Genomic DNA, 115343 nt, shown 5'->3' with positions numbered 1-115343 from the left:
TTCCTTATTTCGTCCTGGGTATTGGTAGCTAAAGTGGTAAAACTAAACTGATTTGAAATGTGCTCGTAGGAATTTTGGCCTGTATACTCCAATTGGTAGGAAGTACCACCGCTGCCGGTTTGTTGCGTTCTAACAATCACGTAAACATCGGCATCTTTCGGATCTCGTGCGAAATTAATGTAACTCATTTCCTGAATTAGGTAAGACATATCGCAGAAATTACAATCCAAATACACTTTTAGTTTGGTATACTCCCTCTTCTCCTCTTCCTGTGCCATCAGCATGGTGCTGATAAGCATGCATAAAATGATTAATAGTTTCTTCATAAATTTAGAATTAGCACTTGGTTATTTTATAGGGAGACAAGCTAATTTGAAAAGTGGGTGAAGAAGATGAAAAATTTTTATTGGAATGTTGATCAGGAAGTTTTTGACCTTAAGAATAGATGCAAAAAAAAGACTGCCCTTAACAGACAGCCTTTTCACTTCAATATAAACTTGATTTACTTGGCAGGATAATTCAAATCAAACTCATCATCCCCCATAACACACTGTCCTGTTTGGTCCGAACATGTCTGGAAATCGAAAGTTCCTTCAACATGCAGTGGTAAACTCTTTACCTTAATTTGCTGACGCATTTCGGCTGTATTTTCGAAATAGCTTACTTCACCTTCCCAAATCTTGTCGTATTTCTTGTGGGCATTAATTGGTTTTACTTTTCCAATGCGTTCGTAACTTGCATCAGCTTCAAAATCAAACTCGATTAATATTGGCCCCAAGTCCGCGTCAAAATCATTTGAATATACATGCCAGCTTTTATCAATCTTAGCTTTAAAAACGACATCAATTACATCGCCTACTTTGATTTCTTTCTTCGATAACTCAACTGTCCATTTTGCAGGGGTTAAAATTTGCGCAAAAGAAACTGTTGACACACTTAACATTAGTACCAGAAGTACTGCAATTTTATTTTTCATATCATTACTTTTTACAACATGAAAGAGACCTCTCCTCCATTACCTTTGTTTATTCTTTCTGTTCTAAAGACAATTTTAAAAACAAATAGGGTGAAAGCCAAACTCACTTTTTAAGCTTAATTAACCTTTGTGAAATGGTGTAAATAAAAAACCGCCTCTTGTGAGACGGCCTTATCCTATTCAATGGATCTTATAAAAATCTAATCATTATTTCTTGCTGAAATAGGTTTGGATTCCTTTTAAGGTTGTGGATAGTTCCTTTGCAATAGCTTTGTAGGTCTTCGTTTTTGCAGCACCTTTGTTCACCTTAAAATAAGATTCCAATCGAAGCTTACATTTCGATTTTCCTGATTCCTCGATGTAATAATTCACAATAAAATACTCAACCGGGTATTGGGAATCTTCCGATCTAAAACAGATTCTTTTTGCAGATTTTGCAAAAACTGTTACTTCTTCGCCTCTTTCGTTTCCATCCACCATTTTAACCAAACGATATGCTTCGTAACCGTCGCCCTCTTTCTCTACCGATTGTACAAATTCCGAATTGTATTCATCTACCTTATCCAGCACCGAAATTAAAGCCCAAAGCTCATCGGCCGTTGCATTTACAACTCCTTCTCTCTGTAGCGTTGGAGGAAGTTTTGTTGCTGGCTGCATTGCACTTTGTGCCAGGGAACTGGTCACCGTTAAAACGATTAACGAAACCAATAATAAAATGTGTTTTTTCATCATCTCTTTGTATTCAAATTGGAAGTCCCACTCCACAAATGGGCTTGTGGGACTTCATCAATAGATTCGCAAATATTAAACTTGTATTCCTTCTTTTTTAATGAAAAATTGACTCCAACAATTTTTCCAATTTCTCTCCTCTCAAATTCTTTCCAACAATTTTCCCTTCTTTATCTAAAAGCACGATGAATGGAATTCCTGAGAACTGATATTCCTTCATGATCTCTTTTCCAGCCTTTGGAGCCTGTACCTGTGGCCAAGGCATCTTTTCTTTACGCATAGCTTTCATCCAGGCATTCTTGCTCTGATCAATTGAAACGCTTAACATTTCCAATCCTTTATCATGATATTTTTCGTACTCCTTTTTCAGGTGAGGAATTTCCTGGCGACAAGGACCACACCATGATGCCCAGAAATCGATTAACACATATTTGCCACGAAAATCTTTAGGACCATAAGTTCTGTCACCACTTTTTGTTGGGAATGAAAAATCGGGAGCTACCTTTCCTTCCATCATTCTTTCCCTTGCTTCCTGGGCTTCTGCCATTTCTTTTTTCACATCGAGTAAAGGCTGATAATTTGGATTTTTTGCTTCAAGAGTTTTAAGAATTTTCTCTTTCAGCTCTTTATCACTCTCTTTTCTTAATGAACCCAGAACCGATAAAATCGAGTTACGATCGGCGTAATGCTCGGCAATATATCTAAAGTATGCATCGCTCTGCTCATAGTTTCTGTTATAGCCCTGTGCAGCACTTTCTTTCCATTCTTTACTGTCTGATAATGAAGCCTTGTAAATTACTTTTCCGGCAGCAATCATCCCTTGATAAGAGCGATAATTGTTAAAATTTAATAAGTTCATCACCTCATTATTCGGTCCACCATTAATGTATACATATGGAGGATTTTTGATTTTGATTTTTGCAGTATCCTGTCCACGAAAATCAATTTCCAAATCCTCATCTTCGGCCCAAAACTGAACCGATTGCCATTTCTGACAATCCAATGTATAAACGCCAGGCTTGTCTACATTCATTGTAAACTCGTAGGTATTATCAGCGTTTAGCTCTACAGAATCGATTATTTCTTTCTCAAAACCAGAACGTTTTACAATGGTCATTTTAAAGTTATTATCAGGAAACTGTACTTTTCCTTTAATTGTAATGGTATTATCAACTGGTTGTTGCGCACAACCAAATAATACTGCCGCAATCAATGCAATTACTATTGTTCTCATCTATTTTAATATTGTATAATTAATAATGTATCATTTTAAGAATGCTTTCGGATATGTTTGCTCATTTCAACATTTCCCGGCATTTTATTTTTTCTTAGCTGGTTTCATTCCTCCCATTTTAAAGGCAGGGATAGAAATAATTTTTGTACCAGCTTTCTCGGCCGCTTTATCGGCTTGTTCCGATTCCATTTTTGCAGTTTTTGCTGCTTCGGCATTCCCAACAAGTTCCAGCAGGTTAGCTTTAGTTGCCAGGTAACCCGATTTGTATTCTACTCTCGATTCATTTTGAGCAGCAAAACTTGCCCAGCGAAGTGCTCTTGTCAACATTTCCTGGTCTGTTGATGCTTTTGCAATCATGGATGCAGCAGAGTTAAAATAGTCATACTGCTTCTCGTAGTTCTTTAGTAAAGCAAAATCCAAAGCCCCATCAATCACAGAAGCGTACTTGCTCCAATCATTCAATCGCTGGTATTCATTTTTAAGCGCAATTGCAATTAATTCTGAAGCTTTTGGAAAGTCAGCGCTCTGAAGATCCTGAATCATTCGATCAAATCCAGCCTTGTCGTACTCTCTTCCATTTCCTGGATAGAAGTAAGAGAATGACTCAATTTTCTTGTTGTAGGTAGTGTAGATTTTAGAATCAATTTCCTTTGCCCCATGCATTTCTGCATACTTCTCCCTGTTTTCAACAACAAATCTAAACTCATCAGTCAAAGGTTCTTTCATGAAAAATTTAATGATGTTCCAGTTTTCTTTTTTCAGCAAAGCATCCTTTGACAGGCTGGCGATGTATTTTTTCGCTTTCCTTGCTTCTTCCTTATCCAGATTTGCCAAGCGAAGTCCACGCAGATAGGAAAACATAAATTCCCCATCTCTTTGTCCAGCCTCGTATGCTTTAGAAAGTGCTGCGAAGTTCTTGTCTGGATCCTGTGCATCCTTAATGTAGGTAATAAACTCGTCGGCACCGAATGCTCCAACAACTCTATGAATTACTTCTCCCTCCGAATTGATTACTAAAAATGTTGGGTAGGCATTGATCTTCCAACCCGGTTTTAAGGTAGGTCCTTCGCCTTTTTCCATATCAATTTTAAAATTCACAAAATTGCTGTTGAAGTAATCGGCAACATGATCTTGTGTAAACACATCCTTTGCCATCATCTTACAAGGGCCACACCATGATGTATAGCAATCAACAAAGATGAGCTTATCCTCTTTTTTGGCTTTCTTTAAAACCTTTTTCCAGCTTGTGTGCTCGAATTCAACTGAACGATTTTGAGCTTCAGCATTTACTGAGCAGCAAATTGCTAATGCCACTGCAGTAATCATTTTAAATAAATTTTTCATTTGGTTTTTATACTTAGTAGGTTCCTCTATTTATTATTTTTTGCTCTGACTTAATTGATTTTTCAATTTCTGAAAAGCATCTAAATAGGCTTTATGAAGACCTTCAATTTTCATCCCCATTTCGCACCACTTGGCTGCTTTCAATCGCAAATCGCTGTCTTTAACTGCCGCTTCAACAGGCAAGGCATAATTGTACAATGACATTGGTCCGTTATCGATTAAGCCTTTCTCTAGATATTTTGAAATGCTATGGATGTAGGCTTTCCAGTCTTTTAGTGTTCTTGCAGTTGAAATTTCTGAATAAGCAACAATTGCTTCTTTGTTCTTTACCTTATTCTTTTTTAGATGATTCAGAAATCGCTGTTTTTTCTCTGAATTCAATAAAAAATCTCCATTCTCCTTTTTATCGCACAATTGATTTCCCTCTCTCAGGAAGGTAAAGTAGATTTTATCTTCAACCTCCTTTTGACCAAAAGCATTGATAAATTCTTGTTGATGCTTGAGTACAATCTGAAATGCATTATTGCTGATAGAATGAACGTACTTCTTTAGAAGATTCCAATACTCTTTCTCCAACAAGTCCTCCTTCTTCAAATCATCGGAATAGCGATTGATTACCTCAGCAAGTTGTTCCTTTTCGTTTGCAGCCTCAAGTTTTAGCAGGTATTGCAAAACAAATTCCTTATTTGCCACTCCCTCTTTTTTGTATTTTTCATGATAATGTGAAAGCGTGGCTGTTCCATTTAAGGCTTCTTTGGCAAACTTTAAAAATTCATCTTTTTGAAGTGCACCAACACATTTGTGAATAATATTGGAATGTTCATCGATAATTAAAAGTGTTGGATAGGCATTAACGGCAAATGTTGATTTTAGTGAAACTCCTGGTTCCTTCTCCATATCCATTTTTACATTAATGAAATTCTGATTGAAGAATTCACCAACTTCAGGATCGGTAAAAACTTTTTTTGCCATTATTTTACATGGGCCACACCAGCTTGTATAGCAATCCATGAAAATGAGTTTCTGATTTTTTGCTGCCAAATCCAAAATCTCATTCCATTTAGAATGATTGAATTTGATCCCTTTTTCTATAGTCTGTTCATCGGTAGCTCCAGCCTTTAGAGCATTCGAAGAAAAGCACAGAATAAGAAGCATAAATGCTACTAACTTTGTATTCATTCTGCAAGTTTTAAGAATAGAAGTATCGCTGTGTTAAGAGGCCTGAAATAAGATTCAGGTGACTCCTAACAACTTAAAACGACTATGATTTTATGAATTCGTTTAGATATGATCCTGTTTGTTACACAGGTATTCTACAGGTATCCAGGATTCTGTTCCAGGCTTCCTTTGGTAATGTCAATCTCTCTTTTTGGAATTGGTAAGACATATCGGTTTTCTGGCAAGTCTTTATACTGTAGCTTACGTCCGGTTCTAATTAAATCGTAGCGATGTAAGCCCTCAAAGCAAAGTTCTTTCTCTCTTTCCAATAAAATTCGATCTACCAAATCTGTACCCGATGTAAAATCGGAAACCGAATATGCCGAAAAGTTGGCATCAGCACGAGAAGCTACAGTGTTCAACAAGTCAATAGCCTCCTGGGTCACACCTGAAGTTCTTGCCAGGCACTCTGCCCTGGTCAGGTACATTTCCGATAAACGGATCATCGGAATGTTATCGCGTCCTTCAGAATTATTAAACTTTGAGCTGGTTAATTTTGCACCATATGATCCTCCCGAATAACCTTGCCATATTAAGCTTGTTTTTCTTTGATCAGTATCGCTGTATTTCGCAATAAAATCATCAGCTAAGTGATAGGAACTTTTAAAATAGTAGGAATAATAATGTGTCCCAAACTGATGATTCCCATTGTTGAATGTTAAAGGTATTGCGTAGATGAACTCCTTATCAAGAGGTACATCATAACCACTACTTATTGGGAATACTGATCTTAAATCACTGTTCAGTGTATAATTCGAATTTCCAATTAGAAATTCGGCCTCGCTTGCAGCATTAGCATAATCGCCCATGTATAAATACACTCGAGATAATAATGCATGAGCACTTCCTTTTGTAGCACGCGATCTTGTTTCCAAATCCTCCTCATAATTATCAAGCAAATGTGGAAGAGCTTCAGTTAAATCTGTAATAATCTGCAAGTATACTTCCTGTACAGATGATCTTGTAAGAGCCTTACCCGAGTCGTATTCGGTTCCTTCGTAAGGTGTAAGTTGCAACGGCAATCCTAAACCATTAAAGTCTCCGGTTAAAGCACCATCACCAAACAACTTAAGCAAAACCAGGTAATTGTATGCTCTTAAGAATTTGGCTTCGGCCACGTGTTGGTTTTCCAGATCTTCGTTATAAGTACCCAATTCAGGAACCGATTTGATAATTACATTGGCAACATTGATAGCAGAGTAAGAATTGCCCCAAATTTGCTCAGTGGTATAGTCATCAACCGGAAGTTCTCCTGCAATTACAGTCTGATTATATGAATTGTGAACAACCAGTAAATCGGTGGTAAAATCACCAATGGTATAGGCTGTACTTTTATTTGCTTCGTATGTTTTGTTGTAAACATCCATTAAAGCAGATTCAGCAGAGCTTGCCGATTGAAACACTTCAGTTTCAACCGTGGTGTCTTCAGGGGCCAAATCAAGCTGCTTATCGCAAGCTGTAAATGACAGACAGAATACTACAAGTGCTGATCCAAATATTGTATATTTTATCTTATTCATGATTCAAATTATTTAAGCCCAACTTTAATTCCTATCTGAATAGCTTTTTGCTGTGGAATGGTTAATTCATCGTTACCAGCATAAATTGCCGAAGAACCAAATGCACTAACTTCCGGATCAGGACCCTTGTACTTTGTCCAGGTAGCTAAATTAGATCCTTTTACATACAGAACCAAACTTCTAAGCCCTAATCGTTTAATTCGATCCTTATTAAATCGATATGACAGAGAGATATTTTTTAGCCTGATGAATGATCCATCTTCAAGGAAACGATCGGATTGACGGCTCACTGTATAATCGGTTTTACCTCCTGTACTACCCGTAATAATGGATTGATTATTCTTTTTAGGGATATCGGTTTGATGTCCTGCAATGATCCATTCATTCAGTATATCCGAACTAAGGTTTCGATCCTTGTTATCGGAATAGGTCAACAATTCGGCTCTTGTACCGTTCATTATTTTTCCTCCGTACGAGAAAGCAAATAGGGTATTTAACTCAAAATTCTTGTACGAAAACACATTTGTAATCCCACCAGTAATTTCAGGCAATCTATCTCCCATTACAAATTTGTTGTCGTAAGCTTCGTTTTGGGTAATCGATTCAGGTGGCGTTTTACTAATTGTGCCATCGGCATATCTCCAAAGTGGATTCCCTGTTAATGGGTCAACCGAGTGCCAGTCGTAAAGAAACCATGCTGTTGCAGATTCTCCAACCTGGTAATATGCATAACCAATTTCTGCTCCTCCTGGCTGATAGCCATCAAGATTAAGTTTGGTTACTTTATTGGTGTTTCTGGCAACATTTAAATTGGTGCTCCACTTAAATTCCTTATTCACATTTAAGGTATTCAGAGAAATTTCGAAGCCTTTGTTTTCCATATCTACCAAATTCTGTGTCTGACTCGAATAACCTGAGTACAGTGGAACAGAGGATGATATCAACATATCCACACTCTTCTTGATGTAGTAATCAAAAGACAATTTTAATTTTGATTGGAACAAACTCATATCAACACCCCAATCCAATGTTTGTGTCTTTTCCCATTTAAGATCAGGATTACTTGCCTGTTTCACTTCCAAAATGTTGGTACTTCCATACTTCGAGGCATTATCCTTTAGTACATACTGTCCCTGGTGTCCGTAATATCCACCAGATCCTGAAATTCCACTAAATCCGAGACTGGCCCTGATTTTCAAATCATCAATCCAGGTATATGGCACCATAAAGTTTTCATTCGAAATTCTCCAACCTGCAGAAAATGAAGGAAAGCCTACATATCTTTCGTTCTTATTAAAACGTGAAGAACCATCAATACGATAGGTTACACCGGCCAAGTATTTATCTTTCCAACGATAATTCATTCTGGCAAAGAATGAAACCATTGCCCACTCCTGCGTAAGTGCTCCATCCACTCTTCTGCTATCGGCTTGTTCGATACTCATTACACTATTGGTAGGAAAATCGGTACCGGTTATTCTCGTGTAATCTTCTTCCGAAGTTTCAAAACTTTGTCCTAAAACACCATTGATCACATGATCGCCCATTTCCTTGTAAACCGTAGCGGTATTGTTGATTACATACTTGATATTCTGAATATTGCTTTGACTAGCACTTCCTCCTTCGAGAAGTGGTGAAGCATCGTAAGATAGATTTCTATTGTATGCTTTTGATGCCATAAAATCGACACCAAACTCACTTCTTAAAGTCAACCACGACAAGGCTTTATATTCTGCATAAAGGTTACCGATTATTCGTTTATCGCGTACATAATTGATATCATCTTTTGCTTTCGCAATTGGATTAAAAAAATCGGTATTACTCTGAACAAAAGCGTAATCGCCATTTTCATGCCTCACTGGCACATTAGGGGCAGCAATTAAAGCATTACGATACACCTGCCCTGCATTTATTGCATTGTTATCGGTGTAGGTCAAGGTAATATTGTTCCCGAACCTTAACTTTTCGCTCGATTTGTATTCGTAATTAATTCTTGCAGTGTACCTTTTAAAATCATTATTGGTTACGTACGAATCCTGGTCGAGGTATGACAAGGACAAGAAGTAATTATCTTTCTCGCTTCCCGCAGAAACCGTTGCAGAAACATTGTTTGTAATGGCAATTCGAGTTGCCTCGTCAAACCAGTCGGTATTGATATTATTGACTTTATCGTTATTTCCGTAATAACTGTTGTAGAAGTTGGCGTACTCCGGTCCGCTCAATACATCCGGAACATCAACAGGAGTAGCTAATGAGGTAGAAATATTAAAATTCACCTTAGGCGCACCTTTTTTACCTTTCTTGGTAGTAATCAGAATTACACCTGCTGCACCACGCGAACCATAAATTGCAGTAGCATAGGCATCCTTCAAAACTTCCACAGACTCTATATCATCCATGTTAAGGTTTGCCAAAGGGTTTCTTTCGAATTCGGAGTTGGCTCCAATTTGTCCTGCCGCACTATTTCCTCCAATGGCTACTGCTGCAATCGATCCTGACTCAAACGAAGTTGTTGAATAGCCACCTGCCCCATAAACCGGAACACCATCAATAATAAATAGTGGGTTATTATCAGCTGCCAGGGAAGTAATTCCTCGAATGGTAATTGCAGTGGCACTTCCCGGAGTTCCGCTACTTGAGTTAATTTGAACCCCAGCTACCTGTCCAGCTAAAGCATTATCGATACTTAAAGCCGGTTGCTCTAACGCCTCAACATTAATTGAGGTAACCGCTCCGGTTAAGTCTCTTCGCTCCTGCACGCCATAACCAATCACTGCAATTTCCGAAAGAGATACATTATCAGTATCAAGAGCTACCTGGTAGTGAGCTTTCTGTGTCACTTTTATTTCCTTTGAAATAAAACCAATGGACGATATCACCAAAATATCTCCTTCGTTGGCATGAATTTCAAACTTGCCATCAAAATCAACGGCTGCTCCATTTGTTGTCCCTTTTACAATTACCGTTGCTCCAACAATGGGGGTTTTATCTGAACTGCATACAACAGTTCCCGTTAAATGTTTTGTCTTTACTTCTTGTTGCTTATAGGTTTGTGCGTGAATATTAAGGTTCAGAAACAAACATATAAAAGACAAGAATAGGACGAATATCTTATTCATATTATTGATTTTTACTACATGTCACACGAGTATTCCTTTAGGAAATCTCTCTTCCAATCAAGCATTCATCTTCTTGTTTTTCCCTGATTATCTGCCAATAATCAGGCAAGTCCAATGAATTTTAATTGAGAGTCTCAATTGAAATTGAGACTCTCGTATGTTTTTAGTTTAATACACCTTTCCAGGCATCAGTATATGATTTTGCATTGTCTTCGGCATCAACACCATTCCCACCAAAAATGTGAACCGTATTGTCATTCACGATAATTGCCTGACCATATCTCTTTGCAAATCCTGCTGGTAAAGCACCTGAATTCATCTCAGTCCAGCTGATACCACCATCTTCTGAAACCCACATATCGTTGTGAAGAACATCAACGTTTGTTGTGTTTTCGCCTTCGGTAACTTCTTTGGTGCTTAAACCTGCTACAACAAAAATTCTGCTGTTGTACACGAAACAAGAGAAACTTGCGCGCTCTGTAAATGGAACACTTACATTTAATTTGGTCCAGGTCACACCATCAGCTGATTTGTAAATTTCATTGAAGTAAGTGTATGGGAAACCAGTTCTACCGCCAATAAGATATAACTCATCATTATATGCGATTAATTGTCCATCGCCTCTTGGTGTAAAATCTTCACCGAATTCAGCATTTAGGTTGGTCCAGGTAGCACCGCCATCTGTAGACTTCCAAACATCAGCCATTGGTTGTTGAGGAGCTCCAAAAGCAACACTATAACCACCAGTCAAATACAAATCGCCATTCATATTCACAACAGAAGCATTTGTTCTTGCCGAGAATGTTTGCTCAGCAGCAGCTCCTTCATTCACTTTTGTCCACGTTTCGCCATCTTCGGTCGACCAAACAGCATTGATACCAGCACCATTACCAGTTTCGCCCCAAACTTCGTAATCAGAAGGTGTATAACCACCAATCAATAATTGCTTACCATCATGACTAACTGTTGCAGCACCTAGACCCATTCCGTACTCTTTGAAAATATTTGTATTTACTTCTGAGAAATCAGATCCATCTGTAGAAGAAAAAATGCCATAAGTATGTCCACCAATACCAGATGCTCCTTTTTTACCACCCATGATGAAATATTTTCCACCAGCCTCAAAAGCAACTACTGATGTATAATCAGGGAATTTAGCATCAGGAGATAAGTTAGACCAAGCTGTAATATCAGTAGCTACATTAACCCTTACGGTATAGCTTACCTGATTGCTACCATTTTCTGCTACTACCTTATACACTACATCATCCGAAAAATCGATAGAAGCTGAACCACTTAGCTGCTCTGTTTCACCAATATAAACTGTCGACATTGGTACTGATGAAAATACTGGAGTTAATGCAGATGCGTCAAATCCATATGGCAATGCAATTTCGTTGGTAATTACATTGTCATCACCAATTACAAATTCGTAATCGGCAAGAGCCTCATCGGAAAAACCAAAACTTAATAAACCAGTTAGGTCGCTTAGTTTATCATCATCGCTACATGAACTTAATACACCATTACAAACAATAGCTAAAAGTAATAAAGCTACACTCCAGGAGTTTTTAAAAACTTTCATAAAAATTTAATTTTAGGTTATTAATTGAGTTAATTGAATAATCATTTCGAGATCAGAGAGCATTTTTCAAATCGTGTTTACACATTACTTTAAAATGCTCATTGTAGATCCTAAACCCTTCACTTTCATCCAATCAGCGAAAGCTAAGCCAGAAAACACAGGCATGTATTTTTCCCTTTTACCAATCAAACGATTGATATTATGTTGACTCATACTTGTGTTTTGTAATTAATTCATGAAAGGGTTACATCGCCCTGCCAGACTCAGTAACATCTTCATTTACTACATTTTTTTTAATTATTTACTTGACAATTTCTTTTTAAAAACCAATTCTCATTCCAAGGCTAAAAGTCTTGGTTTGAGGCATCGTAATCTCATCGTAACCCGACAAGAGAGATGAAACACCAAAGGCACTGACTTCAGGATCTATACCTGAATATCCAGTAATGGTAAATAAATTGGTAGCCTGGGCATACACTTTTATTTTATCCAGTTTTAGTTTTTTCACGAGTTTCATCGGAAAATGATAAGCCAACACAAGTCTTTTTAATCTTATAAACGATGCGTCTTCATAAAATCTTGAACTTGTTCGACTGGTGGTATAATTGTTCTGACTTGTAATGGACTTATTGAATAAGGCCGGACGCCCATTCTCCTCTCCTTCAGTTTGCCAGTAGTTTGCTGCATCAGCACTTAAATTGTTTACATCGGTTGTGGTATAGGTATTTAATATCGCAGAGGTGCCGTTCATTAGTTTTTTCCCTTTTGCAAAAGTCACAAAAGCACTCAGTTCTATGCCTTTATATGCGAACACATTGCTCATTCCCCCCGAATATTTTGGCATGCCCGATCCTAGAGCTTTTCTGTCTTCAAGGCTGGTTGGTGGCGTTTCACTGATACTGCCATCAGCATAACGCCATAGAGGATTTCCATTTTCAGGATTCACTCCCTGCCACTGGTAAAGAAAAAATTGAGCTGCTTCTTTGCCTTCCTCAAAATATTTGTAGGCTTGTTCGGCTTGCCAAACTTCATAACCCGTTTGATTGATTTCCAGCACTTCATTTCTGTTATAGGCTGCATTTAGAAACAAATCCCATTTCACTCCTCTGTTCAGAATTCTGGAATCTACTGTAAGTTCAATTCCTGTATTTTTCATTGATCCAACATTAATCCATTGTTTGGTGTAACCCGATACAGCAGGAACATCGGTAAATAACAAGAGATTATTTACTTTTTTGGAATAATAATCGAGTGATAGATTTACATGACCATTCAGAAAACTGATATCGGTTCCCACATCAAAATTCTTGGTTTTTTCCCACGAGAGGTTAAGGTTTGAACCATTGGCCTCAGTTAGAATTACATTGTTCCCGTAAGTTAAATCATACTGATGTGTCTCGTAGGTTCGCAGTGCACCATAGGTATAAGTGGATTGTTCAACTCCTGAATATCCAAAACTTGCCCTTACTTTCAGGTTATTAATGATTCCCTCCTCTTTTTGCTTGATCGCAAGCCATCCGGCCGAAAATGCAGGAAAAATCTGATACCTGTTATCGCTACTAAAGCGTGAAGATCCATCCACCCTATAGCTCAGCCCTGTAAAAAATCTTTGTTTGTAAGTATAATTCAACCTTCCAAACCACGAAGCCAATGCGTACTTTCGTTTATCGGTAGTATAATCAACCAAATTGTATCCATTCCGATTGGTAATTCTATACTGGCTCTCGTAATGCAATTGCTCTTCTTTTTGTCTCGATTCTTCGAAACTTTGGCCCAAAACAAATTTGAACGCATGTTTCCCAAAGGTCTTATCTCCGGTTAAGGTATTGGTAAGCACAAATTTTCTCGAATAACCATCGGTTTCAATGCTTAATTTATCATCGATGGAATAACTGTTTCGATAGGATGATATGGCATCTGTATCAATAAAGTTTACCCCTAAATCCAACTTATATGCCAGCCAATCTGTGATTTGGAAATTGGCATAAACATTGGCAATTACGTAATTATCGAGCACCTCTCCTTTATCATTTAGTGCCATAGCAACAGGATTCTCTGTGTAATTCCCGTATGGATTTTCCGAGGTAGAAAAATTAAAATCACCTTCGGCATTGTAGACCGGAAGATTAGGTGCTTTTAAAATTGCATCGCGGTAAATTTTAGGTGCCAGCAGGGAATTGTTCTTTTCAGAAGTCATTGATATATTGGAACCTATTTTAAAGCGATTGTTTATGCTTTGCTGAAAATTAAATCTACCTGTGTATCGTTTAAAGTCGGAACCAATTACATAAGCCTCCTGGTTTAGATGTGAAAAGCTGAAATAAAGAAAACCATTATGCTTCTTATTTTGAATGGAAAAAGCCAATTTGTTAGCATTCGCCGTTCTCACAACTTTATTGTACCAATTGGTGTTGTAGGTGTTTGGAAAAATAACTTCCTTTCCCTTTAGCTGGCTGTAATAATTGGAGTAAAAGTTTGCATACTCTGGCCCATTCATCAAACTTGGTTTATTGATTGGCTTTGAAAGACTGGCTTCCATCAACAAATTGATACTTAAGCCATATTTGCGAGGATTTTTAGTTTGAATTAAAATAACCCCAGCTGCACCTCTCGAACCATAAATGGAGGTGGAATAGGCATCTTTTAAAACACTTATGGATTCGATATCCTCTGTGTTCACCATATTTAAACCATTCTTCTGAAAGTAATCACTTTCTCTCAGGTCGTTGTAAACGTAATTGTCCAGGAGTCCAAAAGCCGGACCACCAGAGGCTGTCTGGTAGGTAATTTGACTCAGACCTTCTTCTGTGTTAAACAAAGGAACTCCATCCACAACAATTAAAGGGCTATTTGCATCGGGTTGTAATGAGGTAACACCTCTTATGGCAATGGTTGAAGCGCTTCCCGGCACTCCCGAACTTTTCTGAAACCAAACCCCACTTGCTGTTCCTGATAGGGTTTCATCCAAATTGTTAGGAACTTCACCTGTCATAGAACTGCTCACCGAACTCATGGCACCTATTTGTTCCTCTTTGCTTTCTTCTCCATAACCAATTACATTAACTTCCTTAAGGTTTACAACATCGGTTGTTAATCTCACATCCTCTATCATCTTCAGACCTACAATCAGCTCTTCTTTATTAAATCCTATGGCCGAAAAAACAATAGTATCTCCTATCAGACAGCTCAAATTGTAGTATCCATCTTTATCTGTTGCTGTACCTCTCAATTCATTTTTTATTCTAATGGAAGCACCAATAATCGGAAGTCCATCCTCATCGCAAAGAACACGACCAATCATAATTTTTTGCATTCGGATTTGCTGTGCAGCTTCCACTTTATTTGCTGCCTTTAATTTTGTCATTGGAACAATTGGTCCAGATTCCTTCACAATAATTTTATCACGATATAAAATAAAGGTAAATCCTATAGGACTTAGCGTCATGCTCAATAATTCCTCCAAGGAGATCTCCTCTCTGTCGGGAATGGAAACCTCTAATCCAATTAATTTATCAGGATTAAAAACAAAAGAAAAACTGGTTTGAGATTCAATTTCTTTGAAAAAGTCTTCAATGCTCATATCCTTTCCCATTGAATGAAGATAAATTGGTGTGTTTTGAGCGAGAGATGGGAAAGAAAGGAAAATCAGGAACAGTTTAAAAAATATCCACATATACAATTTGCATCCACTTTTTGCTGCAGATGAATTACAAACAATTGAATTTTTGTTTGCATTGAATCGATATTTTTTCCTAATTTTGTCGTACATAATCCTAGTTGAAGCAATTGCGTTTGTTTCAATTAGTTTTTTACTTGACAAGTAAATTTACTACATGTTAGTTAAAATACCGAAGAGCTGCCATTCTTTGGTATTTTTTTTGAATATTATTCAGGATTCCTCCCCTTTGTTAGAATTCACCTTTCTTTCCTATTGTTAGCAGGTTATTCTCTTGTTTATATGAGAACTCACTCATCATCTCAAGAATTTTCATGACTTCTTCCAATTTCTCATTTTCAAAACTGGCTGTGATTTTTAAATCTTCCAGACTGCCATCAGTAAGTTTAAACTTCACACCATACATTCTATATAATTGTTTTGTGATTTCTAAAAGCGGGGTATTCTTAAAGTTGAGCTTCTTTTGCATCCAGGCAATATCCAATTCATTGTTTACGCTTAATTGATCGAAAGAATCGCTACTATGGTTAATTACCCCTTTTTGACCTGGGACCAAAAACATACTTTCCTTATTCTTTTTAAGAAAACCATGCATGTGATTAAATGCTACCTTACCGGTTACAACCGATGTTTCCACCGAATGATCTCCAGGATAAGCTTTGATATTAAAAGAAGTTCCCAGTACTTTTACTTCTGCATCATCTAAACCAATAATAAATGGCTTTTTTTCATCTCTTGCAACATCGAAAAAGGCTTCTCCTTCCAGATATACAATTCGTTCGCTTCCTTCTGCATTCATTTTATATTTGATGCGACTATCTCCATTCATAAAAACCTGACTTCCGTCGGATAAGATTAGTTTTTCGTGGGTGCCGGCTTCACACTGATTTACTTCGTAGCCTAAAGTATTTAAAACAGAAAATGGTTCATTAAGCTGATACCAAGCCAAAATTGAAACAGAAACGATTACGATAAGAGAAGCAGCATATTTATACCACACTTTATTAAAAAGAGGTCTAACTACTTTATCTTCTTTAATTTCATCAGTTTTAATTCTCGCTTTCACCTTGCTCAAAACACGAAATTTATCTTCTGATGAAGCAGGCAAGTTGAAACTCTCCCAACTTTGCTTTAAATCATTAAATAGCAATCTATTATCTTCCGAAGAATCAAGCCATTCCTTTAGTTGACTCATTTCTTCATTAGAAATATCTCCAGCAAAATGCTTTGCTATCAATTGATTTATTTTAGTCATTTCCGTCATTGTATTCTTGTAGTTCAATTTAAAGACAGGATTATTTTAATCTTCCACTAAAAGAAAATGAAAAAAATTACTTTTTTTTCGATTTTCCCTTATATCCCAACATTTCGCCCAATTTTTTGATGGCAATTCCCATTTGTGTATCTACTGTATTTACAGACACTTTGAGCAGTTCGGCTACCTCTTTGTATTTCTTTCCTTCGAAGCGAATGAGCAAAAAAACTTCCCTACATTTTGGTGGTAAACTTTCAATACTCTGGGTAATTTTATCCTGGAGCTCTTTGGCAACAATAAAATCTTCGGCCGTATTTTCCTCGCTTAATTGGTTCGATACCACATCATCAATAGAGTCTTTTCCATGTCGTTGTTCACGATTGATGTAGTTCAGAGATTGATTTCGAATGCTAATAAACAGGTAGTTGTCAAGGTTTTTAACCTCTGGTAGTTTCTCCCGATTTTGCCACAGACGATAGAATACATCCGCAACAACTTCTTCTGCCAGGTCTTTACTCTTTACCAATACAAAAGATGCTGTTAGTAATCTGTCGTAGTAAATATGAAAGAGCTCATCCAAGGCTCTTTCATCAGATTCGACCGATAATCTACGGATCAGAAAATCAATATTTTGGGGATGAGTTTTCAATGGTTTAGGTTTCTTAGGTGGTTCATTTAGGTTTGTCAAAGATGCAAAAAATCTGATAAAGTGAAAATTTGTTGCATGAGCGCCTGCTGATAATTTTCTGAAATCAGCGAACAAAATCTAATCTTCCAAAGGCATAAAACTCGTGACAAAAACATTTTTTAGCAAAAAAAAACCGCCTCGTAATGAGACGGTTTAAAAATCTATTCTGGTTTAGCTTTATGCTTTTTGAGCATCTAGCTTCTTGGTAATTCTTCCGTAGATAATTAATGCAATTGCCGATACTGCTGCAATGGCAACAAAATAGTACCAAATGTAATGTGCATTTGCCGAAGCCACTTCCCATTCTGCTCTTGATTCGTACAAGGTTGGATCAGGACAGTATTTGGTTAACAGCACACCCGATAATCCGAAACCTAAGATAGAAGATACGAATGAATGCAAATGACTGAACCCTAAATACAAACCTTCTTCACCTTTCGGAGCCTGTAATGAGAAATACTCAAGGAAGCGAGGTGAAATGAATGATTCTGCCAATCCCTGGAAAACAATCCCCACAATCATCATGAATGCTACCGGGTGCATGCTGAACAATCCCAAATCAATGGATTCTACATGTAGTAAGTTACCTGCTGCCATACACAAGGCTGAAACCGGCATAATGAACATACCGATGGTCATAGACAAAAGTGCCGTACGTTTGGCCATCAGCTGGGTGATTAATCCTACCGATAGAACAACAATTAATGGGTTTACGTTGGCATACCACGAAGGAGAAGCTCCTTCACCTGCCATACGCAATACATATTTTGGCATGGTTGCATACAACTGGTGTTGTACCATCCAAAATCCGGTAACGATTAGGATTAATGCGACTAAACGACCATTTGCAATTACGCGCGTTAATGCCTGCCAAATCTCGTTTAATGATTTTCCTTCGCCTTCTGTTTTTGAAGTTTTAAAGAAGAAGAACACAGCAAAAACTGCGGCTAATGTCATCGCTGCAGAGAAAAAGTTAAGGTTTACCAAACCTTCGTTCCCCATGGCTTCACGTAAAGGTTTCACAATGGTTTTTCCCGAGAAAGAACCAATATTCACCATCATGTAAAAGATCGAGAATCCCTTTGCTCGAGTCGATTCTGTTGTCTCTTTGGCAACTGTTCCGGTAATTACCGATTTAATGAATGATCCTCCAATCATAATCACGATTACAATAGGAATAATCATCCATTTCCATCCTGTTTTTTCCAGGCCGGTAAATTTGGTTACTTCGGTATATTCAACCAATCCGGCTGCTTCGAGCATGGTTGGTAAAACTGCCAGACCCGCATAACCGATACTCAATAATGTAAAAGCCAAAAGTAAGGCTTTTCTAAATCCCATTTTATCGGCTAAAGCACCACTAAATGTTGGTAGAAGGTACAATCCAGCCGAAAACAGACCAGAAATCATTGCAGCTTCGATATCGGTAAATCCAAGAATTCTGGATAAATATATGGTAATTACAATGAAAACTCCATAGTAGGCTGCTCTTTCAAGAAGCTCAACAGAGTTTGCCACCCAAAAGGCTCTTGAGAACCCTTTTTTTCCCGTACTCACTTGTTCTGCACTCATTTTAATTCTTTGTTTAGTTTTATTTTAAGGTTACGTTGTTTGCTATATTGGGCGGTAAAAATAGATTACCACTTTGAATTTCACAAGTAGGGAATCTCCTATTTTCACACCTTAAAAAACCGATATAACAGTATAAAGTTTAAAAGATGGTTTATATGCAAAAAAAATGCCGCAATTAATGGATCACAAAAATCCAATAATCACGGCATCACCCTAACTTAAAAATAAAATGTTTTATAAAATTACACCATTAGCTTTCTTCTCTTATTTATTCTTGCCAAAGTTTCATTGTGGCCTCAACATCAATTGCTTCTGCAAGAATTGAAACAGGATGTTGAACTTTATTTGATGTCGACATTTCGATCTGCCATTTGCATGTTTCACAATCTGTTGCTACGAAATCAACTTTTGATTTTTCGATTTGTTCGAACAGTGGTTTACCAACTTCCTGTGAGGTTTCGTAGTTTTCTTTTTTAAATCCGTAAGTTCCTGCAATTCCGCAACATTGCGATTCAAGATTTACAAATTCCAATCCTGGAATCATACGAAGTAAAGTTGTTGAATAAATCGACCAACCCAGCTTTTCCATATGACAAGGCGTATGATATGCAATGCGCTTTTTGTAGTTCTTTTTAAAAGCAAGCTTCAACTTTCCTTCATCAATTAAACGGAACAGGAACCTTGTTGCCAATTCACTTTCATCCCTGATTTCTTCATTTTTTACACCCAACAAATGAGGATACTCATCGCGAATGGTAAAAATACAGGTTGATGATGTGGAAATCACAGGCATGTTTTTATCTACAATGGATTTCTTGAATGCTTCAACATTGTGTTTTGCCTGCTTGGTAGCTTGCTTAATTAAACCATTGGATATCAGCGCCACACCACAACACTTTTCTTTTTCGAGAAGATGAACACCATAACCTGCGGCATTCATGATCTTGATTAAATCCTTACCCAACTGCGGAAAGTTATAATTCACATAACAGCCATGAAAATAGCTTACATGCTTCTTGAATTCTTTCTGTTTCTTTTCGGCATACCTGCGATACCAGGTTTCAAATCGCAAACCAGTATACTTCGGGAACATACGGTGATGGTCGATCTTTAAAACACTATCCATCACCTTGCGAACAGGCTTTAGTGCTACGGCAGTATTCACAATCGGCGCAAACGTACTTGCCATTGTACCAACAATATCGGTATTGGCAAGAATCATATCGCGAAGTTTTGGCTTGCTTTTGCTGTACTTAATCCTAGCCGACTGAATGATATCTCCAATCTTCACTCCCGATGGACAAGCTACCTCGCAACGTTTACAGTTTAAGCATAGCTTTAAAGCCTCATCGTAAAACTCGGGATCCTTTAAACGCATTCGTTCACCGTCGGGACCCGACTGTTTTGGTCCCGGATAATCGGGATTTACTTCCAACACCGGACAATAAACCGTACAGATAGTACATTTGACACACTGTTCAAAGTTATTATCGCTTACGTTATATGGTTTAAAAATTTCCTTTTTCATTGTCCTGTTATTTTAAAATTTGTTCAGCAGCATGAAGCGATGTAAGTAAACTTATCCCTGCTCCACTTCCTTCTTTCAGAGGATTTGCTCCTCCCAATACAGAACCTGCAACAAATAAATTTTGAACAGGTTCACCATTCATCAAGGCTCTAAAATTCTCATCCGTTTTTACGCCATAACGCATAAAGGCTTGATCGTTAAAGAACTTCTCATCAAACCACTCTTCGCGATTATTGTCTCCATCAATATCCAATCCGAATATTGGTTCGTACAATTTATCGTGAGTTGCTACAATTCCTTTGCTATAGAAGCTTCCGCTAGCCAGAATAAACTGGTCGGCTTCAAATTTTATATCTCCATGATTATTGGTTCTGATTTCCAATAATCGTCCATCTTCAAATATTCCTTCTTCTACATTATCGCCCAAAAGATAGGTTCCTCCCAGTTCCTGAAATCTTTCGCGCAAAGTGATTTGAGATCTAATGCCAGGAACCGAAGGAGGTATGGCTGGCAATAAAAGAACTGGCTTGTTAATTTTTTCCTTTAGCTGATCGGCTACCGATTTATTGAACAATCCGAATACGGCAGGAAGAATCACCACATCAAAACCTTCGCTTAATAAATTCGCTTTCTGTGCAAATTCTTCAATGGCATTTCCTTTGTCGAATTCTTTCGCAATATTGGTAGAACGCATCTCGCTCGGATTTTTACGAATGGCCTCAAACTGCTTCATCGAAACATTTTTGATTTGCGCATTGATATCGAATTTCTTCAATCCATCTTTGATAAAAAGAGTATGAAAATCTAAAAATCCGCTAAAGTTTAAAATCACTGCTTTCTTCCATGGGAATGAATCCTTTTGATCGAAGCTGGTAAAATCATTCAATGTTAACCAAGTTGGTTTCATCACGCCCATCGGCGTTAGGGTGTAATGGTTTCGATCGGCTTTACCTGTAAAACTTAAACCTGCACGAATTAACAAATGCAAGGCTTCGTCGGTTAATCTTTCAATATTTTCAAGTCCAACACGTTGATATGGATGCTGCTGAGGTAAAAATTTCATACTTTCAAGAGGATTAGTAACTTCCTCGCCGTTGACTTTACCTAACAAATCGAACGAACCAGAAAAGAAATGAATTGCACTTTGACCTGATGAAACAATAGCACATTTTTTTCCCTGCTCCGCCAACTTGATTCCACAGGTGAGTCCGCTTAACCCACCACCTATTATAATGTTATCGAATTTCATACTCCTAGCTTAATTGTTTTCTGGTTTCAAACCATAAATCCCCTCATAAATCCACGAAGTGAATTGAATCTCATTAATCGTTTCTCCCCATGCGATTGGCGACATCCCTTTCCATCTTTCCTGAAGGAAATTGGCCAAATCATCTTTTGCTTTTCCAGCTTCTTCCATCGATTCGCAAAGTAAACCGGCTGCTCGACAGGCACACAGTTCTCCCTGACATGTTCCCATTCCTACACGAGTACGTCTTCTTAAATCAATCAGGTTGTTTACATGCAATTCGTTAATTGCATATTTTACCTCACCAATTGAAACTCCTTCACATTCACAAACCATCGAATCTTCGTTACTATCGCCATTGGCAATTTTATGCGCTAAAGATCCATGCCTGTCTTTTGCCGATTTTTGTGTGATACTTGCTCCTGTATATATTTTATTTCCAGCATTACTCAATGTTTCTTCGCTTTTCTCCGATCCTGGTAATGGAATGCTGGCAGTTTCGCATTTTTTATCTACCGATAATTTCTTGCAAATCAAATCGGTTGCCTCCTCGGCCATTAGGCGATAAGTCATTAGTTTACCACCAGTGATAGTTACAAAACCTTCCAGACCATCGCGTTCTTTGTGATCCATCAGTACAATACCACGACTAATGCTTCTGCCACTTGGATCATCGTCGGCTGCCACCAATGGGCGAACCCCTGCATAGGCACGAAGAATTCTGGTTGTTGCCAATGATGGAGAAAGCTTTACCCCTTCTCTAATCAGCACATCCACGTCATCTTTGGAAACATACATGTTATCTATTTCTTCGATAGGAATACGTTCCGATGTGGTTCCAATCAGACAAATGGTATCGCCTGGAACAAGAATGTCTGCATTGGCCGGTTTGCGACAACGGTTCAACACCATTTTGTTCACGCGGTGCCCGAATATTAATAGAGATCCTTTTGCCGGAAACATATTGATATTTACTCCTGCAAAATTGGCAATATGGTGTCCCCATATCCCAGCTGCATTACAAACAATTTTTCCGTAGTAATTTACTTTTTCCTTTTTTCCATGATCGAATAGCTCCACTCCTATCACACGATCCTGTTCCTTCAAAATATCGGTAACCTCATGTTGGGTTAAAATATCCGTTCCATGTAATCTTGCATCCAATGCATTCGACATGGTCAGGCGAAATGGATCCACTGAACCATCAGGTACTCGTACCGCTCCAATTAGATCCGGATTTGCTGATGGCTCCATTTGAAGAGCCAGTTTAGGATCGATAATCTCGGTTGATATTCCCGCACTGCTACATGCATCCACAAATTGTGATTGAAATGCAATGTCATCTTCTGGTAGTGTCAGAAATAGTCCATCGTTCTCCTCAATGCAATGGTTTGCAATCTTTCGCAAAATCATATTTTCTTCGATACACTCTGCTGCCGATTCATGATCGGTTACTGCATATCTGGCACCACTATGTAATAGTCCATGATTTCTACCTGTGGCTCCGGTTGCAAAATCATGACGTTCTACGAGCAATACGCTTAATCCTCTCATCGCACAATCCCGCGCTGTCCCCGCACCTGTTGCTCCCCCTCCGATGATAATTACATCATATTCTTTGGATCTATTCTTATTCATGATGAGTTTTGTTATTATCTATAGCTTTTCATTCAGATTAAAGAAGATTTTGAAAAATCTTTCAATACAAAGATATACATCATACATAGTATTACAAAGTATGTGTTTAAAAAATATATTTTGCATTGTAGATTCACTGGTTATACTACTCAATTGTCTTCATAAATAATTTAACCTTATGCAAGTTTTTAAAACAAAACTTAAAACATCTAATCATACTGATTTCATTATAACTTCACCAAATATGTAATTAACATATTTTCACAATTAAAAACAATAATCAAAGTCTCTAAATAAATTGAATCTAAATAAAATTCAATTACTTATTTAAAACCTTTAAACGCAGTAATGAATTGCTTTCCCGGTTAATTTTGGGTGTTGGAAGGTTCACTAAAAGAAAAAACCGAATCGTTAAACGATCCGGTTTATTACTATGACACGAGTATTAAATCTGACAAAAATACCCGCTAACATTCACTTCGTAAAAAAGTAATTTATAATGGTGTTAATAGTTATTCTCTCAGTAACCAATCTCTTCCATTTTCGGCTGTAGAAAATACCTTTAAATGGTAGCGATCGTTTGTATTGGTTTTCATTCTAATGATACCGTAGGCCGTATCGAGCGGATTTCGGCGAATTAATGCATGACTCACAATAAACCTATGATCTAATTCCGCTTCCAGAATTGTACCTAATCTTTCAGCATCATCGATATCGTAAAGCAGTTCTGCCTGACTTGCATCTTCCAATATCCTTATATGTTTTGGTGTTGTTAAGTCTTTTAAAAGATTCAAACAATATTCTTTCATCTGAGCGAATTGTATCCTCCCTGTCATCACAACATCCAAAATATCTTTATCCGATTTGTATTCTACATTAATCATGACTTTCTCCCTTTTATTCGCTTCTATTATATAGACAATTAAATGAGCGAATCGGGTGAAAAAAAAGCAAAAAAAAAGAGCCATTTGTAAAAAATGACCCTTTCGTTTAAGTTTTCTTATCAATCTTAATTCACTGATACACACTTTACAATTCCTTTTTCGGCAGAAGCCAAATAAAGGTTGTCCTTCGCATCAGAGATCATTGGAATGTACGAACATCCTTTCACCAACTCTTCGATACCAGCAATTTGTTTTGCACCAGCACTACTGTATACTTTAATACGAGTAGGATCCTTCTCAACAGTTACGATAGCACCACTGTTTAATGAAGCTACTGAAACAGGATTACAACATCCATGGAAATCGTTAAGTGTTTTTCCTCTCTGACCGAAAGTCAAAATACTTTCGCCTGAAAAGTTGAAGCCTTGAACACGAAAAGCACCAAGGTTCGCAACCAAAATTTCTTTCTTGGCATTCACCGAGAAATCAAGAATACCACAACATGGACGCATATCATTCATTACAGGACCAGCTTCACCAGTAGTCTTATTAAACATGGCAAGTTTAGCATCTCTGTAGTCAGCAATCACAAGGTTGTTATCAATAATTCTTGCACCAGTTGCAGTAATCACATCTTTCAATTCATATTTTGCCTTTTCTTTTCCATTCTCGTCAAGAACAACACACTCTACCGATTTAGGCATCATTCTTTTAATTTTTCTACCACGAACTTTCTTCTCAACTTCTTCCTGAATGGCACATAGCAGGTAAATATTATTATCTGCATCAATTGCTAGTGATGATGCCTGTCCGTTATGTTCTGGTTTCATATTCTTAAGAACCTTACCATTTGGATCGATCACCTGTATGCTACCATCTTTCTTCAAAGCACAAATGTTATTGTTTTTAAATGCTCCCAGGTAAATGATATCTGTTAATGCTTCTCCATTAAATTTCTTGTCAACCTGGTAAGATACATTCTTAACATTGGCCATTAATTCATCAATGCTAACATCTTTTTCACCTTTTTTTGCCATATCGGCAAGTGTATTCACAATGGTAACATTCTTTTGAAGTTGAGGATCCATTGCAGCCACCATTTTTTGAGCTTCCTTATAATTCTTACCAGAAAGTTCTCTAACAACAAGGCTGGCAGCATGAGCCGATGCCGGATTTTCCTTGATGAATTTCTCATTCAGAGCATCAATTTCTTTCTGCTGAGGTTCTAACTTCTTCATTAATTCTTCCGCTTTTTCTTTGCTTACACCTGGCTTGTAAAGTTCAGCCATAATATGCTTGTATTTTTCGCGGATAAGATTACTCTCCTTCATGTAAATTACATAAGTATCATGTTCTTTACTTCCTGTAACTTTCATGTTGGCAAAATCTTTTACATCAGCAACAATGCTAATTGGAACATTTTCCACATAGATTTGCGCAAAAGTATTGGTTTCGGCCACTGCAAAGTAGCACAAGGTTGGATTTGGGTAGTCTCCTTTAATTTCGAACTTGCCTTCTTTGATAATGGCAGTATCTTTTTGCATACCACTGGCAGTATAGTGCGCTAGCTCCAGTTTCGTACCATCGGCAACACCTGTAATGGTACCCGTTAAAACCATTTCTGATTTTGTTTCTTGCTTTGCATTGTTACATGCAAACATTCCCAGCATGGCTGCCAGGACAACTAGTAGGTTTACTTTAAGTTTCATTTGATCGGTTTATGTTTGTTTTTTGATTGGGAAAAGTAGTTTGGCTTCCCTATTACGAATTGCCAAACTACTTTATTAAGTGTTTAAAAATAATCAATAAATTCTGTACTGATTACATTTTTTCGATTTCTTCTTTCAATGATAAAACACGTTGGTCGGTTTTTCCACCTTGTTCTTCATTTTTTGAGATAAATGCATTGATGTTCTCCAATGCTTTCTCCTTTTTATTCGATTTCTTGTACAAGCTTGCAAGACAATAATATGCAGCTACCATTTCGCTATCTTCCTTCAGGTATTCTTCTACTGCGCTAATTGCTTTGCTGTATAGACCTGAGTTTGCGAAAGCAGGATCCATTGCAATACGGTATGTAGTATTAATCAACATACCCGAACCCATTCTCTTATCGGTCTTTAAAGTTTCCTTAGCAGCAGAAATTTGCTTATCGAACCAGGTGTCGTACTCTTTATGTGCCAAATAGTAAGTAGAGTACCAGTTATCTTCGGCCATTTTTTGCTGAGGTGTTGTGAAATCTTTCTTGGCAGTTTCAATGGCTGCTTTCAATTCATCCATCGTTCCTGTTGTTGCAACACCAGAAACATATTTGTTTACCACAGCGCCGATAACAGCATCATAATTCTGCTGTCCAATTCCTTCGGCTGCAATAAATTTGTCTTTGTTGGCAATAATGTACTTGTAGGCTTCACTTCCAAATTCCAATGCTTCAGAATAGCCAATCACTGTAAAGGCATCTACATTAACCAATTTTTCTTTCGGACAGTTTGCAATAAAATCTTTTCCAACAGGCAACATTTCCTCTTTTTTGTATGCTGCATATAAAGCCTTTACATATTGTGCAACAAATTTAGGATCACGATTTCCTTCGGCATATTTTTTCTCCAACGCTCCAATTTGTCTTGAAGGATCGCCGGCAATTTTTGCTTCTTCGATTAAACCAGCAGCATCAGCTCCCCCAACTTTGGTATGTACAACTTTGCCATTGGCATCCATAAAAAGAAGGGTTGGATAAGCTTTCACACCATATTTTTTCTGAAGTTCGATACCTTCACCTTTTTCCATATCCATTTTAACATTCACAAAGTGAGCATTAAAATAGTCGCCTACCTCTTTCTGAGGGAAAATATTTTTGGCCAACATTTTACATGGGCCACACCAGGTGGTGTAACAATCCATGAAAACCATTTTGTTTTCTTTTTTTGCTTTAGCCAAAGCTTCGGCAAAAGTTCCGTGCTCGAATTCAATTCCCTGTGCGAATACATTGCTGCATAAAAAAACAGCCAGCATTACTCCTAATAACTTTTTCATTTTGAGTTAAATTTTGTGGTAATTACCATTAATAAATTTCTTTTTATACTCTTAGGACATATCAAAACACGATATGTGTGAATGAAAATTGAAATTTTAACCTTAATTAACCTAAACAGGTCTTTGCTTACTCGATTCAATGTATTTTCGCTTGATATAAAATCTATGAATCATTCGAATCAATAGTTAAACAAACATCGGATCCTTTAGTCGAAAAGCGCTTAATTTCTGTATAAAGCAGAAAAAAATTTACTTATTCTATTAAAACATTGGGGTTACCGATCTGCGAAAATCAAAAAGATCATAGAAATCTGCGTCCAAACAAAAAATGCCAGCAGTTTCCACTGCCAGCATTCCTACCCAAATCATAAAACAAATCTGTTTTACTCACCAAATATATTCTGAAACATTTTATCCATGGCCTCATCAGTGTCTCCATCAGCTCCATAGCGGCCAATGATTTTGCCTTCCGGATCGATCAGTATTTTTGTAGGAAGCGTATGAATGGCATATGCACTCCCAATATCATTTCCTTGCTCTTTTGTACCACTTAAAATGTGTCTCCAAATGCCAATCTGATCTTTTTTGACCGCTTTATGCCAGGCTGGAACATTATTGTCATCGCTAGCAATTCCAATAAATTCAATGCCTTTTTTATGATATTTATTATACAAATCAATTAAATGCGGATTTCCGGCTCGGCAAGGCTTACACCATGAGGCCCAAAAATCGAGCAAAACATATTGTCCTTTGAAATCTTCCAAACTGATCTCTTTGCTATTGATATCCATCTTTTGAAATCCTGCAGCCATATTGCCTGGTGAACCTGAGAGGCTTTTTTTGATTTCCGATTGTATCTCCTTTCCCAAAGGACTGTTCTTGATCTGATCAGAAAACAATTCAAATTTTGCCTGGGCTTCCGCTGGTTTCATATGCGACATGGACCATTTTAAAATGTTAGCCGTTACAAATGAATTGGGATGATCATCCATATATTTTCTATTTACTGCACTCATTCTCGATGTGAAAGGCTTGATCGCATCATAAGTTGCCTGGGCTTTATTTTTTAAAATGAGCAATTCCTCTTCAGGTAATTTGGCTTTCATACCTTTCATGTAGGCCATATTTGCCTTATCGAATGCTTCGGTATATGGTTTTTGTTCCTCTTGAATTGGCTTTAGTAAATATTCATAAGCTTCAAACTCTTTTTGAATTTTTCCACCGGATAGCTGCACAGGCAGGCTAATTCTTCCCCATCGATCTTTTGAAGTGTTTTTCATATCAGCTTTCAGCGAAATTGCATCGTTTTCCAACCAAAAAGAAAAGTTTGCATCGCCTGGCGTAATACTAACATTTAACTCCTGTGGATACTCCATTTTACCTTTCAATTCGAATTTCCCATCTTCTATAATGGCAGTTTCGAATGTAAGCGCTTTGTTTTGTACCCTGTCGTAATAAGACAAAACAATTTTACCATTGGCTATGCCTTCTATTTCTCCTGTAAGGATATAGCCATCGTGCTTTTGCGTTTTACCACAGCTTATCATTAGTGTGGCTAATAGTAGTATGATTATTGTTCTCATTGCCTTGTGCTGTTTAAAATCCGAATAACTCTTCTAATTTTTGATCCAATTCATCACCATGCAATAATTTGGCGATAATGATTCCTTCCCTGTCAATTAAAACAGTAGATGGCAAATAATCCATACCATATTCAGATATCACTTTTGCCGGACTGTGCTGAATTGGAAATTCATCTGCCACATTCAACCATGGAATTCCATCATCTTTAATGGCTTTTTTCCAGGCTTTGTGGTTGGTATCGTTGGTTACACCAAGAACTTCAAATCCTTTGGCATGATATTTCTGATACAATTCCTTCATGTGTGGAAAAGAGGCACGACAAGGCTTACACCATGAAGCCCAAAAATCTACCAAAACAATTTTCCCTTTTAAATCGGAAAGGCTTAAGTCTTCTCCTTCGGGTGTTTTCAAAGTAAAGTTAGGCGCTGTTTTTCCTGGCTGAATTCTTTCTTTGGCTTTAATGTCCTCCATTACAGTGACAACACGCTCCGATTTTTTCGAACTCTCTGGCAATTGGGCATAAATCGCTTTCACATCTTCGGGGCTTGTAATTTGTTGAACAATCCAAAACACCTGTGTCACAAAATACTGATCTACATTCTCCTTTACCAATTTTAACTGCGCAGCTTTTACTTCCTCTTCCAGCTTAGGTGCCAAGGCATTTAGTTTTTCTTTTAAGGCAACATACTCTTCATGATCTTTGGTCTTTTTTATTTTTGCTGCGATATCAGCTGCATTGGCATATTTCTCATGCTTCAAAATTTCATATTGCATGTTATTGAAACGATCGGCCAAATCGTAATTCTTACCTCCTTGCAATGTGATCTCCGGGATATATCCTCTTTCGGCATTTTTTATATCAGCAGATAAAGTCAAATTCCCATTTTCGAAAATGCCACCAAGACTTACTTTACTTTCCAGCAAGCGCAAAACATAGCTCCCTGTCGGTAAGCTCTCTCTTTCGAACCTGAATGTTCCGTTTACCACTTCGGCAGTATCGATTCCCACCATTTCTCTTCCCTGGAAAGTTCCCAGTACAATTTTATCTTTTTCTACTCCTTTGATGTTTCCTTCGAGGGTAAACTGATTTTTATTACCACATGCAAACAGAGCAAGTGCACATACTAGCGTAATTAAATATCTCATAACTGTTATTTTATTTGAATTTTGAGTGTACAATATCGATTCAGGTCGTTTCGACTTGAATTCTATTCCAAGAGTAAGAGTTATTAGAAGTGGGCAGAGTGGTAAACAAAGGAGCACTATGGCTCCTTTGAATTGTTTGTTTATAAACCTCTCTCGTTTTGTTCCAACGGATTAATTGCAATTACATTTAAAGGAATTGCCCAAACATAGTTGGCCGAAGAAGCATTAATGGTGTAGGTTTGTCCGTTTACTGTTCTCGAGTGAGAAAGTCCTAAACGTTTCATATCGAACCAGCGCCATGCAGTTAATCGAAGTTCACGTCGACGTTCAAGCATAATTTCTGCCAATGTTGAAGCATCATCAGCATGGGTAAAGTCTGCATAAGTTGCAGCATCGTACCTCTTCGCTCTCAGCATGTTTAAATAAGCAACTGCATCGGTACTGTTTGGTGAAGCTTGTTTCATTAAGGCCTCGCAATAGTTCAGGTAAATTTCCGGCATTCTGATTCCAGACCATGGCGTTCTACCTGCATTTACCGGAATATAGTTTGGTTGTGGTGCACCCGTCTGATCTACATCAGAAATGAAATAACGGAATCTCAAATCATTTGCCTGATCGAAAACAGCTACCAATTCATCCGACAAGAACAAAGATGTTCTATACCAACCTTGTTCGTTTACATAGGTGTTTTCTTCGTTCGAGATTTTATTGGAATCGTATCCACCCAAACCTCTTGCAGCATTCGAAGGATCGTATAAAAAGAACGAATTGTAATCGGAAAGTGTATTTCCCAAATCCAAAGCTGCCCTTGAATTCTGAGCAGACAATTCATATTTCTCCTGATATAAATACACACGTCCCAACAAAGCATAAGCTGATTGTTTACTTGCCCATGTACTTGTGCTGCTAACATCTGGCAACAATGGCAAAGCAGCTTCCAAATCGCTAATAATTAAATCGTAGGTTTCTTGCACTGTGCTTCTTGGAATTAAAACATTAATGTCTAACTCTAAAGGAAGAGGAACACCCAAATCGGTAGATGCGCTTGAGGCATTATAATGTTTGGCATAACCGTTTACCAAATAAAATAATGCATTTGCCCTGATAAAGTGAGCTCTACCTTTGGTGTTTTCTACATCAAACTCATTGGCAACTTCAAACTCATCGATATTGGAGATCACATAGTTGGCTCTCGAAATGGCTTTGTATTGATCTGCCCAATCGTCGTCTGTTTCATTCTCCTTGTACATGAAATCGGCCCAGGTGTATGAACTTATTGCAGATTCATTTGAAAATGCCAGTCTGTCATCAGGTATCACAACATCATCGGCCTGGTTTCCAAAATTTCCACCACCACTATTGATATCATTGGTTACGTTTAGCATCATGGCCAAATCGTCGGTATTCTCCGGGATTGTACTACCAAATGGCAGGATATCCACATAGTCGTCGCTACAGCTCGATAAAAAAGCCGTTACAAGAAACAGATATATTAATTTTTTCATTTTTTCCATTTTTTAATCTTTTACAAAACAGGCTTTAAAATCTCATCGACATTCCGAAAGTGAAAGTTCTGAATTTTGGGAAGTCAAATGAACGCTCATAACTTAAATCAGTTTCAAATTCACGACTGATTCTTGTATCGTAAATTCTATCATTTCCGGCAGCGGTCCAATGCCACAGGTTTTCCACACCAAACTTTAATTTCAAGCTTTCGATTCCTGTAAACTTGATTAAAGAAGAGAAATCGTAAGCCAGGTTGATGCTCTTCAGCTGAATTACATCTGCCTTATCGATATTAAAATCACTGTTCCATGTTGCAGAAATACGATCGTTGCTACTGTAGGCAGTGTTATCTAATCTTGGCACTTTTGTTTTCAATTCATCTCCCGGATTTCTCCATCTCTGGTCGACAATGTTTTGAACATTTTTCTCTGAAGAAGTTCTTACCGGATTTGGATATTCCCATTGTGGAGCGTAGTGTCCAAAATCATACAGGAAGAAAATATCGGCAGAGAAATTCTTATAGGTAAAATGATTGTTCAATGATCCATAAATTGGCGCAGTTGTTCTTCCAAAGAACTTCCCATCTTCGATATCAAAGGAGGTCATATCTCTCCACAAAACAACTTCTCCATTTCGGTTGTACACCTGAGGTTCACCATCGGCATCCAAACCTGCATTGCGATATCCGTAAATAAAATCTACCGCTTCACCTTCAACCGGATCTCCATAAATTACATCGGTTCTGTTGTTGGCAGGCTTATCTACCTTTTTCAACTCGTTGTAGTTGTAAGAAAAGTTGAAGTTTACATCGTATCTAAAATCAGGAGTTTTCACGATATTGGCATGTACATTCAAATCGATTCCTCGATTCAGAATCTCACCATTGTTTTTTCTTACTTTGTCCCATGTACCGCCAAATCCTGTAGTCGGATCAACATTCACCTGTGCCAATACATCTTTGGTTAATCGGTTGTAAAACTCAATGCTACCATTAATTCTATTGCCAAATAATGCATAATCCACACCAATATTGGTGGTATAGGTTTCCTCCCAGCTCAACAATGGATTTTCAGGATTGGTAATGCTCAAACTTGGATTTCCAGTGAAATAGTCGGTTCCAGCTCTACCAATTAAGAAAGGTGAAGTTGACTTATCGATATTACCAGCCAATCCGAATGATCCTTTTAAAGCAAGAGAGTTGATCCAATCTACCTTAAAGAAATCTTCCTGGCTAACATTCCATTTGGCTCCTACCGACCACGATGGCTGATCCTGGTAATCATCAGACTGTCCGAATAGGTTGGTTTCATCCAAACGCCAGCTACCCGAAAGGTCGTATTTTCCTTTATAGGAAACATTCCCAATAAAATAAGTTGACTGATATCGGTCTTCCGATTTGTATTGCATTGGAGTTTGCCAAAGAGAAGACCAACCAAATGTCGCATTCACAAAACCTTGAGTCAAGTCTTTCCAGTTCACTACATTCTCCGTTAGTCGCTGAGAGTGATAGTTGAATCTCACATTGCCCATATTGTTATCAGACTCGAACTTGTTACGCTCCATACCTGCATTAAAGCTAAAATCGAAATCTTTTACCGATTTCTTAATGCTCATCTGTAGTCTTTTGGTAAGGTTGGCAGAATGCATATCGTCGTACCAGAAAATGTCTCCGTTTGGAATCACTTGGTTCATGTTCATATCGGTGTAACGATTCACATAGTTTCTTACACGGTACGATTCTTTCTTCCACAAATCTTCGCTTCGGCCATTCATTACACTATAGCCTAAAGATGCTGTAATTGTTAACCAATCGGTAGGCGTTAAATCAACAGAAACATTGGTTGCAATATTGCTCGATCTGGATTCATCATCTTTCAGTTCTTTTTCCTGAATCTGATTGTAAAACATCGGCAATAAACCCAAACTTTCGTGATAAGCACGGGTGGCATTGTCCCAGGATCCTGTTGCTTCGTGAAGGTAATTTCCATTCTCGTCCTTGAATTTTACGTAAGGGCGTGTCATGGAAGCAAAACTACCGTTATTCTTGTTCTCGCGGAAGTTACCATAGGCATTCAAATTCACCTTCAATAACTTATTAAATTTAAACTGATCGTTCAGGTTGAAAGCGATATTATTTCCCTCAATGCCATCCCATTTTGTCTTGTTCTCGTCGTAAGAAAGAGATGCATAGAATTGATTTTTGTCTGATCCATATGCAAAAGACATGGTGTGTTTCTGAGTCATTTCTCTACGAAAAAATTCTTCTTCAATGTCTTTGCGATTGTCGTAAGCTCTCAAAACATCCAGTTGTCCTTGCGCCTCAGCTTCGGTAATTACACCCGATTGCATCTGGTTGTAAATCTCTCCAACCTCAGACTTGTAGTTGTACCAAGGGAAAGATTGCAGTCCTGCAGTTTGATATGACTCCCACTCCAGGTCGATAAATTGCTCTGAATTTAATAGATCTAAATCATCTAATTTTGGCTTTTCTGAAACTTGGAAACTATTGGTATAATTCACCACAAGTTTACCATCGGTTTTACCACTTTTTGTGGTAATTACAATTACACCATTGGCACCACGCACACCATAAATAGAAGTAGATGCAGCATCTTTTAATACAGAAATCTGCTCCACATCTTCCGAGTTAATTTCAGACAATTGCCCCATCCACGGAAGTCCGTTTACTACGATTAAAGGTTGAGTTTCGGCACTTAATGTTGCCTGACCACGAATCACAATCTGACCATCTTTATCTACCTTAACCCCCGATGCAACACCAACTAGTTTTTGAGTAATATCCAGTGATGCAACATTATCTAAATCTTCTGAGTTTACAATTTGGAAAGAACCCGTTGCTCTTTCCTTGGCAATGGTTTGATAACCTGTAACAACCACCTCTGCCATTTGCTCTGTATCGGCAAAAAGAGTCACATTTAGAACTTCCTGTCCTTTATAAGCCACCTCTTGTGTTAGCATTCCAATGAATGAAAACACCAAAGTTTTTTGTCCTTCTTCTAAAGTTAAGGTATAGTTTCCATCTATATCGGTAGCAGTACCAATTGAAGTTCCTTTAACAACAATGGACACTCCCGGAAGTGGTGCTCCAGAATCATCTGCAACTTTACCTTTTACTGTTTTTTCCTGCACAACTGGTGCTGTTTCGGCACTTGGTGCAACAAATTGTCTTTCCGAAATAATGATTACATTATCATCCAATTCATAATCCAATTCTCGCTCGTGCAAAACATCTTCAAGAAGTTCTTTAAGGTCTTGTTGGTTCGCATCAAGACTTACAGTTTCCTTGCTTAGAATCAAATCGTGATTGTACAAAAATTCGTAATCGGTCTGATCAGCGATCTCCGAAAAGAACTCTACCAGGTTAGCGTCATGCATACTCATGTTTACCAACGCATTTTGCCCTCTCACATTTGCCGATAGTTGCAATACGCCCACCAGCATCAACATTGTAAGTAACTTCATACGCATTAAAGTTTTCTTCCACCTTCTTTTTCCAAAAAAGGAGGCAATTCCAAATGAATTTTTCATAAATTTGTAAGGATTACAGTTACACATATGTATTCATCTATTGATTCCACTCAGGGATGAATACCGTAATTATTATCATTGCGGGTTTGTTGGTAGCAAACCCGTTTTTTAGTTTCTATATCTTGGGTTTCAATCTTTTTGGGTTGATATCAGCTTTAAGCTGAAACTTTAATTTCTTTCTTTTTAATATTGTTTTTGAACGATAATGGTATTGTCTTTAAAGAAAAACTTCACTTCGTTTGTTTTTTCTATCATGCCCAATAATCGATCTAAATTTTCGTATCGTTTTAATGTTCCTGTAAAGTTAAGATCGCCGGCCTCGTTATTTTGGTAGAACACTTTTACGTCGTACCAGCGCGAAACTTTATTCATTATATCGTACAAGCTTGCTTGCTCGAACACAAATTTCCCATCCTTCCAGGAGGTATAGAGATCTACATTTACCTTTTTGTTTTCCAGCTGTTTGGCAGCTTTTGCATATACTGCCTGGTATCCAGGGTCAAGAAGAAGATTTGTTTTCGGATTTTTGCTGTCCATTACTGCAACACTACCTTCAACCAGTGTGGTTTGTATGGTTTCATCTTCGGCATAAGAGGAAATATTAAACTGTGTCCCCAATACCCTAACATCAACACCTTGCGTTTTCACGATAAATGGTCTGTTCTGATCCTTGCTTACCTCAAAGTAAGCCTCTCCTTCCAGTAGTACCACTCTCTCTCCTTTCGGGAATTTGGTTGGATATCTCAATCTGGTTTCTGAATTGATCCACACCTTGGTACCATCTTCCAATTCCAACTGAAACTCTCCTCCTCTTGGCACAACCAGGCTGTTGTAACTCAATTTTTCGCTCATTTTCGAGCTGGCATCATACACCAAACTCGAACCGGTATTGCTAATTCGTGTTCCATCCTTCTCCTGAATTTCATTCTTACGACGCTTTGCATCCAGATCAAGCACCTTTCCATCGGCAAGCACCAACTCTGCTTTATTCGAGCCAGGCTCAATTGCCGTAAGCCATTGTTCTTCCTGCGAAATGCCAGGATCTTCATGCCCCAAATACATCATTACCGAGAACAGTCCGGCCATTAATAAAATTGAGGCAGCATAAGGCAATACTTTCCTGAAAGTTTTCAAACGCAATGTTTTGCGATTTTCTTTCATTTTGCCCAGGTGCTTTTCAAATGCACGATCAACATTGGCTTCGCGAGCCTTTAATGACTCTTTGGCTTCGGATGAAAAATGTTGCATTCCCTGGTAGAATCTTTTATTTCCTCCATCGCTCAACCATTCTTCCAGGGCTTTCTTCTCGTCGCTGGTAGTTGGTTGTCCCCCAAGTGATTTGGAAATAATATCAATAATTCTTTCTTCCATTTGTAATTTATTTCGATCTATAGATATCTTGTATACACCCTTAAGACAAGGCAGTTTTTAAATGATGTGAAAAGATTTGAAAGTTTTTTTCATTTTTTTTGAAAACAGCCCGAAAACAAGATATAACTTTCGGATTCACAAGTCAATAAAGCTCGTAAAATAATGATGTACAAGGTTTTTAATTTGATAAGAAGAATTTTTTTACCAGGTGTGCTGCTTTAGATATCTCCCAAAATCCCCACTTGAAAAGGGAGAACTGACCAGCCGCTAACATTTTATACTTCTTTCTTTTTCAGCCAAAGGCATAAACTTGTAGTAGGTAGCTGAATTCTATTTATGAAAGAACAGCATGTAGAACAAATGAGGAGATTTTAGCTTCTCGCGTAGCATTTTAAAAGCACGAACCATATGAGTTCTAACTGTGTTCATTGATACACCCAATTCCTCAGCGGCTTCGTTATAGGTATAACCACTAACACAGCAAAGCATGAATACTTCCTTACATTTTTCGGGCAATTCGTTAATGGCAGAGTAAATTAACTGAGAATTCTCGATACTTTGTTCGTTTGCTTTGGGAGCAGATTCTTTCTCCTCCAGGTTTTCAATATCGTGAATTAGCTTTTTCTCGCGCTGCAAATAATTCAGGCAAGCATTTTTTACCGCCCTGTAGATGTACGATTGCAAATTTGAGCTCACAGATTTGTATCTTTTCTTCTCCCAGAAACTGATAAAAAATTCCTGAACAACATCTTCTGCGGCTTCCGAATTTTTGAGGATACTATTGGCCCACAAGAATAAATCCTGGTAGTAATGTTTAAAGAATGCTTCGTAGGCTTTCTTGCTTCCGCTACGTAGCAATTCGTTTAAAATATCTTTCGATTCGGACATGTGGTTCTTTAAAATAGTGGGTTAGTTGAAGCAAAAATAGAAGTTTTTTTTAAAGGATGAAATGAATTAGATCCAATCGAGAAATCAAATTGCAGGAAGAAATGATACCTTTAAGCCACTTTTCAAAATCAAATATTACAGCAAACAAAGAATTTATCTAACCATTAACAAAATGCGAATACTTTATTTTACTTTCCTATTATTTCTATTGGCTGCTTGCAGCAATTTCAATAAAAGCAAGGAGCAAGACTCTCAAAATATCGGAAGTAATTCAGGTTCTGAAGAATCGATGGAAGATTACTCTCAATACAGAGACATTACCGGACTGGTTGATGCAAAAGAGTTTCATCGCTTAATTGTAAATTGCGACAGTGTATTGATTTATGACATTCGCCCAAGAGACGTTTATATTTCGGAACCACGTATTAAGGGAGGCAAACTAATTTACGATTTCACCTACTTTAAAGAAGCCTTGAAAGATTTGCATCGCGATCATCAAATTATGGTGTATTGTGGTATGGAATTAAGAAGTCCGGCAGCGGTTAAAGCCTTGGTAAAACAGGGTTTCAATAATGTATATGAATTACAAGGTGGTCTTTCTGTTTGGAAACAACTTAAACTCCCATTGGTAGATACACAAGGAAATGCGTATGAATATCCAGAAAAGGAATAAATTTCCATTGACAGAAATGCAAGAGCAAGCTATCAATCTGTAAGTTAAATCACCTATTTTACTTTCAAATATTAAAATTAAAGGTTTTTTAACAAATAATTTCATCTTTTCGTTCACCCGTTTTTGACAATCGACTGTTATTGTAGTGTAATTATTAAAAACAAGTAATCAGCCGAATCACATAGGGGGAAATAATGAAGAAGAGAGAGATTGCCATTTTAAACAAGCTATTGGCTGTTAAAGGCAAAAGAACGAGAGCAAAAACGGGTTTGCTGCAGATCAAGAGAGTTGCTATTGCAATTGTTTTAGTAGCTTTTATGCTGCCAGTAAACCAACATGCATTGGCTAATGATAAAAAAATAAAGCCTGGAAAAAAGCAGGCCACACTCATACTTTCCGATGGTAGAAAAATAGTTTTGGGAACCAAAAGCGATACCATCGTAAATTCACAAACCAATGGTGTTCGTATCGTTGTCGATTCTACCGGAATTAATTACATCACTACCGATAGTATCAAAAAAGTGATCGAATTGAAGAAAAAGGAAATTGAATCGAAAAAAAAGAAAGAATCTAATAAGAAATAGGAAATCGAAAAGAAATAGATTAGGCTGCATTTTTAAGAGAATGTAGCCTTTTTTATTTTTTAAGAAATGAAAATTTTGCCCTCAGGCAAGGCTATGCAATTTTATGCTGATCGAAACTTTTTGCGGTAAGCATCGCAATTTTTTGCAGTAAGCATCGAAACTTTTTGCGATCAGCATAATTTTATGGCTGCATGCTTATGGTTTATTTAAGCAATAAGTATTAGGCAAATTGCCATTAGCAAATGATTAAAAAACGCTTCGTCTCTTCAAGACTTTTCGATCTTTTGACTTTTCGACTTGTACCCGTCGCATGAATTGAATTATAATAATGATAGTCTACAGATGCGACAATTGCGGCGATTTGCCTTTACCCAGGGCGACACTCGCTTCTCTCATTTGCCCTGGGCTGAAATAAATTGCCCTTTCAGGGCTAAAATAAACCATTAGCAAGAGTTCAACCTTTCCAGGCTCTTCCACTTTTCAGGACTCTTCAAGACTCTTCGACTTTTAGACTCTTCGACTTTTAGACTTTTCGACCTTTAGACCTTTAGACTTTTGAACTTTCAAAAAAAAAGCCCGGCTAAAAAACCGAGCTTTACAATGATATATATTGGTTATTATTATTCCCAATCTAAAATAACTTTTCCGCAATCACCTTTTTCCATGATTTCGAAACCTTTCTGGAATTCGTCAGCTTTAAAACGGTGAGTAATCATCGGAGAAAGATCCAGACCGCTCATTAACATCTGCTCCATTTGGTACCAGGTTTCGTACATTTCACGACCGTAAATTCCTTTTAACTGTAGACTCTTGAAAATGATATCGTTCCAGTTTACAGTGGTTTGAGATGGTAGAATTCCAAGTAGTGAAATTTTTCCTGAGTTGTACATGTGTCCAACCATATCGTTGAATGCAGCAGGTGCTCCCGAACATTCCAAACCGATATCGAAACCAATCATTCCCAATTCTTTAATTACATCATCAAGGCTTTCTTCCATTGGATTGATTACACGATCGGCACCCATTTTCTTCGCCAATTCAATTCTGAATGGGTTGGTTTCTGTAGCCACTACGTAACGTGCGCCTGCAAATTTTGCCACAGCCACACACATGCTACCAATTAAACCAGCACCTGTAACCAAAACATCTTCACCAATTAAAGGGAAAGAAAGAGCGGTATGAGTCGCATTTCCAAATGGGTCCATAATGGCCAACATTTCATCTGGAATTTTATCGCTCATTTTCATCAGGTTAGAAGCTGGAATAGAAGCATATTCAGCAAAAATACCATCGATATTTACACCAATACCAACTGTATTTTCACATACGTGTTTACGTCCTCTACGACAGTTACGACAGTGTCCGCAAGCAATATGACCTTCTCCTGTTACACGATCTCCAATCTCGAAACCAGTTACCCCGGCACCTATTTGTGCAACTTCACCAACATATTCGTGACCGATAATCATTCCAGGTTTAATGGTATTTTGCGACCACTCATCCCATTTGTAAATGTGTAAGTCGGTACCACATATTGCCGTTTTTTTGATTTTTACAAGAACGTCGTTTACTCCTACTTCAGGAATATCTACTTCTTCCATCCACATCCCTTTTTCGGGTTTGGATTTTACAAGAGCTTTCATTTTTGCCATGATGTTGTATGTGTTTTTGTTTTTTGTTGTATTTCAATTGCTTTCAATCTGATTAATCAACAGTTCCGTGGGATGCGATCATCAAAAAAGCTCCTCACAAAGTAAAAAAACTTGTCAATAAATTCAAGCTCTTTCACCGGGATTAAGTAAATAAAACTGAATGCATACAAATGCACTTACACATTTAGCTGAAATCACCGGAGTTTTCTTCTCGTATCAGTAAAAATTACTTTGAATAGGATATTCTAAAATAATTTACACCAGAATTATTAGAAGTTTGCTGTTTTCCTGCTCTTTCTATTCGATCTATCGCAACATCGGCTATTGTATTAAAACCAGCCCTGTAACCTGCTGTATTCTGTGAAAGGATTTCTTTGTTCTGGATACAAATAAACTTCCTCTGCGAAGCTTCCAACTTGTTCATTTTATAAACGGCGTGAGCCGTTGATGCCGATCCAGCGAAAATATCCATGATAAAATCTTCATTTCCTGTTAACTGATCGAAAAGTTTTATGAGCAATTCGGTTGGCTTTGGGTGCTTGAAAGGGATCTCATCGGGATACAAATCTTTCAATTCCTTGGTGCCTTTCAGTGTTGGAATATCAGTAATTACAGATGAAATGGCTTTTCTTTCACTCCGCAGTTCGTTGCGATATTTCTTCAATAAAAATCGCTTGCCTAATTCTTTTGGAAACACCATTTTTCCTGATTTACTCCACTCTTCGACTCTACTCTCAGAGAAAGCCCAGAACCTGCCATTGGGAGGTAAATATTCTTCCCCTGTAAATGGGTTGATAATGGGAAATCGCGATTTTTCGTTTCCACTTGCTGCAGTTGGATTATCGGGTGTCCAATCGCCATTGGCATCATAATCGGGATTAGAATAGTTGGAAAAATCTTTCTCCTCGCCTTTGAATTTTAGTTGCGATTTGTTTCGGGCATACACCAGAATGTACTCATGAACCGTAGAAAACAAGTTCGCAGAATCGTTACTGATGCTCCTGTTTTCCCAAACAAATGAACCTACAAAATTCTCTTCGCCAAACACTTCGTTGCAAAGCAGTTGCGCATTGGCCTTCTCCGATTCATCGATGGAAAGCAGCACTACTCCATCCTCGCTCAAAAGATCTTTGCTCAAAATTAAACGGGGGAAAATCAGGTTCAACCATTGGGTGTGTAATTCGCCACTTTCTATTCTATGTTGTTTCAACTGATCAACCCTGCCAATTGTTGAATGATTCAAATATTCCAGGTAATCGTCGCTTGCAAGCTGATAGTTATCGCTATAACCAAAATTCTTACCTGTATTGTATGGTGGATCGATATAAATGAGCTTGATTTTTTCCTGGTAATCCTTTTTTAACAGCTTTAAGGCATCAAGGTTATCGCCTTCAATAAACAGGTTTTCCGATTGATCGGATAAAGCCGATTTCTCCTTCACAAAAACCAACTGTCCGTTGCACTCCTCTTTTGCCTTATTGATTGCTAAGTTTTTATCGAACCAGCTCAGCTCAAAATTCGATTGGTCGATATAACTTTCCTCTCCAAGGAATGCCTTTAACTTCTGAATATCCAATAATTCTCCATCAAAAACCTGGGGCAGGAATTCCCTTAATCCACGCAAGTGTTTCTGCTTTTTATATGAATTTAATAGCGATGCTTTACTGGTCATGTGTTATAGCTAAGCGATAAAGTCTATCACAAACCTACTACATTTCCTTCTGGTAAAAAAGAGATGAAAGTTTAAAAGTTTGAAAGTCGAAAAGGCTAAAGGTCGAAAAGTCTGGAGGAGTTATATTGCTGCTGATCGTTGTTTGCTGATTACTGATTGCTGAATACTGCCAATTGTTATTACCTTTGCGGCATGCAAATAAAAACTGAAGATATTTTAAAGAAACTTGGCATTGAGCAATTGAACGAGATGCAGAATGTATGTGCCAAATCGTGGAAAAAATCGAATGACCTGGTTCTTTTGTCTCCTACCGGTTCGGGAAAAACGCTGGCTTTTCTTTTGCCTATGCTTAAGGAGTTAGATCCCGCAAAGGAAGGTGTACAGGCACTTGTGCTATCACCAGCCCGGGAGTTGTCTTTACAAATTGAATCGGTTTTTAAAGCAATGGGAACCAACTACAAGGTAAATTGCTGCTATGGCGGACATTCTATGAGAATTGAGAAGAACAATTTACAGAATCCACCATCGGTTTTAATTGGTACGCCTGGTCGAGTTGCTGATCATATCCGGAGGGAAAACTTCGATGCTTCGGGAATTAAATTCCTGATTCTGGATGAGTTTGATAAAGCACTGGAGTTGGGATTTCAGAAAGAGATGACTGAGGTAATTAAATCTTTACCAAGAGGAGTTAAAAAGGTATTGACATCGGCAACACAGGGAATTGAAATTCCGGAATTTGCCAGGATGAATTCACCTAAGGAAATTAATTTTCTGCCGAAACAAAAGGCCATTGCACTAACGCAACGCAAGGTAATTGCCAACGATAAAGATAAGCTGGATGCGCTGTTCAGATTGATTTGTACTGTGGGCGATCAGCCTGGATTGGTATTTTGTAACCACAGGGATGCAGTAGAGCGAATTGCCGATTTGCTAAAGGAACAGAATATCAGCTGCGATATTTTTCATGGCGGACTGGAGCAGGCTGACAGAGAGCGTGCTTTGCTAAAATTTCGAAATGGGAGCAATCACCTGCTCATTACAACAGATCTTGCATCGCGAGGATTGGATATCCCTGAAATACAGAATGTAATTCACTACCAATTGCCAAAAGTAGAGGAAGCATTTATACACAGAAATGGTAGAACGGCCAGAATGCATGCCAAAGGAAATTCGTTTATAGTGGTGGCTGAAGAAGAAAAAATACCCGAATTTATTACTGAAGATATTCCGGTATTTTCGCTTAAAAACGACATACAAATTCCAACGCCTCCAGTTTGGGAAACGCTCTATATTGGTTTGGGTAAGAAGGAGAAAATTAACAAAGTTGATTTGGTGGGGTTCTTTTTTAAGAAAGGAGAGCTGCAAAAAGATGAACTGGGTAAAATTGATGTACTGGATCACACCTCTTTTGTAGCTGTAAAACGTGGATTAGGGAAGAAATTGGCCAATAGGCTTAAAAACGAAAGAATCAAGAAAAAGAAAATTAAGATTCTGCTTTCAAGGTAAAAATTCTTGGATTGTAATAACAGTGCAACTTTTAAATTATTGGACTTTTTTGACTCTGCAACTTTCTTTTGTCGCATGACCATCCCCACAAAAGAAACATATTAGAGGCGACGATTATCAATGTTCGATTTACCCTGGGCTAAAATTTTTCGCCCTTACAGGGCTTATCCGTATTCAGCGATCAACAGAAACTTCAAGTCCTGGCAATATTTTTCTCTTCAAGACCTTTCAACCTTTAGACTTTTAGACTTTTAGACCTTTAGACTTTCAGACTGTATAAGCATTACTCACCAAATAAATTATCGAGAAAACGAGAGAATGAATTTTTAGTTTTTCTCTCGGGAGGATATTCATCTTCCTTGGTAGAAATCATCTGGTAAATATGTCCCCAATCGCGCAAACCACCTATGTTTCTGTCATCGATATACAAGTCGGCATACACTTTTCGACTTACAGTTTCGTCGAACTCTTCTTCGGGGTAGTTTTTATTTACAGCATAAAAAACCAAACCTCTACTTTCACAATACTCAACTGCCTCATCCAACAAATCGCCAGTACGATAGGTCCATAAAATTAACTGGTGTCCTTCCTTTTGCAATTCGATTAAACTCTCTATGGCAAAGGGAATTTCGGCACCAATTTGTGGATATTTATGTTGAACTATCGTTCCATCAAAATCAACTGCAATAATCATGAATCAAGAAGTTATGGGAGTTATACTTCCTTTAAATTTATAGAAATAATCTAATCTTTCTAGGCTTAGAGCTAAGAAAAAAGGTTCGAAATGAATTCGAACCTTATATTTTATTAATTGTTGCTGACCTTTTCCCAAAGGCGTCGGACAATTCCCGGTGTTGGTTCCTCGTAGTAATAACCATCGCCATTGGCATAATTGCTGTATGTTCCATTTGTATTTACATCATTCAATACCAGCGATACATTGTGTAAGGTTCCCCGCTCGGCAATCTGATTTACAAAGTTAATTTGCTCCTTATGACTATAGCCTTGTCGGAGGACAAACAAGTTGGCATCGGCCAGTTTCCCGGTAATGAAACCGTCTGTTACCATAGATATTGGCGCATTATCGATAAAAACGTAATCGAACTTGCCTCTTATGGCATTCAAAAACATTTCGAGTCTTCCGTTTTCGAGCAGTTCAGCTGGGTTTGGAGGCACAGGTCCTGAGGTTACGCAATACAAATTTTTGATGTGCGTATTCTGTACCACTTCCTGCCATTTGTTGTATCGAATTAAATAGGTACTTAAGCCAACCTTGTTTTCCAAATCGAACATTTTCTCGATTTTAGGCTTCCTCATATCTGCCCCAATTAGCAATACTTTTTTGTTGTTCATGGCTACAATACTGGCCAGGTTTACTGTTGCGAACGACTTTCCTTCGGCCGGAATTGTAGAGTGAACACCAATTATTCTGGTTTGCTGGTCGGGCAAAACATAATTTAGATTGGTACGCAAAGATCTGAAGGATTCCGATATGGCAGATCTTGGTTGATGGAAAACAGGCAAATTGTTTGCATACCTGTTGTGAGCAATGGTACCCAAAATTGGCAATTTGGTTTTCTTTACCAGCTCTTCCCTGCTTTGAATATTATCGTTGAAAAATTCCTGGAGAATAATGATTAAGAACGGAAACCCCAAACCCAAAAGCATCCCAATGAGCAAGTTAATCGCCAATTTTGGTTTAATTTTTATGATGGTAGCCAACCTTGCCGGATCGATAATTTGAGCATCAGATACGTTGGATGCTTTTGCAATGGCTGCCTCGGCCCTTTTCTTTAGCAGGAAGGTGTACAGCTCATTATTCAAGTCGAAGTTGCGTTTCATATTGTTGAACTTCTGTTCATTTTTTGGCATACGAGCCAACTGATCGCGCACCTTCGTCATTCGCTCACTTAAACTGGCAACCTCTATTTGCGAATTGGCCACCATTGATTTCAGGTTTTCGTCTAAACTTTGTCGAATCACATCGATTTCCTTGTTCAGAATCACCAAACTTGGATTCTTAGCCTGCACACTATAGGAAAGCACCTCGCGTTTTCCATACAAATCGGTAAGTTTTGTTACCAAAGCATCTAAAGTTGGATCGGTAATTCCCGCTACCGAAGGTGCAACAACCTGTTTCATCTGGTTTGCATCATCAAGGTTTTTAAGAAGATTTTTATAATATTCCAATGATATTTCGGCCTGCGAAAGCTGACTTTCCAATTCTTCCATTTTGGCTACAACCACACTGGCTTCCTGCCCCAGGTCTACAATTCGGTTTCGCGATCTGAAATTGGTAAAACTCTGTCCTGCCAATTGCAGCGAGTCTACGATTCCTTCCAGGCGGGAGTCGATAAATCGAACTGTATTTTCCGATTTTTTATTCTTTTCTATCAACCTGAATTGAAGGTATTCCCAGTTCAGTTCATTCAGAAAATCAACACCACGGGCAGGTTCTGAATCATCAATTCTCAAATGAATTAATTCCGCCTTTTTTTCGGCAACCGTAATTACCATGCTCTCCATATATTTAAGCGTGAGCTTATCCAAATCGTTGAAAACAAAATAGAAATTGGCTTCCTGATTGACTTTTGCCTGCTTGGTTTTAAGGGTAAAATTGAAATATTTGTTCTTAAAAGCCTGGTTAAAAAATCCTTCTTTCTCGAAATTTATTTTTACTTCCTCCCCATTAAATTCAGTTTCTCCGTCTACCTTAATTTTATAGGTGTGACTATCGATCTGCCTAATAAAAACAGGAATTCCTGTAAGGTTTGTTCCATCATGTTGAATCACCTCAAAGGGCTCGTTTCGATACAATCCCTTATCTACAAACAATGTTTTTTTGTACCACGACTGGTTCCATTCCAAGCCCTCCATTGCCTTTCGGTTAATGGTAAAGGATTTTAATATTTCAACATGATTTTGGATGTTGGCCTTGTCGCGCAGTTGATATCCTTCGAACATCTGCTTGGCACTTGTCTCATCAGGATCGACATGCACCAGCAAACTACTTCTCATCATATACACAGGAGTAGAATATTTACTTACCAGGTAGGCAAGACAAATTCCCAATCCTCCACAGATTACAAATATTTTCCACTTTGATAAAATCCTGTAGAGGAAATCCTTCACATCAGGACTATCCTTATTATCGAAATAGTCCATTACTTCATCTACGTATTTCATAACAACTTTATCTTAATTGGAGATAATTAAACTGGTAATCAGAACTGCTGTTGAAACGGTTGACAACAACAGGCTGTAAACATTAGAGTTCATGTCTGTATTTTTAATCTTATGGGGCTCAACATACACAACATCGTTAGGCTGCAGAAAGAATGCTTCCGATTTTAAGAAGTTCTTATTCGTCAGATCGATTCGATATGTTTTGCTCTCCTTATCAGTGGTTCGCACCACCAATACACGATTAATTTTAGCGTGATCGGTAATTCCATTGGCCATACTAATTGCCTCTAAAATACTCAGGCTTTTATTGTAATTGTAATAAACACCGGGTGTTGCTACTTCTCCCATTACTGTGACTCTAAAATTTAATAGTTTCACCTTCACACTGGCATCTTTCAGGTACTCGTCGGCATGTTCCTGCACTTTATCCTGTGCTTGTCGCTGACTTAATCCTGCAACACCAACATTTCCAATTATTGGCAGTGAAATATTTCCATTCGAATCTACCTGGTATCCATTCAAATACTGATCGGGAAGCTGACTGTAAAGATTCTGAGTTCCCTGCTGACCTATGCTTTGTGCAGGGTTGTACAGCTGATTGATCTCAGGATTCATGGATTTGATACTGACATACAAATTGTCGTTCGTTTTGATCAGGTACTCAGGTACTTTTGTCACAAATTCGGGTGCTAACACCTCTGCATCAACATCCTGCATATAAACTAAATCCTGGTTCGATCGACAGGATATGAGCCCCATTACTATAATAAGGTTCATAAGGATAATCATTTTTCTTTTCATGGTCTTGGTTTTTTGAATTAATAATTATGAATGAGTAATTATTAATAGTGGTTTATTTCTTTACGATACAGCCAATTACCTTCCATCCAGGAATGCTTCTTATGGCTGCTCAATTACACATACAAAGTTTTGTTTGCATGCCATCTGAGATTTATATTATTTTTTTACTGATAACTATTCACGGCTTACTGTCCATCTCCGGTAAGCACTACCTTAATGGTGCTGATGAATAACATGAGATCTAATTTTAAGGACCATGTATCGATGTACATCATGTCCAATCTCATCCACTCGTCGAATGGAATATTGTTTCGACCCGACACTTGCCAGATACATGTAATACCGGGTTTCATGCTTAAACGACGACGCTGCCAGCGCTGGTATTGTTGCACTTCTGATGGAATTGGCGGACGTGGACCTACAATGGACATTTCACCTTTTAAAACATTAAAGAATTGAGGCAATTCATCGAGTGATGTTTTTCTTAGAAATCGTCCTACACGAGTTACCCTCGGATCATTTTTAATTTTGAAAACAGGTCCCGATTGTTCGTTCAGGTTTTCGAGTTTCACGCGAAGGGCTTCTGCATTCTCAACCATAGTTCTAAATTTCAGACATTTAAACAGTCTTCCATTTAATCCTACTCTTTCCTGCTTAAAGAAAATTGAACCACCATCCTCAATTTTAATGGCAATAGCTATTCCAATTAATACAGGAGATATCAGTACAACGATAAGGAAAGAGAATACGAAATCCAGGATCTCCTTCACCTTTAAAGCAAAGTAGTTCTTGGTATTGTTTGCAAAAGTAAGAAAAGGAAGCTCCTTAAAATAAGTGAGGTGAGAACGCATGCTTACTACGCTTAACAATTCGGAATACACCCTAAAGGTTACACCAACTTCCGAACAAGCATAAATCAGTGCACGCACCTCATCGTTATTGAATTTACCTTTGCAGTAAATCACCTCATCAACTACATTGGCATCAATAATTTCATTCAACTGAAAATGCTCATGCAGTACTCTTACATGCGAATCGTACTTGTTTTTGATGTGTTTCCCATCCGACATAATGGCCCATACCCTGTAGCCCCAGTCGCGAATAAACAACATCCGGTCAATAAAATGCAGGTACGATTCATCATCGGCAACAATTAAAACATTGCGCGTATTGTATCCTTTTCCCCTTATTTTTTTGAAAATGGTATAACTCATCATTCTGAAACCAAACAGCAGAGTCATATTTAAACAGGCGAATAGTGCCAAAATGAGGAAAGGAACTGTATCGGTTAGGAACAGGCTTCCCAGGTATAGTAAGCCAGAGCTTAAAAATACCATGGCAAAATATTCAGCAAAGAGTTCCGAGTAAGTTTTTACTCTCAACATTTTTCCCAGGTTGAATTCTTTAATCATCGTATACCAAATTGCAATAATCATCAGGTAAATGATATTGGTATCGTGAGCTGCAATTTCAACAGGCCGCAAGTAGTTGTTTGTTGCCCAGGCAACAAGCCAGTAGCAGCCTAAGGATAAAGCCACCTGTACAATGGTGCTTATCCTGGCCAAAGTTTTTTCTCGTCCTTTAATCATGGTTGGTTTATTAAGGTTTTAAAGTGAATTGTATTTTCGGTTTTAAGATCTAAATCATATTGTTTTAGTTATGAACTTCAAATCATACTTCTGATTCTCTCTTTCAGCACGTAATAGATAAATTTCGAATTGGTAACCAGGTATCTTTTCCACATTCTGCCGGGTTCCTGCAAGAATCGATAAAACCATTCAAGTCCCGATTTTTGCATCCATTTGGGTGCTCGTCTTACTTTACCGGCTACCACATCAAATGATCCTCCAACACCCATTATAAATGGAACTTTAAGCTGTTCTTTATAGGTATTTAGAAAAATTTCCTTGGTAGGAGAACTAATGGCTACAAACAAAATATCAGCTTTCGAATCAGCAATTTGCTCTGCAATTTTCGACTCTTCTTCTTTTTGAAAATACCCGTTTCGATAACCGGCAATAATTTCCTCTCCAAATACCGATTTGTATTTTCTAACGACCTCGGAAACCACTTCTTCCCGACCACCGAAGAAAAATATCCTGTATTTTTTTTCTGAAGCCAGAATTACCAGTTCCTGCATTAAATCGACACCTGCGACTCTTTCAGGTAAAGGTTTTCCCAATAATCCTGCTGCCCAAACTACTGCCATTCCATCGGCATTTATAATGTCACTTTCCACTACCGATTGATACAACTCCTGGTCTTCTTGCATATTTACCAGTTTGGCAGCATTCACCACAATGTGCTGTATGGATCTTTTCTCGCGAATGGAATCATCGATTAAATCAATGGTTTCACGCATGGTTAAAACATCAACCGGAGAATTCATTATTGTAATTCGTTTTCTCATATTCCGGTATTTTTTTGGATTGATTCAGTTAGAGTACAATCGAAGCAGTATCAATATTTTTGGTCGTATTCAGTTTTATTGTTTCTGATATGTGAGTAGATAATGCCAAAAACATCCAGGCTTGTGCCCAACGGATGTATGGAATTTTGATTTTCATTCTTTTTCCCGCTTGGAAATAAAAATATCCTTCGGGACTTTGTAGGTTTGAAATTGTCCAGCCAAGTACCCTTTCCATTAGTTCCAGATTCTGACTAAATACATTGAGCTTACTCAGTGTAATGGGAAGTTGGGCCGGACAGTGTATGTCTACAGGATAAATGGTATTGTTGTAATATTTTGGAACTCCTTCGTCGGTAAAGAAATGATTCAGGTAATATTCTAATCCTTTTACTATGGCTTTATTAAAAGTCTCATCACCGGTATACCTTTGGTAATCAGCCATGGCTTCCAAATTAAATCCGGTATGGAAATTATCGATCCACTGATGGTAAGGAAGGGTTCCATAAGCCCACGAACCATCCGCATTTTGATAATTTACACTAAATTGAACCGATCGCTTCGCTTCTTCGGCCAAGCTCTCCTCTTTGGTAATTGAATAGATTCTGGCCAGGGTTTTACTACCTAGCAAGGAAGCGTTAAATACACGAGTCTGATCCAATGGTGAATAGGAAAAGCAGAAGTCGCCATTGCCATCGTAGGTTCTGTGTAAATCATTCAAAATAAAATCTTTTGAACTGATTGCAACCCGCAACAACTCCTTGTCTCCCAAAACTTCATAGGCATCCAATAAAGCATTTACAACATAGGAAGTAACCACTACCGATGGTGTACCCTTAGGCTGGAAAAATGCCCTTGCCTGCCAATCGAAATTGTAGCCCCAGCAAGCACCCGACCATCCTGATGATTGCAGTTCCAATATCTTTTTACTTAAGAAAAGAATCCGGGATCTTACCTCCTGTGTGCGATCAATGTGATAAAGCTTACAATAACCACTAAGAAATAAACCAAGACCTTTAGGATTATAAGCTTTTTTAATCCCTGTAAGATCCCGGAAGTTTATTGGATTTCTTTTAAAGGCTTGTATCCATATCAACCTCATTAATCGACTCTTGTTTAAAAAAGGAATCGATTGAAAAAGTTTGGAATTTAATCCATCGTATGGATCCCAGCCTTTGTACTCTTGGCCTTCTATATATTCCCGAAGTTGTTCGAGACTTTGTTCTATCATTTTTGCGTGTGTGTTTTTTTTATTTGAGATATGACTTCGCTTATTGTGAAGAATTTTAATTTTCCAGCTGATGCTTTCCTTGCCAGGTAATCAATGGCATCGGGGTAATAAAAATCTTTTGGGTGTCCGACCAATACAAAAGGATGAAAGGAAACATTTGAACTTTTATTTGCCTGATAAGCCGCCTTTAAGAATTTTCTCATTTTCGATTTCGAGAACAGGCAAAAATCCCAGGTAATCGACTCTTTATCCAGTAAATATTTGAAAGTTTCCCACTTTGATTTTTTGACACTGTTGTTTTTAAATTTTTCGATAGAGTTGGCTTTATTCTTTAGTGCAGATCGCACTCTTATCAAATCGTATTTTCTTATTCTTCGGATTTGTTTTGCAAATACCGGCAATTCTAAAAACTCCATATGATTGTTACTGGCCGAAAGCAAAGAGCCATTTGTAAACCAGTAAGGAACATCATTTTTAATATTTGTATAATCGTAACGCGATAAGTTATTGTCGGCTTTCCCTCCATAATACACCGAAGTATCGGCAATAAAACCATTCTCTTTTAACACCTTTAAAAGTCGTTCCGATGGATCGATATTGTAAGCTCCAGCACGCAAAACATTACAGGTATAATCAGGGTTAACCGGTTTAAGAATCGCTTCCAAATCTTCTTTCGCCTTTCTGATCAACTCTCCCAATCCCATGCTAATTTCATCATTGGCCCGATCAGGAACCTCTGGTAATCTCCAGTATTTCATGTTTAGTTTCCACTCTCCATTTTCATACTTTGCATCTATCCATTGAGGATGCAGGTGCAATTGTACATCATGCCCCATCTGATGTGCTTTGCGAATCTGTTTAGCCATTGCCTCTGCCGGATTTTTATCGTAACCCATTCGCTCGCCGGACTCATAGTTTTCCTTTAGTTTCCAATACTCAACAATTTCGAAGAAAATGCTCAGTTTAATTCCATTCTTACAACAGATGGCAAGCATTCTGTTGGTCGGTTCAATGATATGGGTAAACACATCTCCCCTTCCCGAACCAAACAGCTCATAGTCAATACTCAAACACAAATTCAATGGCTTCATGATATAAAAACTCTATAGGGATTTATCTTTTCATTTGATAGAAAAATGGAAGCGGATCGCTAATGTCCCAAACATCGAATGTTCGCTTATTAAAATCGAATAAGACTTTAAGCATGTGAAAAACCTCGCTTGGTTTTCTCATAATCAGAACCAAATCGCGTAATACATTGATCCACTTGACAGGCTTTGGATTTCGGTAAGCAACTTCTTTTCGACCCATTACATATGGAATGAGTTCGGGATATTTCTTTTTCATGATTTTTATGAAACCAAATGGTCGCGGATTGACCTCCAACAAGTACAGTTTACCATCTTTTATTTTGAATTCGACATCAAGAAATCCGGTAAATTGAGTTTGAGCCAAAATGGCTTGCGACTGCTCTTGTATCTCCTTGGTGTACTTTCCGGTGTACTCTTCTACAACCGATGAAACTCCCGATCTGAAATGTCTTACTTCGTTTACACTGATATCCAAACATACCTTTCCATCGACCACATAGGCTCCGTAAGAAAAATTGTTTCTTAAATCGGCACCTAAAAAATCCTGGCTTAGGAGTGAATTCTTCTCCTCATCGTTCAATGCTTTAAGCAGATCAATCATTTCTGCCGTATTGCCTACCAGGCGGGTTTTAAATTTTGGTTTCTCGTACAGAAATATGTCCCTGTCCCATTTTACAATTTGTGGGTAAGAAAGCTGGTTTACCATTTTAAGCTTCTCCACATCAGCCAGTAAACTACTTTTCGGATACAAAACATCGGTATTCTTAGCCAGTTGGTAGGTTTTTGCCTTGCACATCAATTGCTCAATCGAGGCCTTATGTCCTGGCATTACCTGGTACAATTGAAAAAACCTTGGAAAATGGTTCATCAGAAAAGCCAAATAGAAACCACTCGCAACATGAGCTTTTAATTTGGGGTAAGTGTTTGCCAGGGAATTAAGCTCCAATACCAAATGTTCCTCGCTTCGAATTGCCTTTTTCTCGGCGTATTTAGAGTGCATGGCAATTTCGTTTTTTCTCCCAATTAAAATTACATGATATTGCAAACGACTCAACTCGCGAACCAGAAACAGTGCTTGTGGCCCAGCTCCAACTACCAATATTTTTTCTTTTGAACTTCTCATGCAATACAGCTATTTCAATTTCGATACCACCAGGTTAAACTTTCCTTTTTCGGTTCTGATGAGCCCTCCGGTTTCAATTTTTTTGAAGCGAATTTGGCACTCGGCTCCAAGCAAATCACGCAAGTTGTTTTCTATTTCGTTCTGATTTTTTAATGCAAACTTTTTATCAGGAATTAGATTCACCTGAATTTCGCCAGGCTGCTCTTGTATGATCTGGGCAGCTAAAATTTCCCTGGCCTGCTTAAAAGCAAGATCAAGTCGACCAATTTTCTGCCCATTCTTCAGAATGATATAATCATCATCCCGACCTTCAATTTTTTTTATCACACACAAACCATTGCTGCACGAAGCCAATTTCACAACATCATCAACCCGATAGCGAATCAAAGGAAATGCTGAATTGATAAAGCTTGTCGTAATTAAATGATCATCTTCGAATTCGGTATGTGAGTAGAGCGGAAACTCGCGGTACAATTCATCTTCGAACTGTCCTAATGCCACAGTTTGTTCAGCGTTTCCATACCAATCGTAAACTTTTGTGTGCAAAGTTTTTTCAACAATTTCCTTCTGAAATCCGTGCAAAACCTCCGACGATGTAAAGCCAATTGGAATATCGAGGCTCAATCCTTTCTGGTGCAGCTCGGTTGCCAAAATATGCATGGAACTGGGGTAAGCTTTAATTACTTTTGGTTTAAAATCTTTAATCAGTTTGTAGTATTCCTCTATTCTGTCGGATTTTAAATGATAGGAAGACAGGTACAAAACATTGTTACTTTTGTCGAAATATGAAAAGGTATTTCGGTTTAGAGTTCCTCGAAGCGACACAACCCGATCGCCAAGGTGATAGCCATGCATCTGCTGAAAAAAATGACCGTAAGCATATTCTTTTATCGTAGATGAAAAATCACGATAAACCTGTAAGGGTGTTCCTGTGGTTCCACTCGAGTAGGCTTTAAATACGCAAAGTCTCGATTTGGCAAGAATCTGCTTTGCATTGGTTCTTACATCTACCTTTGAAATTACAGGTAGCTTTCTAATGTCTGAAAGATCTTGAATTGAGTTTAGATTACAAGCATGCTTTTGGTACAGTTCTTTGTAAAAAGGTGAATTTGAATAGGCATTTCGATATTGCTTCACAAACTCCTGGCTTTTGAGCTCTAAAATTTCATTTTTAGACATCTGATCAAGCTCAATGATCCGTCTCAATTCGCGCTCGAATGCTCTGCCAAATTTTATTTTATAGGCAATCAAATCTTTGATTAACTGTACTGCCATGTCTTCTTATTTTGCCATTAAGGCGACTCAATCTCTTTTAAAATTTGCTTTGTAGCGGCATCTTTCTCCTTTGTATCCAGGTAAGAAACCATCAGGTTAAACTTTCCTGCCTTCGTTTTTATAATTTGATCCTCGCTAATTTCATTGTAATGTATTGTGCAATCCTCTGTTACCAGTTGGGTTAAATTCTTTAAGAGTTCGGCTTTATTTTTTTCGGTAAAGCTATAGTCGGGTATGATGTTCAAATCGATTTCGCCGGGAACCTTTTGTACAATCTGTGCCGCCAGAATATTTTTAATATTGTTAAAATTGAAGGCATGATCGAGTAAACCAATTTGCTGTCCATTCTTAAGCATTACATACTGGTTATCGCGCCCCAATATTCTCGATGTACAACACCTTATACAGCTCGAATCACACTTTAACTTAATGATATCATCCACCTGGTATCGAATCAATGGAAAAGATTTGTTGATAAAACCAGTGGTAATGATATGGTTCTCTTTTACTTCGATATGCCCGTAAAGCGGAACATCCTGGTACAAATCCTCTTTTACCTGCCCCAATGCGATGGTTTGCTCCGAATTTCCATACCAATCGATAAGTTTGGAATGCAATACTTTTTCGATAATTCTGCGTTGCCAATCGTGCAACACTTCAGAAGAGGTAAAAGCAATTGGAATATGAAGTTCCAGTCCTTTTTTATACAATTCGGTCGATAAAATCTGTAATGAACTCGGATATCCCTTCACCACTTTAGGCTGAAACTTACTGATTAAATCATAGTACTTTAGAATGTTTTTCTCGTTCAGGTTATAACTTGACAGATGCAGGGTATTCAAGGATTTATCGAACCTGGAGATTTCATCTTTATCGAGATCCCCTTTAATGGAAATAACTTTATCACCTAAAGTGTAACCATGAATGTTCTGAAAATGATATCCGTAAGAATATTCTTTACAAACCGATTGATAATCGCGATACAGCTTTAATGGAGAACCTGTTGTTCCGCTGGTAAAAGCCTTGTATACAAACAACCGATTGCTTGTTAACAGATCGTCAACGCAATGCCTGATGTCATCTTTTGTGATGATGGGAATCTTTTCGGCGTCATCAATAGATTTTACCGAATTGATACTTAGGCCATGTTCCCGATAAAGTTTGTTATAAAACTTCGAGTGTAAAAAGGCGTTGCGATATTGCTTTACAAATTCTTGGTGTTTTAATTCTGATAGTTGGGACTCGCTGATTGAGTATAGCTCCTTGATTCTTTTTAATTCCTTTTCAAATCCTTTTCCGAATTTAATTTTGCTCAAAAAGTAATCCCTTATTCCCCTGTAGTTCATGGTAGATTGAGAATAATGATTTTAATACGCGGTCTGGATAATAATCAACAACTGCTTTTGTTGAATTGTGTGAGTAGTTTTCGCAAAGATCTCGATTGTTCATTAACTTGATAATTGCATTTTTTATGGCTCGCTGATTTCCCGGAACAACCAGAATTCCATTCCTGCTTTTGTGAATCAGGTCGGGAATTCCTCCAACTTTACTTGAAATAATTGGCAATCCATAGCTCATAGCTTCGAGAATGGACAAAGGCAAACCTTCTTTGTAGGATGGCAAAATAAAAATGTCTGAAGATCGGAAAAGTTCCTCCTTTTTATTTTGATCGGCCCAACCTTCGAAGCTTACAATATTCTGAATGTTCCACTTCGAAATTGCATCTGTTAGACGATCTACTTCGCCATTTCCTGCAATCTTTAATTCGAGTGTTTCTTCGAATTGATTTCGATTTTTAGCGATGGTTTTAATTAAATCGAAAATGCCTTTATTGTCGCCAATCAGGCCCAGAAATAACAACTTACATTTATCATTGGTAATCATTCGCTCTGTATTTACAGGCGGAATAATCATATTATTTAAAATCTTGATTTGTTTTGGTTTAAATGCACTGGTGTAAAAATGTTTCCACTTTTCCGATAGGCAAATCACAAGGTCGGCCGAGTTAATTACATAGCGAATCCTTTTCTGGATAAACTTCGAAGCATTCAGGTAAAAATCGCGAAATCCACCTCCATGAATGTGATAAATGATTTTCTTGCCCGTAAAAAACCTGGCAATCACAAACAAGATATACTTGCGATAAAAACTCCCCTTCGAAGCTCCATGAATGTGCAATATTTTTATGTCTCGGTCCTTTATCAGGATAAATAACATCTCGATAATACAAAGCGGAAACCAAATGGTGTTTAACAGCCTGGATGTAAATCGGTGGGTAACCAAAACTTTAAAATCGGACATGTATTTGGAGTAATTGTTTACACACAAACCAATGCCGCCCTTCGAGTTCTGATTTCCCGGTGCTATGTATAGAACCTCTTTCACTGCTTTAATTGTTTTAACTTCCTGATAATTTAGGCTTAAATCCAAATAAGGGCTTGTGCTGTAATGGTTGAACGAACCTGTGCCATACCCTTAACATGCGCGCAATATTCTCATATTTCCCGCCCTTTGAATTGATAGAAACTCTTGGTATTTGGTATTCAGAAATTGCATTTGTTTCTAAATCCGGATTTACCGTAAAAGCCATTCTGTAATTGTATTGTTTGAGCAAGGCCAGATCTCTCTGGTTGTAATCTCCATTGGGAAACGAAAAGGACTGAATTTCAACAGATAGCCATTCTTCCAAGGCTTTTTTAGATTCCCGATATTCAAATTCCAGCTCAGCATCCGAACATTGTATGGTGATTGGATGATGGTAGGTATGCGAACCAATGCTAATTAATGGATTTTCGCTCAGTCGCTTTAGTTCCGACAGATCGATACAGGATCTTTTTAAGTCGTAGTTCGCAGCTGCATCACGAATCAGGCTCAATCTTTTATGGTTTGGCAATTGTTTAAGTTCATCCAAACTCGTAAAATCTGGATTTTCACTGATCACAATCGGTGCATATTCCCACCAGAAATTACCTGTCATAACTGGCCTTACGGGAATAAAAAATGTTGCCGGAATCTGATATTTCTCCAGAAAAGGAATCAATTTCAGATTGCCTTTCCAACCATCGTCGAAAGAGACAAATGCGCTTCTTTCTTCTGCCTGCTTCTCTCCATTAATAATCTTGTAATAATCATTTTCCGAGATAAAGCTAAAACCTTTAGAAAGCAGATAGCGAATGATTCCTTTAAAAAGCAAAAGCGATGGATTGTGAAAATAGATGGATAAAACCTGTTTGTCGAACCTTTTTAATGCGCTTTTTTCAAAAATCAGTAAAAGAACAAATCCTAAAATATCGGCTATGTATTTCTTTAGTGTATTCATTCTTTTTAGAGTATTTGTTTTTCAATGGCAAGCAATGGCACTTCCTTTCCATTCTTATGCAATGTCTTCTTCTTTATTTTCAGATGAGCAGATAGTTTTTGAACTTGAGCTTGTACTTGTTCATGAGTTTTTACGATTCGATACTTCAAGAAAGGCAACACCAATAAAGCTTTAGGAGTGAATTTGAAATCAAAACACATGAAATAATAAATGATATCATCACAAAATCTAAATTTATAAGAGTCGTGCCCCATTCCCAGCGAAAGCTTTTCTTTGGCATCATCAAAAGCATTGCTGATACAAGAATCGATACAATGAATTCCTATGCCATATTTTCGGAATTTTCTGTTGAAAGATGAATCGATACACAGTCGCTTTCCCTGCCAATCAATTGAGGTTGAATAAGCTACAATTTCATCGTTGAGTTTGACCAATAGTATTTGAGATGGAAAACTCTTGTAAACTTGTAAGTGAAATGCTTCTTTTTGCGAGTTGGCATATAAAAAGCTTTTGCCATCTATCTTTTTGGATCTTGAAATGTGCTTGATCGATTCTAAATTTTCTTGATTGATTTCCCTTACCTCAATGGTATATTCCAAATTTTCTCTCCTCAATTTCCTCGAAGTCCGTTTCAGTTCTTCTCTAAATTTCTTAGAGTATATTTTTTTTGTAAAATCCTGATAGCCTTCATAATTATTCAATTGAAGACTAGGAGCCACCGAATAATGAAACAGGTGGTAACAAGTTTCCAATTCAGACTGTTTGGGGATGTACTTTAGAAAGATAAAATCGTAGGAAATGTTTTTGCTGATCCATTTTTTCAGCTCTTGATAAAAAAGCTTATCAACTTTCCCGAATATCATGATATCATTTCCTAAGCTAGACCATTGTTGCCCTAAAAACTCAAGGAAGGATATACGGATAAATTTCAAATATTTCCTCACCAGTTTTACCAAAGGAACAATAGCTACTAGTTCCTCCCCTTTATAAACAGTGATGATATAGGGTTTCTTGTTGAACCCAACAATATTATTTTCTACCTTCTTAAAAACCTCGTACCAGCAACTAATCCATTCAAATCGATTGGTGGGGAAATTTGCTTTGTAATCCAGGTTTTCAAGTGCTTCAATTGTAATTGTTTCGAATCGATACATATAATCAAAGGCTTCTTTTTTTTACGATATCATTCTACATTTCAATACTTTGAACAAAGTTCATTTTGTTTTTAGAGGTTGTAATATTTTCTGTTTTAGCTTTTACTTGCTCTTTGTTTTTCTGTAAGATCGAAGAAACAGACTGATTCATTTTTTTGATCCTATAATGAAAATAAGGCAGTACCAACAATGACTTTAGCCTATACTTGAAATCGAAACACATGTAAAATTCTTCTATAGAATTGGTAAACTGAAATTTGTAAGCATCCATTCCTACTCCAAAAGAAAGTTTTGTGAGCTTATCGCGAAAGCAAGATCGAATCACCTGGTCGATACAATGAATCCCTACTCCATATTTTCTAAAACTCCTGTCAAAAGCTGCATCAACACCAATTCTCTGGTCATTAAAATCGATGCATGTTCCATAGGCAACTGCCTTTCCATTAAACTTGATAAAGATTACCTGCGATTGCATGTTCTTGTACATTTTCTTGTGAAAATCTGCTTTCACTTTGCTTTCGTACAAATTGCCTTTTCCATCGCTTGTTTTACTTGCCGATATTTCCTTAATCAACTTTAAGCTTTCTTCATTTACCAGTTTTTGTTCCACGCTCATTTCGAAACCATCTTTTTTTATTCGCCTGAGCGTTCTGCGTAAATCTTCGCGGAATTTTCTGGTGTATACATTTTGTGTAAAGTGCTTGTAGTTCTTATAGGTCAACGGATTTATAAATGGAGCTCCTGCATATTTGTAGAATTTAAATCGGTGTTTTAGCTGACTGGTTTTTGGCAGGTATTTGAAAATCAAGAAGTGATATGAAATATTTCTCCTGATCCATTTTACAAGATCCTGAGCAAAACAATCTTCCAGCTCTCGTATCTTTAAAATATCGTAGCCCATTCCCGACCATTGCTGCCCTAAAAATTCGACAAAATGCAACTTAAAAAACTTAAAATATGTTCGGCTTAATTTCAGCAAGGGAACAATGGCAACCAACTTACTGCCATGATATGCGGTAATGATATATGGCTTTTTTTGGCTTCCAAAGTCATTGTCGTTTTTACTTTTAAAAGTATGATACCAATCGCTTAACCAACTGGCCTGATTCCCTGGGAAAGCCGAGAAATATTTGATCTCTTTCAGATCTTCTAAGGTAATTAAACTAAAACTATACATTTGAGTTTTTTTCATCTGCGATAAGCGGGAGCAGTATGTTCAAGATCTTCATAAGCTTCCGACTTGCGCTTGTAATCAACATATTGGTTAATTCGGTTCTCGATTAATGCTATGCCGATGTATATGGACAGAAAAACATCAACCAAAAAGTAATTGGCTTGCTGCGTGGCCAGGCATGATAAAAACATGAAAAACACCGAAACAGTCAGCTGGTTATGACTACTTTGCGAGCCCGATATGGCCCTGTATAATGTAATTAGAAATAACAGATAAAGTGCAAAACCAATTAATCCATTATCAACCAGGGTTTGTATAAATCCATTGTGTGCAAAAAGTGGCATTCCATCTTTCTTTTCATACCTCCTTTGCGATTCTTCCATTCCCATTCCAACAAGGTAGGTCACAAAATTGCTCTGGTATAGGTTCTCCAGGTAAATTTCTGCAATCTGTAAACGTCCTGAGCCTACGGTTTCATAGGCCGATTTGTCCTCTTGACCAGCCCTGTCGTCCATAATTCTGCGTCTGAATCCCTCATTGGTTTGGAACAGAACCGATAAACCAATAACTAACACAACTCCAACTGCAGCAATCTTACCTAAATCCTTAAAGGAAATTCTTCTTAGAAACAGTACCAAAATCCCAACTACAAACATTAACCATCCTGTTCGGGTGTAGGTTTTAAACAAGAAAAATACACCTACCAGAAGTATTGGAATTACAATTAAATTGATTCGTAAATCTCCTCGCCTTTTGACCAGAAAATCGACCAGAACAACACAAGCAACTGCAAGCACTGCCGATGTGTAATGTGGTGCTCCCAGGAAACCAATCAGTCCATCGAGTTTGGTATCTTCCATCCACAGCATGGTGGTAACGGGTGCCGAAAAAACGCCAAAATAATAGGGTACATTACAAATAATAAAGAAGGCTGCCATATATACCGGTATCAACCTTAATCTTTTTAATGCTCCAACACTGTTAATATTCAAATACAACCAATGTACAAACAAAGGAATGGTGAGGTATTTGATAAAATTTATAATCGAATCAACCGGGAATTTAAAGAATGAAACGTTCACAAGGTTTTTTGCGGCAAACAAATAAGCCAATATCAAAAAGGCATACCTGGTTTCCTGACCTACTACTCTCGAAATCAGAAACAACAAGAGAGGGAGTTTCCACAAGTAAACCATTTCCTGTCCGCCTACGGTATAAGCTTTCAAATAAAAGGCTACAAAAAATATCAGAAACCAAAAACCGATTTCAATGTATTTCATGAGTTCAAATATGATATGATCAACTTGCAAATCCTGTCCATATCTAACAATCCATATCGTTGATCGACAGGGAGCGGGATCAGGTATTTGGTGAGCTTGTTTTCCAGCTGATCCTCATTGGTATCCTGCAAAACATTTGGCCAATATGTGGCTACATAGATATGCTCTCGAATCAATTCTTCTCTTAAATTCTTATTCTCTACATAAAACGGATAAACCATTGGTCCATCGATATCAGTATCGCTAAATGTAATGCCATTTAAGCCTTTTAATTTTAGGTGCAGGTATTGAAAATTCCTGTTTCTGCGACTCTTTACTGCAGCATAATCGATGCCTGATAAAATACGATAGGTTAAATCTGACATGAGTTTTATTTCCTTACCACACAAATATTCTTCATTGCGTTTGAAGGCCTCATATCCATCATTAGGTCCGTTTTCGAGGCGTCGTAAAAGGTGTTCGCTTCTTTTCCAGGATATTTCCTGTTTAAAATCCATGTAAGGAGCATTATCGGTATGCAAGTATGCTCCATCGGCCACTCCAAAAAATTTACGGGCCGAATAAAAGGTGTCAAATCCATTGATTGGTGCTTCGAAAAAAGCCTGTGAATTATCGATGATTAAATTGTGCAAACGCCGGGTTAAAAAGGTAATGTATCTTCCTTTTAAACCGAAATAATTAATTACCAGGAAAGCTTCATCCTCTTTTGGATGTACTAAATTGACTGGCTCTAATTGCTTGTTAATTGGATATTTTTCGTATTCGAGCCCCAATTTTAAAATGGGTTCCAATACTGCATCGCAAGAGTACTCGGGCAAATAAACTTTTTTGTATGCGCGGGCACGAAGGATATATTCCAGGCAGTTTCGACCTGTATTCAGTCGAATTAAATTCGGATAATATTCCGATTCGAATCGGTTCTCCAATTCGAAATATCCACCAATTGCTCTAACCATTTGCTATTATTCCAGTTCAACGGCAATAAACTCTTCAATTTTATCCATCATTTTATCGCGAATCTGCAAATTTGGAAATTCTAACAAACCTATTCCAACAGTACAATTCGATCCACTAAACCTGTATACATTGCCTCCTTTTTCCACCATCAGGCGAATATCGAGTACATAATCGGTAATGCTTTCATGTACTTTTAATGATTTAAATTTTCCATCTTCATTGGAATGAATCACGTAAGTGGTATAAAAATTATTGATATCCTTTCGGTTTTGAATTTTTGGTTCTACTCCCATGCAGGCATCTACACTCATTTTAATCATATCCACATTGCTTGCGCATTTTATAATATCGGGAATGCAGTTGCCCCCATTTCGAGCTCCGATTTCAATCAGGTATATTTCATCCTTCTCATCAACAATCACTTCGATATTAAATCCGCCAAATTTTATTTTTAACAAATCGATTGCTCGTTGCAATTCCGATTGGATTTTTACGTGGATATTTTTAGGCAATAAAGATGGATAATTGATACTTGAAGGAACGAAAGGATTCACCTCAACATCATTGCCCTGGTCGCCCAGGTAGTAGGCAATAATTTTACCATTGTACACAAAAATATCTCCATCTAACTGCGGGTATTTCTTTTCGATAAACTCCTCAACAATGAATCTTTTACAACGCGAAAATTTCATGGCATGAGTGATGGCCTTGTCCATCTCCCAAAAGTCATTTACTGCGCTAATTCCCTTACTTCCACTCGAATCAACCGGTTTTACAAGAATTGGATACTGAAACTCCTCTTGGGAATCGGCAAAATCCTTTAAACTGGAATAAGCTCCATAAAATGGAGTATTGAATTTTTTTAAGCGAAGAAAACTGCGATACAAGTCTTTTTCTGACAAGGTTTTAACCGATTTGTAAGGATTTCCGGGCAAACCCATTTTTTCGGCTACATAAGCGGCAGTTGGAGCAGCCGGATCTGATGCATAGGCCAACACTCCATCAACTTCAAGTTTTCTGGCCAATTTCAGCACCGCCTTCAAATCGGTTGTGCTTACATTGTAAAATTCATCGGAATATTTATGCCCAGGATTATCTGGCAAATAGTCACAGGTAATTACATGATAGTTCATTGCCTTTGCATATTTTATGCATGGCACCTGAAATGAGGTTCCTCCAAGAATCAGTATTTTCTTTTTTTGATTTTTCATGATGATTTCCTGCTTAAAAAATAGCACTATACAATTTGAAATTGAATCAGAAGCGAACTGGCTGCGTCCTTATCATTAAACATCAGCAAATCGATGATCGATAAGCATGGAACAAAAGCATGATCAAACTGTTTGTATTCAATGTTCCCAGTCTGCACAAATCCCAACTCAATTCCTGATAATTTAAAATATTCCTTACTGTATAATTCTTTGCCTCCTATCGGGTTGATATAAGTATCACAATCCAATTGTTTGCTGATGTTAATCAATCTATCAGCTTTTTCCTGACCATGCGTTTGATCAAATTCGGTGGATGATTTCATCCAGTCAATCTCTATATTCAGATAAGCAAAAACCGATAGAACGCTCTCAATGGCTATATCAGCAATATTGTTGTAAGTTGTATCGAGGACAGATTCAATCATTTTGCTTACCTCGTGATAAAAAGGTGCTTTCGAATAAGCAAATTTTAGCTGTTGCCTGAATTTCTTTTGAAATGATTTTAGATCTGCAATTTCTAATTCCTGAATTTGTTTGTTTTGACTTGCCTTTTTTAAGGGTAGCGTAAAAATGAAATCCGATTGATTCATTAGAATTCGGTTGCGATTGATCCACCCACGCTTGATAAAATTCACATCATCATAGAAAACCACTTTCTCCACCGAATACAACAGCTGAAAATATCCAATATATGGAAAAAAATAGGGCTGAATAATTGCAGCACTAGCCGGAAGTGGAAAGGTTTCCACTTTTAGCTGGTTTCTGAAATATGATTTCGAATGGCTTTTCATTTTAGCAATTACACTACCATTTTTAGTTTCTTTCGTGTGGTATAAACAAAGCAGTATAAGGGATCGAAAATTGTGTATTGCGACAACATTAAATAAGGAAAACTCTCCCCCATTGTGGATGCTTTGAAATACTTCAGACAGGTTTCTCTCAACTTTTCATCTTTCAGAAAAATGGCAAATTTCAACAATTCTCTGTGATACATTTTATTTATAAATGGCTCCAAATCCTTACAAGCAAACTTTTTAATATAGTGTCTTTTAATGGCATAGCGATCGTTAAAAAAGTTGAAATCACCTTTCACATCAAGTCCGTGAGTAGCCGAAGTATTATGAATTCGATAGGTAATTGTATCATCGGCCATATAGTGAATTTTGGTTCTGGCTGCCGCTTCAATCCACAATGGGTAATCGCCCATTCTCCAATTGTTTTTCCTGATTGGATCTCCAATTCGAATGGACTGTAATAAATCATTCCTCATGCAAACAGAAGCTGTAGCAATATGATTTCCCCTGATTAATTCACTTAAAATATTTCCTGTTGGTAAGTTTTGTCCATCTCTGAAACCCTTTAGTACTTTCTCACCCTTTATGCACGAGAAATTTGTATGCACCAAACCATACTCAGGATTTGCCTCCATAAAATCCACCTGCTTTTGTAATTTGTAGGGATCGGTCCAAAAATCATCTCCCTCGCAAAAAGCAACATATTTTCCAATGCAAGCTTCGTCTGTTCTTTGGTCGTTTTTTGTAGCTCCTACATTTTCTTCACTGCTAATTATCCTAATAATATTGGGATATTTGTTTGCGTACTCTTGCACAATTTGCATGGTATTATCGGTACTGCAATCCTCTCCAATAATGTATTCAAAATCGAAATTGGTTTTCTGATTCAGGATTCCTTCAATACACTGAGCAATGTATTTTTCGTGATTGTAGGTAATGGTTTTAACACTTACCAAAGGCTTATTCATAAGGCTGGTTTATTTTTCTTTAGGGAATTTTCGTTTTTCCTTGTAGGTTTTAAGCACTTTTACCGGAACTTTATCAATATTAGGTTGTGCCATGCCCTTCGCAATAGAGATGATTAAATCAACAATATCATCGGCCAAATCGGGATACAAAGGCAAACAAATTATTTGTCTTGATATTTCATGTGCGATATCCAATCCTTTGGCCGAAGGCAATCCCCTGTAGGTTGGGAACTCACTAATTAGCGGATAAAAATATCTTCTTCCGTAAATACCATGCTTTTTTAACTCTTCAAATAAATCATCTCTGCTTCTACCAAATTCATTCTCGTCAATAAATATCGGAAAGTAGGAATAGTTGTAATCCACTCCCGCAGGTTCATCAAGGTATCTAATACCAGCTATCTCTTTTAATCCTTCCTTGTATCGGTCTGTAATGTGTTTGCGGCCATCAATTACTGTATCAAAGTATTTTAACTGCAATAATCCGTAGGCAGCCTGCAGCTCATTCATTTTGGCATTAATTCCAGGGGCAACTACGGTGGTTTCATTTGCGATTCCAAAATTTTTCAGATAATCCAATCGTTTTTTGGTTTTGATATCATGGCAAATAATTGCTCCTCCTTCGATGGTATTAAACACTTTTGTGGCATGGAAACTTACAATGGATAAGTCGCCATAGTTCAGTACACTTGAACCATTCAGTCGTACTCCAAAAGCATGAGCAGCATCGTAAATTACCTTTAGTCCATAATAGTCGGCCATGTCTTGTATTTTATCAACATTACATGGATTTCCGTACACATGAACCGGCAGTATTGCGGTTGTTGCTGGCGTAATTGCCGCTTCAATTCTTTCAGGGTCCAAGTTGCAGTAATCTGGCTCAATATCAACAAACACAGGTTTAATATCGTTCCACCATAAAGAATGGGTAGTTGCTACAAAACTGTATGGTGTGGTGATCACCTCTCCCTTAATTCGCAAACATTGAATGGCTGCCATTAGTGCCAAGGTTCCGTTGGCAAATAGCACCACATAAGGTACTCCAAGGTATTTGGCCAATGCCTTCTCAAATTCCTGATGGTATTTTCCATTATTTGTTAACCACCTGCTATCCCAAATATCTGCCAACAAAGGAATAAATTCGTTTAATGGTGGCAATTGTGGTCTTGTTACTAGTATTTTACGTTTTTCCATCTTCGTGTAGGTATAAGTTCTTTAAGAATTAAGATACCATCGCCAACTGCTTCTTGTTTTGTCGCACAAGCCAATAGTAGGTATGTTCCGATACCAGCAAGTATCTGAAAAGAGAGAGATAGAATTTGATTTTCGATCAACCAACCAATACTCATTACAGCTGCAGTAAGTAAGGTGATAAAGAATGTTGAACTCACATCTTTAATCTGGCTGAAAGTTGAATAGGAAATTAGTTTTCCGGTATAAAATGCATTGATAAAAAAGCTGATGAACGAGGTAAAAATCTGCCCTACTATAAGGCCCATGATTCCCCATTGCAAACCAATAATTATTGCCAACACAACAAATACTTTCTTTATAATTTCAAGGTATAGAAACAGGTCTGACCGACCTTTTACTTTTAGTATATTCAGGTTGGATGAATGCAGTGTGTAGATCATTCCGGCGATACACAACAACTGAAAATAGGGAACAGATGGCAACCATTTTTCTCCCAACACAATTTGAAATAGGGGTTCAGCCATTACTGCAAGGCCTATCATCAATGGAAAATTGATGAACACAAGCAGTTTTATCAGTTTTCTGAATCCCATTCGTAATCGTTCATTTTCATCCTGAATTTTCGAAAATGCCGGGAAGGTAACATTGCCAACCACTTGTGCCAGGGTGGCAACCGGTACTTGTTGAAACTTTCTGGCCTGATCGTAAAATCCCAAAGCCGTAGCGGAGAACATTCTTCCGATTACCAGTAGGTAAATATTTTCGAAGGTTTGACTAATTAGGCCTGACAACAAAAGTTTAGATCCAAAGTTGAATAAACTTTTAAAGGATTGAATGGAGAAAATAAAACTTGGTCGCCAGGTACTTTTTAGCCAAAACAAAATGGTACGGAATATATAAATTCCCATTACTTGAGCCGCCAAGGCCCAAACACCAAAATTTAGTAAAGCCAAACTAATGCCCAAAACCGCCGAAAGCAGGTTTGCTGTAACTACTACTTGTGCTATGGCCTTAAAGTTCATCTCAATTTTGAACTTTACAAACTGAATCAAACCAAAGGAATTGATTACCAAAATTAAACAAACCACACGAGTCAGATCGATTAACTCGGGTGTTCTGAAAAAATCGGCAATTAATGGTGCTCCAAAAAACAGAATGAGATACAATACGACTCCAATACTGATATTGAAGAAGAAAACAGTTGAAAAATCAGTTTGATCGGCATCTTTTTTCTGTATGAGTGCATTATCAAAACCACTATCGATAAATGCCTGGGAAACTGCGATAAACAAGGCAAGCATCCCAAGTAGTCCAAAATCGCGAGGTTCCAGTAATCGAGCGAGAATAATTTGTGATATCAGTAAGATAAACTGAGACCCAAATTTTTCGACAAAACTCCAAAAAACCCCTTTTATGGTTTGACTCTTTAGTTCTGACATGTGAGCGACAACTTAGGCAACAATGCGTTCCCTGATGGAAGAAGCTTTTTTAAGTTCCTGAACAATTCGAATACAGGCTTTTCCATCTCCGTAAGGATTGATTGCCTGTGCCATTTTTCGATAACTGACCTCTTCCCTAAATAACAAATCAACCGATTCAATAATTTTATGTGAATCTGTTCCTACCAATTTCACGGTACCCGCAGTAAGCGCTTCAGGTCTTTCTGTGGTATCTCTCATTACCAATACAGGTTTACCAAGGAAAGGTGCCTCTTCCTGTATTCCTCCCGAATCGGTAAGAATCAGGTAGGATAAATCCATAAGGTAAACGAAAGGCAGGTAATCAATCGGATCAATCAGGAAAATATTATTGTTTGTTCCTCCTTCAAGTGCCGGATCTTGACCAAGAATATCATAAACTGGCTTTTGAACATTCGGATTTAAATGAACCGGGTAAACAAAATCAACATCAGGATATTTTTCTGCCAGGAATTTAATCGATTCACAAATGTTGAGGAATCCTTTTCCAAAGTTTTCCCTTCTGTGGCCTGTAATCAAAACCATTTTTCTTGTTCGATACACCCATTCTGCTACCAGGCGAGTTGGAATTCCTTTCGATTGCAAAACATTCACAATGTCCATCACTACTTTCGAAGAGCGATGAATTTTTGTCAAGGTAAGTTGCAATGCATCAATCACAGTGTTGCCGGTTACCACAATCCTATTTTTAGAAATTCCTTCATCCATTAGGTTTTTCTGTGCCATGATGGTAGGAGCAAAATGCCACTGCGCCAATCGTCCGGTAATTTGTCGGTTCGCTTCTTCGGGCCAGGGTGAATATAAATTGTTGGTACGCAATCCGGCTTCGATATGCGCAATTGGAATTTGCTGATAATAAGCTGCCAATGCTGTGGTAGATGATGTGGTAGTATCGCCATGTACCAAAACCAAATCGGGATTTGAGACTTTTAATACATCTCTCATACCCATTAATACCCTGCTTGTAACATCGTATAAATCCTGTCCCGATTTCATGATTTGCAAATCGTATTCAGGAACAATTTCGAATAGATTTAATACCTGATCAAGCATTTCTCGATGCTGGCCTGTTACGCACACTATGGTTTCAAATTGTTCCGGATATTTCTGAAACTCTTTTACCAAAGGTGCCATTTTTATGGCTTCGGGTCGTGTACCAAAAACCAGCAATACCCTGTATTTATTGTTATTACTCATAATTTTAGAATTAAAATGTAAAAAAGTAGTAGTGCTATCTTAACTTGTTTCTTTTGTTCTGTTTCGGTTTCAGAACTTCTACAGGAATTTCATTCTCAATTTTAAGCTGTTGGTTGGTGATCCCACAAAAATCAAGAATCATCTTTTCATCGCTAAATGGGAGTGTTTTAAATTCGTTGTGCGCAACCAAGTAAACCACTAAGTCTGCCATATCAAAGGCAATTTCATAATCACTAATTTGAAAATCGTCATGACTCTCGATATTCGGTTCAACAATTAAAAAATCTTCCTGTCCAGATTGAGTTACCTTATTGGCGATGTACATAGCTGGTGATTCTCTTAAATCATCGATATTTGGTTTGAAAGCCAAACCCATGATTGCGATTTTAGGATCGTATCCCCGTTCCAATTTGAATTGAAGCTGAGCGTTCTTAATTTTCTCGACACACCAGAATGCTTTGTAGTTATTAATTTCGCGAGCCTTTCCAATAATCTGGCTTTCGAGCGGGTATTCCGAAACAATAAAATAAGGGTCAACAGCAATGCAATGTCCGCCCACTCCACAACCAGGAGTAAGAATATTCACCCTTGGATGTTTGTTTGCAAGTTCGATCAGTTCCCACACGTTGATATTGGCTTTCTGGCAGATAATCGATAATTCGTTGGCAAATGCAATTTGTACATCGCGCGAAGAATTTTCAACCAGTTTACACATTTCGGCAGTTCTGGAATTGGTTTTGTGAAGTTCACCAATCACAAATTGCCTGAAAAATTCGCAGGCCATTTCTGTCGATTCCTCGTCGATACCACCAATTACGCGATCGTTATGTTCCAACTCGTAAATGATATTGCCTGGAAGAACTCTTTCAGGACAATATGCAATAAACAAACGATCTTCCAATTCGGGACGTTGTGCATATATTAAATCGCGAACCGTTTCGGTTGTACCAACCGGCGAAGTTGATTCAATAATAAATAGATCGCCCTCTTTAAGCAAAGGAATTGCCGCTTTAGTGGCATCTAACACATAAGAGATATCGGGCTCGTGGTTGCCCTTGAAAGGAGTTGGAACTGCAACTGTATACACATCTGCTTCCTGCACCTCAAGGTGAGCCGATAATAAGTTATCTTCTACTACCTGATGAACTAATTCATCTAACTCAGGTTCAACAATGATGATTTCACCCAAATTAACTGCCTCTACTACCCTTGGATTTACATCTACCCCTTGCACACGAATCCCACTTCTAGCGATAAGCGAGGCCGTAGGAAGTCCGATATACCCCAATCCAATTGTGGTAACTACTTCAAACTTACTCATAAATATTTCCTGATTTTTGTGATACTCTGAATGGTATCAAACGATGGGTTGAACTTGTTTAATCTTGTCTAACGAAATATCAGTATAAACACAAGTTCCCAAAGAATCGAATCGAATTACAATACGATCCTTTCCTTTTATTTGCATGATCTCGCCTTTGATCCCTTTTAAAGGACCTCCCATTACCTCTACCAATTCACCCTTTTCCAGATTTTCATGACTTAAATCTACCTTACGGTTTTCATCGTCGAGAAAAACTCTAAGGGCTTGAATTTGTTCTTCAGGTATAGGCACAGCTTTGCCACCAAAAGTTACATATCGAACAGCGTAACTAGAATTAATTACGTTGTAATACTCCCTCTCGCTGACTTTCACAAACAAATAAGAACGAATAAGTGGCTCTTCGACCCACTTGGTTCGATCGCTCCACTGGCGAAGCTCTTTTTTTAAAGGAAGGTAGCACTCAATGTTTCTTGAGCACAATTCTTTGTACAGCCTCTTTTCTGCACGCGATTTGGTATAAATCGCGTGCCAAAGATACGGCCTTCTCAAAGCTTGCATGGTTGATTGAGTTAAGGTTTATACTAGTGAATGTAAATAGTTCCTCATGAGAAGTTGATTTGGTTGACGGGTGGTTGAATCCCTGAATCAAATTCTCATGGTAGATCGATGTTTTATCATATATGTTATCGGCACAGCTTCGCTTCCTCGGTCACAGAAAACAATTCTGCCGATTAATTTTATGCAAATAGAAATTTTGAAAAAGCACGCAACTTTTTCTGGGCGAATAATCGTTTGTTTGGGTAGTAATATGAATTACATAAAGTTGGGTTTAATCTTTATGCACACCGACTAAAACAAGCAATCATCAGCCTGTATTTTTAAAAACGGTAAATAAAATTTCGTGAGATTTTCTGATATGTACAAATTTAACGACTCATTACTTAGATTCAGTCTAAGTTATTTTGGTGAGAGCGCAATCTCGCATGATCAACCTACACTTTCGCCTGACTATCAGTAGATAAGAAAAATTAAACACTTAACATCTGGTTATTTTTTCTTAAACATGAAAACAGAATCCCTCAATTAAACCTTCATTCTATCAACACTTTAGCGTGTTTATCCATAAAATTGTTTCAGAGGAAGCATTGTTTTCGAAAATGAAAAACCAGTTAGTTTTTTTTCATCCTAACTGGTTTAAATAATATGAGAATCCAGATGCATTATTGCGCATCCACAACAGCTATGGTAACCATATTTACAATTTCACGAACCGAACTTTCCAAAGGCACAATGTGTATCGATTTGTTCATTCCCAGCAGTATTGGTCCAATGGCTTCAGCACCCCCTATTTCCTGCATCATTTTATAGGCAATATTTCCGCTACTCAGGTTCGGAAAGATAATGGTATTTACCTTTCGCCAACCCAGTTTCGAAAATGGAAACATTTTGGTTCTCAACTCTGGGTTTAATGCAAAGTTCATCTGAATATCACCATCTACAATCAATTCCGGATGCTCATGATGCAATTGTTCCACTGCCTGTTGAACTCTCACAGGACTTCCTTCTCTTATGGATCCAAAGTTGGAGTAAGAAACCATAGCAATCACAGGCTCGATATTGAATTTCCGAACCGCTTCGGCCGTTAGTAATGTTGTATCAACCAATGTTTGTGCGTCGGGACGAGGGTTTACCGTGGTATCCGAAAAGAAAATTGGCCCTTGCTTAGTCATCAGAAGATACATGCCTGCAATATGGTTGATATCCGACTTGATACCAACAGTTTGAATTGCCGGACGAATCGTATCGGCATATTTTGATGTTGATCCACTGATAAAAGCATCAGCTTCACCAGTTTCAACCATCATAGCCCCAAAATAATTTCGGTTGGTCATTTTATCCACAGCCTCGCTATAAGTTAGTCCTTTACGATTGCGCTTACGGAATAAAATTTTGGCGTATTCTTCTCTTCTCACTCGTTCTTCGGCGGCTCTCCAATTGATAATTGAAACACCATCCAAATCCAGGTCATTCTCGTCGATTAGCTTCTTGATATAATCAGGATTTCCCAAAAGAATTGGAATTGCAATTCCCTCATGAAGTACGGTTTGCGCCGCTTTCAATACTTTAAAGTTGGCTCCTTCGGCAAATACCACTCGTTTGGGGTTGCGTTTGGCCTTATCGGTTAAGGCACGCAATAATTTGTTATCTCTTCCCAGGCGTTTTTCCAACTGATTTTTGTAAGCTTCCCAATCATGAATTGGAGCTTTAGCAACTCCCGAGTCCATGGCAGCCTTAGCAACAGCAGGAGCAACAACAGTAAGTAAGCGTGGATCTAATGGTTTTGGAATGATATAATCCTTACCATAAGTTAGGTTCATTTCATGATAAGCGGTATTCACAATATCAGGCACATCTTCTTTTGCCAGAGCTGCCAGGGCTTTCACAGCTGCAATTTTCATTTCTTCGTTAATTCCGGTAGCTTTTACATCCAAAGCACCTCTAAAAATAAATGGGAAACCCAGCACATTATTCACTTGGTTTGGATGATCGGATCGCCCCGTTGCCATCACCAGATCTTTACGGGTTTTCATCGCCAACTCGTAAGCAATCTCAGGATTTGGATTCGCCAGGGCAAACACAATAGGTTTATCTGCCATGCTATTCACCATACTCGGCTTTAACACATTTGCAACCGATAATCCCAGGAACATATCAGCACCTTCAACGGCATCTTCTAATGTTTTTACATTTACCGATGTTGCAAATTCCTTTTTAATGGTACTTAAGTCGGTTCTTGATTTATGAATCACACCCTTGCTATCGAGCATGATGATGTTCTTCTTTTTAACACCCAAAGCAATATACAATCGCGTGCATGCCACAGCCGATGCTCCGGCTCCATTTACCACAATTTTAATATCGCTCAGCTTCTTTTTCTGCAAGTCAACCGCATTCAGCAAACCTGCAGCTGAGATGATTGCCGTACCATGCTGGTCATCATGCATAATTGGAATATCAAGCTCTTTCTTCAAACGGTCCTCAATTTCAAAACATTCCGGAGCCTTGATATCTTCCAGGTTAATTCCTCCAAAAGTGGGAGCAATTCCTTTTACAATCTTAACAAACTCATCTACATTTTTACTATCAACCTCGATATCGAATACATCGATATCGGCAAAAATCTTAAAGAGTAAACCTTTTCCTTCCATAACAGGCTTACCTGCTTCGGCACCCAAATCGCCCAAGCCTAAAATGGCCGTACCATTCGAAATTACAGCCACCAGGTTCCCCTTGGCTGTGTATTTGTACACGTTGTTCGGATCTGCCTCAATCTCCAGGCAAGGCTCTGCCACTCCAGGAGAATAGGCCAGCGATAAATCCAATTGGGTTGAATGGGGTTTGGTCGGAATTACCTCAATTTTTCCGGGTCGTTTGCCTTCGTGATAGCGAAGCGCATCCTCTTTGGTAAATTTTGCCATGATAAGTGTTAGTTTGGGAGCAATTGTTGTTTGATTTTGTAGGCTTGCAAAAGCAAGTTGCAGAGGACTGATAGTCGAAGCTATGTTGAGGAAAGTGTAAAACAGCTCAACTTCACGGTCCTGACAGGTAATGTTTTACTCTATTAAAATTCCGACAATAATTAATGAAAGGAAAGAGTGAAAAGAATGTTATGCAGCATGCTTTGGTTTAGAAACTCTTATCAATACAGATTTTTCAGGGAAATAACAAAGCACAAAAAAGCCCCACATAAAAATGCGGGGCTGAATGATATCAATTGGATTGATTTTATTTCTTAGGAGGTTTATAACCTCTTTGCTTTGCAGCTTCTTCCAAACGTTGTTGGAATTTCGATTTCTTCACAGGCTTTTTCTTGTTTGCCTCGATGGTTGCCAACACTTTGTCTTCATCAACCATATACTTACGGATTGCCCAGGTTTGAGCTACAGTAAACAATGTTGCAATAAAGTAGTAGTATGATAAACCTGATGCATAGCTATTGAACCAGAACAAGAACATTACCGGCATTAAATACATCATGGTTTGCATACCAGGCATCTGATTGGTAGACTGCATCTGGCTGTTCATTCTGGTATAAACCAGGTTGGTAATTGCCATCAACAAACAGAATAAACTGATGTGATTACCATAGAATGAACTCAGCAATGGAATATGTGCATCCCAACTTACAATGGCATCGAATGATGATAAATCTTCTGCCCATAAGAAACTCTTCTGACGAAGCTCGATAGACGAAGGGAAGAATCGGAACAGTGCAATCAGAATTGGGAACTGTACCAGCATAGGTAAACATCCACCCATTGGATTCACACCTGCTTTTTTGTACAATGCCATGGTTGCCTGCTGGCGCTCCATTGCTTTATCCTTAGGAATTCTCTCGTTAATTTCATCGATTTGTGGTTTCAATACCTTCATCTTAGCAGTCGACATGTAAGACTTGTAAGTTAAAGGAGCCAAAATCAACTTGATGATAATGGTTAAAATCAGGATGATGATACCATAATTTGCAATGTGGTTTTCAAGGAAGTTGAAAATTGGAATTACAAACCACTTGTTTACCCAGGCAAACATTTTCCATCCTAAATCAACCAATGAATGCAATTCAATATCCTTACCATATTTTCTCATGGTCTTGTACTTGTTCGGACCAAAATAGAACTCCATTGGGTAGTTCTCCAGTTGAGATCCCTGGTATGGTAATGAAATTGCAGCAGAGAAGTTCTTCAGAATTGGATCATCTTCTGCCATGTCCACAGATTTCAATTCGATGCCTTTGAAAGATTCATCAGCAATCAAAACCGACGAGAAAAATTGTTGCTTAAACCCAATCCATTTTACTTTGGTTGATAGGCTTTCCTCATCTTCACCTGAAGCAGACATGCTATCAACATCATCTTCGAAAAACTTGTAGAAGATATTGGTATACTGATTTTCGAATTTGCGGCCTTTTTCCTGGCTTGGAATATCGGCAGCCCAGTTAAAGGTTAAATCTCTTTGGTTCAAAGAAATTACATCCTGCATTCCTACCACATTGATATCAAAACCAAGCATGTAAGAATCTGGCTCTAATGTATACTTGTACTCAATGTACTTGCCTTCTCCAGCATGTAAACGCATGCTTACAACCTGTGTTGCTGTAGAAGCATCAACCGTTTTAACTGTGCTTACTGGAGTAAAAAACAAGTCCTGGGTATTCATTGCCTTGTTTTCAGCATAGAATGTTAATCCGAACCTGGAATTTTTCTCACCCCAAAGCATTAATTTTTCAGCCTCATAAGTTTTGTAATCTTTCAGCTCAACATTGGCAATTTTACCTCCTAAGGTATTGATGCTCAATTTCACCAACTTATTCTCAAGGGTAATTATCTCTTCTTTTTGCTGAACCGCTCCGGCAAATGCTCCATATTCACTCTGAAGTGCTGCAGTATCCTGCTTTTTCTCTGCGTATTGCTTTTTTAAGGCCTCGATTCTTTCTGCTTCTAATTGCTCACTGCGCAATCTTTCTACCTGCGCAATAGAATCTCTGGTCTTAATGGCTTTGATTTCTTCCTCCGATGGTTTTGTCAGGTAAGTATACCCGATCAAAATCGCACCGATGATCACCAAGCCCCAAATCGAATTTCTATCCATTTTCTATTTTTTAATCTTTTCTAAGTAATGTCTCTTACAGGGAAATTATTTTTCCATGGTAGCCTTCACAAACTCAACAAACAATGGTTGAGGTTTGATTACCGTACTCTTGTACTCTGGGTGGAACTGAACACCCACAAACCATTTGTGTCCATCCAACTCAACTGCTTCAACCAAACCAGTATCAGGATTCATACCAACGGCTTTCATACCTGCTGCTTCGAATTGTTCCAAATACTCGTTATTGAACTCGTAACGGTGACGGTGACGTTCCGAAATTTCTTTTTGCTTGTATGCTGCAAATGCTTTCGAATCTTCTTTTAGGATACAGTCATACGCTCCCAAACGCATTGTTCCACCTTTTTCGGTTACGTTCTTTTGCTCTTCCATCAGGTTAATTACCGGATGTGGAGTTTTAGGATTCATTTCCAATGAATCAGCTTCTTCCAATTTCAACACATTGCGAGCAAATTCAATTACTGCAACCTGCATTCCCAAACAAATTCCCATAAATGGGATATTGTTCTCACGAGCATATTTTACGGCTAAAATTTTTCCTTCCAATCCTCTGTGTCCAAAACCTGGTGCTACCAAAATCCCTTTCAGGTCTTTTAGTTCTTCCTGGTAGTTGGCATCATTCAATTTCTCAGAATGGATCCATTGAATCTTCACTTTGCACTCATTCACCGATCCTGCATGTACGAATGACTCCGCAATAGATTTGTAAGCGTCATGTAACTCTACATATTTTCCTACCAAACCAATTTTTACTTCTGATTTTGGATTCTGCAAGCGAGTCAGGAATTTCGTCCACTCCTTCAATTTTGGTTCTTTCTTAGGATCCAATCCAAGCTTTTCACAAACAGTCTGATCAAGCTTTTCTTCACGCATTTTCAATGGCACTTCGTAAATTGTTGAAACATCAATCGACTGAACAACAGCCTTAGGATCAACATTACAGAACAATGCTACTTTTCTGCGAACATCGGCAGTCAACTCATGCTCGGTTCTCAACACCAATACTTCTGGCTGAACTCCGGTTTCCAATAATGATTTTACTGAGTGCTGAGTTGGTTTTGTTTTCAACTCGCCCGAAGCTGCAAGGTAAGGCACCAAAGTTAGGTGAATAACAAGAGCATCGTGTCCAAGCTCCCACTTTAACTGACGTACTGCTTCGATATATGGCAATGATTCAATATCACCTACGGTACCACCAATTTCGGTAATCACAACATCGTACTTGTGTTTAGTTCCCAAAAGTTTGATGTTTCTTTTGATCTCATCGGTGATGTGAGGAATGATCTGAACCGTTTTTCCTAAGAAATCTCCTTTTCTCTCTTTGTTGATCACGTTACGGTATATTCTACCCGTGGTAACATTATTAGCCTGAGATGTAGGAGCATTTGTAAATCGTTCATAGTGTCCCAAATCCAAATCTGTTTCGGCTCCATCGTCAGTCACAAAACACTCTCCGTGCTCATAAGGATTTAATGTTCCCGGATCGACATTCAAATATGGGTCTAACTTTTGGTTGGTTACAGAATATCCTCTGGCTTGCAATAATTTGGCCAGCGATGATGCTATAATTCCCTTTCCCAATGATGAGGTTACCCCACCTGTAACGAAGATGTATTTGGTTGTTGACACTTTATAAACTTTTTTAATTGATTTAATAAAGCTGCAAAAGTAGTCAAATTATAGGTTTTTAAGAAACAAAATCCATGTTTCAGGCGATCATTTATCGATTTATTTTACCGCACTAAAAAAATCGGAAGCAAAAAAAAGCATTCCTCATTACAAGAAATGCTTTTGAAATATAAAACATTACAAATTTATGAAACTAAACCATCAATAATTTTGAGCTTTTCGTTCAGGATGGCGAGATTTTGCTTTCCTCGTTCAATTTTTTCCTCAATCTCACTTACAACACTTGAATTCTTTGATGAAGAGAAAAATCCAACATTGTTTTCCCACAAAGCAATATCACTTTCCAGTTGCCTGATTTTGTTCACAATTTTATTTCGCTCAATAATAATTTTATCTTCGGAATTGTTCATTGTCAGGAAGTTATCGATTTTCGACTTAAACTTCTGAACCTCCTTATTATCGCTATCCATATTCATCCTATCGTACAGACTATTTATGGATTTTCTAAATGCCTCCTGAACTTTATCCTTCTTCTTGTAAGGAACATGACCAATTTGGGACCACTCTTTTTGAAACTGACGAAGTGCATTCAGGTTTTTCTCATTATCCTCAACAAGCTCGTAGGTTTGCACTTTCTGAATTAGAGCTTCCTTTAGTTTCAAGTTTTCAACCTGCCCTGCATCTGCATTATCGAAATGTTCCGATTTGTTGTTAAAAAACTTGTCGCAGGCAGCACGGAAACGAACCCAAAGTTCTTCCGAAACCTTTCTAGGCACAGGTCCAACTGTTTTCCACTCTTTCTGAATGGCAATCAGTTTATCGGTTGTTTCTTTCCAATCCTGGCTGTCCTGAAGACTTTCAGCAATGGCACACAGTTCCTTCTTTTTCTCTAAATTAACATTCAGTTTTTCTTTTAGAGCCATGTAAAAATCTCTCTTCTTATCGAAGTAAAGATCACAAGCTGCACGAAATCTTTGGTAGATTCTATTGTTGTCCTTCTTGGGAGCAAAACCAATGGTTCTCCACTCCTTCTGAAGATCGATAATTTCTTTCGAACTTGTATTCCACTCTTTATGTGATCCGATTTCGCGATTGGCAATTTCCTCTGCCTTTTCACACAAAACAGTCTTTTTTTCCAGGTTATTTTTCTGTTCCGACTTTAAGCCTTCGTAATACTCCTGATGTTTGCGATTGATAATGGTTGTAGCAGCTTTAAACCTAGTCCACAAATTTTCTTTCTCATCGCGAGGCACAGGCCCAATTTCCCTCCACTGTTCATGATATTTTTGCAAGGTATTAAAGGCTTTTACCACAGAAGTTTCATCTAACAATTTCTCGGCTTCTTCGCACAGCTTAATTTTCGAGGCCATGTTCTTTTTCAGGTCCAGATCTCGAAGCTCTTTGTTAATTTTAATATAATCGTAGAAGTTCTCGACATGATGATGATAATTGTCCCACAGGTTTTTCAATGCCTGCTGAGGTACCATCCCAATTTCATGCCATTTCTTTTGAAGCTCTCTGAATTCATGGAAAGTTTTATCGAATGCTTCCTTCCTGTTAACCAGCTCCTTAATATCTTCAATAATCTGATATTTCTTCTTCAGATTTTCTTCCTTTTCCTGTTCGATATTTCGGCTTTGTTCTGTCTTTTTATCCTTGAATTTTTGAAGCATCTCACGCACCTGTACTTCCAACTCATCGGTTCCAAAGTCAAACTCTTCTTCAGGTCCACCTTCAGCAATAAACTTTTTCTTTGCAGCCTCAATTTCTTCCTTGTGCTTTTTATAAAAGTTAAACTGAATTGCTTCTACCTTCTCCTTAACTGCAGATAAGGACTCATTCTCCAGAAGTAAACTCAATCGGTTTTTAAGCTCACTTTTTTCCATTAAGGTATAATCTGGTTCCTTCTGAAGTTCCGACTCCTTTTCATTTGTCTTCTCTTCTTCGGTCTCAGATACATTCTCCTTTTTTTCTTCAGCAATTACATCTTCATTTTCAGTTTCAGAAGTTGTTGCTTTCTCTTCATTTGAATTTTCGGTTTCATGAGAATCGGTAACCTTATTCTTCTCTTCTAAATTTTCATTCAATTCATTCTCATGTGAGGGATTTGACAGATCTGGTGCTTTCATGTAAATTGAGTTAGATAAGTTTCAAAACAGGAAGAAACTCGTGTTAACAATACCACCTAAAAGAAAACTTTTAAGCCTACTCTTACGAATTTAACTAATTATGTGCTAATCCTCAAAGATTTTCAATATTTTTCTTTTCCTCAAAAAACAAGAGGTTCATGCAATTACACGAACCTCTTCACCAAAACAAACTAATTAACTAAGCTAATTTTTTCAATTATTAAGAAAAATTTAACTACCCTAAACCATGCTCTTTATTATGAATATTTCAAGAAACATAAATCCACTATTCAGTTACTTGATTTCTATATTGTGAACTTCAGCTTGCTTTTCTTCAAGTTTTGGCAGGATAATGTTTAAAATTCCATCTTTTACTTCTGCCGAAATGTTCTGCTGATTAATGGTATCAGCCAACTTAAAGCTTCTTTCGAACTTTTGTACCCCAAACTCTCTTCTTAGGAATTTTTTATCCTCTTTCTCAACTTTCTTGTTCGCTGAAATTTTAATAAAACCATCTTCAACTCTGATACTTACATCCTCTTTGGCAAAGCCTGGAATCGAAACTTCGATTAGGTAATAATCCTTCTCTTCAATAACATTTGTTGCAGGTCTGAAAGCTTGCTCTCTTTCAACAGCCGATTTAAAACTATCCTGAGTTTCTTTAAACAATTGATTCATTAATTGACTTGTAAAAAAATCATTTGGTCTTTTTGAATATCTCAATAATGTCATAACTCTAATCTCCTATACTTTTTATTAATTCTTCGGTTCCGGATTCCGATTATTTTCATTTTTAATTTCGACCAACATTAATCAAAGCATGTACCATTGCATTTTTTGATCCAAAAAGTCAGAAAAGCCCGCTTCGAACATGTCATTTTGGCTTGTTTTATGATTTTTCGTGTGTCATTTTGTCTTTGTAGCTCATTTTAATGACTTGATATTTGTTTTACTTGCATCACTAATTCGGGATATATACTTTTACACAAAATTTAGAATTCATGAGAATCGATATATTAACTGTTGTTCCTGAATTGATGGAAAGTCCACTGAACCACTCCATCATTCAACGAGCAAAAGACAAAGGTGTAGTTGAAATACACATCCACAACATTCGCGACTTTTCGGAGGATAAGCACAATAAGGTTGACGATTACGCATTTAGCGGAGGAGCAGGAATGGTAATGAGGTTGGAACCTGTTGTTAAGGCCATTGAACATTTAACCGATCAACGCGAGTACGATGAAATCATTTTCACTTCGCCAGATGGTGATCAGTACGATCAAAAAACTGCCAATATGCTTTCTCTTAAGGAAAACATTATTATTCTATGTGGTCACTACAAAGGAATTGATCAAAGAATCAGAGATCATTTTATCACTAAGGAGATCTCGATAGGCGATTTTGTTCTTACAGGAGGAGAATTGGCAGCCGCTGTAATTACAGATAGTGTAGTTCGTTTGATACCTGGCGCAATGAACGATGAAACTTCGGCACTTACAGATTCATTCCAGGACAATTTATTGTCTCCACCAATTTATACCAGACCCGCAGAATTCCGAGGCTGGAAGGTACCTGAAATTCTTCTTTCGGGAGATCATAAGAAGATTGAAAAATGGCAGGAAGAGCAAGCTTATTTGAGAACTAAAAAATTACGTCCTGATTTATTGGATGAATAAAAAAAAAGGCTCCAAATGGAGCCTTTTTTTAATATTAATAGTTTTTAGCTTTCTTCTCAAAGTATGCTTGAGGGTGCTCGCAGGCAGGACAATTTTTCGGTGCTTTACCCCCTTTGTGAACGTATCCACATTTGCGGCAATACCACTCTTCTTCTTCCTCCGATTCAAATACCTTTTCTTTTTCGATGTTTTCTAACAATTTAAGGTATCTCTCCTCGTGCATTTGCTCTACTTTAGCAATTAACTTAAAGGCTGTAGCAACTTTTTTAAAGCCTTCCTCTTCTGCAATTCTTGCAAATTCAGGATACAATTCAGTATACTCTTCGTTTTCACCACATGCAGCTGCTTTCAAGTTCTCTGCCGTAGTACCTACCTTACCTGCAGGATATGCTGCGGTAATTTCAACATCACCACCTTCTAAAAAACTAAAGAAACGTTTGGCATGTTGCATTTCCTGTTCGGCAGTTTCTACAAATAAAGCAGCAATTTGCTCGTAACCTTCTTTTTTAGCCTGTTTTGCAAAATATGTATATCTGGCTCTTGCTTGCGATTCACCGGCAAATGCCTTAAGCAAATTCTTTTCTGTTTGTGTGCCTTTTATGCTCATAGTTATAATTTATTGATTTGTAATTTTGATATTCAAATATCAAGATTTTTCAATTCCCATAAAACAAAATCTACAAAGCATTTCATTATTTATATTCAATAAATAGTATACATTTCAGTATTTTATTATGTGCAAACAGCATCTCAAAATACCATGATATAATCAGGCAAAAAAATAAATTACGATATCTTCTCATCTAAATCATTTCTAATGATAACTTGATTTAAGCCAATTCTACAGAAAAACAACACCTCATTTTATAGAAAATCACTTTTTAAAAGCATACCCCCTATTTTTAAAACCTTTGCGTTAAAAAATATCACTTTTCGAAGCAATTACCCCCTTATTTTTTGGTTCTTGTTTTTATTTTTTCATACTTTTGAAAACATACCCCTCTCATAAATGGGTTAGAATAGAAATTAGTTGATTAATTACCACACCTACCCCCCTTCAAAATGGGGTAGGTGTTTCTATTAAGAAAAAACCACAATTAAAACAGTATAGATATAACTATTAACCTTAATTATTAATCCTAAAATCTATTAGTATGCTAAAGACTAAAAAGTTTTACACATTTTTTATTGGAATGATTTTATTCTTCGGACAAGTATCGGCTCAGGAAACAAAAGGTGAGCTTTCATTTGGAGCAGATTTGATGAGTCGATATGTTTGGAGAGGAACACAATTCTCTACCGGGCCAGTAATTCAACCGGGTATTGAATACAGCAAAGGAGGATTCGCCATTGGTGCATGGGGTTCTTACGCTTATAATGGTGATAATGATGGGGCTGAAGCCGACATTTACCTCTCTTACACTTTTGCCGATGATCTTTTTACAGCTACGCTTACCGATTACTTTTTCCCGACTGATGACATTGCTGCAAAGAACAGCTATTTTGACTACAAGAAAAAATCAACCGGTCATATACTGGAAGGAACTCTTGCATTTAATGGTTCGGAAGGATTTCCCATAAGCATTATGGCTGCAATGAACTTTTGGGGAGCCGATCAGGATAATAAGGGAGATCAGCAATACTCTTTATACATAGAGTTGGGACACAGTTTCTCTTATAAGGAAATTGATATTGATGTATTTGCAGGTTTTACTCCTGTTGATGCTGATGAAGAAAAAGGTGAATCGGGCTTTTACGGCGATACGGCCGGCTTTGTGAACCTGGGTTTCACTGCATCTAAAGAAGTGGCCATTACCGAAAAGTTTTCACTTCCTCTTTCTGCATCTCTTATCGCTAACCCAATGGCAGAAAACCTATTCCTTGTTTTTGGAGTTTCATTTTAATCGCAATAGTTTCTACAATTGGTTTATTAGTTTAGGCAAGAAGGGCATTCAATTTGAATGCCCTTCTTTTATATTATAAACCAAACACTATGGTATCCTCATAAACTTATGCGATTGCAATGAAATATTCCATTTCGGATTATTCTTTACATACTCAACAATTGGTTTTACATTGTGTACATACTGACTCCACTCCGATTGCAAGTACAACAAGCAATCTTCACCTACATTCTTTGATAATTCTTCAGCCCACTCAAAATCCTTTTCCAAATCGTAAATAATCACCTTAAGCTCATTGGCTTTCTGATAGGAAGATGGCACCGGCAGTTTATTTCGCTTTGGCGATAAACAAATCCAATCCCACTCACCACTAATTTTGTATGCTCCCGAAGTTTCCAGGAAGTTCTCGATATTGTGCTTTTTAAGCTCTGTACACAAAGGCTCCAGATTATATAAAGATGGCTCACCACCTGTAACTACAACCGATTTGGCTGGCGATTCAACCGCTTTTCGAACCACTTCTTCAACCGAAATCAAACGGTGTTCAGCCGGATTCCATGAAATTTTACTATCGCACCAGCGGCAACCAATATCACATCCGCCAATACGGATAAAATAGGCAGGTTTTCCCGTATGATACCCTTCACCCTGAATGGTATAGAAATCCTCAACCAATGGCAAATCGGTTCCTTTATCAAATATTTCTTTGTACTTGTCTTTCAAATCTTTCTTATTTACAATGATACAATCCGAATATCTAGGTTGTTCAGTAAACGGTTTGCAAAATTACAAGCTTTTTAAGGATTTCAAAATCAAAGCATGAGATTCTTTATTACATCATCGCCTTATGGCAGCATTTTAGCTCACAACTTTAGGTCCAATAATTGTTATGTACAGAAAATATTTTTTATAATTTCACACACAAATTAACTAAATCACATCATGAAGCAATTCTTATACTACCTACTACTTTTTGCATTTATTTTTACATCCTGCTCCGACAGCAATACACCTGAAGAAAAGCAACCGATTGATAACACTCCAAAAGAGATTAGTATCTTTTGTGTGAATGATGTACACGGACAGATCGATAATTTTGCCAAGCTAAAATACATTGTTGATAAGGAAAGAGAAGAACATCAGGTAGTTGTTGTAAGCGCAGGCGACCTGTTTTCGGGCAATCCTGTTGTTGATAATCATCCCGAAAAGGGATATCCTATGGTGGATTTAATGAACAAAAGCGGATTCGATATTGCTGTTCTGGGGAATCATGAATTCGACTATGGCCTGGAAAATTTAAAAAACCGATTCACTCAATCTGAATTTGATTGGATCTGCGCCAATGTAAATACGGAAAACAGCCCACTGCCACAACCTTTGGAATACAAGACAATCACAAAGGACGATATCAAACTTACATTTTTAGGGCTTGTGGAAACCAATGGAAAGGATGATGCTATCATTCCTTCTACACATCCATGGAGGGTGAAAGAAATCACATTTCAAAAACCACAGGATGTTGTTGCGCTGTACTCAGATCTCAAATCTGAGGAGGATGCCGACCTATACATTTGCCTAAGTCATTTAGGAATGAATGGCAACGATCAGGTTCTTGGAGACATTCAGTTGGCCAATCAGTTTCCCTTTTTTGATCTGATTATTGGTGGTCATTCTCATCAAAAAGTAAATACAGTAGAAAATGGAGTTCATATTGTACAATCGGGTGGTTACTTAAATTACCTTGGCAAAATAAACCTGGTGGTTACAAACAAAAAGATTGAAGAATTTAGCTTTGAATTGATTGACCTGAATAATTACGCCATAGAAGATACTGAGATAAAAAACCTAATTGCAGATTACAATAACCAGGACTATCTAACAGAAGTTATTGGCTATTCGAACAGAAACCATGGAAGAAGCCAGGTTGGATGTTTTTACACCGATGCCTTACGCAATAGTTTACAGGTAGATTTGAGCTTTCAGAACACAGGAGGAGTAAGATCTTCGCTAAACCAGGGAGACATTACCACACGAGAAATCTATGAAATTTCGCCTTTCAACAATGGAACAGTTATTTATGAAATGTCGGTTCTTGATATCAAAAAGTTTCTAAAAGAATCTGGTGCCGGATTTTATTATTCGGGTGTAGAGCTTAGTCAGAACGGCCAGGATGTAATTATTAAAGATGTTGATGGCAAACACCTGGAAGATGAGCAAATATTACGCGTAGGCTTAAACGATTATATTCCGGCAGTTCATGATACATATTTCCCTGAAACAGGAACAGTTCAGGAACTAACCGATGCTGAAACGATAATCGAATACCTAAGAAATAACAACTCGCCTGTTGACTACCCTAATGCTGAAAGGTATTTCCGCATGAAATAAGGAATAGAATATTTGATTGGAAACAAGACTAATTGCTAATGAATTGTTTCCAGTCAATTTTATAAATGGCCTGCTTTTGTTTTGTTGCTTCTGTGTTGATATACAATTCATCATTATCGGTAAAAAGCACCCCTTCGGTTTGCGCACTGCCTAAAACTTCCAAATCGAGCTTCACACTTTTACCTCCTAAAAAATCAGTAGCTTCAAAATCATATAATAAAATCAAATAGGTTCTGAAATCTTTATAGCCCACCAAAGCAACAACATCACCGGTGGTGTTAATATCGGCACCTGTTACCAATAAATCGGCATCGAATTCTGCTTTTGGTTGTAATTTATGCTGCTCCAAAGTCTTTGGCATTGAATACATCCTGGTCTTTAAATTTGCCCAGTTTTTTGTGAAAAAGTAGAGCGAATCTCCCGATGAGAAAAATGCTTCGCAATCGTAATTATGGTGATGCTTTAGCGATATAAAAACCTTCTGATCGGCCCATTCGAAACCAATTTCTTCAGCTTCTGTTTCAATTTTATCATTCTTATCAATTTTGGATTTATCGACACGATATAATTTAAGATTACGTCTCGTTCCATAATTATTTCCAAAATCGCCAATATAGAAATACTGATCATCCTCGGCCAAAGCTTCCCAGTCCAAATTCGACACATTTTTTACTTGCAAAGTTTTCTTCAAACTTCCTTGTAAATTGTATGCATACAATGCCGCTGCTCCACCACTATCGTTATTTACCCAGATTAAACTATCATGCCAAATCATTCCCGATTGTTCATCTACAACTACCGGCAAACTATCTGACACCAAAATTGGTTCATAAACAAGCATTTTTTCATTGATTTCGCTTTGCTCCTGTTCTGTTTGCTTTTTATCCGATCCAGTACTACATGAAGTCACAAATAGGATAAGAATACCAAATAGTAAAGTAGATATATTCACGGCAAGTCTTTTTAATGTGTGGAGCAAAGCTGACAAAAATAATTGAATAATAAAAATCTTACACCGGGACAGTCCTTTCACAAACACTCACCCAACACCCTCTTACCACCTTTATATCTGCAAGTTAAACTCGCCACAAACCCACAACACACTAAACAATAACTTGATTTTACAACAAAAATTGAGTGCAGGAGTCGACTTTTTTATTTCACATACTCTTGAAGCAGTTCAAACAGCTTAATCCGGTCTATTGGCTTGGTGATATAAGCTACACAACCCGAATCTAATGCTTTTTGCTTATCTCCTTTTAAAGCATAGGCGGTTTGCGCAATAATAGGCAAGCCAGGTTTTAGCTCTAAAATTCTTTTGGTGGCATGATATCCATCCAAATGAGGAATTTTAACATCCATCAATACCAAATCCAAATCGGGATTCGATTTTACCATACCAATTGCAACGACTCCATTTTTAGCCCACAGCAATTTGGCCTTTGTAGGAGCCAATATCTCCTCCAGCAAATCGTAGTTAATCTCTACATCCTCAACAATTAAAATATCCTTGCCACTCAAGTCTGGCACCTCAATCGATTTTAGTATATCACACTCTTTTTTATCAGGAATACTAACAACATCATTCAATTTAAAATAGAAACAGGACCCCTTTCCTTTTTCTGATTCTAACCATAGTTCACCTCCCAATAAATTCGAAATCTCCTTACAAATGGCCAAACCCAGTCCAACACCCGATTGCAATCCCCAATAAGGTTCTTCAACCTGTCTAAAAATATCAAATATCACTTCCTTGTACCGATCTGAAATACCAATTCCAGTATCCGACACAAAAAATACAATGCTTTTATCATGAATCTTACAGCCATAATCGATTTGTCCTGAATCTGTATACTTTATGGCATTGTTCAGCAAGTTGGTAATAAGCTGCATCACTTTTGTACGATCGGAAGTGATGAAAACATCACAATCGCCACATGGCATATAATTGGTTCCAATATCGGTCTTGTTAAACTTCTTCACCTCAGCCTTTACATACTGTTGAATTGTGCCAAACATCTCGTTTAAAGAAAACTGATCAACATTTAATTTCACCTCTTTGGCCTGCAATAAAGACACATCAAAAATCGATTCGATGATTTTAAGCAAATGTTTCCCACTTGACTTTACAATCTCATTCCATTTCTCAATTTTTTCGGCAGGTGAATCGGGCTTTAAAAGTGTACTAAATCCAATAATAGCATTCAAAGGTGTTCGCAATTCATGCGACATGGAAGCCAGGAAGGTTGATTTTAACTGATCACTTTCCTCGGCCTTATCCTTTGCAAAAATCAACTCTTGCTCGTATCGTTTTCTGCTCAATACACCAGCAAGCATATCCGCAAAAGTTTTGATATGAATTTTATCTGTCTTATTCCACTTTCTGTTATCATTAACCGTATCGAACACCACGCAGCCCAACAACTTATCTTGAGTTAGTAGTGGAAATACAAGCATCGATTTTACATATTCTCGTGGGTCTTTATCAAAATTTGCAAAAGCAACTGTAGGCAATTTCTTGATATCCTCAACCACAAAATTTTTATACTTTTTAAATCGCTCAATCCACCAACTAAAACTCTCGCTAGGCATCAATTTGGGATTATCGAAGCCCATGATTTCTTCACCTGCAAACCATTCATATTTTCGTTCGACATATTTGTTGCTACTCACCAAAAACAGGTAAGCCCTATCGGCTTTTGTATGACTTCCCAATTTGCCAATTGAGGAATGAATGGCCTCATCAATAGCCTCAACAGGAGCACTTACCAGTTCGGCCGATATCTTACTTAAAAGTTTTTCTATCCTGGTTTTCCTGGCCAATTCGGTTTCGGCTTTCTTCTGTTTGCTGATATCTCTAACAACGGTCTGGATAAACTGCTCGCCATTCAGGTCGATTAAGTTTGCCGTGAGTTCGACAGGAAACTCTTGTCCATCTTTGGTAATGTGCCAGGTACGCATAAAAAAGCTACCCAATTCTGAAATAATTTCACGAATCTCTTCTATTTTACTCTTGGTGAGCACACCTTTTTTGGCAATTGCCTGGGCATTAATTTTTCTGAACTCCTCTTTCGTGTATCCATATCTATCAACAGCAGTTTCATTTACCTCTATAAAATTTTGCAAACCTTCACCTTTCCAGGGATGTACAAATACCGCTTCGTTTAGCGAATTAAACAGCAATCGAAACTTACTTTCGCTCAAAGCCAGTTTCTGCTCTCCCATTTTCCTTTCGGTGATATCGGTGATATAGCCTTCAATAAACAATGGTCTTCCCAACCTGTCTTTAATGGTTAAGCCTTGTTCAAACACCCATTTTAACTTGCCATCCTTTGTCTGTATCCTATACTCTAAAGAAAACCGTCGATTCTTCTCCCCCGCATCATCTACCTCTCTCGAAACATATTCCCTATCATCAGGATGAATTACATCGTTAAATGCCAATTGTGCATTGTAATTTAATTCTTCAGCCGTATATCCAGTAAGTTCTTTTACTCCTTCGCTCACAAACAGCATGGTCCAATATTCATCTACCAAACACCGGTAAGCCATTCCTTTTAAATTACCAATTAATGTGGTTAACCTCCTGGTTGCCTCAACTACTTTGCGCTGCGAGCGCTTTTGTTGTGTAATATCACGAATAATGGCAGTAACTTCTCGCTCACCTATCGAGTTAATGCGGAATTCATAATAGCAGACTCCTTTATTTTCAACATTTTTACGATAATCGAATATTTGCACCTGCCTGGTATCGAAAGCCTCTTCCATGGCAATCGAGAACTTTTCTCTTAATTCTTTTTCGAAAAGAGTTCGAATGGATACCGATTCAGCATTTTGGGGATGGTGAAATAAGCCATTGGGTTTACCATGTAGGTCAACAACTTTACCATCGCGGGTAATCCGAATGATTACATCGGGGATTGTTTCGAGTAAAGCCCTGGCTTTTGCTTCACTGCTTTTAATCTTTTTATCAGCTTCAATTCTTTGGCTAATATCTTCAAAAACAGTAAATACTTGCTTGGGTCGATTCGAAGCCCGATCGAACATAGGAGTTGCCGTTACGCTAATCCAAATGTAATCTTGCTGAATGGGGTTGAATACTCCAAGCACGGAGTTCGTGATTTCTTTACCAGTTTCCAGGGCCAACTTTGCAGGATGTGCATTGGCATCCATCATCGAGCCATCGGGTAAAATATTATTAATTCGGGGCTCAAAGCTTGTTACACCCAATAACTCTTCGCTCGATTTCCCCAAAATATTTGAGGCCGCAGGGTTTGCATAGGTAATTTTCCCTTGTGCATTGCGAATAAGAATACCTTGAGCAGTGGTATTAAAAAGTAAATCGTATTCGTCGTGAGTTCGGGTATTTTTCAGCTCTTTGGCCAGTAAAGTATTTTCAGCATCTAAAGCGGCAACTTGCTTCTGAAGTTGATTTATTTCTTCCTGATATTCAAACAGTCGTTTCTCAAATTCATCAGGTGATATATTCTCAAAACTATCCGACATACTTGATTTTAAATTAAATACCCATTTGCAACTCTTACTAAGTTACTAAAAATCGCGTCAAGTATTTCATCTAAATCGTGAAAAGCTCCGATTAAATATAGTACTCCGAACTGTGTTTAATTTCTTTTATCACGAAAGTACTGTTAAGCACTCCAATGTTTCTGATTTTTGACAATTTGTATCGGACAAATTCGTGATACTCCTCCAAACTCTTTACATGGATCTTTAAAATAAAATCGACCTGACCGGCCATATGGTAACATTCCTGCACTTCCTTCAGGTCTTGAATTTGCTCCTCAAACTCATCAATGAAAGTTTCATCGTGATATCGCATTGAAACCTGGCAAATGGCTGTTACACTTCTTTCGATACGTTTTTTATCGAGTATGGCCACATATTTTTTAATAAAGCCTTGATTTTCTAACCTCCTGATTCTCTCATACACAGGCGATGGTGTTAGATTCAACATACTGGCAATCTCTTTTGCTGTTTTTTTCGAGTCGGTTTGTAATATCCTAAGTATCGTCTTATCAGTTTGATCAAGCTTGTCCATAAAAGAAATTTTTACTTCGATTTATAACGTTTGCGGAAAAGTAAAAGTAGTTTTAACTAATATCAGCTGCAATATCGGTAATTTTTACTTATTTAAATCAAAACACTATGATTTTTATCGGAAACCTCTTTACTTTGTCAGTATATAACACTGGAAACAACAACAAATACTCATATAAAATCAGCTATTTAATAGCTAAACAAACACAACACACTTAACTAACAATTAAGATTACAATAAACACCTTTATTCACCCAGGATAAAGGTGTTTTTTTATGGCATAAAAAAATGCGTCTCAGAAAAGAGAGACGCATTCTTCAAAATTCGGTTTATGGTTTATTTCTTTAACTCGTAACCGTCCATTTTCCCTTTCTTTACAGCAGGAATTCCATCAATCATCCATACCGGAGCCGGTGCTCCTTTCAGGTAATAGTCGAAAAATTGCATGGTTCTTATAGACAGATCCATTCGATTTGGACGTTTCCTTAGGTTGTGAGCTTCCTTATTGTAGGTTAGCATCCAACATGGTTTCTGAAGTCGGCGCATGGCCACAAAAAGCTCAATTCCCTGGTACCAAGGTACAGCACCATCATCGTCGTTATGCATTATTAATAGTGGCGTTTTAATTTTTGGCGCAAAGAAAACAGGCGAGTTTTCGATATACTGTAGTGTACTGTTCCAAAGGGTTCCACCAATTCTACTTTGAGTTCTCTCGTATTGGAACATGCGACTCATACCGCTTCCCCAACGAATTCCACCATAAGCCGAAGTCATATTGGTAACAGGAGCTCCTGCCATAGCACATTTGTACAAATCGGTTCTCGTTATTAGGTAAGCAATCTGATATCCACCCCAACTTTGTCCCTGCAAAGCAACATTTTCTTTATCGATAAAATCGTAACGATCCATCATTGTTAAAGTTCCTGTTACAATTGAGCTATAAGCCGATTCTCCTGGATATCCAACCTTGTGGTAAGTAATATCAGGCATAAAAATAAGGTAACCATTACTCACACAATAACTCGGATTAATAATCGACCAATTCGGTTGAGGAACGTGGTGATTGTGCAATCGGTCCGAAGTTCTTTCGTAGAAGTAAACCAACATTGGGTACTTCTTGTTCGGATCAAAATCTTCCGGTTTGTATAGTAAGCCTTGTAGTTTTTCACCATCACCCGAGGTCCAGTCTACCAGTTCAACCGATCCCCAATTGTAGTTCTTTTGCTGAGGATTTGCATCTGAAACCTGGGTTTGACCAGAGAAATCGAACTTGCTTGTCCACAAGTTTGGATAATCAACGAAAGTAGAACGTTTAAACATCAACTGGTCTGCAGCTTTGGCTTTCTCTGCTGCATAAAGTTTGGTGTCTTCGAAAATAATTTGTGAAGGATCATCTTCTTTTTGCAATCTAAAATAGCCCGATTTCTTGTTGAACTCATGGAAGGCCTCTAATAGCATCGGCTTTTTCAAGTCAATAAATCGCTCTTCTTCGTCTAATTGTACGTAATCGAATCGGATGTTATTTCTTCGACCGTAACCATTGGTCAGGTTTACCGCCGGCTTTACTCCTGCTGGATCAATCATCCAAAAATCGTAACGATCCTTAATAATTACGTTCTTGTCACCCTTTGTCCAACCTACCAATCCGTATGGATTTGGATCGTTTGGAGTATCGTGGTTTTCGTTATAAAAATTGGCCTTAATTTTCTTGCTTAAAGCATTCACTTTCTTAGTATCGATCTGATATGAATACCAAATACTATCCTGCGTTTCGTACCAAATCATGTATTTCTGTGCAGGAGAAATGCTTACATGTGCATTTTTCTTCTCTAAAACCAGCTCATTTTTACCTGTGCTTGTATTTACCAGGTAGTAATCAGAGTACCAATCATCCCATGAAGTTAGTTGCTGATATGGTAGCGGAGAACTTCCCAAGGCCAATTCCATGTTACCATGATTGTACAAATCTATACTTCTCATTTCCTGATTGGCCAACTGAACCAATTTACCTGCTTTGGTATGATAAACAGCCAGCCACGTACGCTTCTTCTCTTTCTCTGCCTGTACTTTTTGCTGTGGTTGTAGCAAAGCATCTTTCCAGTTCCAAACATCTACATGATATTTTTCCTCATCCAATAAAGAGTCTTTTACTTCCTTTTCAGGCTTAGGCGCAACACCAAAAAACAGCTTTTCTCCATCTCTTGAGAAATAAATTTTTCCATTTTCGCTAACGGCCCAATCATCCTGAATTTCTTGCGAAAGTGTATCAACAATTCTCTTGCTGTTTGCTTGCAAATCGCCATAATACAATTCGAAGCATTTGTTTTTTGTTGTATCTGCCGAGAAAATAAACGAAACCTGGTCTCCATTTGCCGAAATCGAAGCCTTATCAGCCTTTCCTTCTTTTTCGAATACCTGGCTTACCTTTTCTGTTTTTCCTTCGAAAGTTTTTACCTGGGCCATCTGTATGCTATCGCCTACAATCTGGATAAAACCTAAAGCATTTCCATTTCTGGCCAGTGCATAATCGCTCACATTTTCGAATTCAAACTCCTTATCATTCGCAAAGTTTTTAATTACCAACTTGCCTTTTTTGATCTTATCCTTTCCCTTGCCATTTTTCTTGGACTTCTTCTGCTTTAATGAATCCGTTGCCAAACTGTCTTTTTCTTCCTTTGGCATCTCCAGCATATAAGCCATCCATTCACCTTTTTCTTCAGGCATTTGGTAAGATTTTAATTCTGCAGCTTTAAACAGTTTTTTCGTCTTTAAATTCCAAATTCCAATAGAATCTTTTGGCAAATCCTTCTTATCAACTTTGTCTAGTTTTGCCTGGCGAACTGTATCGAACTGTGCCTTAATCTTAAACGTTAGAACCTCCGATTTCGGAGAAAACTCCGCCTCATATCCCCTTGCAATGGAATCAAGCTTTTTGGTTTTCACCTGGTACAGGTATAAAAACCCATCTCCTTTTTGCGGATTTACCTCAAAGCTAATCCATTCACCATCAGCAGACATTTGCTGACTTTTTAAATTTTTCCATCCATCATAATCGCTATGTTGCAATGGAACTTTTTGAGCATAAGCCGATACCTGAATCGATAACAAGCAAAACAGTACGACTTTCAATAAATTTTTCATTTGTGTTTAGTTGTAGGTTGCATTATAGGTTAATTATCTGATGAATTTACCTTGTACAAACAAAGTGTGGACTCATCAAATCATTCTTATTATATCTTACTTCTTCTTTTGTTTCAAATTCCAGCATTTTTCCGCCCGATGCTGAAACAATTGCATGGCCAGCTGCAACATCCCATTCCATAATTGGACCAAATCGTGGGTAAACATCTGCTTCACCTTCGGCAATCATACAAAGCTTCAACGAACTTCCCCTGGAAAGTAACTTTACTTGATCATTATCCTGCTTTAAACCATCAATAAATTGCTTGGTTTGATCGTTCATATGAGAGCGCGATCCAACAACAATAATCTCTTCTCGCCTATGCATTAATGGCAATTTTAAGGATCTCTCCACAAGGCTGTCCAGATCATGATTCCAATTCTCTACATTATCAATACGATAAGCACCCAATTCGAGATCTGCGAAATAAAGCTGCTTTAAAACGGGCACATAAATTACACCTGCCACCGGCCTTGCCTTATCAATTAAGGCGATATTTACAGTAAATTCATCGTTTCTTTTTATAAACTCCTTAGTGCCGTCGAGCGGATCAACGATCCAGCAATGCTCCCATTTTTGTCTCTCTGCATATGGCAAATGTTCCCCTTCTTCACTTAAAATCGGAATCTCCAGGCGCTCCAGTATTGAGACGATTTTGTTGTGTGCCCGTTGGTCGGCAATGGTTAAAGGAGTATTGTCTGACTTTAGCTGTACCTCAAAATCCTCCGACTGATATACTTTCAAAATCTCCTGACCAGCTTGTAATGAAGCTGATATGGCTTCTAAAAGCAATTCTTTTCTTCTGCTAAAATTCATGAATAAATATAATGCCTTTTTAAAATGGAAAAACCGTCTAATAAAAATAAATGTATGAGAGAATCAATACGGTAAAAATCATGTAAATGATTGTTAGAGGAAAACCAATTTTGAAAAAATCCTTAAACGAATACCCTCCAGGACCATACACCATGATATTGGTTTGGTAGCCAATTGGTGTCATAAAGTTGGCAGCGGCTGCAAAGGCAACTATCAAAACAAATGGTTCAGGGCTTAAATGCAAGTTTAAAGCCATGGTTAACGAGATAGGAAAAACAATGGCAACGGCAGCCTTATTGGTAATGTATGCTGCTAAAACCGAAGTAATCAGGTAAATTCCAAATAAAACACCCACTTTCCCCAAAGGCAGGAATACCGATATCAGCAAACTCGCTATAATCTCGGCCAAACCTGATTTAATCATGGCCGTTCCAAAGGCGAGGGAGAGCGATATGATCAGGGCCAGGTTAAAATCCACCATTCGGGCAATATCCTTTGGATTGGATATTTTTAATCCCAGAATCACGATAATCATGACAATTAAGGTCATGAATAGTGGCACAATATTTAAAGCCGAAAGGATCACCGCCAAAACAGTTCCTCCCAACAATAAACCAATTTTATAGGCTTCCTGTTTTCTGAATTCTTTTACTTTAGAAATGAAGTAAAAATCCTGAATTCGATGTGTTCTCTCAACAAAATCGTCGCCACCAAGCAATAGTAAAACATCACCTGCACGAAGTTTCACCTCCCCAATTTTACCACTAACTCTTCCACCATTTCTATGAATCCCAATTACAGCGGCATCGAACTGCCCTCTAAAGTTGGCTTCTTTAACGGTTTTAGATATTAGGGTCGAATTGTGCGAGATTACTATCTCAACCACTTCAATGTGCTTCTTGTGAGTTAGCATACCAACAGTAGGAAGCGTTAAACCTGAATTGGGCAATACCAAATCCGCAATGGTTTCCGTATCACCGGCAAACAATAAACGATCTCCTTCTTCTAGCCTAAATTCGTGTGAAACAGCCGCAACCCTTACTCCTCCTCTGTTGATTTGGAACAAGTACAAGCCTTTTAAATTCCTCAAATCGGCTTCTTCTATCGATTTGCCAATTAAATCGGAGTTTGGCTTCACGTGCGCTTCAACAATATATTTCCTGGTATTTTCCGAAAAGTCACCCAAAATATCTTCTTTATCAGGAAGTAATCTTTTACTTACAAAAAGAAGATAAGCCGAACCAATAAACATCATTGGCACACCAACATAAGCAAAACTAAACATTCCCAGGGATTCCAAACCGGGTATAATGGTTTGATCTTTTACCATACCATTTACAATCAGGTTGGTTGATGTACCAATAAGTGTGATACAACCACCCAGAATTGCCGCATACGATAAAGGAATTAACAATTTCGATGGAGATATATTATTTCGCTTGCTCCAGCTGTGCACGTAAGGCATCATTACCGCAACAAGGGGCGTATTGTTCAGAAAGGCTGAAAAACCACCCACCAGGAACATCATTCTTGCCATAAATGCCCGATATCCCTTGGCACGCTGAAAAACTTTATCGAAGAGTGTTTCAACAATTCCCAGGTCTCGAATGATATCTCCAATCAGCAGAAGCATTAAAATAACGACTACCTGATCGTTCGCAAAACCACTAAGAATTTCTGAAGGTGTTAAGATCCCACTAATTCCCAGAACCACTACACCTATTAAGAATGTAAAGGCCGGACCGATCCATTCTTTATAGAAGGAAATGAGAATAAAAACCAATACGATTAATACAATGATCGCATCAAGAGAGAGCATAGATAAATTTTTGGGTACAATTAAGATACGAATATACAAAAATACCTGCATGAATGAATGCATTTATTCCACCTTTGCATAAATGTGTTACATGCTGTTCGAAAAGCAACAATTATTATACTTTTGTGACAAATTGAATACTACAATGATAGAGCTTTGCACAGACACAATTGTTAAAGAATTTAGAAATCGTAAAATTGAGATACAATTTAAGGAATTGGAAATCGCGAAAGCGGATATTTTGCCTTTTCTGAACAAAGCAGAATTTAACTCCTATTGCATAAAGGGCTGTCCTAACCATAACGAAAAATGGACTTGTCCTCCAAATTGTCCGGATTTTGAAATTTACGCTCAACCATTTTCAAAAATCAAACTGTTTTTATTTTTTAGCGCAACCAAACAGTTTCACTTTCTTTCAGAAGAAAATCGTTCACTGGAATCCTATAATTTCATCAAGGAAGAATTGCAATATTTTTTGCGCGAACAAGAGGGAACAGAAGGCAAAATGATTGCTGCTAACAGTTGCGAAATTTGCAGTCCCTGTGCTTTAAACAAAGGAAAAAAATGTTACTTCCCGGGAAAAATCCGATATAATCTTGTTGCCTTTGGCTTTAATGTTGGTAAAATAATGACAGATCTTTTTCAACATGAACTAAAGTGGGCAAAAGAGAATAAAATTCCTGAATATGTAAGCAGTGTGGGCGCAATTTTAAAGTAGGCAGTCACTTTTGTAACTGCCTATCTCAATTAGTGTTCAACTTGTAATCTATCTTTAAAAGGCAAGAAAGTCATAAAGTCGGCATGATGCACAATATAGGCTTCGGTACTTCTTTTTACCATATTGCCTTCGCCTGCATGAGTGGCTATAATGTGGCATACTTCGGGTGGTAAACCGCATTGTTCTGCCATCGAAACTCCTGAAAACGGATGCCTGATATACTTTCCATACTTGCCCTGAATTGCTTTTCCATTTTCATCCAATTCATATTCCAGAAGTTTACCCACATCGCACAATATGGCACCCGAAATAAGAATATCCATATCAACGGGAAGTTCCGATTTAAAAAAGGAGTTCATTTTTTCGCCACTTTCTTTGGCCAAATGCACTACGCATTGTTTGTGATCCATAAAACTGACCTTTAAATCTGGTCCACAAAGCAGGGTAAAAGGGATCGATTTTAAATCATCAGCGCTTAGCACGCTTTGCTCTAAGGCCAATTCCCAAACTCTGGATGTTTTCTCTCTTAATTGCGCATCTGCTATCCATTTCAATTCGGGCCATAATTCTTTTACAATATCTTTCATAGCTCTTCATTTACAATTTTGCAATTATCGCATCGGCCATTTCTTTGGTAGAGGCAGCTCCTTGATCCAGCACATTTTCAGATCCCGGCAATTTCATCATATCATATGTTTGAACTTTAGCTTCCATCACCACTTCGGCAATTGCTTTTCGAATTTTGGAGGAAATCTTATCTTCACCAATATAATCCAACATCATACAGGCCGATTCGACCATTGCAATCGGATTTACGATAGACTTTTTGAAATTGGCATATTTAGGCGCTGAACCATGAGTAGGTTCAAAAACTGCAATACCATCATCCGACATTTGTGCACTGCAGGCAAAGCCCAGGCCTCCTATTAAGCCTGCGAACGCATCAGAAACAATATCTCCAAACATATTGCCAGCTACAATTACTCCATAGTTTTCCGGATTTTTTGTGAGCCACATCATCTGTGCGTCAATATTGGTATTCCATAATTCAATGTCGGGATAATCACTTTTCTGAATCTCTTTGGCCAATTTGAACATCATTCCCGATGTTTCTCGAATCACATTAGGTTTTTCGCATACCGTAACCGACTTATATCCATTCTGTCTGGCATAGTTAAAGGCTGCCATAAGAATTCTACTTGTTCCGGTGTGAGTAAATATTCGGGTCGAGACAGAGAGTTCCTTACGAGGTACTGCTCCAAAATTCTTAATAAATTTCGGATGTGAAGTTAAGGCCGCATACACTGTATTATCAGGGTTCGACCACTCTACCCCACCATATAATCCTTCTGTATTTTGCCTGAAAATGGCAACATCAACCATTGGTTCTTCGATGGTTCCACCTGGACCACGTCGTATAAAATTTAGAGGGTTTCCTTTATAAGTTCGACAAGGTCTGATACAAATATCCAAATTAAAATATTGTCGCAAGCCAACTATCGGACTCGAATAAACCAAACCTTTCCCTTTCAAATCAGGTTTGAGTTCATTCTCGGCATCATCTTTAGGTTTGGATGTAATTGCACCAAATAATCCGATTTTGTATTTCTCAATTAGATCCAGAGTTCTTTGAGGAAGAGGTTTACCTTCTTTGCACCAAAATTCCCAACCAATGTCTGCTTCAACATATTCAGCATCAAATCCTGCTGCAAAGAGTATTCTTTTTGTTTCATCGAGCACAACACGCCCAATACCATCACCTGGCAAGCTAACAATCGTTCTCTTGGTCATTGTTTAAAGTTTTAGTAAGCGTTTGGGTTTATCTCTCTTAAATTTAAGAAATTACACCCTAATTTGGAATAAAACTTTTCGACAGGCGGCATAAAAAAAGCTCCCATTCAGGAGCTTCATATCTTTAGAAAACAAAATCTGTTTAAAATGGATTTCGAATAGAAACCGGAACTACTGTAGACAAAACTCTTTTGTTTTTGTAAGCTGTAGATTCAATGGCTACGATATGAAAATCGTGAATTAACTGAGTGCCTTTATCAATTTTAATTTTGTGTTCGGCAACACCCTTTTGGCCTACAATCTCCATAAAACCTCGTCCATCGGCAGGAAAATACTTTCCTTCAATTAATTTGCTCAGGTAATAGCTAACCTTTGTTTTCTTATTGCTCAAGCTAAATCTTAAAATATACTCATTATTGGCAGCTGTTCTATCAATTTTTTGAACCACAATTTTGGGTACCGATTTCACCTTATTCGTATTTGATATCTCTTTTAATCCGGTTGCCAACATGTTATCTTTATATAAGGTTTCTGATTTTAATTTTCCAGATTCCCAATACTTTCGTTGATATCCGTTTTTCTTCCCAAATTCGTAGTCTGTTTCTCTGTAAACCTTTCCACTTCGGTAATACCAAATTACCTTACCATGCTTTTTCCCATCCTGATACGGAATATCGTATTGTTTTTCGCCAGTCTTATAATATGTGTTGCTAACTCCAACTTTTTTATTGTCTTTATAAGTAACTACCGATTTAATTTTGCCATTCTTGTAGTAGTATTTTTTTACTCCATTTTTGGCAGTCGGCTTGAGGATGACTTCCTCTTTTTTTGCTTCTTTTTGTTTTTTCGATTCCCTGCTTATTGTTTTAACAGATTCAATACCCGCTACAATTAGATCGCAAGAGCTAAATAGCAAAGCAATCAGGGATAATAAGATTATTTTCCTCATAAAGATTTATTCGTTATTTGGGCAGTCAAGATAATCAAAACTTATGGAATGAACTATACGGCAACAATTTCTGATAATTTACCATAGAGTACATAGCCTTCAACATGATCTACACCTAAGGATTCAACCAGTTTTTTATATTGAGCCACCTGTTTTTGGTGCGATTTTTCCTTTTTCTTACCGAATTTATAATCGATTACAATGGCTTTATCAGCACTTTTTATCACCCTATCGGGGCGATATACTTCGCCATTTCCTTTTAAAATATCTCTTTCATTAATCACCTGCCATTCTTTCGAAAACCATTGGGCAACTTTTGGATCAGACAATAATTCCCTGGCAAATTCAGAAACTTCACTTGCCTGAGCTTTATCCAGTTTTCCTTCAAATTGTAATTGCTCCACCGCCTTTTCTACATCTTCTGCATATTCTATCAATTGAAACAGCTGGTGCAAAATATTACCGCGGCTCACAGGCGTGAAAGATTCTACCGATTCAGCTTCCGAAAAATCAAAATAGTCGGCAGAATGCGATCTTAACTTTAGTCTCTCATCCAATAAGGAGGCTGGATAATCCATCGCCTTTTCTTTAAGCTCGGTTTCTGTTTTCTGATCAATGGAAGGCAATTCTCCCAGTTCAAAACAATTCCCTTCTTCATTCCAATGCTCATTCAGCGAAATAATTGAATCGCCGTAAAAATCGCTTGAAAATTCAGCTGAGTTCCTAAAAGCAAAAAGCAACAAATCTGCCACAGTTTTTAAATCCTTATTTTTCGTAATTGGAGAATAGCTGATAAACACTTCTTCGGCCCTGGTTTGAGCAACATACAACAAATTTAGATTGTCGATAAAGGACTGTAGTTTCTCTTCGAAATACTCCTGGTAATAAATTGTATCCCGCAAGGTACTGCTATAGCGCACCGGCAATACATCTAAAACATCAAAGCCTTCAACCTTAGGCTGACACCAAAGAATATTTGTATGTCTTGTATTGTCCAAATCCCAGTTGGCAAAAGGCAAAATTACCGTTTTAAACTCGAGTCCTTTCGATTTGTGGATGGTCATGATACGAATTGCATCTTGCTCATCCGAAACTGAAATTACCTCTTTGTCTTTTCTCTCCTCCCAATAATGAACAAATGAGTTTAAATCCGGAGAATCACTCTTTGTGAATCCAAGCACTAAATCCTGAAAAGCCTCTAAAAATGGGTAATCTTCCGAGTTTTTATTCAGTTCAAATAATTTGATCAATTTCTCAGTCAAATCGTAGAGAGGTTGACGTTTCAGTTCATTCAATTGTTCCTGAAATTCCTGTGGAAAAATTGATCCAAACAAATTTTCCTCATCATTAAGATATAAGCCATCACTGGCTTTGCTTACGGATTCATTCACATACAATTGATATTCTTGTTTTAAGAATCCGATATTTATTTTATCCTCCGGATATACCAGGTAATGAAGCAAATGCATTAAAAAATTAACCACCGAGGAATTTTTCAGATAGAGAGAGTCATTGGAAATTACATCATAGTTAATGGTCTCTTTCGCATTTTCACTTGCCCTGTATGACATTAATGTGTCGGCAATCATTCCTCCTTCTTTCCCATTTCGCACCAATATTGCAATATCGCGGGCATTGTATCCTGCCAATTGCAATTCTTCAATTTTTATAGGCAGATCTTCCAAAACCTGCTCCATCCAATCCGATTCACTCTCTTTTTCCAGGAAGAGCGCTTTTACATACCCACTCCTCTTCTCATTATTTGAAGGATAATGTTGGTACACATCTTTATAGGCATTAACAATTTTTTGTTTTTCATCTTCCATCCGTTCGCTGATCTCGTTTGGAATTGATTCATTATAATTGTTCTGTAAGATTTGTGCACCCAAAGCAAAAATTGAATTGTTAAAATCAATTACATTTTTGGTACTTCTCCAATTGTAGTTCAAACTTAAACCATTCACTCCAAAATCCTGAAAATCTGTATCTAATTGATTTGCCAATAGTTTCCAGTCTCCATTTCTCCATCGGTAAATCGATTGTTTTACATCTCCAACCACAAGCGAGTGCTGATCTTCTGCCAAAGAATTTCCAACCAGTGGCCTGAAGTTATCCCATTGCATGGATGATGTGTCCTGAAACTCATCGATCATGAAATGTTTGTACACATTTCCAATTTTTTCATAGATAAAAGGAGAATCGTTGCTTCCAATAATATTTCGTAACAAGCGACTGGCATCCGATAGAAGAAAAATATTTTCACTCTCGGAGTATTCTCTCACTTTCTTCGAAAGATCGGTTAATATCCCCAGGGTATAAATATAACTCAGCGTTTTCTCCGTGGAGTTGTACAACATCGATTGCTCATCGTAGTAGTTTACAACTTTTTTTAGAATATCATTTAAACCTGACGAAACTGCGCCTTCAACCGCCATTTTTGTTTCTTTCGAAGCCTTCGAAGCAACCCATTTCTTGGGATTGTCGACGGCAGCTCTCGCCCTTGCTCCCGGTTCATATTTTCCACCTTTTCCCAGTCCTGACAGGTATCCGGCAACACCAGTTTTACCATATGAAAAATCGCTTACATCCAACGAGTTATTCTGCAAGAGCCTCTCAACCTCTTCGGATTGAGTCAGAAAAAATTGTTCGAACTCTTCTTTTATTTCATTCAGTATTTTACGGTAGGAGCCCAAAAACTTCTTATCGGATAGCTTTTCAATTAGGCTATTCGAGAAATTTTGGAAATCTTCTTTAAAAACCTCACCTCCCAGGTTTAATATATCTTGCTTAAAGTTCCATGTTTTCCCGTCGCGGATTTTTGACTCTGCAAATGACGACAACCAATTTCTTAACTGCTGATCCGAATCCACGTCCTGCAACAAAAGATCCACAACATCGCTCAAGACTCTTCCCTGGTCCAGCTCGATATTATAGCCCATTTGTAAACCAATCTCCCGGGTAAATGAACGAACCACTTTCTGAAAAAAACTATCAATGGTTGTCACCGAAAATCTGGAGTAATCATGCAAAAGTCGATTTAAAATTTCATTTGCTCTTTTTTGAAGTTGCTCAGCATTTAAATTGTTGTTTTCACACAAAAGCTTTTCGTATGGAGAATCCTCACCCGATGAAATTACATGAATCTCTTTCAAAATTCTTGATTTCATTTCATCGGTAGCTTTATTGGTAAAAGTAACGGCCAATATGTTTTTATAACTTAAGGGATCCTTAAAAACCAGGTGTAAAAACTCTCCTGTTAGCGTATAAGTTTTTCCCGAACCCGCTGAAGCTCTGTATATATGAAGTTGAGACATGATTGTTTTGATTTTACCCGAAAATACAAATTATCTAATCAGAATGCATTATTCTACTTTAGAATTTCATTTTTTAAGTAGCATAATAAAAATATCATTTTTTTGATAAACAGATTATTATAACATAATAATTTAATTAGTTTAATTTTAACTAAAATAATCGATTATACCACATTTCTTTCTAAGCAATAATTCATCAAGAATTACAGCCAATTCATCCAAAAAATCATCTTATTAACAATAAAAACATCTTTTCCTTATCTCACATAAGTTTGTAACAAACTGGTATTGATAGACTAAACATTTTTATTTACCTTATTCAAAGTTTTTAAACATTCACTTTAAACCAAACCAATTATGAAAAGATTTTTTACTCTTTTACTTTGTTTAATTTTTGCCATCGGTACTGGTTATGCCCAGGAACGAGAAATAAATGCCGAGGGTAAATACAAAGGAATGATTCGAATTAAGTTTAAACAACAAGAAGACAAAAAAGTTGATGCTCTGAACCAAATTCTTCTTGAGTCGAAAGAGATTAAACTTAAGGAAAAGCCTGAATTTGTAAAAACCAACATCAAAAACATTGATGATCAAAATGAAAAATTCAAGGCATTTAAGATGAAGCGTGTTTATCGTTACGCAGGTAAACATGAGGCACGCCATCGTAAGTTTGGCTTACATTTATGGTACGAGCTTGAATTCAGCTCAAACACCCCAGTGAAGCAACTGGTTGCATCCTACCAAAATGTAGCTGAAGTTTCTATTGCTGAAGCAGTTCATGCCATTAAGCATGTTGCTGAAGGAAATGGAAAAGAAATTGTTCCAACCGCTCTTCCATCTGGCACAAACGATCCTAAATTCTCAGATCAATGGCATTACGAAAATACGGGTCAAAATGATGGTACTCCCGGTTCTGATATTAGTCTATTGGAAGCCTGGCAAATCGAAACCGGTAACTCTAATGTAATTGTTGCAGTAGAAGATGGTGGTGTAGATTTTGACCACGTTGACCTGGCAGCAAACATGTGGGTGAACCCAGGTGAAATTGCAGGCAATGGAATCGACGACGACAACAATGGATATGTTGATGATATTTATGGATATAACTTTGGTGACGATACAGGTGAAATTTATGTAGGTGACCATGGTACTCACGTAGCTGGTACGATTGCAGCTGTTAACAACAATGGTGTTGGTGTTAGTGGTGTTGCTGGTGGTAGTGGCAGTGGCGATGGTGTTAGAATCATGTCTTGTAACGTATTTGCAGCTTCAACCGGAGGATTCGCTGAAGCATTTACCTATGCAGCCGATAATGGTGCGGTAATTTCTCAAAATAGCTGGAGTTACAGGTATCCATATTATTACGATCAGGCGGTTCTTGATGGTATTGATTACTTTATTGCCAATGCTGGTGGACCAGATGCTCCTATGAATGGTGGTTTGGTGATTTTCTCTGCTGGTAACGACAATTCGCAAAGCAGATATTATCCTGCATACTACGATAAGGTATTATCGGTAGCAGCTACAAATAAGAATGATGTTAGATCATACTATTCAAACTACGGAGATTGGGTTGATATTGCAGCTCCTGGTGGAGAATTGGAAACTACAAACGAAGATCCAACAGCAATTCACAGTACCTATCCTAACGACCAATACGGTGTAATGCAGGGAACTTCTATGGCATGTCCGCACGTTTCTGGTGTTGCAGCACTTATCGTATCAAAATATGCTGGTAATATTACGCCAAGCGAAGTTTGGAGTAAACTTGTTGATAATACTGATGATATTGACGCATTACAAAGTGCAACTCATGCAGGGAAATTGGGTAGCGGTCGCTTGAATGCTTACAAAGCATTAACAGATGACAACTTGCCTTCAGTTCCTTCTGGACTAACTGCAAACAATGTTACACAAACTTCATTTACCATTGAATGGAATGCAGTTAGCGGTGCAACAAGCTACGATCTTCAGGTAAGAGAGCAAGGTGGAAGCTGGCAAAGTATCAATACTACCGCTACCACTCACGATTATACCGGAGCAACAGCGGGTACTACCTATGAATTCCAGGTAAGAGCGAATAATGATGCCGGATCGAGCGGTTATTCAGCAATTGCAAGTGTTACCACAGAAGCTGCTCCAACAGCACCTGATACTCCTGCAAACCTTGCTGCTTCGGCAATTACATACAACTCTATGACCATTAGTTGGGATGCAGCAACAGATGCTGATGATTATGACCTACAGGTTCGCCCTCAAGGTGGAACATGGACTACAATTAATCAGGTTGGAACCTCATATGATTACACAAGCTTAACAGCCGAAACAACATATGAATTCCAGGTAAGAGCAAACAACGATGTGGGATCAAGTGACTACTCAGCAATCGTTTCTGCAACTACTTTGGAAGCTCCAACAGCTCCTGACACACCAACCAACCTGGCTGCTTCAGCGATTACATATAGCTCTATGACTATCAGTTGGGATGCAATGGCAGATACGGATGATTACGACCTACAGGTTCGTCCACAAGGTGGTTCATGGACTACAATTAACCAAACTGGTACTTCTTACAACTACTCAGGTTTAACTGGTGAAACAACTTACGAATTCCAGGTGAGAGCGAACAATGATATCGGATCAAGTGCTTATTCAGCAATTGCATCTGCTACAACTCTTGAAGCCCCAACTGCACCTGCTACTCCTACAAACCTGGCAGCATCGGCTATTACATATAATTCTATGACAATTAGTTGGGACGCTACGGCTGAAACCGATGACTATGACCTACAGGTTCGTCCACAGGGTGGATCATGGACAACTATTAACCAGGTTGGCACTTCGTACAACTACACTGGTTTAACTGGTGAAACAACTTACGAATTCCAGGTGAGAGCAAATAATGAAATTGGTTCAAGTGCTTATTCAGCAATTGCTTCTGCAACAACTCTTGAAGCTCCAACAGCTCCAGGAATTCCTCAAAATGTAGTTGCTTCAAATATTACCTATAATTCATTCACCATTAGCTGGGATGCTTTAACCGATGCTGATGATTACGATCTTGAAATTAGAGTTTCGGGTGGAAGTTGGACATCATTTAACACGACAGCTACATCCTATGATTACAGTTCGGCAGATGCATCAACCGATTATGAATTTAGAGTAAGAGGTAATAATGAAGTGGGCGCTGGCGAATTTTCTCCTATCGGAACGCTAAGTACCGATCCTATTCCAGTACCTGGAACACCAACAGGTTTAAGTGCATCGAATGTGACTTCATCATCATTTACTTTAAGTTGGAGTTCAGTTCAGTTTGCCGACAATTACGATGTTCAAATTAGAGAAGATGGTGGAGCATGGGAAGCATATTCAACTTCATCAACTAGTTTTGATTACACAAGTGCACTTGCTGAAACGACTTACGAATTCCAGGTTAGAGCCACAAATTCAACTGGCGATAGCGATTACACAGCAATCCAGTCTGTAACAACGCTTGGCGAATCTCCAACTCCTGATTACTGTGAATCGTATGGTAAATCAACTCGTTATGAGTACATCGATTTGGTTGAATTAGCTGACATGAGCAATCCTTCAGGCGACGATGGCGGTTACGGAGATTACACAGGTTTAATTGCTAATGTAGCTCCTGGCAATTCATACACATTAAATTTCTCATTGGCTTATAAGAGAAGAACCTATACTGCCAACTGGAAAATTTATATCGACTTTAACAGAGATGGAAATTTTGCCAACAATGAAATTGTAGCTTCAGGTTATACTGTAAGTTCAGGAATTTCATCGGCTAACGTAAATGTACCATCCGATGCTGCACTAGGTCACACAAGAATGAGAGTGATTCTTAAGCACCGTAGAGCGGCAGCCAATGGTTGTCAAGTTTTCAGCCAGGGTGAAGTGGAAGATTACACTGTAAACATTTCGAATTCAGCTCCGGCATATGTTGCTAAAACAGCTGCTTTCGGTCTGCCACTTAGTGATACTCCTCCTGTTGAAGAGTTAAAACTATATCCTAACCCTGCTAAAGACTTCGTAAACTTGTTTATTCAAGGTAATATTCAGTCTAGAGTTAGAATTAGTTCTATTACCGGAAAAACAATTAAAGTCGTAACATTAGATTTAGAAAACAACACTCTTGATGTATCTGATTTACCATCGGGAATGTACTTTATCTCTATAGAAGATGGCGAAGAAGTAGTGACCAAAAAACTACTCAAATTATAAATGATTTTGTTAGAAATTAAGGCAGATGTTTTACATCTGCCTTTTTTCATTTTTAACAGTCTAATTTCGCAACCTTTTTGTATTCAAATCGTTTTCTTAATATAGACTCTTCTTGTATTGATTTGATCAATAAATATTGAAATCACATTTCAGCTCAAAAAATAAAGTCATGAAATATTCGGTAATCATTCTTTTCGCTTTTTTGACTTTGGCTGCCTGTAGTTCTTATTCGTCTTTTAATCAGCCACAATCTATCACCGACGAACAAGACAAGACAGAACTAGCAGAAGTTCAAGATAGCACAGAATATGAGTTGTTAATATTGGATATTGGCTTTGATTCGTGGTTTGCCACCAGAAATATGCCTTCAACGGCTCATTCTGATAATTATTATAAAAATTGGAATCACAGGTATGTAATCGAATGGAATAGCAAACATACACAGGGCCATCCATATTTTGAAAACTACATTCATTACGATCCTTTCGAAGATTATGGTTTTGATGTAAACTATAAACTCTATCATTACTTCCAGTTTGTAGAGGAAAAAACAGGAATAATACTGGTACAAAGAGGAAGATAAAACATGAAAAAAGGCGGAAGATCAATACCTTCCGCCTTTTTATATCATTTAAGCTAGCTTAAAATTTGTACGCCAAGCCAACTCCAATAATTTCTTTGAACTGAACTCTTGGGCCTTTATTAATTCCATCTTCGTTAAAGTAATCAACATCGTCATCGTAAACCAAAGAAGTATTAACAGTAGCTGTAAGGAAGCTGTTAATTTTCATGTTAATCATTACTTCCCAGGTAACATCAATATTACCGAAGTTTTCTGAGTAGTTGGTAAACAGATCAAGTGTACTTTGCAAGTTCACATTCTCCATAATATCCTTGTTTAAAGACAATTTTGAAAATGCACCAAATTCACCTCTAAAACTATCACCCGGATCAACACCAAATGCACCTAAATCTGACAAGTCATCATCGTTAACGATAGTCATTTTGCTCGTAATAGGAGAAATGTATGCCGAAAAAACTTCGCTAGGCTTATAATCCATACCAATCGATAAATTCAAGTAAGCAGGAGCTAAAAAATTAGAAATCTTCACATCCTCAACGTCTCCGTAGTTGTATCCTTTTGCAAATTGTGTTTTAAAATCCAAAAGAGCAGTATAAAACCAGTTACCTCCGTTCTTATAACCATACTTGGTGTTGTATTCAATTTTATCGATACTCTTTCGTACTCCATCATCTCCTTGTTTTATCAAACCATACTCAAGGTTCATTTTATTCTCCCAACTGTTTTTTCCCTTGTTGTAGTTTGCAAACAAATTAAATTGTCCGTTTGTAGATATGGCATTGTCTCCACCACCAGACCAATTGGTCAAAGATGTTTGTGAGAATGAAATGGAAATCATCCCCCCTTTTTTCCAGTACGAAGTATCCTGTTTCTCCTGCGCCATTGCTGTAAAACCAAGTACAGCAATCAATAAGCTTAATCCAAACTTTCTCATTCAGTTAAATTTTAGTTTTATTATAGTTAGTTGAAATGGGCTTTTTTCGCCTTCAATTCAAAAGCGAATTTAGCTCATTTTATGTTTCGAAAAAAATTCATAAGAATTTTTATTATAGAAAATTACAATTGATCATTCAATAATATCTATGATAGATACAAGAGATTTTTAATCGAATACTAAAATCTGTTGAATTTATTGACCAAATCGATTTTAACAACTGCTTAAATGAAAGGGTTTGCCACATGTGTAAAAAATGAATACTTTTGCTCCTTGAAAAAACAAGGAGATTTTATTTTGAAAAAGGAAAAAGTTGTAATCGGACTGTCGGGAGGTGTTGACTCCAGCGTTGCTGCTCATTTGTTAATAGAGCAAGGCTATGAGGTAGAAGCACTTTTCATGCAAAATTGGAATGATACAGTTGGATTAAAATCAGAAGAGTGTCCATTTGAAGAGGATGTTTTGTTTGCACAAATGGTAGCAAAGAAATTAAATATTCCTTTTCACTTTGTGGATTTAAGTACCGAATATCGTGCCCAGGTAATTGATTATATGTTTGCAGAATATGAAAAGGGTAAAACTCCAAACCCTGATGTATTGTGTAATCGTGAAATTAAGTTCGATGTTTTTTTAAAGAAAGCGTTGGAACTTGGTGCTGATTATGTGGCAACAGGTCATTATTGCCAAAAGGAAACAATTAGTAAAGATGGTAAAGAAGTTCATCGCCTAATTGCAGGTGAAGACAATAATAAAGATCAATCTTATTTCCTATGTCAGCTTTCGCAGGAACAACTATCAAAGGCAATGTTCCCAATTGGGCACATCGAAAAACCTGAGGTAAGAGAAATTGCCCGCAGGGAAAAACTTGCTTCGGCAGAAAAGAAAGATTCGCAAGGAATTTGTTTCGTTGGGAAAGTTGATTTGCCCGTTTTCCTTCAGCAAAAGCTGCAAGCCAAAAAGGGACAAATCATAGAAATATCTGCTGAGAAAGCAAAAGAAATCATTCCACAATCTGAGGCATTGGAAGATATTTCGAAACCATACCAGTTTAGCCCGGATATGGGAGAAGTTGTAGGAACTCATAATGGCGCACACTTTTTTACGGTAGGTCAGCGAAAAGGATTAAATGTAGGTGGAAAGGCCGAACCTCTATTCGTGATAGGCACCGATGTTGAGAAGAACATTGTATATGTTGGAATGGGACATGGACATCCGCTCTTGATGCGCAAGGCTTTATTTATCCCACAGGAAGAGATTCACTTTATTCGTGAAGATTTACGTCCTATCGAAAATTGTGAGAGAAGGTATGATATCAGAATTCGATATCGTCAGCCTTTACAGGGAGGTACAATTCATTTTAAAGAGGAAGGCTTGTACATTCATTTCGACGAAGCACAACGTGCTATTGTTGCAGGGCAATTTGCTGCCTGGTACGATCAGGGCGAATTGATTGGTTCTGGTGTAATCGACTAATTCTTGTAAATATGATATGTCAAAGTCACTCAATTATGAGTGACTTTTTTTGCATAAAAAAAGTGCACCATACAGTGCACTTTTTTCTTTTATTTTTGAAGGAATAAAATTCTCTTACTCTTTTAATTTCTTTGATATATATACAAAGAATTCAATCGCAGCGATAAAAAGCAAGGTGTAACCAAACAACTCACTTCCTTCTTCCACAGCATTTTTCACCCAACGTTGTACCGGCTCTAATTTTTCAACATCGAATAGCGCACGCCACACCTTTTTGGTTCCAAACAATCTTGAGAATACAAATACGCTTAAAAATCCAGCGATAAATGTTCCAAAAGCCGGCGTTGTAAAAAACTCCTCAAGGTTTTCCCAAATTTGCTGGCGTTTTCTATACACCAGGTAAATCGATAATAACAAAACAAACATGGCTACCGGAAACCATGCACCATGATAAATTTTATCAAAGTATACATCGAATTCTCGGATTAAAGCCACCAGGGCACCACCACCAAACAGATAGGAAATCGCCTGGTGCCTTTGCGAACGAATACCTGCTAAAATAAAGATAATACTGGTTAACAGCAGGTACATTTGCTGCATCCATTCGGTTTGCGAGCCTTCTCCAAATTTACCTCCATCAATTACAATTCCTGCATCGGTTTTAATGATTAATGCTGATGCTACCACAGGAATGGCGTACAATACCACTCTTACTGCGGCAAAAATTACTGGTTTTAAGTTCATCTTATGTGTTTTTGCGAACATGCGAAATAGATAGCAGTTCGTTATTCTAAATTCTTTACAATTCCCTCTGCTTTTAGCAATTGAGCCGGCTTACCCAGATCGAACCACAATTCTGACTGATCCTCGAAAGCAATCATTTTTTCCGTTTTTGCCAAGCGCAAATACAAATCAATAATCGAAAATTTGCCCTCTTCCACTATCAAATCAAACAGTTTTGGATTCACCATATGAATTCCGCTAAATGCCAAGGGCTCCGATTTTTCCATATCTGGACGGGCCACTTTCGTTTCTCCCGTTTTACAATTCTTCCAACCTGTTAATTGCTTATCCTGGTTAAAGTATAGGTACCGACTGCTTTCCCGATTTCTCATCACCATACTCACCAAGGCATTGCTCGATTCATGCTGCTGAATAAGTTCATTCAAATCAATCGAAGAAAGAATATCAACATTGTAAATCAAGACTGGTGCATTGGGAATAAATAACTCCCTGGCTTTTTTTAATCCTCCACCTGTTTCCAGTAGCTCACCCCTTTCATCAGATACTCTAATATCCACACCAAAATTATGATTCTCCTTCAGAAAATCTTCAATTAAATCTGCAAAATGATGCACATTAATCACTATTCTGTCAACACCTAAACTCTTTAATTTTTCAATTGCTCTTTGTAAAAGAGTTTTTCCCGCAAGTGCCACCAAAGCTTTTGGTTTGTTGTTGGTATATGGTTTTAACCTGCTACCCAAACCAGCAGCAAAAATCATCGCATTCAGCATGCCAATCTATTTATCTGTAAAATATTTTATCCTTGTCTACCTCAATTTTTATAGCCTTACAAAGCTTTTTAGCACTTTTTGCAACGCGATTACATTTTGGACAAACAAATTGTTCCTTATTGCAAATTTTCTCAGCATATTCTTTGGGCGATAATTTACAACGTTTCTTACTCATTCTAATTCCCCTCTATTTCTCTTTCTATATGTCGCAACGAAATGTTAATGTCGAATTTTTCACGCAAGTGCTTTGCCAGGCTCTCAGCCGAAAATACCGAACGATGGCGACCTCCGGTACAGCCAAAATTCACTTGCAAATTGGTAAACTTGCGTTTGATATACTTATCCACACTCATATCTACAATACAAAATACCGATTGCAAGAAATCGTCCATTTCGCTTTTTTCTTTAAAAAAGTCGATTACCGGTTGGTCTTTACCTGTCATCTCAACATACTCAGGATATCTTCCCGGATTGTGTATGGCACGACAATCGAACACAAAACCTCCCCCATTTGTTGATTTATCCAAAGGAATTCCTCTGCGATATGAGAAACTATTGATCTCAACATGCAGTTTCACTTCCTCTTCTTTTCCAACTTGTTGAAGGAATTCAGAGTTTACTACTTCTTTCAGGGCCTTGGTCAGTTCTGGCAGTTCCACAGGAATATCCATTCTCTCCAAAATCGTTTCCAGGTTTTTAAGGGCGTAAGGAATCGACTTTAAGAAATGTTCTTTTCGTTCATAGAAACCTCTAAAACCATATGCACCCATTGCCTGCATAATACGAATCAATACATATCCCTGGAAGAAAGATTTGAAAGTTTTTGAATCAACCTTCTGAACTTTCTGCACTTCCTGCAGGTAATGCTCAAACAACTCATCTCTTACCTCCTGCGGCAAATCAGCCTTTGCATCGTAAAGTAAAGAAGCCAAATCATATTGCAAAGCTCCTTTTCGTCCTCCCTGGTAATCGATAAACCATGGCTCACCATTCACCAACATGATATTTCTTGATTGGAAATCGCGGTACAGGAAGTAATTTCTAGGTGCATCCAAAAGATAATCCGAGAATTTCTGGAAATCATTTTCCAACAACTGCTCATCGAATGGAATTTTAGCCAATTTCAAAAAGTAATATTTGAAATAATGAAGATCCCAAATCATCGATTGCTTATCGAAACTATCTCTTGGGTAACAGGCATCGAAATCCAATCCATCTCCTCCTTCAACCTGGAAACGCACCAACTGAGTGATAATTTTTTTGTAGATTAAAGTAAGATCGGTAGCAAACCCCTCTCCAACGCGAAGATGCAAGATGTAGTCAAACAAGGTGGTTTTTCCCAAATCCTGAAGAAGATATAATCCCTCTTCATCTTTCTGATGATAGATTTCAGGAACCGGAAGGTTCTTAGATAAAAAATGTTTACTAAAGCTAATGAATGCGTTGTTCTCTTTTATATCGGCGTTGTATGCACCAAGAACGGTTCTCTTTTCTCCAATTAATCGTATGTATTCTCTATATGATCCTGATTGTGGAAGCAATTCAGTTTCTACAATTTTATCATCGGCCCACTCCTCAAACAATCGGATTAGAGCATTTTTAGTTTCTTGTTTCAATTCAGTATTTTTTATCGGTTACCTTGATTTGTAGATTTACAAATTTATAAAAAGATATAACAAAGGAGTATCTCAATTAAAATAGCTGGTAACATATTTAACACTTTAATTTTCTTTATTTCTAAGATACTTATTCCCAAAGCAATAATTAACACTCCTCCAATTCCTGTAATTTCGTTGATAATGATTTCGGGAATAATATCACCAAAAAGTGCAGCCAAAAGAGTTAATCCTCCCTGGTAAAGCAGCAATGGAATTACCGAAAAAATTACTCCGATTCCCATAACTGCTGCCAATGCAACAGATGAAATTCCATCCATTAATGATTTGGTGAGCAACAAGGTTGGCTCCTTACCCATTCCTTCTTCCAAGCTGCCCACAATAGTCATGGCACCCATACAAAACAGCATAAAAGCAGTGAGCAATCCTGTTGAAAAATTTGCATCTCCACTTCCCACTTTTTCTTTAGTCCTTCACTCAAGCGCTCTACCCTTTCTTCCAAACGCAGAAATTCACCAATTAGTGCGCCCACTACCAGGCTAAATACCATAATTAACAACTCACTTGCTTTTAGTGCCATGCTAAATCCCAGGTAAAGAGTAAAAACCCCGATTGCCTGGAAAACAATTTTAAACAAACGCTCAGGAATTTTAGCCCGAAAAAGCAAACCGATGCTGCCTCCAACTATTATTGCACCAACATTTACAAGTGTTCCTATCATAAATTTGAATTTTGATATCTAAATTAAAGAAATTAATGGAAGCAAAACATAGAAATAGAAAAAGCTTTGTCAATTGACAAAGCTTTTCGTGCCCAAGGCGGGAACATTCCACCCTCGCATTATTAGCTTATTTTCAACCAATTAAAATAAATAACATTCTAATGGTCTCGATTTTGTCCCTCTAAATAAAAAGATTGTTATACATTCTCATTATAATTTCGAATTTACAAAACAGAACTATTACAATCAATTTTTTATAAGTATAGTGTATCATTTTTTTCTCCACAACTAATCATGAAAGATCCCCTTAGGTCTTGGCAAAAGATAAACGGTAATTTTAGTGCTTGCTGAAATTTGAAGAACTGGATCTCCTTCGCTACCTCCATACTCAACAACATATCCCTTGGGCTGATAGGAACCACTACTTGCACCTGAAATAGATAAATCATTCCATGATCCACTAATGCCTACGGAAGGATCAGTAATATGAGCATAATCCTCATTTCCTGCCTGGTTAGGTTCACCATGATTCTGTATAACGTCAAAGCTAATTGGACAAATCGATACCTAAAATTAAGAGATACTTTTTTATCTAACAATAGGTGCATGATACTTAGCTAAAATGCCATGCATAACTATTGATTATAGAGAATTAGCCACGGTCATGGCTTCAGTTC

Annotated in this window: 83 protein-coding genes and 1 pseudogene (1 of these 84 running past the window's edge); 10 read left to right on the top strand and 74 right to left on the bottom strand. The window is 37.7% G+C overall.

Annotation, left to right across the window (positions count from 1 at the left end; all coding sequences use genetic code 11):
• The 26 genes from ELS83_RS05840 to ELS83_RS05720 all read right to left on the bottom strand — a co-directional run.
• A protein-coding gene (locus ELS83_RS05840; RefSeq protein WP_171594598.1) for a DUF481 domain-containing protein crosses the window boundary here: on the bottom strand, positions 1-326 show its 5' end (the start). 928 nt of this gene lie to the left of the window's left edge; 326 of the gene's 1254 nt are visible here — the first part of the coding sequence; the start codon lies at positions 324-326; its stop codon lies off the left edge, out of view.
• A 176-nt stretch (positions 327-502) separates the two neighbouring features.
• Complete coding sequence (locus ELS83_RS05835; protein ID WP_171594597.1) at positions 503-976, bottom strand: protein-disulfide reductase DsbD domain-containing protein; 474 nt, start codon at positions 974-976, stop codon at positions 503-505.
• A gap of 207 nt (positions 977-1183) precedes the next feature.
• On the bottom strand, positions 1184-1705 hold the full coding sequence (locus ELS83_RS05830) for an SRPBCC family protein (RefSeq protein WP_171594596.1): 522 nt from the start codon (positions 1703-1705) through the stop codon (positions 1184-1186).
• Between the two features lie 97 nt (positions 1706-1802).
• A complete protein-coding gene (locus tag ELS83_RS05825; RefSeq protein WP_171594595.1) occupies positions 1803-2939 on the bottom strand; it encodes a TlpA family protein disulfide reductase in 1137 nt (378 codons plus the stop codon).
• Between the two features lie 84 nt (positions 2940-3023).
• Positions 3024-4283 (bottom strand): thioredoxin family protein, encoded by a 1260-nt coding sequence (locus ELS83_RS05820; RefSeq protein WP_171594594.1) that lies wholly within the window; start codon positions 4281-4283, stop codon positions 3024-3026.
• A gap of 33 nt (positions 4284-4316) precedes the next feature.
• Positions 4317-5462: a thioredoxin family protein gene (locus ELS83_RS05815; protein ID WP_171594593.1), complete on the bottom strand. Its 1146-nt coding sequence runs from the start codon at positions 5460-5462 to the stop codon at positions 4317-4319.
• A 134-nt stretch (positions 5463-5596) separates the two neighbouring features.
• On the bottom strand, positions 5597-7021 hold the full coding sequence (locus ELS83_RS05810) for a RagB/SusD family nutrient uptake outer membrane protein (RefSeq protein WP_171594592.1): 1425 nt from the start codon (positions 7019-7021) through the stop codon (positions 5597-5599).
• A gap of 8 nt (positions 7022-7029) precedes the next feature.
• Positions 7030-10140 carry a SusC/RagA family TonB-linked outer membrane protein gene (locus tag ELS83_RS05805; RefSeq protein ID WP_171594591.1) on the bottom strand — a complete coding sequence of 1037 codons (3111 nt, stop codon included), beginning with the start codon at positions 10138-10140 and terminating at the stop codon, positions 7030-7032.
• Between the two features lie 163 nt (positions 10141-10303).
• The gene (locus tag ELS83_RS05800; RefSeq protein ID WP_171594590.1) at positions 10304-11725 is read right to left on the bottom strand and encodes a DUF6242 domain-containing protein; all 1422 of its coding nucleotides are present in this window, start codon (positions 11723-11725) and stop codon (positions 10304-10306) included.
• An 84-nt stretch (positions 11726-11809) separates the two neighbouring features.
• Complete coding sequence (locus tag ELS83_RS22435) at positions 11810-11938, bottom strand: hypothetical protein (RefSeq protein WP_283242718.1); 129 nt, start codon at positions 11936-11938, stop codon at positions 11810-11812.
• A 106-nt stretch (positions 11939-12044) separates the two neighbouring features.
• Complete coding sequence (locus ELS83_RS05795; RefSeq protein ID WP_171594589.1) at positions 12045-15305, bottom strand: SusC/RagA family TonB-linked outer membrane protein; 3261 nt, start codon at positions 15303-15305, stop codon at positions 12045-12047.
• A 328-nt stretch (positions 15306-15633) separates the two neighbouring features.
• Positions 15634-16656, bottom strand: coding sequence for a FecR family protein (locus ELS83_RS05790; RefSeq protein WP_171594588.1), 1023 nt, complete (start codon positions 16654-16656; stop codon positions 15634-15636).
• Between the two features lie 76 nt (positions 16657-16732).
• Positions 16733-17344: an RNA polymerase sigma-70 factor gene (locus ELS83_RS05785; protein ID WP_171594587.1), complete on the bottom strand. Its 612-nt coding sequence runs from the start codon at positions 17342-17344 to the stop codon at positions 16733-16735.
• Between the two features lie 177 nt (positions 17345-17521).
• A complete protein-coding gene (locus tag ELS83_RS05780) occupies positions 17522-18916 on the bottom strand; it encodes an MFS transporter (protein ID WP_171594586.1) in 1395 nt (464 codons plus the stop codon).
• Between the two features lie 268 nt (positions 18917-19184).
• Positions 19185-20444: an anaerobic glycerol-3-phosphate dehydrogenase subunit GlpC gene (glpC, locus tag ELS83_RS05775; protein ID WP_171594585.1), complete on the bottom strand. Its 1260-nt coding sequence runs from the start codon at positions 20442-20444 to the stop codon at positions 19185-19187.
• 7 nt (positions 20445-20451) lie between these two features.
• Complete coding sequence (gene glpB / locus ELS83_RS05770) at positions 20452-21693, bottom strand: glycerol-3-phosphate dehydrogenase subunit GlpB (RefSeq protein ID WP_171594584.1); 1242 nt, start codon at positions 21691-21693, stop codon at positions 20452-20454.
• Positions 21694-21702: 9 nt separating this feature from the next.
• Positions 21703-23328 carry an anaerobic glycerol-3-phosphate dehydrogenase subunit A gene (gene glpA / locus ELS83_RS05765; RefSeq protein ID WP_171594583.1) on the bottom strand — a complete coding sequence of 542 codons (1626 nt, stop codon included), beginning with the start codon at positions 23326-23328 and terminating at the stop codon, positions 21703-21705.
• 512 nt (positions 23329-23840) lie between these two features.
• Positions 23841-24212, bottom strand: coding sequence for a hypothetical protein (locus ELS83_RS05760; RefSeq protein WP_171594582.1), 372 nt, complete (start codon positions 24210-24212; stop codon positions 23841-23843).
• Between the two features lie 125 nt (positions 24213-24337).
• On the bottom strand, positions 24338-25921 hold the full coding sequence (locus ELS83_RS05755) for a DUF4369 domain-containing protein (RefSeq protein WP_171594581.1): 1584 nt from the start codon (positions 25919-25921) through the stop codon (positions 24338-24340).
• A 112-nt stretch (positions 25922-26033) separates the two neighbouring features.
• Entirely contained in the window at positions 26034-27245 is a 1212-nt protein-coding gene (locus ELS83_RS05750) for a thioredoxin fold domain-containing protein (protein ID WP_171594580.1), read from the bottom strand.
• A gap of 383 nt (positions 27246-27628) precedes the next feature.
• Complete coding sequence (locus tag ELS83_RS05745; protein WP_171594579.1) at positions 27629-28828, bottom strand: TlpA disulfide reductase family protein; 1200 nt, start codon at positions 28826-28828, stop codon at positions 27629-27631.
• 13 nt (positions 28829-28841) lie between these two features.
• Positions 28842-29975 (bottom strand): TlpA disulfide reductase family protein, encoded by a 1134-nt coding sequence (locus ELS83_RS05740; RefSeq protein WP_171594578.1) that lies wholly within the window; start codon positions 29973-29975, stop codon positions 28842-28844.
• 140 nt (positions 29976-30115) lie between these two features.
• The gene (locus ELS83_RS05735; protein ID WP_171594577.1) at positions 30116-31480 is read right to left on the bottom strand and encodes a RagB/SusD family nutrient uptake outer membrane protein; all 1365 of its coding nucleotides are present in this window, start codon (positions 31478-31480) and stop codon (positions 30116-30118) included.
• Between the two features lie 34 nt (positions 31481-31514).
• On the bottom strand, positions 31515-35030 hold the full coding sequence (locus ELS83_RS05730) for a SusC/RagA family TonB-linked outer membrane protein (RefSeq protein WP_171594576.1): 3516 nt from the start codon (positions 35028-35030) through the stop codon (positions 31515-31517).
• Between the two features lie 183 nt (positions 35031-35213).
• On the bottom strand, positions 35214-36401 hold the full coding sequence (locus ELS83_RS05725) for a FecR family protein (RefSeq protein ID WP_171594575.1): 1188 nt from the start codon (positions 36399-36401) through the stop codon (positions 35214-35216).
• 330 nt (positions 36402-36731) lie between these two features.
• Positions 36732-37289 (bottom strand): RNA polymerase sigma factor, encoded by a 558-nt coding sequence (locus ELS83_RS05720; RefSeq protein WP_171594574.1) that lies wholly within the window; start codon positions 37287-37289, stop codon positions 36732-36734.
• A 172-nt stretch (positions 37290-37461) separates the two neighbouring features.
• On the opposite strand from ELS83_RS05720, the gene ELS83_RS05715 reads away from it, so the two are divergent.
• Complete coding sequence (locus ELS83_RS05715; protein WP_171594573.1) at positions 37462-37962, top strand: rhodanese-like domain-containing protein; 501 nt, start codon at positions 37462-37464, stop codon at positions 37960-37962.
• Between the two features lie 194 nt (positions 37963-38156).
• Entirely contained in the window at positions 38157-38546 is a 390-nt protein-coding gene (locus ELS83_RS05710) for a hypothetical protein (RefSeq protein WP_171594572.1), read from the top strand.
• A 620-nt stretch (positions 38547-39166) separates the two neighbouring features.
• Here the strand turns inward: ELS83_RS05710 and tdh are convergent.
• Both tdh and ELS83_RS05700 read right to left on the bottom strand, forming a co-directional pair.
• On the bottom strand, positions 39167-40198 hold the full coding sequence (gene tdh, locus ELS83_RS05705; protein WP_249414411.1) for an L-threonine 3-dehydrogenase: 1032 nt from the start codon (positions 40196-40198) through the stop codon (positions 39167-39169).
• Between the two features lie 226 nt (positions 40199-40424).
• Positions 40425-41870, bottom strand: a complete 1446-nt coding sequence (locus tag ELS83_RS05700; RefSeq protein ID WP_171594571.1) for a site-specific DNA-methyltransferase — start codon at positions 41868-41870, stop codon at positions 40425-40427.
• Positions 41871-42062: 192 nt separating this feature from the next.
• Here ELS83_RS05700 and ELS83_RS05695 point away from each other — a divergent pair, with 192 nt between their 5' ends.
• On the top strand, positions 42063-43376 hold the full coding sequence (locus ELS83_RS05695) for a DEAD/DEAH box helicase (RefSeq protein WP_171594570.1): 1314 nt from the start codon (positions 42063-42065) through the stop codon (positions 43374-43376).
• Between the two features lie 283 nt (positions 43377-43659).
• Here the strand turns inward: ELS83_RS05695 and ELS83_RS05690 are convergent, their stop codons facing one another.
• The 29 genes from ELS83_RS05690 to ELS83_RS05550 all read right to left on the bottom strand — a co-directional run bounded on the left by ELS83_RS05690 (position 43660) and on the right by ELS83_RS05550 (position 80643).
• Positions 43660-44070, bottom strand: a complete 411-nt coding sequence (locus ELS83_RS05690) for a BT0820 family HAD-type phosphatase (protein ID WP_171594569.1) — start codon at positions 44068-44070, stop codon at positions 43660-43662.
• 113 nt (positions 44071-44183) lie between these two features.
• Entirely contained in the window at positions 44184-46562 is a 2379-nt protein-coding gene (locus ELS83_RS05685; protein WP_171594568.1) for a GumC family protein, read from the bottom strand.
• A 12-nt stretch (positions 46563-46574) separates the two neighbouring features.
• Positions 46575-47339, bottom strand: coding sequence for a polysaccharide biosynthesis/export family protein (locus tag ELS83_RS05680; protein ID WP_171594567.1), 765 nt, complete (start codon positions 47337-47339; stop codon positions 46575-46577).
• 209 nt (positions 47340-47548) lie between these two features.
• Positions 47549-48952: a sugar transferase gene (locus ELS83_RS05675; RefSeq protein ID WP_171594566.1), complete on the bottom strand. Its 1404-nt coding sequence runs from the start codon at positions 48950-48952 to the stop codon at positions 47549-47551.
• A gap of 77 nt (positions 48953-49029) precedes the next feature.
• Complete coding sequence (locus ELS83_RS05670) at positions 49030-49773, bottom strand: WecB/TagA/CpsF family glycosyltransferase (RefSeq protein ID WP_171594565.1); 744 nt, start codon at positions 49771-49773, stop codon at positions 49030-49032.
• A 28-nt stretch (positions 49774-49801) separates the two neighbouring features.
• Entirely contained in the window at positions 49802-51001 is a 1200-nt protein-coding gene (locus ELS83_RS05665) for a glycoside hydrolase family protein (RefSeq protein ID WP_171594564.1), read from the bottom strand.
• On the bottom strand, positions 50998-52092 hold the full coding sequence (locus ELS83_RS05660; RefSeq protein ID WP_171594563.1) for a polysaccharide deacetylase family protein: 1095 nt from the start codon (positions 52090-52092) through the stop codon (positions 50998-51000). The genes ELS83_RS05665 and ELS83_RS05660 overlap by 4 nt, the downstream gene beginning before the upstream one ends.
• Positions 52093-52114: 22 nt before the next feature.
• On the bottom strand, positions 52115-53215 hold the full coding sequence (locus ELS83_RS05655; RefSeq protein ID WP_171594562.1) for a hypothetical protein: 1101 nt from the start codon (positions 53213-53215) through the stop codon (positions 52115-52117).
• A gap of 9 nt (positions 53216-53224) precedes the next feature.
• Positions 53225-54490, bottom strand: a complete 1266-nt coding sequence (locus tag ELS83_RS05650; RefSeq protein ID WP_171594561.1) for a phenylacetate--CoA ligase family protein — start codon at positions 54488-54490, stop codon at positions 53225-53227.
• Between the two features lie 17 nt (positions 54491-54507).
• On the bottom strand, positions 54508-55806 hold the full coding sequence (locus ELS83_RS05645; RefSeq protein ID WP_171594560.1) for a phenylacetate--CoA ligase family protein: 1299 nt from the start codon (positions 55804-55806) through the stop codon (positions 54508-54510).
• Complete coding sequence (locus tag ELS83_RS05640) at positions 55793-56875, bottom strand: glycosyltransferase (RefSeq protein ID WP_171594559.1); 1083 nt, start codon at positions 56873-56875, stop codon at positions 55793-55795. Before ELS83_RS05640 ends, ELS83_RS05645 begins: the two co-directional genes overlap by 14 nt.
• A gap of 13 nt (positions 56876-56888) precedes the next feature.
• A complete protein-coding gene (locus ELS83_RS05635; protein WP_171594558.1) occupies positions 56889-57809 on the bottom strand; it encodes a polysaccharide deacetylase family protein in 921 nt (306 codons plus the stop codon).
• A 5-nt stretch (positions 57810-57814) separates the two neighbouring features.
• On the bottom strand, positions 57815-58963 hold the full coding sequence (locus ELS83_RS05630) for a GNAT family N-acetyltransferase (protein WP_171594557.1): 1149 nt from the start codon (positions 58961-58963) through the stop codon (positions 57815-57817).
• A gap of 34 nt (positions 58964-58997) precedes the next feature.
• Positions 58998-60140 carry a GNAT family N-acetyltransferase gene (locus tag ELS83_RS05625; protein WP_171594556.1) on the bottom strand — a complete coding sequence of 381 codons (1143 nt, stop codon included), beginning with the start codon at positions 60138-60140 and terminating at the stop codon, positions 58998-59000.
• 11 nt (positions 60141-60151) lie between these two features.
• Entirely contained in the window at positions 60152-61417 is a 1266-nt protein-coding gene (locus ELS83_RS05620; RefSeq protein ID WP_171594555.1) for an O-antigen ligase family protein, read from the bottom strand.
• Positions 61414-62373 (bottom strand): hypothetical protein, encoded by a 960-nt coding sequence (locus ELS83_RS05615; RefSeq protein WP_171594554.1) that lies wholly within the window; start codon positions 62371-62373, stop codon positions 61414-61416. Before ELS83_RS05615 ends, ELS83_RS05620 begins: the two co-directional genes overlap by 4 nt.
• A gap of 6 nt (positions 62374-62379) precedes the next feature.
• Positions 62380-63585 (bottom strand): ATP-grasp domain-containing protein, encoded by a 1206-nt coding sequence (locus ELS83_RS05610; protein WP_171594553.1) that lies wholly within the window; start codon positions 63583-63585, stop codon positions 62380-62382.
• Between the two features lie 26 nt (positions 63586-63611).
• The gene (locus ELS83_RS05605; protein ID WP_171594552.1) at positions 63612-64334 is read right to left on the bottom strand and encodes a WbqC family protein; all 723 of its coding nucleotides are present in this window, start codon (positions 64332-64334) and stop codon (positions 63612-63614) included.
• Positions 64335-64384: 50 nt separating this feature from the next.
• A complete protein-coding gene (locus ELS83_RS05600; protein ID WP_171594551.1) occupies positions 64385-65347 on the bottom strand; it encodes a glycosyltransferase in 963 nt (320 codons plus the stop codon).
• A gap of 9 nt (positions 65348-65356) precedes the next feature.
• Positions 65357-66541: a DegT/DnrJ/EryC1/StrS family aminotransferase gene (locus tag ELS83_RS05595; RefSeq protein ID WP_171594550.1), complete on the bottom strand. Its 1185-nt coding sequence runs from the start codon at positions 66539-66541 to the stop codon at positions 65357-65359.
• A complete protein-coding gene (locus ELS83_RS05590; RefSeq protein WP_171594549.1) occupies positions 66520-67980 on the bottom strand; it encodes an MOP flippase family protein in 1461 nt (486 codons plus the stop codon). The genes ELS83_RS05595 and ELS83_RS05590 overlap by 22 nt, the downstream gene beginning before the upstream one ends.
• Positions 67981-67992: 12 nt before the next feature.
• Positions 67993-69216: a non-hydrolyzing UDP-N-acetylglucosamine 2-epimerase gene (gene wecB / locus ELS83_RS05585; protein ID WP_171594548.1), complete on the bottom strand. Its 1224-nt coding sequence runs from the start codon at positions 69214-69216 to the stop codon at positions 67993-67995.
• A gap of 34 nt (positions 69217-69250) precedes the next feature.
• Positions 69251-70537 carry a UDP-N-acetyl-D-mannosamine dehydrogenase gene (gene wecC, locus ELS83_RS05580; RefSeq protein ID WP_171594547.1) on the bottom strand — a complete coding sequence of 429 codons (1287 nt, stop codon included), beginning with the start codon at positions 70535-70537 and terminating at the stop codon, positions 69251-69253.
• A 36-nt stretch (positions 70538-70573) separates the two neighbouring features.
• Positions 70574-71098, bottom strand: coding sequence for a UpxY family transcription antiterminator (locus tag ELS83_RS05575; RefSeq protein WP_171594546.1), 525 nt, complete (start codon positions 71096-71098; stop codon positions 70574-70576).
• Positions 71099-71760: 662 nt separating this feature from the next.
• On the bottom strand, positions 71761-74019 hold the full coding sequence (locus ELS83_RS05570) for an NADP-dependent malic enzyme (protein ID WP_171594545.1): 2259 nt from the start codon (positions 74017-74019) through the stop codon (positions 71761-71763).
• A 307-nt stretch (positions 74020-74326) separates the two neighbouring features.
• The gene (gene yidC / locus ELS83_RS05565) at positions 74327-76189 is read right to left on the bottom strand and encodes a membrane protein insertase YidC (protein WP_171594544.1); all 1863 of its coding nucleotides are present in this window, start codon (positions 76187-76189) and stop codon (positions 74327-74329) included.
• Between the two features lie 45 nt (positions 76190-76234).
• A complete protein-coding gene (gene pyrG, locus ELS83_RS05560; RefSeq protein ID WP_171594543.1) occupies positions 76235-77836 on the bottom strand; it encodes a CTP synthase in 1602 nt (533 codons plus the stop codon).
• A 185-nt stretch (positions 77837-78021) separates the two neighbouring features.
• Entirely contained in the window at positions 78022-79965 is a 1944-nt protein-coding gene (locus ELS83_RS05555; RefSeq protein WP_171594542.1) for a DUF349 domain-containing protein, read from the bottom strand.
• Between the two features lie 294 nt (positions 79966-80259).
• Positions 80260-80643 carry an Hsp20/alpha crystallin family protein gene (locus ELS83_RS05550; protein ID WP_171594541.1) on the bottom strand — a complete coding sequence of 128 codons (384 nt, stop codon included), beginning with the start codon at positions 80641-80643 and terminating at the stop codon, positions 80260-80262.
• Positions 80644-80966: 323 nt separating this feature from the next.
• On the opposite strand from ELS83_RS05550, the gene trmD reads away from it, so the two are divergent.
• Entirely contained in the window at positions 80967-81644 is a 678-nt protein-coding gene (gene trmD / locus ELS83_RS05545; RefSeq protein WP_171594540.1) for a tRNA (guanosine(37)-N1)-methyltransferase TrmD, read from the top strand.
• A 34-nt stretch (positions 81645-81678) separates the two neighbouring features.
• Here trmD and rbr read toward each other — a convergent pair whose 3' ends face one another.
• Positions 81679-82251 (bottom strand): rubrerythrin, encoded by a 573-nt coding sequence (gene rbr, locus ELS83_RS05540; protein WP_216616395.1) that lies wholly within the window; start codon positions 82249-82251, stop codon positions 81679-81681.
• Between the two features lie 547 nt (positions 82252-82798).
• Here rbr and ELS83_RS05535 point away from each other — a divergent pair.
• Positions 82799-83548, top strand: a complete 750-nt coding sequence (locus ELS83_RS05535) for a TorF family putative porin (protein WP_171594539.1) — start codon at positions 82799-82801, stop codon at positions 83546-83548.
• 87 nt (positions 83549-83635) lie between these two features.
• On the opposite strand, the gene ELS83_RS05530 is transcribed toward ELS83_RS05535, so the two are convergent.
• Positions 83636-84271 (bottom strand): 7-carboxy-7-deazaguanine synthase QueE, encoded by a 636-nt coding sequence (locus ELS83_RS05530; RefSeq protein WP_171594538.1) that lies wholly within the window; start codon positions 84269-84271, stop codon positions 83636-83638.
• Positions 84272-84490: 219 nt separating this feature from the next.
• Here ELS83_RS05530 and ELS83_RS05525 point away from each other — a divergent pair, with 219 nt between their 5' ends.
• Entirely contained in the window at positions 84491-85936 is a 1446-nt protein-coding gene (locus tag ELS83_RS05525; protein ID WP_171594537.1) for a bifunctional metallophosphatase/5'-nucleotidase, read from the top strand.
• Positions 85937-85964: 28 nt separating this feature from the next.
• Here ELS83_RS05525 and ELS83_RS05520 read toward each other — a convergent pair whose 3' ends face one another.
• The 6 genes from ELS83_RS05520 to ELS83_RS05495 all read right to left on the bottom strand — a co-directional run bounded on the left by ELS83_RS05520 (position 85965) and on the right by ELS83_RS05495 (position 96862).
• Complete coding sequence (locus ELS83_RS05520; protein ID WP_171594536.1) at positions 85965-86888, bottom strand: hypothetical protein; 924 nt, start codon at positions 86886-86888, stop codon at positions 85965-85967.
• A 203-nt stretch (positions 86889-87091) separates the two neighbouring features.
• Complete coding sequence (locus ELS83_RS05515; RefSeq protein ID WP_171594535.1) at positions 87092-90442, bottom strand: PAS domain S-box protein; 3351 nt, start codon at positions 90440-90442, stop codon at positions 87092-87094.
• Between the two features lie 91 nt (positions 90443-90533).
• Positions 90534-90995, bottom strand: a complete 462-nt coding sequence (locus ELS83_RS05510) for an Lrp/AsnC family transcriptional regulator (RefSeq protein WP_171594534.1) — start codon at positions 90993-90995, stop codon at positions 90534-90536.
• Between the two features lie 336 nt (positions 90996-91331).
• Positions 91332-94136 carry a prolyl oligopeptidase family serine peptidase gene (locus tag ELS83_RS05505; protein ID WP_171594533.1) on the bottom strand — a complete coding sequence of 935 codons (2805 nt, stop codon included), beginning with the start codon at positions 94134-94136 and terminating at the stop codon, positions 91332-91334.
• 46 nt (positions 94137-94182) lie between these two features.
• Positions 94183-94992, bottom strand: coding sequence for a 3'(2'),5'-bisphosphate nucleotidase CysQ (gene cysQ, locus ELS83_RS05500; protein WP_171594532.1), 810 nt, complete (start codon positions 94990-94992; stop codon positions 94183-94185).
• 37 nt (positions 94993-95029) lie between these two features.
• Positions 95030-96862, bottom strand: coding sequence for an SLC13 family permease (locus ELS83_RS05495; protein WP_216616394.1), 1833 nt, complete (start codon positions 96860-96862; stop codon positions 95030-95032).
• 94 nt (positions 96863-96956) lie between these two features.
• Between ELS83_RS05495 and ELS83_RS05490 the strand changes: the two genes are divergently transcribed.
• Positions 96957-97529 (top strand): DUF2284 domain-containing protein, encoded by a 573-nt coding sequence (locus ELS83_RS05490; RefSeq protein ID WP_171594531.1) that lies wholly within the window; start codon positions 96957-96959, stop codon positions 97527-97529.
• A 29-nt stretch (positions 97530-97558) separates the two neighbouring features.
• Here the strand turns inward: ELS83_RS05490 and ELS83_RS05485 are convergent, their stop codons facing one another.
• From ELS83_RS05485 to ELS83_RS05470, 4 genes are all read right to left on the bottom strand, one after another.
• Positions 97559-98116, bottom strand: coding sequence for an HDIG domain-containing metalloprotein (locus tag ELS83_RS05485; protein ID WP_171594530.1), 558 nt, complete (start codon positions 98114-98116; stop codon positions 97559-97561).
• A 10-nt stretch (positions 98117-98126) separates the two neighbouring features.
• Entirely contained in the window at positions 98127-99320 is a 1194-nt protein-coding gene (locus ELS83_RS05480) for an isocitrate/isopropylmalate dehydrogenase family protein (protein ID WP_171594529.1), read from the bottom strand.
• Positions 99321-99462: 142 nt separating this feature from the next.
• The gene (locus ELS83_RS05475) at positions 99463-100269 is read right to left on the bottom strand and encodes a toxin-antitoxin system YwqK family antitoxin (RefSeq protein WP_171594528.1); all 807 of its coding nucleotides are present in this window, start codon (positions 100267-100269) and stop codon (positions 99463-99465) included.
• A gap of 53 nt (positions 100270-100322) precedes the next feature.
• Positions 100323-103583, bottom strand: a complete 3261-nt coding sequence (locus ELS83_RS05470; protein ID WP_171594527.1) for a UvrD-helicase domain-containing protein — start codon at positions 103581-103583, stop codon at positions 100323-100325.
• Positions 103584-103940: 357 nt separating this feature from the next.
• On the opposite strand from ELS83_RS05470, the gene ELS83_RS05465 reads away from it, so the two are divergent.
• Together ELS83_RS05465 and ELS83_RS05460 are read left to right on the top strand one after the other, a co-directional pair.
• A complete protein-coding gene (locus tag ELS83_RS05465) occupies positions 103941-107822 on the top strand; it encodes a fibronectin type III domain-containing protein (protein ID WP_171594526.1) in 3882 nt (1293 codons plus the stop codon).
• Between the two features lie 169 nt (positions 107823-107991).
• Positions 107992-108405 (top strand): DUF6146 family protein, encoded by a 414-nt coding sequence (locus tag ELS83_RS05460; protein ID WP_171594525.1) that lies wholly within the window; start codon positions 107992-107994, stop codon positions 108403-108405.
• Between the two features lie 58 nt (positions 108406-108463).
• On the opposite strand, the gene ELS83_RS05455 is transcribed toward ELS83_RS05460, so the two are convergent.
• Positions 108464-109339, bottom strand: coding sequence for a DUF3078 domain-containing protein (locus ELS83_RS05455; RefSeq protein WP_171594524.1), 876 nt, complete (start codon positions 109337-109339; stop codon positions 108464-108466).
• Positions 109340-109612: 273 nt separating this feature from the next.
• Between ELS83_RS05455 and mnmA the strand changes: the two genes are divergently transcribed.
• Complete coding sequence (gene mnmA, locus ELS83_RS05450; protein ID WP_249414409.1) at positions 109613-110812, top strand: tRNA 2-thiouridine(34) synthase MnmA; 1200 nt, start codon at positions 109613-109615, stop codon at positions 110810-110812.
• Positions 110813-110926: 114 nt separating this feature from the next.
• Here the strand turns inward: mnmA and ELS83_RS05445 are convergent, their stop codons facing one another.
• From ELS83_RS05445 to ELS83_RS05430, 4 genes and pseudogenes are all read right to left on the bottom strand, one after another.
• A complete protein-coding gene (locus ELS83_RS05445; RefSeq protein WP_171594522.1) occupies positions 110927-111556 on the bottom strand; it encodes a hypothetical protein in 630 nt (209 codons plus the stop codon).
• A 41-nt stretch (positions 111557-111597) separates the two neighbouring features.
• Positions 111598-112329, bottom strand: coding sequence for a nucleotidyltransferase family protein (locus ELS83_RS05440; RefSeq protein ID WP_216616393.1), 732 nt, complete (start codon positions 112327-112329; stop codon positions 111598-111600).
• A gap of 176 nt (positions 112330-112505) precedes the next feature.
• Entirely contained in the window at positions 112506-113945 is a 1440-nt protein-coding gene (locus tag ELS83_RS05435) for a RapZ C-terminal domain-containing protein (RefSeq protein WP_171594521.1), read from the bottom strand.
• Positions 113946-113989: 44 nt separating this feature from the next.
• Positions 113990-114666: pseudogene (locus tag ELS83_RS05430) on the bottom strand (DUF554 domain-containing protein).
• Between the last annotated feature and the right edge of the window lie 677 nt (positions 114667-115343).

It is taken from the genome of Marinifilum caeruleilacunae, from assembly GCF_013141825.1.
Lineage (GTDB): Bacteria > Bacteroidota > Bacteroidia > Bacteroidales > Marinifilaceae > Marinifilum > Marinifilum caeruleilacunae.
This window is presented reverse-complemented; position numbering and strand designations above follow the sequence as displayed.

Coding starts and splice junctions, on each gene's coding strand:
- ELS83_RS05715 (WP_171594573.1), top strand. CDS start 37,462: ATGCGAATACTTTATTTTACTTTCCTATTATTTCTATTGGCTGCTTGC.
- ELS83_RS05755 (WP_171594581.1), bottom strand. CDS start 25,921: ATGAAACTTAAAGTAAACCTACTAGTTGTCCTGGCAGCCATGCTGGGA.
- yidC (WP_171594544.1), bottom strand. CDS start 76,189: ATGGATAGAAATTCGATTTGGGGCTTGGTGATCATCGGTGCGATTTTG.
- ELS83_RS05805 (WP_171594591.1), bottom strand. CDS start 10,140: ATGAATAAGATATTCGTCCTATTCTTGTCTTTTATATGTTTGTTTCTG.
- ELS83_RS05480 (WP_171594529.1), bottom strand. CDS start 99,320: ATGACCAAGAGAACGATTGTTAGCTTGCCAGGTGATGGTATTGGGCGT.
- wecB (WP_171594548.1), bottom strand. CDS start 69,216: ATGAGTAATAACAATAAATACAGGGTATTGCTGGTTTTTGGTACACGA.
- ELS83_RS05445 (WP_171594522.1), bottom strand. CDS start 111,556: ATGAACTTAAAACCAGTAATTTTTGCCGCAGTAAGAGTGGTATTGTAC.
- ELS83_RS05625 (WP_171594556.1), bottom strand. CDS start 60,140: ATGTATAGTTTTAGTTTAATTACCTTAGAAGATCTGAAAGAGATCAAA.
- ELS83_RS05685 (WP_171594568.1), bottom strand. CDS start 46,562: ATGAAATACGTAGATGAAGTAATGGACTATTTCGATAATAAGGATAGT.
- ELS83_RS05470 (WP_171594527.1), bottom strand. CDS start 103,583: ATGTCTCAACTTCATATATACAGAGCTTCAGCGGGTTCGGGAAAAACT.
- ELS83_RS05800 (WP_171594590.1), bottom strand. CDS start 11,725: ATGAAAGTTTTTAAAAACTCCTGGAGTGTAGCTTTATTACTTTTAGCT.
- ELS83_RS05440 (WP_216616393.1), bottom strand. CDS start 112,329: ATGCTGAATGCGATGATTTTTGCTGCTGGTTTGGGTAGCAGGTTAAAA.
- ELS83_RS05830 (WP_171594596.1), bottom strand. CDS start 1,705: ATGAAAAAACACATTTTATTATTGGTTTCGTTAATCGTTTTAACGGTG.
- ELS83_RS05730 (WP_171594576.1), bottom strand. CDS start 35,030: ATGAAAAATTCATTTGGAATTGCCTCCTTTTTTGGAAAAAGAAGGTGG.
- ELS83_RS05710 (WP_171594572.1), top strand. CDS start 38,157: ATGAAGAAGAGAGAGATTGCCATTTTAAACAAGCTATTGGCTGTTAAA.
- ELS83_RS05555 (WP_171594542.1), bottom strand. CDS start 79,965: ATGAAAGCACCAGATCTGTCAAATCCCTCACATGAGAATGAATTGAAT.
- ELS83_RS05465 (WP_171594526.1), top strand. CDS start 103,941: ATGAAAAGATTTTTTACTCTTTTACTTTGTTTAATTTTTGCCATCGGT.
- ELS83_RS05680 (WP_171594567.1), bottom strand. CDS start 47,339: ATGAACCTTATTATAGTAATGGGGCTCATATCCTGTCGATCGAACCAG.
- ELS83_RS05670 (WP_171594565.1), bottom strand. CDS start 49,773: ATGAGAAAACGAATTACAATAATGAATTCTCCGGTTGATGTTTTAACC.
- ELS83_RS05610 (WP_171594553.1), bottom strand. CDS start 63,585: ATGAAAAATCAAAAAAAGAAAATACTGATTCTTGGAGGAACCTCATTT.
- ELS83_RS05820 (WP_171594594.1), bottom strand. CDS start 4,283: ATGAAAAATTTATTTAAAATGATTACTGCAGTGGCATTAGCAATTTGC.
- ELS83_RS05460 (WP_171594525.1), top strand. CDS start 107,992: ATGAAATATTCGGTAATCATTCTTTTCGCTTTTTTGACTTTGGCTGCC.
- ELS83_RS05665 (WP_171594564.1), bottom strand. CDS start 51,001: ATGATAGAACAAAGTCTCGAACAACTTCGGGAATATATAGAAGGCCAA.
- ELS83_RS05590 (WP_171594549.1), bottom strand. CDS start 67,980: ATGTCAGAACTAAAGAGTCAAACCATAAAAGGGGTTTTTTGGAGTTTT.
- ELS83_RS05725 (WP_171594575.1), bottom strand. CDS start 36,401: ATGGAAGAAAGAATTATTGATATTATTTCCAAATCACTTGGGGGACAA.
- ELS83_RS05810 (WP_171594592.1), bottom strand. CDS start 7,021: ATGAATAAGATAAAATATACAATATTTGGATCAGCACTTGTAGTATTC.
- ELS83_RS05485 (WP_171594530.1), bottom strand. CDS start 98,116: ATGAAAGATATTGTAAAAGAATTATGGCCCGAATTGAAATGGATAGCA.
- ELS83_RS22435 (WP_283242718.1), bottom strand. CDS start 11,938: ATGAGTCAACATAATATCAATCGTTTGATTGGTAAAAGGGAAAAATAC.
- rbr (WP_216616395.1), bottom strand. CDS start 82,251: ATGAGCATAAAAGGCACACAAACAGAAAAGAATTTGCTTAAGGCATTT.
- ELS83_RS05535 (WP_171594539.1), top strand. CDS start 82,799: ATGCTAAAGACTAAAAAGTTTTACACATTTTTTATTGGAATGATTTTA.
- ELS83_RS05780 (WP_171594586.1), bottom strand. CDS start 18,916: ATGAGTGCAGAACAAGTGAGTACGGGAAAAAAAGGGTTCTCAAGAGCC.
- ELS83_RS05635 (WP_171594558.1), bottom strand. CDS start 57,809: ATGAATACACTAAAGAAATACATAGCCGATATTTTAGGATTTGTTCTT.
- glpC (WP_171594585.1), bottom strand. CDS start 20,444: ATGAAAAAGGAAATTTTTAAACCATATAACGTAAGCGATAATAACTTT.
- ELS83_RS05615 (WP_171594554.1), bottom strand. CDS start 62,373: ATGGTTAGAGCAATTGGTGGATATTTCGAATTGGAGAACCGATTCGAA.
- ELS83_RS05650 (WP_171594561.1), bottom strand. CDS start 54,490: ATGGCAGTACAGTTAATCAAAGATTTGATTGCCTATAAAATAAAATTT.
- ELS83_RS05575 (WP_171594546.1), bottom strand. CDS start 71,098: ATGCAAGCTTTGAGAAGGCCGTATCTTTGGCACGCGATTTATACCAAA.
- glpA (WP_171594583.1), bottom strand. CDS start 23,328: ATGAATAAGAATAGATCCAAAGAATATGATGTAATTATCATCGGAGGG.
- ELS83_RS05490 (WP_171594531.1), top strand. CDS start 96,957: ATGATAGAGCTTTGCACAGACACAATTGTTAAAGAATTTAGAAATCGT.
- trmD (WP_171594540.1), top strand. CDS start 80,967: ATGAGAATCGATATATTAACTGTTGTTCCTGAATTGATGGAAAGTCCA.
- ELS83_RS05735 (WP_171594577.1), bottom strand. CDS start 31,480: ATGAAAAAATTAATATATCTGTTTCTTGTAACGGCTTTTTTATCGAGC.
- ELS83_RS05600 (WP_171594551.1), bottom strand. CDS start 65,347: ATGAATAAGCCTTTGGTAAGTGTTAAAACCATTACCTACAATCACGAA.
- wecC (WP_171594547.1), bottom strand. CDS start 70,537: ATGAGTAAGTTTGAAGTAGTTACCACAATTGGATTGGGGTATATCGGA.
- ELS83_RS05660 (WP_171594563.1), bottom strand. CDS start 52,092: ATGAAGCCATTGAATTTGTGTTTGAGTATTGACTATGAGCTGTTTGGT.
- ELS83_RS05455 (WP_171594524.1), bottom strand. CDS start 109,339: ATGAGAAAGTTTGGATTAAGCTTATTGATTGCTGTACTTGGTTTTACA.
- ELS83_RS05550 (WP_171594541.1), bottom strand. CDS start 80,643: ATGAATCAATTGTTTAAAGAAACTCAGGATAGTTTTAAATCGGCTGTT.
- ELS83_RS05745 (WP_171594579.1), bottom strand. CDS start 28,828: ATGAGAACAATAATCATACTACTATTAGCCACACTAATGATAAGCTGT.
- ELS83_RS05825 (WP_171594595.1), bottom strand. CDS start 2,939: ATGAGAACAATAGTAATTGCATTGATTGCGGCAGTATTATTTGGTTGT.
- ELS83_RS05570 (WP_171594545.1), bottom strand. CDS start 74,019: ATGGCAAAATTTACCAAAGAGGATGCGCTTCGCTATCACGAAGGCAAA.
- ELS83_RS05675 (WP_171594566.1), bottom strand. CDS start 48,952: ATGATTAAAGGACGAGAAAAAACTTTGGCCAGGATAAGCACCATTGTA.
- ELS83_RS05750 (WP_171594580.1), bottom strand. CDS start 27,245: ATGAAAAAGTTATTAGGAGTAATGCTGGCTGTTTTTTTATGCAGCAAT.
- ELS83_RS05495 (WP_216616394.1), bottom strand. CDS start 96,862: ATGCAGGTATTTTTGTATATTCGTATCTTAATTGTACCCAAAAATTTA.
- tdh (WP_249414411.1), bottom strand. CDS start 40,198: ATGGCAAAAATGAAAGCTCTTGTAAAATCCAAACCCGAAAAAGGGATG.
- ELS83_RS05740 (WP_171594578.1), bottom strand. CDS start 29,975: ATGAGATATTTAATTACGCTAGTATGTGCACTTGCTCTGTTTGCATGT.
- ELS83_RS05630 (WP_171594557.1), bottom strand. CDS start 58,963: ATGTATCGATTCGAAACAATTACAATTGAAGCACTTGAAAACCTGGAT.
- ELS83_RS05525 (WP_171594537.1), top strand. CDS start 84,491: ATGAAGCAATTCTTATACTACCTACTACTTTTTGCATTTATTTTTACA.
- ELS83_RS05760 (WP_171594582.1), bottom strand. CDS start 24,212: ATGATTAATGTAGAATACAAATCGGATAAAGATATTTTGGATGTTGTG.
- ELS83_RS05475 (WP_171594528.1), bottom strand. CDS start 100,269: ATGAGGAAAATAATCTTATTATCCCTGATTGCTTTGCTATTTAGCTCT.
- ELS83_RS05690 (WP_171594569.1), bottom strand. CDS start 44,070: ATGATTATTGCAGTTGATTTTGATGGAACGATAGTTCAACATAAATAT.
- cysQ (WP_171594532.1), bottom strand. CDS start 94,992: ATGAATTTTAGCAGAAGAAAAGAATTGCTTTTAGAAGCCATATCAGCT.
- ELS83_RS05795 (WP_171594589.1), bottom strand. CDS start 15,305: ATGAGCATTGAAGACTTTTTCAAAGAAATTGAATCTCAAACCAGTTTT.
- ELS83_RS05720 (WP_171594574.1), bottom strand. CDS start 37,289: ATGTCCGAATCGAAAGATATTTTAAACGAATTGCTACGTAGCGGAAGC.
- glpB (WP_171594584.1), bottom strand. CDS start 21,693: ATGAAATTCGATAACATTATAATAGGTGGTGGGTTAAGCGGACTCACC.
- ELS83_RS05700 (WP_171594571.1), bottom strand. CDS start 41,870: ATGACCAGTAAAGCATCGCTATTAAATTCATATAAAAAGCAGAAACAC.
- ELS83_RS05515 (WP_171594535.1), bottom strand. CDS start 90,442: ATGTCGGATAGTTTTGAGAATATATCACCTGATGAATTTGAGAAACGA.
- ELS83_RS05510 (WP_171594534.1), bottom strand. CDS start 90,995: ATGGACAAGCTTGATCAAACTGATAAGACGATACTTAGGATATTACAA.
- ELS83_RS05505 (WP_171594533.1), bottom strand. CDS start 94,136: ATGAAAAATTTATTGAAAGTCGTACTGTTTTGCTTGTTATCGATTCAG.
- ELS83_RS05595 (WP_171594550.1), bottom strand. CDS start 66,541: ATGGAAAAACGTAAAATACTAGTAACAAGACCACAATTGCCACCATTA.
- ELS83_RS05655 (WP_171594562.1), bottom strand. CDS start 53,215: ATGAGAAGTTCAAAAGAAAAAATATTGGTAGTTGGAGCTGGGCCACAA.
- ELS83_RS05620 (WP_171594555.1), bottom strand. CDS start 61,417: ATGAAATACATTGAAATCGGTTTTTGGTTTCTGATATTTTTTGTAGCC.
- ELS83_RS05790 (WP_171594588.1), bottom strand. CDS start 16,656: ATGACTAAAATAAATCAATTGATAGCAAAGCATTTTGCTGGAGATATT.
- ELS83_RS05695 (WP_171594570.1), top strand. CDS start 42,063: ATGCAAATAAAAACTGAAGATATTTTAAAGAAACTTGGCATTGAGCAA.
- ELS83_RS05835 (WP_171594597.1), bottom strand. CDS start 976: ATGAAAAATAAAATTGCAGTACTTCTGGTACTAATGTTAAGTGTGTCA.
- ELS83_RS05815 (WP_171594593.1), bottom strand. CDS start 5,462: ATGAATACAAAGTTAGTAGCATTTATGCTTCTTATTCTGTGCTTTTCT.